The 95,718-nt window shown below is 48.1% G+C and carries 114 protein-coding genes and 1 pseudogene (1 of these 115 cut by a window edge); 24 read left to right on the top strand and 91 right to left on the bottom strand.

Annotation, left to right across the window (positions count from 1 at the left end; genetic code table 11):
* Positions 1 to 151: 151 nt before the first annotated feature.
* The 3 genes from PHX60_RS07325 to PHX60_RS07315 all read right to left on the bottom strand — a co-directional run bounded on the left by PHX60_RS07325 (position 152) and on the right by PHX60_RS07315 (position 3,007).
* The gene (locus PHX60_RS07325) at positions 152 to 721 is read right to left on the bottom strand and encodes a hypothetical protein (protein ID WP_300076315.1); all 570 of its coding nucleotides are present in this window, start codon (positions 719 to 721) and stop codon (positions 152 to 154) included.
* Between the two features lie 123 nt (positions 722 to 844).
* Positions 845 to 1,432 carry a hypothetical protein gene (locus tag PHX60_RS07320; protein ID WP_300076313.1) on the bottom strand — a complete coding sequence of 196 codons (588 nt, stop codon included), beginning with the start codon at positions 1,430 to 1,432 and terminating at the stop codon, positions 845 to 847.
* Positions 1,433 to 1,555: 123 nt separating this feature from the next.
* Complete coding sequence (locus tag PHX60_RS07315; RefSeq protein WP_300076311.1) at positions 1,556 to 3,007, bottom strand: hypothetical protein; 1,452 nt, start codon at positions 3,005 to 3,007, stop codon at positions 1,556 to 1,558.
* Between the two features lie 308 nt (positions 3,008 to 3,315).
* On the opposite strand from PHX60_RS07315, the gene PHX60_RS07310 reads away from it, so the two are divergent.
* Positions 3,316 to 5,211 (top strand): DEAD/DEAH box helicase, encoded by a 1,896-nt coding sequence (locus tag PHX60_RS07310; RefSeq protein ID WP_300076309.1) that lies wholly within the window; start codon positions 3,316 to 3,318, stop codon positions 5,209 to 5,211.
* Positions 5,212 to 5,286: 75 nt separating this feature from the next.
* Here PHX60_RS07310 and PHX60_RS07305 read toward each other — a convergent pair whose 3' ends face one another.
* The 11 genes from PHX60_RS07305 to PHX60_RS07255 form a co-directional block, all read right to left on the bottom strand.
* The gene (locus PHX60_RS07305) at positions 5,287 to 5,574 is read right to left on the bottom strand and encodes a hypothetical protein (RefSeq protein ID WP_300076307.1); all 288 of its coding nucleotides are present in this window, start codon (positions 5,572 to 5,574) and stop codon (positions 5,287 to 5,289) included.
* Between the two features lie 53 nt (positions 5,575 to 5,627).
* Complete coding sequence (locus PHX60_RS07300) at positions 5,628 to 5,867, bottom strand: hypothetical protein (protein WP_300076305.1); 240 nt, start codon at positions 5,865 to 5,867, stop codon at positions 5,628 to 5,630.
* Between the two features lie 135 nt (positions 5,868 to 6,002).
* Positions 6,003 to 6,185 (bottom strand): hypothetical protein, encoded by a 183-nt coding sequence (locus PHX60_RS07295; protein ID WP_300076303.1) that lies wholly within the window; start codon positions 6,183 to 6,185, stop codon positions 6,003 to 6,005.
* A gap of 209 nt (positions 6,186 to 6,394) precedes the next feature.
* Positions 6,395 to 11,332, bottom strand: coding sequence for an N-6 DNA methylase (locus PHX60_RS07290; protein ID WP_300076301.1), 4,938 nt, complete (start codon positions 11,330 to 11,332; stop codon positions 6,395 to 6,397).
* A gap of 120 nt (positions 11,333 to 11,452) precedes the next feature.
* Positions 11,453 to 11,752 carry a hypothetical protein gene (locus PHX60_RS07285; RefSeq protein ID WP_300076299.1) on the bottom strand — a complete coding sequence of 100 codons (300 nt, stop codon included), beginning with the start codon at positions 11,750 to 11,752 and terminating at the stop codon, positions 11,453 to 11,455.
* Between the two features lie 56 nt (positions 11,753 to 11,808).
* Entirely contained in the window at positions 11,809 to 12,204 is a 396-nt protein-coding gene (locus PHX60_RS07280; RefSeq protein ID WP_300076297.1) for a hypothetical protein, read from the bottom strand.
* A gap of 53 nt (positions 12,205 to 12,257) precedes the next feature.
* On the bottom strand, positions 12,258 to 12,917 hold the full coding sequence (locus PHX60_RS07275) for a hypothetical protein (protein WP_300076295.1): 660 nt from the start codon (positions 12,915 to 12,917) through the stop codon (positions 12,258 to 12,260).
* A gap of 115 nt (positions 12,918 to 13,032) precedes the next feature.
* Positions 13,033 to 14,004, bottom strand: coding sequence for a DUF932 domain-containing protein (locus PHX60_RS07270; protein ID WP_300076293.1), 972 nt, complete (start codon positions 14,002 to 14,004; stop codon positions 13,033 to 13,035).
* Between the two features lie 107 nt (positions 14,005 to 14,111).
* Positions 14,112 to 14,297: a hypothetical protein gene (locus PHX60_RS07265; protein WP_300076291.1), complete on the bottom strand. Its 186-nt coding sequence runs from the start codon at positions 14,295 to 14,297 to the stop codon at positions 14,112 to 14,114.
* A 99-nt stretch (positions 14,298 to 14,396) separates the two neighbouring features.
* Positions 14,397 to 14,660: a hypothetical protein gene (locus tag PHX60_RS07260; protein ID WP_300076289.1), complete on the bottom strand. Its 264-nt coding sequence runs from the start codon at positions 14,658 to 14,660 to the stop codon at positions 14,397 to 14,399.
* Positions 14,661 to 15,228: 568 nt separating this feature from the next.
* Complete coding sequence (locus PHX60_RS07255; protein WP_300076287.1) at positions 15,229 to 15,777, bottom strand: DUF882 domain-containing protein; 549 nt, start codon at positions 15,775 to 15,777, stop codon at positions 15,229 to 15,231.
* Positions 15,778 to 16,054: 277 nt separating this feature from the next.
* On the opposite strand from PHX60_RS07255, the gene PHX60_RS07250 reads away from it, so the two are divergent.
* Complete coding sequence (locus tag PHX60_RS07250; protein WP_300076285.1) at positions 16,055 to 16,558, top strand: hypothetical protein; 504 nt, start codon at positions 16,055 to 16,057, stop codon at positions 16,556 to 16,558.
* 48 nt (positions 16,559 to 16,606) lie between these two features.
* On the opposite strand, the gene PHX60_RS07245 is transcribed toward PHX60_RS07250, so the two are convergent.
* Genes PHX60_RS07245 through PHX60_RS07225 form a run of 5 tightly spaced genes read right to left on the bottom strand, consistent with a single transcriptional unit; the run spans position 16,607 to position 20,730 of the window.
* Positions 16,607 to 17,584 (bottom strand): phage integrase N-terminal domain-containing protein, encoded by a 978-nt coding sequence (locus tag PHX60_RS07245; protein ID WP_300076283.1) that lies wholly within the window; start codon positions 17,582 to 17,584, stop codon positions 16,607 to 16,609.
* A complete protein-coding gene (locus PHX60_RS07240) occupies positions 17,581 to 17,916 on the bottom strand; it encodes a hypothetical protein (RefSeq protein ID WP_300076281.1) in 336 nt (111 codons plus the stop codon). The genes PHX60_RS07245 and PHX60_RS07240 overlap by 4 nt, the downstream gene beginning before the upstream one ends.
* 23 nt (positions 17,917 to 17,939) lie before the next feature.
* Complete coding sequence (locus PHX60_RS07235) at positions 17,940 to 19,196, bottom strand: TrbI/VirB10 family protein (RefSeq protein ID WP_300076279.1); 1,257 nt, start codon at positions 19,194 to 19,196, stop codon at positions 17,940 to 17,942.
* Positions 19,197 to 19,224: 28 nt separating this feature from the next.
* On the bottom strand, positions 19,225 to 20,034 hold the full coding sequence (locus tag PHX60_RS07230; protein ID WP_300076277.1) for a TrbG/VirB9 family P-type conjugative transfer protein: 810 nt from the start codon (positions 20,032 to 20,034) through the stop codon (positions 19,225 to 19,227).
* Positions 20,035 to 20,037: 3 nt separating this feature from the next.
* A complete protein-coding gene (locus PHX60_RS07225; protein WP_300076275.1) occupies positions 20,038 to 20,730 on the bottom strand; it encodes a type IV secretion system protein in 693 nt (230 codons plus the stop codon).
* Between PHX60_RS07225 and PHX60_RS07220 the strand changes: the two genes are divergently transcribed.
* The 3 genes from PHX60_RS07220 (at position 20,729) to PHX60_RS07210 (ending at position 21,961) form a co-directional block, all read left to right on the top strand.
* Positions 20,729 to 20,971, top strand: coding sequence for a hypothetical protein (locus tag PHX60_RS07220; protein WP_300076321.1), 243 nt, complete (start codon positions 20,729 to 20,731; stop codon positions 20,969 to 20,971). The genes PHX60_RS07225 and PHX60_RS07220 overlap by 2 nt on opposite strands.
* Positions 20,972 to 21,053: 82 nt before the next feature.
* Positions 21,054 to 21,596 (top strand): DsbC family protein, encoded by a 543-nt coding sequence (locus PHX60_RS07215; RefSeq protein WP_366144359.1) that lies wholly within the window; start codon positions 21,054 to 21,056, stop codon positions 21,594 to 21,596.
* Positions 21,597 to 21,631: 35 nt separating this feature from the next.
* Positions 21,632 to 21,961, top strand: coding sequence for a hypothetical protein (locus PHX60_RS07210; protein ID WP_300076273.1), 330 nt, complete (start codon positions 21,632 to 21,634; stop codon positions 21,959 to 21,961).
* Between the two features lie 272 nt (positions 21,962 to 22,233).
* Here PHX60_RS07210 and PHX60_RS07205 read toward each other — a convergent pair whose 3' ends face one another.
* Positions 22,234 to 22,740 carry a hypothetical protein gene (locus PHX60_RS07205; protein ID WP_300076271.1) on the bottom strand — a complete coding sequence of 169 codons (507 nt, stop codon included), beginning with the start codon at positions 22,738 to 22,740 and terminating at the stop codon, positions 22,234 to 22,236.
* A gap of 222 nt (positions 22,741 to 22,962) precedes the next feature.
* Positions 22,963 to 23,889 (bottom strand): hypothetical protein, encoded by a 927-nt coding sequence (locus PHX60_RS07200; protein WP_300076269.1) that lies wholly within the window; start codon positions 23,887 to 23,889, stop codon positions 22,963 to 22,965.
* A 2,095-nt stretch (positions 23,890 to 25,984) separates the two neighbouring features.
* Here PHX60_RS07200 and PHX60_RS07195 point away from each other — a divergent pair.
* A complete protein-coding gene (locus tag PHX60_RS07195) occupies positions 25,985 to 27,658 on the top strand; it encodes a hypothetical protein (protein WP_300076267.1) in 1,674 nt (557 codons plus the stop codon).
* Positions 27,659 to 27,716: 58 nt separating this feature from the next.
* Here the strand turns inward: PHX60_RS07195 and PHX60_RS07190 are convergent, their stop codons facing one another.
* Together PHX60_RS07190 and PHX60_RS07185 are read right to left on the bottom strand one after the other, a co-directional pair.
* A complete protein-coding gene (locus PHX60_RS07190; protein WP_300076265.1) occupies positions 27,717 to 28,028 on the bottom strand; it encodes a helix-turn-helix transcriptional regulator in 312 nt (103 codons plus the stop codon).
* Between the two features lie 3 nt (positions 28,029 to 28,031).
* Positions 28,032 to 28,235, bottom strand: coding sequence for a type II toxin-antitoxin system RelE/ParE family toxin (locus tag PHX60_RS07185; RefSeq protein ID WP_300076263.1), 204 nt, complete (start codon positions 28,233 to 28,235; stop codon positions 28,032 to 28,034).
* 241 nt (positions 28,236 to 28,476) lie between these two features.
* Between PHX60_RS07185 and PHX60_RS07180 the strand changes: the two genes are divergently transcribed.
* Positions 28,477 to 29,445 (top strand): Rpn family recombination-promoting nuclease/putative transposase, encoded by a 969-nt coding sequence (locus PHX60_RS07180; protein ID WP_300076261.1) that lies wholly within the window; start codon positions 28,477 to 28,479, stop codon positions 29,443 to 29,445.
* 53 nt (positions 29,446 to 29,498) lie between these two features.
* Here PHX60_RS07180 and PHX60_RS07175 read toward each other — a convergent pair whose 3' ends face one another.
* The 10 genes from PHX60_RS07175 to PHX60_RS07130 all read right to left on the bottom strand — a co-directional run bounded on the left by PHX60_RS07175 (position 29,499) and on the right by PHX60_RS07130 (position 40,864).
* Positions 29,499 to 30,746 (bottom strand): hypothetical protein, encoded by a 1,248-nt coding sequence (locus tag PHX60_RS07175; RefSeq protein WP_300076259.1) that lies wholly within the window; start codon positions 30,744 to 30,746, stop codon positions 29,499 to 29,501.
* Between the two features lie 64 nt (positions 30,747 to 30,810).
* Positions 30,811 to 31,923, bottom strand: coding sequence for a hypothetical protein (locus PHX60_RS07170; RefSeq protein WP_300076257.1), 1,113 nt, complete (start codon positions 31,921 to 31,923; stop codon positions 30,811 to 30,813).
* A 78-nt stretch (positions 31,924 to 32,001) separates the two neighbouring features.
* Positions 32,002 to 32,610: a type 4 pilus major pilin gene (locus PHX60_RS07165; RefSeq protein WP_300076256.1), complete on the bottom strand. Its 609-nt coding sequence runs from the start codon at positions 32,608 to 32,610 to the stop codon at positions 32,002 to 32,004.
* A gap of 74 nt (positions 32,611 to 32,684) precedes the next feature.
* Entirely contained in the window at positions 32,685 to 33,881 is a 1,197-nt protein-coding gene (locus tag PHX60_RS07160) for a hypothetical protein (RefSeq protein ID WP_300076254.1), read from the bottom strand.
* Positions 33,878 to 35,746, bottom strand: coding sequence for an ATPase, T2SS/T4P/T4SS family (locus PHX60_RS07155; RefSeq protein WP_300076253.1), 1,869 nt, complete (start codon positions 35,744 to 35,746; stop codon positions 33,878 to 33,880). Before PHX60_RS07155 ends, PHX60_RS07160 begins: the two co-directional genes overlap by 4 nt.
* Before the next feature lie 11 nt (positions 35,747 to 35,757).
* Positions 35,758 to 36,354, bottom strand: coding sequence for a hypothetical protein (locus PHX60_RS07150; protein ID WP_300076251.1), 597 nt, complete (start codon positions 36,352 to 36,354; stop codon positions 35,758 to 35,760).
* A complete protein-coding gene (gene pilO2 / locus PHX60_RS07145; RefSeq protein WP_300076249.1) occupies positions 36,344 to 37,636 on the bottom strand; it encodes a type 4b pilus protein PilO2 in 1,293 nt (430 codons plus the stop codon). Before pilO2 ends, PHX60_RS07150 begins: the two co-directional genes overlap by 11 nt.
* A 14-nt stretch (positions 37,637 to 37,650) precedes the next feature.
* Complete coding sequence (locus PHX60_RS07140; protein WP_300076247.1) at positions 37,651 to 39,402, bottom strand: hypothetical protein; 1,752 nt, start codon at positions 39,400 to 39,402, stop codon at positions 37,651 to 37,653.
* Positions 39,403 to 39,407: 5 nt separating this feature from the next.
* Positions 39,408 to 40,223 (bottom strand): TcpQ domain-containing protein, encoded by an 816-nt coding sequence (locus PHX60_RS07135; protein ID WP_300076246.1) that lies wholly within the window; start codon positions 40,221 to 40,223, stop codon positions 39,408 to 39,410.
* Entirely contained in the window at positions 40,217 to 40,864 is a 648-nt protein-coding gene (locus tag PHX60_RS07130; RefSeq protein WP_300076245.1) for a hypothetical protein, read from the bottom strand. The genes PHX60_RS07135 and PHX60_RS07130 overlap by 7 nt, the downstream gene beginning before the upstream one ends.
* Before the next feature lie 468 nt (positions 40,865 to 41,332).
* Between PHX60_RS07130 and PHX60_RS07125 the strand changes: the two genes are divergently transcribed.
* Positions 41,333 to 41,719, top strand: a complete 387-nt coding sequence (locus PHX60_RS07125; protein ID WP_300076244.1) for a hypothetical protein — start codon at positions 41,333 to 41,335, stop codon at positions 41,717 to 41,719.
* Positions 41,720 to 41,876: 157 nt separating this feature from the next.
* Here the strand turns inward: PHX60_RS07125 and PHX60_RS07120 are convergent, their stop codons facing one another.
* From PHX60_RS07120 to PHX60_RS07095, 6 genes are all read right to left on the bottom strand, one after another.
* Positions 41,877 to 43,052: a type IV secretion system protein gene (locus PHX60_RS07120; protein ID WP_300076242.1), complete on the bottom strand. Its 1,176-nt coding sequence runs from the start codon at positions 43,050 to 43,052 to the stop codon at positions 41,877 to 41,879.
* A gap of 67 nt (positions 43,053 to 43,119) precedes the next feature.
* The gene (locus PHX60_RS07115) at positions 43,120 to 43,875 is read right to left on the bottom strand and encodes a hypothetical protein (RefSeq protein WP_300076240.1); all 756 of its coding nucleotides are present in this window, start codon (positions 43,873 to 43,875) and stop codon (positions 43,120 to 43,122) included.
* Complete coding sequence (locus PHX60_RS07110) at positions 43,872 to 46,358, bottom strand: conjugal transfer protein TraC (protein WP_300076238.1); 2,487 nt, start codon at positions 46,356 to 46,358, stop codon at positions 43,872 to 43,874. Before PHX60_RS07110 ends, PHX60_RS07115 begins: the two co-directional genes overlap by 4 nt.
* A complete protein-coding gene (locus PHX60_RS07105; protein ID WP_300076236.1) occupies positions 46,355 to 46,672 on the bottom strand; it encodes a hypothetical protein in 318 nt (105 codons plus the stop codon). The genes PHX60_RS07110 and PHX60_RS07105 overlap by 4 nt, the downstream gene beginning before the upstream one ends.
* Before the next feature lie 19 nt (positions 46,673 to 46,691).
* Positions 46,692 to 47,033, bottom strand: a complete 342-nt coding sequence (locus PHX60_RS07100) for a hypothetical protein (RefSeq protein ID WP_300076234.1) — start codon at positions 47,031 to 47,033, stop codon at positions 46,692 to 46,694.
* Positions 47,011 to 48,189 carry an ATPase, T2SS/T4P/T4SS family gene (locus tag PHX60_RS07095; protein ID WP_300076232.1) on the bottom strand — a complete coding sequence of 393 codons (1,179 nt, stop codon included), beginning with the start codon at positions 48,187 to 48,189 and terminating at the stop codon, positions 47,011 to 47,013. Before PHX60_RS07095 ends, PHX60_RS07100 begins: the two co-directional genes overlap by 23 nt.
* On the opposite strand from PHX60_RS07095, the gene PHX60_RS07090 reads away from it, so the two are divergent.
* Positions 48,181 to 48,879, top strand: a complete 699-nt coding sequence (locus PHX60_RS07090) for a nuclease-related domain-containing protein (RefSeq protein WP_300076230.1) — start codon at positions 48,181 to 48,183, stop codon at positions 48,877 to 48,879. The genes PHX60_RS07095 and PHX60_RS07090 overlap by 9 nt on opposite strands.
* A gap of 92 nt (positions 48,880 to 48,971) precedes the next feature.
* Here PHX60_RS07090 and PHX60_RS07085 read toward each other — a convergent pair whose 3' ends face one another.
* From PHX60_RS07085 to PHX60_RS06985, 21 genes are all read right to left on the bottom strand, one after another.
* The gene (locus PHX60_RS07085; protein WP_300076228.1) at positions 48,972 to 49,928 is read right to left on the bottom strand and encodes a hypothetical protein; all 957 of its coding nucleotides are present in this window, start codon (positions 49,926 to 49,928) and stop codon (positions 48,972 to 48,974) included.
* A 203-nt stretch (positions 49,929 to 50,131) separates the two neighbouring features.
* Positions 50,132 to 50,515: a hypothetical protein gene (locus PHX60_RS07080; protein WP_300076226.1), complete on the bottom strand. Its 384-nt coding sequence runs from the start codon at positions 50,513 to 50,515 to the stop codon at positions 50,132 to 50,134.
* A gap of 186 nt (positions 50,516 to 50,701) precedes the next feature.
* Positions 50,702 to 51,595, bottom strand: a complete 894-nt coding sequence (locus tag PHX60_RS07075; RefSeq protein ID WP_300076224.1) for a hypothetical protein — start codon at positions 51,593 to 51,595, stop codon at positions 50,702 to 50,704.
* 9 nt (positions 51,596 to 51,604) lie between these two features.
* A complete protein-coding gene (locus PHX60_RS07070; protein WP_300076222.1) occupies positions 51,605 to 51,976 on the bottom strand; it encodes a hypothetical protein in 372 nt (123 codons plus the stop codon).
* Between the two features lie 107 nt (positions 51,977 to 52,083).
* Positions 52,084 to 52,566, bottom strand: coding sequence for a hypothetical protein (locus PHX60_RS07065; protein WP_300076220.1), 483 nt, complete (start codon positions 52,564 to 52,566; stop codon positions 52,084 to 52,086).
* A gap of 94 nt (positions 52,567 to 52,660) precedes the next feature.
* Positions 52,661 to 52,957 carry a hypothetical protein gene (locus PHX60_RS07060; RefSeq protein ID WP_300076218.1) on the bottom strand — a complete coding sequence of 99 codons (297 nt, stop codon included), beginning with the start codon at positions 52,955 to 52,957 and terminating at the stop codon, positions 52,661 to 52,663.
* Positions 52,958 to 53,038: 81 nt separating this feature from the next.
* A complete protein-coding gene (locus PHX60_RS07055; protein ID WP_300076216.1) occupies positions 53,039 to 53,329 on the bottom strand; it encodes a hypothetical protein in 291 nt (96 codons plus the stop codon).
* 100 nt (positions 53,330 to 53,429) lie between these two features.
* On the bottom strand, positions 53,430 to 53,600 hold the full coding sequence (locus PHX60_RS07050) for a hypothetical protein (protein ID WP_300076214.1): 171 nt from the start codon (positions 53,598 to 53,600) through the stop codon (positions 53,430 to 53,432).
* 18 nt (positions 53,601 to 53,618) lie between these two features.
* The gene (locus PHX60_RS07045) at positions 53,619 to 54,236 is read right to left on the bottom strand and encodes a hypothetical protein (RefSeq protein WP_300076212.1); all 618 of its coding nucleotides are present in this window, start codon (positions 54,234 to 54,236) and stop codon (positions 53,619 to 53,621) included.
* Positions 54,237 to 54,264: 28 nt separating this feature from the next.
* The gene (locus PHX60_RS07040) at positions 54,265 to 54,600 is read right to left on the bottom strand and encodes an XRE family transcriptional regulator (protein ID WP_300076210.1); all 336 of its coding nucleotides are present in this window, start codon (positions 54,598 to 54,600) and stop codon (positions 54,265 to 54,267) included.
* Positions 54,600 to 54,947: a type II toxin-antitoxin system RelE/ParE family toxin gene (locus PHX60_RS07035; RefSeq protein WP_300076208.1), complete on the bottom strand. Its 348-nt coding sequence runs from the start codon at positions 54,945 to 54,947 to the stop codon at positions 54,600 to 54,602. The genes PHX60_RS07040 and PHX60_RS07035 overlap by 1 nt, the downstream gene beginning before the upstream one ends.
* Before the next feature lie 226 nt (positions 54,948 to 55,173).
* On the bottom strand, positions 55,174 to 55,584 hold the full coding sequence (locus PHX60_RS07030) for a hypothetical protein (protein WP_300076206.1): 411 nt from the start codon (positions 55,582 to 55,584) through the stop codon (positions 55,174 to 55,176).
* Positions 55,585 to 55,604: 20 nt separating this feature from the next.
* On the bottom strand, positions 55,605 to 55,916 hold the full coding sequence (locus tag PHX60_RS07025) for a hypothetical protein (RefSeq protein ID WP_300076204.1): 312 nt from the start codon (positions 55,914 to 55,916) through the stop codon (positions 55,605 to 55,607).
* A 106-nt stretch (positions 55,917 to 56,022) separates the two neighbouring features.
* Positions 56,023 to 56,391: a hypothetical protein gene (locus PHX60_RS07020; protein WP_300076202.1), complete on the bottom strand. Its 369-nt coding sequence runs from the start codon at positions 56,389 to 56,391 to the stop codon at positions 56,023 to 56,025.
* Between the two features lie 9 nt (positions 56,392 to 56,400).
* A complete protein-coding gene (locus PHX60_RS07015; protein ID WP_300076200.1) occupies positions 56,401 to 56,832 on the bottom strand; it encodes a hypothetical protein in 432 nt (143 codons plus the stop codon).
* A gap of 51 nt (positions 56,833 to 56,883) precedes the next feature.
* Entirely contained in the window at positions 56,884 to 57,126 is a 243-nt protein-coding gene (locus PHX60_RS07010) for a hypothetical protein (protein ID WP_300076198.1), read from the bottom strand.
* 1 nt (position 57,127) lies between these two features.
* The gene (locus tag PHX60_RS07005) at positions 57,128 to 57,388 is read right to left on the bottom strand and encodes a hypothetical protein (RefSeq protein WP_300076196.1); all 261 of its coding nucleotides are present in this window, start codon (positions 57,386 to 57,388) and stop codon (positions 57,128 to 57,130) included.
* Positions 57,389 to 57,750: 362 nt separating this feature from the next.
* Positions 57,751 to 58,869, bottom strand: a complete 1,119-nt coding sequence (locus tag PHX60_RS07000; RefSeq protein WP_300076194.1) for a DNA polymerase III subunit beta — start codon at positions 58,867 to 58,869, stop codon at positions 57,751 to 57,753.
* 144 nt (positions 58,870 to 59,013) lie between these two features.
* Positions 59,014 to 59,313: a hypothetical protein gene (locus PHX60_RS06995; protein WP_300076192.1), complete on the bottom strand. Its 300-nt coding sequence runs from the start codon at positions 59,311 to 59,313 to the stop codon at positions 59,014 to 59,016.
* Positions 59,314 to 59,460: 147 nt separating this feature from the next.
* Positions 59,461 to 59,646: a hypothetical protein gene (locus PHX60_RS06990; protein WP_300076190.1), complete on the bottom strand. Its 186-nt coding sequence runs from the start codon at positions 59,644 to 59,646 to the stop codon at positions 59,461 to 59,463.
* On the bottom strand, positions 59,646 to 60,041 hold the full coding sequence (locus tag PHX60_RS06985; RefSeq protein WP_300076188.1) for a hypothetical protein: 396 nt from the start codon (positions 60,039 to 60,041) through the stop codon (positions 59,646 to 59,648). The genes PHX60_RS06990 and PHX60_RS06985 overlap by 1 nt, the downstream gene beginning before the upstream one ends.
* A gap of 255 nt (positions 60,042 to 60,296) precedes the next feature.
* On the opposite strand from PHX60_RS06985, the gene PHX60_RS06980 reads away from it, so the two are divergent.
* The 9 genes from PHX60_RS06980 to PHX60_RS06940 all read left to right on the top strand — a co-directional run bounded on the left by PHX60_RS06980 (position 60,297) and on the right by PHX60_RS06940 (position 67,392).
* On the top strand, positions 60,297 to 60,944 hold the full coding sequence (locus PHX60_RS06980; protein ID WP_300076186.1) for a phosphatase PAP2 family protein: 648 nt from the start codon (positions 60,297 to 60,299) through the stop codon (positions 60,942 to 60,944).
* 86 nt (positions 60,945 to 61,030) lie between these two features.
* Positions 61,031 to 61,378, top strand: a complete 348-nt coding sequence (locus PHX60_RS06975) for a hypothetical protein (RefSeq protein ID WP_300076184.1) — start codon at positions 61,031 to 61,033, stop codon at positions 61,376 to 61,378.
* 167 nt (positions 61,379 to 61,545) lie between these two features.
* Positions 61,546 to 61,782 (top strand): hypothetical protein, encoded by a 237-nt coding sequence (locus PHX60_RS06970; RefSeq protein WP_300076182.1) that lies wholly within the window; start codon positions 61,546 to 61,548, stop codon positions 61,780 to 61,782.
* A gap of 39 nt (positions 61,783 to 61,821) precedes the next feature.
* Positions 61,822 to 62,742, top strand: a complete 921-nt coding sequence (locus PHX60_RS06965; RefSeq protein ID WP_300076180.1) for a recombination-associated protein RdgC — start codon at positions 61,822 to 61,824, stop codon at positions 62,740 to 62,742.
* Between the two features lie 75 nt (positions 62,743 to 62,817).
* Positions 62,818 to 63,507: a hypothetical protein gene (locus tag PHX60_RS06960; RefSeq protein ID WP_300076178.1), complete on the top strand. Its 690-nt coding sequence runs from the start codon at positions 62,818 to 62,820 to the stop codon at positions 63,505 to 63,507.
* 61 nt (positions 63,508 to 63,568) lie between these two features.
* The gene (locus PHX60_RS06955) at positions 63,569 to 64,300 is read left to right on the top strand and encodes a DUF2786 domain-containing protein (RefSeq protein ID WP_300076176.1); all 732 of its coding nucleotides are present in this window, start codon (positions 63,569 to 63,571) and stop codon (positions 64,298 to 64,300) included.
* Between the two features lie 164 nt (positions 64,301 to 64,464).
* The gene (locus tag PHX60_RS06950) at positions 64,465 to 64,836 is read left to right on the top strand and encodes a hypothetical protein (RefSeq protein ID WP_300076174.1); all 372 of its coding nucleotides are present in this window, start codon (positions 64,465 to 64,467) and stop codon (positions 64,834 to 64,836) included.
* Positions 64,837 to 65,160: 324 nt separating this feature from the next.
* Entirely contained in the window at positions 65,161 to 66,522 is a 1,362-nt protein-coding gene (gene iscB / locus PHX60_RS06945) for an RNA-guided endonuclease IscB (RefSeq protein ID WP_300076172.1), read from the top strand.
* An 84-nt stretch (positions 66,523 to 66,606) separates the two neighbouring features.
* A complete protein-coding gene (locus PHX60_RS06940) occupies positions 66,607 to 67,392 on the top strand; it encodes a DNA cytosine methyltransferase (RefSeq protein WP_366144344.1) in 786 nt (261 codons plus the stop codon).
* Between the two features lie 79 nt (positions 67,393 to 67,471).
* Here PHX60_RS06940 and PHX60_RS06935 read toward each other — a convergent pair whose 3' ends face one another.
* The 7 genes from PHX60_RS06935 to PHX60_RS06905 form a co-directional block, all read right to left on the bottom strand.
* Entirely contained in the window at positions 67,472 to 68,557 is a 1,086-nt protein-coding gene (locus tag PHX60_RS06935; RefSeq protein WP_300076169.1) for a toprim domain-containing protein, read from the bottom strand.
* Positions 68,558 to 68,683: 126 nt separating this feature from the next.
* Positions 68,684 to 69,160, bottom strand: coding sequence for a single-stranded DNA-binding protein (gene ssb / locus PHX60_RS06930; protein WP_300076167.1), 477 nt, complete (start codon positions 69,158 to 69,160; stop codon positions 68,684 to 68,686).
* 73 nt (positions 69,161 to 69,233) lie between these two features.
* Positions 69,234 to 70,079, bottom strand: a complete 846-nt coding sequence (locus tag PHX60_RS06925) for a hypothetical protein (RefSeq protein WP_300076165.1) — start codon at positions 70,077 to 70,079, stop codon at positions 69,234 to 69,236.
* A gap of 88 nt (positions 70,080 to 70,167) precedes the next feature.
* A complete protein-coding gene (locus PHX60_RS06920; RefSeq protein WP_300076163.1) occupies positions 70,168 to 70,359 on the bottom strand; it encodes a hypothetical protein in 192 nt (63 codons plus the stop codon).
* A gap of 17 nt (positions 70,360 to 70,376) precedes the next feature.
* A complete protein-coding gene (locus tag PHX60_RS06915; protein ID WP_300076161.1) occupies positions 70,377 to 70,781 on the bottom strand; it encodes a hypothetical protein in 405 nt (134 codons plus the stop codon).
* A gap of 95 nt (positions 70,782 to 70,876) precedes the next feature.
* Positions 70,877 to 73,309, bottom strand: coding sequence for an AAA family ATPase (locus PHX60_RS06910; protein ID WP_300076159.1), 2,433 nt, complete (start codon positions 73,307 to 73,309; stop codon positions 70,877 to 70,879).
* 118 nt (positions 73,310 to 73,427) lie between these two features.
* Positions 73,428 to 74,870 (bottom strand): metallophosphoesterase, encoded by a 1,443-nt coding sequence (locus PHX60_RS06905; RefSeq protein ID WP_300076157.1) that lies wholly within the window; start codon positions 74,868 to 74,870, stop codon positions 73,428 to 73,430.
* 43 nt (positions 74,871 to 74,913) lie between these two features.
* Here PHX60_RS06905 and PHX60_RS06900 point away from each other — a divergent pair, with 43 nt between their 5' ends.
* From PHX60_RS06900 to PHX60_RS06885, 4 genes are all read left to right on the top strand, one after another.
* Positions 74,914 to 75,552 carry a hypothetical protein gene (locus PHX60_RS06900; RefSeq protein WP_300076155.1) on the top strand — a complete coding sequence of 213 codons (639 nt, stop codon included), beginning with the start codon at positions 74,914 to 74,916 and terminating at the stop codon, positions 75,550 to 75,552.
* Positions 75,553 to 75,598: 46 nt separating this feature from the next.
* Positions 75,599 to 77,605 (top strand): S8 family peptidase, encoded by a 2,007-nt coding sequence (locus PHX60_RS06895; RefSeq protein WP_300076153.1) that lies wholly within the window; start codon positions 75,599 to 75,601, stop codon positions 77,603 to 77,605.
* A 107-nt stretch (positions 77,606 to 77,712) separates the two neighbouring features.
* Entirely contained in the window at positions 77,713 to 77,940 is a 228-nt protein-coding gene (locus PHX60_RS06890) for a hypothetical protein (protein WP_300076151.1), read from the top strand.
* A 624-nt stretch (positions 77,941 to 78,564) separates the two neighbouring features.
* Positions 78,565 to 78,798 carry a hypothetical protein gene (locus PHX60_RS06885; protein ID WP_300076149.1) on the top strand — a complete coding sequence of 78 codons (234 nt, stop codon included), beginning with the start codon at positions 78,565 to 78,567 and terminating at the stop codon, positions 78,796 to 78,798.
* Positions 78,799 to 78,878: 80 nt separating this feature from the next.
* On the opposite strand, the gene PHX60_RS06880 is transcribed toward PHX60_RS06885, so the two are convergent.
* Positions 78,879 to 79,358, bottom strand: coding sequence for a hypothetical protein (locus tag PHX60_RS06880; protein WP_300076147.1), 480 nt, complete (start codon positions 79,356 to 79,358; stop codon positions 78,879 to 78,881).
* Between the two features lie 288 nt (positions 79,359 to 79,646).
* On the opposite strand from PHX60_RS06880, the gene PHX60_RS06875 reads away from it, so the two are divergent.
* Complete coding sequence (locus tag PHX60_RS06875) at positions 79,647 to 80,177, top strand: hypothetical protein (RefSeq protein ID WP_300076145.1); 531 nt, start codon at positions 79,647 to 79,649, stop codon at positions 80,175 to 80,177.
* Between the two features lie 69 nt (positions 80,178 to 80,246).
* Positions 80,247 to 80,609, top strand: a complete 363-nt coding sequence (locus PHX60_RS06870; RefSeq protein ID WP_300076143.1) for a hypothetical protein — start codon at positions 80,247 to 80,249, stop codon at positions 80,607 to 80,609.
* A 286-nt stretch (positions 80,610 to 80,895) separates the two neighbouring features.
* Here the strand turns inward: PHX60_RS06870 and PHX60_RS06865 are convergent, their stop codons facing one another.
* The 23 genes and pseudogenes from PHX60_RS06865 to traD form a co-directional block, all read right to left on the bottom strand.
* Positions 80,896 to 81,402 (bottom strand): hypothetical protein, encoded by a 507-nt coding sequence (locus PHX60_RS06865; RefSeq protein WP_300076141.1) that lies wholly within the window; start codon positions 81,400 to 81,402, stop codon positions 80,896 to 80,898.
* A 460-nt stretch (positions 81,403 to 81,862) separates the two neighbouring features.
* The gene (locus PHX60_RS06860) at positions 81,863 to 82,180 is read right to left on the bottom strand and encodes a hypothetical protein (protein WP_300076139.1); all 318 of its coding nucleotides are present in this window, start codon (positions 82,178 to 82,180) and stop codon (positions 81,863 to 81,865) included.
* Positions 82,181 to 83,207: 1,027 nt separating this feature from the next.
* Positions 83,208 to 83,513: a hypothetical protein gene (locus tag PHX60_RS06855; protein ID WP_300076137.1), complete on the bottom strand. Its 306-nt coding sequence runs from the start codon at positions 83,511 to 83,513 to the stop codon at positions 83,208 to 83,210.
* A 77-nt stretch (positions 83,514 to 83,590) separates the two neighbouring features.
* Positions 83,591 to 83,929 carry a DUF6678 family protein gene (locus PHX60_RS06850; protein ID WP_300076135.1) on the bottom strand — a complete coding sequence of 113 codons (339 nt, stop codon included), beginning with the start codon at positions 83,927 to 83,929 and terminating at the stop codon, positions 83,591 to 83,593.
* Positions 83,930 to 84,004: 75 nt separating this feature from the next.
* Positions 84,005 to 84,073 (bottom strand): annotated as a pseudogene (locus PHX60_RS16000) (DUF1010 domain-containing protein); the annotation flags it as partial.
* Between the two features lie 142 nt (positions 84,074 to 84,215).
* The gene (locus tag PHX60_RS06845) at positions 84,216 to 84,350 is read right to left on the bottom strand and encodes a DUF1010 domain-containing protein (RefSeq protein WP_300076134.1); all 135 of its coding nucleotides are present in this window, start codon (positions 84,348 to 84,350) and stop codon (positions 84,216 to 84,218) included.
* Positions 84,351 to 84,365: 15 nt separating this feature from the next.
* Positions 84,366 to 84,722, bottom strand: coding sequence for a hypothetical protein (locus PHX60_RS06840; RefSeq protein WP_300076133.1), 357 nt, complete (start codon positions 84,720 to 84,722; stop codon positions 84,366 to 84,368).
* 142 nt (positions 84,723 to 84,864) lie between these two features.
* Positions 84,865 to 85,374: a lysozyme inhibitor LprI family protein gene (locus PHX60_RS06835; RefSeq protein WP_300076131.1), complete on the bottom strand. Its 510-nt coding sequence runs from the start codon at positions 85,372 to 85,374 to the stop codon at positions 84,865 to 84,867.
* A gap of 574 nt (positions 85,375 to 85,948) precedes the next feature.
* Positions 85,949 to 86,647 carry a hypothetical protein gene (locus tag PHX60_RS06830; protein ID WP_300076129.1) on the bottom strand — a complete coding sequence of 233 codons (699 nt, stop codon included), beginning with the start codon at positions 86,645 to 86,647 and terminating at the stop codon, positions 85,949 to 85,951.
* Between the two features lie 112 nt (positions 86,648 to 86,759).
* Positions 86,760 to 87,149: a hypothetical protein gene (locus tag PHX60_RS06825; RefSeq protein ID WP_300076127.1), complete on the bottom strand. Its 390-nt coding sequence runs from the start codon at positions 87,147 to 87,149 to the stop codon at positions 86,760 to 86,762.
* Positions 87,150 to 87,176: 27 nt separating this feature from the next.
* Entirely contained in the window at positions 87,177 to 87,467 is a 291-nt protein-coding gene (locus PHX60_RS06820; protein ID WP_300076125.1) for a DUF1010 domain-containing protein, read from the bottom strand.
* A gap of 30 nt (positions 87,468 to 87,497) precedes the next feature.
* A complete protein-coding gene (locus PHX60_RS06815) occupies positions 87,498 to 87,788 on the bottom strand; it encodes a DUF1010 domain-containing protein (protein WP_300076123.1) in 291 nt (96 codons plus the stop codon).
* A 78-nt stretch (positions 87,789 to 87,866) separates the two neighbouring features.
* Complete coding sequence (locus PHX60_RS06810) at positions 87,867 to 88,124, bottom strand: hypothetical protein (protein ID WP_300076121.1); 258 nt, start codon at positions 88,122 to 88,124, stop codon at positions 87,867 to 87,869.
* 189 nt (positions 88,125 to 88,313) lie between these two features.
* Positions 88,314 to 88,760, bottom strand: coding sequence for a hypothetical protein (locus tag PHX60_RS06805; protein ID WP_300076119.1), 447 nt, complete (start codon positions 88,758 to 88,760; stop codon positions 88,314 to 88,316).
* Between the two features lie 506 nt (positions 88,761 to 89,266).
* Positions 89,267 to 89,338 carry a DUF1010 domain-containing protein gene (locus PHX60_RS15995; protein WP_366144366.1) on the bottom strand — a complete coding sequence of 24 codons (72 nt, stop codon included), beginning with the start codon at positions 89,336 to 89,338 and terminating at the stop codon, positions 89,267 to 89,269.
* A complete protein-coding gene (locus PHX60_RS06800) occupies positions 89,328 to 89,555 on the bottom strand; it encodes a hypothetical protein (protein WP_300076117.1) in 228 nt (75 codons plus the stop codon). Before PHX60_RS06800 ends, PHX60_RS15995 begins: the two co-directional genes overlap by 11 nt.
* Before the next feature lie 58 nt (positions 89,556 to 89,613).
* Positions 89,614 to 89,928, bottom strand: a complete 315-nt coding sequence (locus PHX60_RS06795; protein ID WP_300076115.1) for a hypothetical protein — start codon at positions 89,926 to 89,928, stop codon at positions 89,614 to 89,616.
* Complete coding sequence (locus PHX60_RS06790) at positions 89,919 to 90,383, bottom strand: hypothetical protein (protein WP_300076113.1); 465 nt, start codon at positions 90,381 to 90,383, stop codon at positions 89,919 to 89,921. Before PHX60_RS06790 ends, PHX60_RS06795 begins: the two co-directional genes overlap by 10 nt.
* Before the next feature lie 168 nt (positions 90,384 to 90,551).
* Positions 90,552 to 91,055 (bottom strand): hypothetical protein, encoded by a 504-nt coding sequence (locus PHX60_RS06785; protein ID WP_300076112.1) that lies wholly within the window; start codon positions 91,053 to 91,055, stop codon positions 90,552 to 90,554.
* Between the two features lie 144 nt (positions 91,056 to 91,199).
* Entirely contained in the window at positions 91,200 to 91,640 is a 441-nt protein-coding gene (locus PHX60_RS06780) for a hypothetical protein (RefSeq protein WP_300076110.1), read from the bottom strand.
* 501 nt (positions 91,641 to 92,141) lie between these two features.
* Complete coding sequence (locus PHX60_RS06775) at positions 92,142 to 92,720, bottom strand: hypothetical protein (RefSeq protein WP_300076108.1); 579 nt, start codon at positions 92,718 to 92,720, stop codon at positions 92,142 to 92,144.
* Between the two features lie 731 nt (positions 92,721 to 93,451).
* Positions 93,452 to 94,078, bottom strand: coding sequence for a DUF4400 domain-containing protein (locus PHX60_RS06770; RefSeq protein WP_300076106.1), 627 nt, complete (start codon positions 94,076 to 94,078; stop codon positions 93,452 to 93,454).
* Positions 94,075 to 95,718, bottom strand: partial view of a conjugative transfer system coupling protein TraD gene (traD, locus tag PHX60_RS06765; protein WP_300076104.1) — the 3' portion only. The gene runs 1,179 nt beyond the window's last position; 1,644 of the gene's 2,823 nt are visible here — the last part of the coding sequence; its start codon lies beyond the right edge, outside the window — the gene reads right to left on this strand; it ends in the stop codon at positions 94,075 to 94,077. Before traD ends, PHX60_RS06770 begins: the two co-directional genes overlap by 4 nt.

Below are 95,718 nucleotides of genomic sequence, written 5' to 3'. Positions count from 1 at the left end.
CCCAAGGCGCGGGCCATGCTGGACACCACTCCACAGCCAAGCGCCTCGTTCTCTCACACCACCGACCGGCCAAATTTGGCCGGTCGTACTCAGCAGCACGAACGCACAAAAAAGCCCTCCCAACCGAAAGGCTGGAGGGCTTCTTGGTTTTTTAGGCAGTAACAAAAAGATCAAGGGTTTCCGGCGCAGGGGCTGGTGTAGCCACTTGCTCCGAGATGATAGTCAGGGACATCATGCCTTCGTTCGGAAGCCGAAACAGTGTATCTGTCTCGACGCTTTGGACGATCCATTGCGATTTTTGTTTCTCAATCAGTCGGTAATCTTTCTTCCAAAGATTAATCAGCACACCTGGCCGAAGACTCTTTTTCAGTTCCTTCTTTCGTGCATCGAATTGCATCACCTTCTCGCGCCACTCCCGCGCATAATCAGTCTGCGGCGGGTCACACTTTTGGATAAATGCAATCGGGCAATCTAGTTCGCCAGGGCCATTATCTTCACCCACACCTTTATAGCCCCAGCCCTCGTCACTTCTTCCACCGGGCTGTAAACGATACAGCCCAATCGATTTGCTATCATCTGGACGAGAAAAAATATACCAGAGGTTGTTGCCAACGACTTTGTGTTCGAGCATTTTGTAGCCAGGGGAAAAGCCACGATTAACCAGCCTTTCGACAAGCTCTTTTTTGCCTTCGTTTACATTCCAGCTAAAACTCCATCCCATAATTTACTCCTTTGAATTGCCAAAAAATGGCGTTAAAAACCAAGGAGACAGGCTTTCTTATGCCTTGATTGTCTGGCATAAGAAAACCCGCCAAAGCGGGTCTTGTTTTATCAGGCAGTGAAATTATGCAACTTCACATTCATCGCTGAATAAAATTGCTTGCGAGGTAAACAATTCGCTTGCAGCTTGCTTGTCATCCTCAACTATCTCAGCTTCTGCCATCACTGATTTAGCAATGCCAAAAAATTTACCTGTTGCAATTTCTTTAACTGTCCAAGTTGATGAGCGCGGTTGTTTACAAATGAGTTCAAACTCCCTTTGATTAACACGAACCACAACTTTAGGAGCCAACTTTGAACGCAGTTCTTTCTTTTTGCTATTGGCAGCTAGAACTTTATCCCTCCATTCTTTTGCATAATCAGACGTAGGAGGATCGGCCTTTTCAAGCAATGACAGAGGGCAGTTGAGCTGATAAGGCCCAGAATCTTCACTCATTCCTTGGTAGCCCCAACCTGATTCATTACCACCAGATTGCAGCATATACAGTCCAATGGTCTTTGTTCCGTCAGGACGAGAAAGAAGATACCAAAGGTTGTTTGCAGCTACCTTATACTCAATCAAATTATATCCGTCTAAAAAATCATCCTTCATCAAGAGGTCAATAATTTCTTTTTTGCCAATATTTTTATTGTTATAGAAAAACCATCCCATAATTTACTCCTTGAATTTCCGAAAAATCGGTGTTAAAAAATCAAGGAAAACGAGTTTTCTTATGCCTTGATAGTGGCATAAGAAAACCCGCCAAAGCGGGTTTTGTTTTATGAGGTTACGAAATTATGCAACTTCGCTTTTCATTACTGATATAGCAGAATCTACGCCTTTTTCAAGAAGTTCATCGATATGCGATAGGATAATGTGAAGATTTTCACCAATCCCAAGCCCACCGAATTTCTTTTTGATATATGGCAGAGTCACGTCTTGATAAGAAATCCCGTTGTTTAACAGCTGAATCTGCAAATCAAGGTACTGCGCCGAATGGGCACCGAACTTTGACTCAATCTGCAAGAAGCTATCACACACCAGTTTTATCTTTTCAGGCGATTGCATCCAATCTTGACCATGACGCAGTGCTGCCCATTCATCCACCCTGCGGCGAATTCCATAGACATCTACGCGCTCATGCAGGCGGTCAATGTCGCTCATGACAGTCTGCGCTTGCTCCATTACTTCACCGACTTCAGGTGCATCCAGCAAAAACGCTGGGCTTTGAGCCTCATAGACTTCTTCACCGTAGCCATAGCTGCCATCAGAATCGCTTTGCCGCCACGAAGACGGAATTGCCACTCCTTGTTTGGCAGGTGCTGATGCGGCCAGAGACAATTGCTTGCGCTCTTGCTGCAATCGCACTTTTGCCAAGTCGATGTCCATTTCCAGCGCAACCACCCATTGATCACCCTTCTTTTGTACCCCATTTTCATCGTAGTACACACGAGGCTTTTTGGCCTTGGTGATGAAGAAAACAGGGCTGCCATCAGGCGCGAAGTTTGGCAGTCTGCCGCACTCTTGCAAGATGGATGCTAGTCGAAGGTAGATTTCCGATGCAGCGAGGGTACTCCCTGTTTCCAGAGAGAACACACCACCACCGGACATGCCAGGAATGTAGAACCGCAAGGTTCCAGCAAAACGGCAGGCACCGATGGCGAACTCAGTGCATTCTTCGGTCTTGCAGACTCCACGGATGATGAACTCACGCCGTGCGAACTGCTTGCGTTTGGCATCGGCATTGGGTACGACTGGAGGCAGATAGACACAGTTTCGGGTGCCGTCCTCAGCGTATTGACTGCGGTAGTTGGTGATGCCTGTATTTCCTCGCACAGCCAGACCCGATCCAAGAATCGTGTCAATGCCATTACGACCAACATCAGGAAAAACTACTGGAAAGCGGTACAGGCGAGGCTCTGTATCACCCTCACGTTTTTCTCCATACAACTCCAGCAGCTTGTCCGAAGCGATTTTGCCACTTTCCATATCCCAAGGATGGGCGTGAAAATAGGCAGTATTGCGTGGATAGAACGGATTGTCGATTCCAGCTTTTTGCTTGATTTCATTCGCAGCTTGCTGAAAAGACATTTTGCCTTCTTGCACTTTGCGATAAATCTCTACAGCTTTAGCATTTTCAGATGCCCGCTTCGTCATTACTTTAAAGCCAGCGCGAATTTTACCGGACACAGAAAAACCAGCAGCCACATTATTTTTTGCGACCACTTCAGCCAAAAACGATTTCATTTTTTCTCCTTGAGCAGCTACCCGCTCAACAAAGTTATCCCAGCCAGAAGTTGGCTGTGATCTTCTCTTGCCACATGCGCGGCGTTGAAGTCAGTAAGTGAGGAACGGAGATGATTCCTCTCTACAGGTGTGCCCTTTTCCCCTACACCCCTGTAGCGAATTCAACCAACCAAGGAAGAAGGGCACACCTGTAGCTACTGACCAACCGTAACGATACAGCTAAATTTTGCTTTTAGGGAATTGAAAGATTGCGAATTTCGCTAATCTTTTGTTATATTCGAGTGATAACCGAATTGGTGTAATTGCTCATGCAGAAAAATAAAATAACCTTCGATTCTCTTGCGCCCCTGGGATGCAGTAGCGCGGCGACTGCCCTGTTGGTACTGCCAAAAGAATACATCGACAAATCTAACGTTTTTCATTTTATAAACAATGCGCCAGAAGATAAAACTGTCATTTTTCGAGGAAAATTGAGTTCGTGGGCAGGAATAGATGCGAAGGGGAACGAAACAAAAAGTCCGTTTCCTAGAATGATCCGTCTGAGCATGGATTTTTCTGACGCAAAAGCGCTGCATGTGCGATGTTTTGGCGTTAAGCCCGATGAAGTCAAAGAGCTTGTTGGGCAGCAAATTTTGATTCAAGGAAGCCGCCGCATGACCGGGAAAGGCCCGATGATATTTAATGCGGCACTGTCTAGCTTCACGGGCAAAGTAGAGCCGCAGTATGTTGGCGTGCCAGGTCTTATTTCTGGTGACAAAATTGAGCAAGGAATCAAAGCTGCACTACTAGAGCCATCCGCAGTGCAGGAGGCAGCTGAGATAGTTTCGAGTGTTTTGCCGATTAGCCAATTGCTACAGCAGCGAGGCATTAGTTCGGTGCAGCTTATCAAAGACCTGCACACACCTGCCACGCTTCAATCCGCTGAAACTGCACTCGCTATAGCCCGTCAAGCCGTGGTAGCCGAGATACGCCATGCAGCCAAGACTGGCAATGCGCCAACATCCGATGAGCCAGCGCGCTACAACATCGATGCCGCGCTGATTGAGGCGGTCAAGGCGCAGAAAGAGACACTTAGCCCAGACCAGCGCCGTGCGCTCAACGAGATCAGACTCGAATTTAACGGCAAGTCTGGAGCGCGCATTCTGCTCAATGGGGACGTTGGCACGGGCAAGACTTTGGTGTTCCTGCTGGCCATTGCCGCAGTAGCCCGCACCACCCGCAAAAGGGTGGCGGTAGTGGTGCCCAGTGATCTGGTGGCCAGACAGATTCACGCTCAGGCACAAGCCCGCTTCCCAGACCTCAAGCCAGCCTTAGTCATTGCAGGGGCCGATAAGCCTACTAGGGCGGCCAAGATGCTGATTGGTACACAAGCCTTGTTTCATCTGCCTGCCATGCAAAAGCTGGAGGCACTGGTGATCGATGAGCAGCACAAGTTCTCGGTGGAGCAACGCAAAATCCTGGCCCATGCCCACACGCACATCATCGAAGCAAGCGCAACGCCAATTCCGCGATCTTTAGCGCTGGCTATCTTCGATGGGTGGAAGCAAGTGAAAATCGTGAACGGCCCTGTACCCAAGCTCATCCGATCTTGCATCGCCATACCGCGACACAGGGGCAGTGTGGGAGGACTGGTGCGCCAGCATATTGACATGGGCAAGAAGATTATTTTCCTGTACCACCGTGTTACAGGAGAGGGCGCATCAGTGATTGATGCAGGCAAGCGTTTGTCTGAGCGCTTCCCCAGCAAAGTCAGCATCTTGCATGGCAAGCTCAAGCCAGCGGAAAAGCAAAAGGCATTGACCGCATTCGCCACGGGAGAGCAGCCAATCATTGTGGCCAGCACAGCGGTAGAAGTTGGCGTGGACGTAGCCGATATTGGGCTGATGGTAGTGTCCAATGCCGATAAATTTGGCGTGGCCCAGCTGCACCAGTTGCGTGGGCGCTTGGCCCGTAATGGCGGATCAGCAGACTTTGTAATGATGGTGGATAAACAGCCTGCTGGGACTACTTTGGAACGATTGAATGCCGTGTGCAATCATTTCGATGGATTTTCGCTGGCTGAAAGAGATATGGAAATTCGTGGCTTTGGGGATATTTTAGGGGAGCTGCAAAGCGGAAAGTTTAATGGGACGTTTAAGCTGGCTAGGCTAGACGTTGCGGATTTTTTGCCTGGTGGATCACATGATACATCAAGTGCCCAATAGGAGAAGGTGGATGCCGAAGCAGCCTTTGTTAAGCTAGAAAATCAACCTTTGAAGGTTATCCAAAAAATTCTAAATTCACAGATAAATTTTCCACGAAAGCAGAAACATTCCAACCATTAAAATTCCTAGAAGCCACTCGATTGTTTTGTTGTCAGATTTAATAATTTTCAAATCAATTTTTACAGCAGAAAAATCTTCTTTTGTAGCTATTTCTCCTACCGCAGCTTCTCCCAGTGCAATTGCTAAGGCATCAGCCATAGCTTTGCACTGTTGTTCAGAAAATCCTTCTGCTTTTAGACGAGCAACATATTGCACCGAATCAAAACGCGCTATCATTAATTTCTGCTGTTTTGTTTTTTGCATAACCATATTTTATAAATAAAAAGGTGACTGCCGAAGCGGCCACCATCATTAAACTAGAGAATAACCCTTTTTTGAGTCTTTGCGGGACTCAAAAGAAGGTCTAAAATTTCATTGCAATTTTTGGCGCTGATATTCTTTTTAAGAAAATCAGTCCAATCTCTTTCTAGTGTTTCTTCAGTGTTGAAAAAACCTAAATGTTTAGCCATAGAAATCATTCCAAATTGACGATAACCAACAGAGCGGCAGTTTGCCACAGCTGCAAGAATAATTCGGTAGAATATAACTTCACTCATTTTGTCCCTTGAATTTCCACAAGTGTGGTGTTAATAAAGGATTTGTCATCGAACTTTTAACAAGCGAAGTGGCCCCTTAAAAATTCAATAGCCTATTTTCAGGTTTTTGGTTTTGCGTAGCGCTCAAAAAATCATTCAAATTTTGTAGTTTTCAGCACGCCCACCCTTTTTTGAGCGGGCATTGAGAGCTGGATAGTGCCGCAAAATTTGACCAATAAAGGCACGGCACTCAGCACGAGCACGAGCGTTGTAACCATCCTCTCCAATTTGCGCGCATTCTTCACCCCAAGGACTGGGGCCAATTTCGTAGTATTCCATCAGTATTCCTTCCTAAAAATTCCGCAAAAGGCGGTGTTGAAAAAGGAAAGGGGTTTTCAGAAAGCGAGCGGCCTTTTGAAAATTCCATCCCAAATCCGGGAAAATTTTTCCTGATTTCGGAATTTTTTTTTCTAAATTTATGGAAAATTTTTTCCTGACTTTGGAAAATTTAGCACACCCACCCCTTTCGGGGCAGGCACTGTGCTTTTTTAGTCTTCGGTCATTGCAACCAGAGACATATCTTGCGAGTCGATTTCCAGACTTGCATCAATTTCCTCTTGGCGTGCAACTGCTGCATTGAGAGCATTTTCATGCTCAAACGGCATAGAGCAGCGCTGTGTGAGGGTTTTGATTGCATCACGGCCTTTTTCGATAGCCTCCAGATTTTTTTCTACGATTTCTCGCAGTTGTTTTTCCAGAGATTTTTCGATCAAGAACGCAGCGATGTTTTCGGCACCGTAAGGCACATCAATATCGTGACTTCCACTATTCATGCGAACTTTTGTCCGCTTGTAGCCGAAATCAACAACTTCCAATGTGGCGTTGCCAATTTTGCAGATAGCAAGAGTGCGATTAGACTTTTCCTTGAGCATTGCAGAAATTACAGCATTGCGCTGCATAATCATCTTGCCAGCCTTTAGTGGGTCTTGTGCTTCGATTCCATCAACGACCACTTTCGTGGTGTCACCAATGGCATCAATATCAGCACTCAACAGACGCACCAGATTTTCACGGTACTCTAGGGTTTGCTTTTCGTGGTGCAGACTGCTTACATACTTGCGCTTATCGCTCAGATAGACACTTTTCAGTGCAGCCAAGCGTGTCACATCAGCATCGATGCCAGCCTTTTCAATCACCAGAGGGTTTCCAGAAGCCAAGGCTTTGACCTCAGCAAACGAGAGCGCCTGACTGGTAACATCTTCGACCGAACGCGCATCACCCGAGTGTTCCATCACTTGCGCGATGAACCCGGCTTTACGCTCCAAGGTCTGCCACATATAAGCATCAAAAGTTTGTTCAGTCACGTAGCGATAAATCCAAACTACTTCATTTTTGTTTCCTTGTCGGATGATCCGACCATCACGCTGCTCCACATCACGAGGCCGCCACGGGGCATCCAGGTCATGCTTTGCTACGAGTCGGTCTTGCACATTGGTACCGAAGCCCATCAATTCCGTAGAACCAATCAGCACACGCACCATTCCTTGTCGCACCTTGCGGTGTAGTTCGGCTTTGGCCTTATCAGTGGAGTAGTCTTGCGCGAACGCAATTTCCTCTGCTGGTACGCCGCGCTCCATCAGCTTCTGGCGAATGTCGCCATACACAGAGAACGCAGTGTTGCTAGGCACACTCAGGTCAGAAAACACCAGTTGCGTCAGACGCTCCTGTTGTCCATCTTTCCAGTGTTGAAACACTTTTTCCACGCAGGCATTGACTTTGCTAAAGGGGTTATCTGCTGCCATTGGATTCATACAGCGCATATCCAGCGCAGCCTTTCGGCCATCGTTGGTGACGCACAGCATATTGTCCTCAGTTGGCTTGACCTCACCCGAACGAATCAAATCAGCACGCTCCACCAGTGACTGCACAAACTCTTTTTGCTCCACAGAAGCGGGAACAGAAACGAGGGTATGCTTTCCACCGAACAGAACGGGATCGGGCAGCGCCAGGTCTTTCTTGGTACGAATTTCAGCGATTTCTCGGAACAACAGCATCAGCTCAGGCACATTCACAAACCGGGCAAACCGGGTGTGCATACGGAATCCTGAACCCTCGGGCTTGACCTCGATGGAAGTTACCTCCCGTGCAAAGTTAGCAGCCCAAGCATCGAAGCTATCAATTCCTTTTTTCTCCATAGTCAGTGGTTGCAGATAAGTTTGCATGATGAACATCTCAGCGATGGTGTTAGCAATAGGCGTAGCCGTTGCGAACATCAAGCCGAAGCCATCAAAATTGCGTCGTTGAAAAATCATGCGGCTTTTCAGGTACAAGTCCAAGGCACGCCCAGAACAGGTATTGGCTAGACCAGCGACACGAGTTTTTTTAGTGTGGAACCAGAGGTTCTTGAACAGGTCAGCTTCATCCACGCACAGCAGGTCAACGCCCAACTGCTCGAAGGTCAGCATCCCAGTGTCTTTATCGCCTTCACTCATTTTTTTGAGTTTTTCCTCAATGAGTTTTTTCTGGCGCATGGCTTCACGAACTGCGTTGTCGTCAGTCGCGCCCATGATGGCCTCTTGCACTTTATTGCCAATGTCTTTGCAGAACTCATCCAAGGCCCGCGTCCCCACCGTCAAGCGTCCAAAGGAGCTGTGTGTGATGATGATGCAGTCCCAGTCGTGCGTTGCTGCACGCATCAGCAAAGTTTTTCTCCGTTCTCCTTGTAAGTCTTCCTTGCTTGCGGCAAGAATTTTTGCTCGCGGAAAAGCCCGCAGATATTCACCAGCGAAAGCCTCAAGCATGTGATTCGGAACCACTAGCATTGGCTTGTTTGCAATACCCAGGCGTTTTGATTCATGTGCAACACAAATCTGGATCAGTGTTTTACCACCACCCACTGCCAAGGCATAGAGCGTATTGCCGCTTACCAACCCACGCCAGATAGAGTCTTTTTGCGCTGCACGCAGTTTGATTTCCGGGTTAAGTCCAGGAATAACCAAATGACTTCCGTCATAGCAGCGATTGACCTGACCGTTGTAGGTACGGTTGTAAATGTCCTCCAATTCAGCGACCCGTTTTTCACTCGTAAAAACCCATTCAGCAAAAGCATTCTGGATTTTTTCTGCCTTTTCACGGGCAGCGAGAGTTTCGTCTGCATTGAGAACCATTTTGACTTTTCCGTCAGCCAGCACTTCCTTGTCGTAAATTTCTGTTGACTTCTGATTCAATAAATCCTCAAGAAGCGAAACAAAACTTCTGCGTGTAGTTCCCCATGCAGAATTTACATTCAAGTCTTTTTTGGCTAAACCACTGACCGTCCAACTTGCAGCACTGGGTAAATGCGTAATTGAAATGCAGCTAGAATTAATACTGATAACTTCAAGGGTAAACCCTTCAATTATTTCAGCACTAATCCACGGCACACCCAAGCGAACAGCAACCGACTGCAATGGAATGCGGGTAGGCACTACTGCTTTTAATGCAGCGACATTGCGCTCAAAGCGAGAGTCTCCCACTTGAGCAGCTTTTGCCACATCCAATTTTTCGTACACATTACCGCTGAGATAGCTTTCTTTGTCTTCCCATTTAAGCGAGAGCGGATTCAGGTAAACCCGATCTTCACTAATAAGCTCCTCTAAAATATCTTCGGTTCGACGGCCTTGCACCTTTGCAACGAACTCGGGCACAAACTTAGCAAATTTGTTGTAGGACAGGGCAATAGCTTCCCCCATCGTTTCAGCACTTTCTGCCAAGACTGCTTGCGACACCGTGGATTTGTAGAAAATATCCGCTTTAACAGCGGTTTCTTTTTCCTCATCGTACATCTCCAGCGACCACAGCAAAGGAGCGTGCGTATCAGCAGAAAACAGGCGACGATTATGGGGTGTCATCAAGAAGCCGTGGCGCTTGACAAACACATCGTAGAAGCGGTTGAGTTTTTCCCGCTTCGCAGCAGCACTTTCGCACTGCATAGAATCGGCCTCTAGCACTTCTAGTACAGCATTGCGGATATGCGTCATACCTTCTAAACGTAGCAAGGTGCTTGCTGGCAAATGCCCCAAAGTTTTCACCTCAGAACACTCATCAAGCTGCATCAATTGCCCGTCATCATCAAAGAAGTAGCCGTAAGCCACCCCGGTTTTCAGGCCAGTTTTATCTTTGATAATTGCTGCACGATGGTCTGCACGAACATTCAGCGCTGGGTCAAATCGCCCCCGAAGGTTTTGCGAAATAGCCAGCTCCTCAAGCTCTTGCATCCAGTTCTCTCGTGCGACAACGCTGGTAGTGGTACCAAACCTTGCAGTTCGAGTTTCCAATGCGCCCAAGACGTTATTTTTATTGCTGGCGAAGAAGACGTTGATTTTTGCTCCAAAGTAGCCTTTTTGCATTTGTGGCGGTGGGCTTTTCAGTGGGCCAAAATTAAAATCTTTAACTTCTGGTTGATACTCCTTTTTCTGAAAAACAAGAATGTCTGCAACAACATCCGTTGAACCCAAGCGCTTAAAAGCACCAGTGGGCAGTCGGATAGCAGTTAGCAGGTTGGCCCGTTGCGCTAGATATTCGCGGAACTTGTGTTCCTCTTTATCCATCGTTCCGGTAGATGTGATTAAGCACATGATGCCACCAACACGCAAAGCATTCAGACACTTCGCAAAGAAGTAGTCATGAATAACCAAGCGCAAGTGGTCAAATTTTCGATCCGTTACGCGGTAGTTGCCAAACGGCACATTCCCGATAACCAGATCAAAACTTTCAGACTGAATTGGTGCATTTTGCAGGCCAGTGTGATAAACAATGGTTTGTTCATCAGCGTAAACTGCCTGTGCAATGGCAGCCGTCGTATCGTCAATTTCCACCATCGAGATATGCGATTCTTGGCGCAAGTCTTGAGGCATAGCCCCAATAAAATGCCCCACACCGCATGATGGCTCCAGCACCTTGCCACCCGTGAAACCCATGTGTCGAATCATCTTCCACATGGCACGAACGACAGCAGGCTCGGTGTAGTACGCAGACAGAACCGACTCCATTGCACTGCTGTATTGATCTTCACTCAAAAGCTCCCGCAGCCGTTTTTGTTCGGCAGGGAACTCTGTTTTAGGAGTAAAGACATTAGACAAACCACCCCAGCCGCTATAAGCAACCAGTGCTGCTTTTTCCTCTACAGTTTTAGGGCCAGATTGCTGCAAAATTTCAATGGCGCGAATGTTGGCTTGCACTTTTGAGCGAGAAGAACTTAGGCAAGCCAAGTGTTCATCCAGCAACTCAAACAAGGCACGCTTGCTTTTTGCTTGCTCCTCAAATGCTTGCTCAATGCGCTCCACCACTTCCTTTTTCTCGGAAATGATTTTTGGTACTACAACAGGAGTGTCGATCACCGCATAGTCGCAGCCACCAAACAAGTCCATTTGCAATGTGCTCAAGCTAACTTTCTTTTTCATAAAAACCTTCCAAAAAATGGTTAAAAAAGGTTTTTGTTTTTGCATTTATGAGAACAAAAACAAAAGCCTCTTATGAAAATCTCCTGGTTTTGAATATCGTTACAGTATTTTTAACCATACTCAATAGCTACCGTGATATGGGTAGCTATTGAGATGATTTTTAGCTCAATCCGAGAATGGTTTGAGCCAATTGCGTAGCGACTCCATAAAAGCCGCATCGACATATTGAGGTGGTGAGCCATTTAGACACAATCCACCCTCGTGTTTCAATAGGGTGCTAAGACGGTATCGAGTAACGAAAAAACCAAGCTGGTCGGAACCTACATAGCGTGAATCAAAAAATTCAACTAACGGTTCAGTATCGGTATTTATCACTTGTCCACTCAGCCCATATCGGGCATTTAGCGGAACAATGCGAATGTTCCATTCAATACCACTTGTGTTATCTAAAATCTTTTTTTCCATGACAAATCCTATAAAAAAACCCAGCGGAATGCCGGGTTGTGGTTGATGTTAAAAATTTACGTACTACGCTTTTCCAAAAGTTTGCACCGATCCCAGGCTTCACCAAGAATTTCAAGCTGCTCAATAGATAAATGATGCCCATGTTGAAACAACATTTCGGAATATTTGTTGTACGCTTTTTGATAGCGCTCAAATTCTTCTGTTTGCTTTACATTTTCTTCTGCAATTTCCGACGTTGCTTCCACTGCATAGTTATAAGTGCCTTTGACTCTCCCAGTGTTTTGGTGAATTTGGGTTTCACTTTTTTCATATTTTGGATGAACACAAAAAAAGGACGACTTTGTTTTTCGAGTGATTTTCAAAAGATGATATTGAGGAACACGGATGTCGCCATAGCGTTCTCGCAGCACAGCAACAAAATCACCAACGTTCAGATGCGATAAATCTTTCATATATTTCCCCAGTCAAAAAAGCCCAGCATGATGCAGGGCTTGGTTAAGGTTAATTAGCTTTTCAGCAAATCAGAAAGCGCTAACTTCAAGGCGGTGCGTTGATTTTCACAAACAACACCATCCAAAAGTTTTTGTACCTCAGTTTGCAGACGTTCAGCAGCAAAATTCAAGTTACCTTCACCTAAATTTTTGTTTAGATACTCCCCTAGCGAGGAATCCTCCGAACTAAAATTACAGGAAAAGTGTTTTCCTTGGAAGTGTCCAATAATCCCACGGTACTCAGTGGTTAAAGGAAGGTCAGGAACCATGTCTGATTGGATCATGTACCCGCTGATTTTGTGCCCATCGTCAAATAGAGTAGCCAGCTCGTACAGAACATCGAGACTTGCCTCCCCAAGATAATCTTCCTTTTCTAAAATTTTATGCAGTCGCTCGTCATTTACGCCAAAAGATCCTGCTAAGAATTTGATAACTTCCCAATTTGGATCATTGTCATCTTCTTCATTAGCCTCATATCCATTGGACTCTGCGAGGTCATGCAGTGCGTCTAGCACTTGCTCCCAACTGCTGTTGCCAAGTGATTCCATGATTTGGATGTGGTAGCGCCCACAATCCAAATTCAAACCCAAACTGTAACCGACGTACAGCGCTTCGATTACAGGCGTAATTTTTTCGACCAAAATATAGCCAAACGAATCACTCATATTGCTCATAAAAACTCCTAGAAATTTCCCAAAATCGGGGTTAAAGAAGGAGCAAACCGATAGGCTTTCGCATGTGACTACCACATGAGAAAACCCACCGAAGTGGGTTTTGGTTTTGTTATCGTTAGATAATCATGTCGCACAGCAACTGTTCAGTGGCCTCTTTCAAGGTTGCACCTTTACCGAACCATTGGTTATGGAGTCGATTTTCAGGATTGTGTGCGCGTGCATGGTGGTCAACATATTCAGTCATGGAGTTGAGCAGTCCCCAAGCTGTCCCCTGAACACCAGGCAAGGTTGAACCCTTACCAGCACCATTGAACAGGCTCATGACTTGAATGAAGCCCTTCGATTGAGTAATGTCCTTTTCACCAGTAGGCTTCGGCAGAAGCGAGCTAACAATGCTAATGGCATCGTTTTGTGAAATTTTCACCTTCGTTAAGTCGCGCATTTTTCCGAGGAAGTTATCAAAGGCTTGGGCACCGATAAGGCCCATTTCACCCTTGACCTGATCTGGATTGAAGACGGTGTTGTGACGCACCTTGACTTCTTTCCCACCGTCGCTCAGAGCAATTGCTTGGGTATTCCAGCAAACGACCCGGACGCTGGTAAACTTCGCGGTCGTAGCCAAAGACCCATCGCAGGAAGTGATCAACAAGACATAAGCCTTGAGACGATCACCCACAATGACATCATTCTGTATATTAGTGTTTGCCAATGCCCAGATGCGACGACCTTCTTTCAGCGTTCCGATGGTTTCAATTTTGAACCCTTCGTTTTCCACAAGGGAGCGGAAGAATTCAATCATGTCCTTCGGTTGCACAACTTTGTAGCGGTCAGAGACAACCGATAAGGCTTTACCGTTGTCACTTCGATAGAGAACGTGACTATCAGGATACTCGCACATCAAATCAGAATTTGCATTCTTGAATTGAACGGGTGCGCGATTGATACTCCAATTCATGCGTGCTGCGTCCATCCATTCTTGCAAAGATGCGTCAGGATTGACTTCCTGACCCAATCCATGCCAAGGTTTAGCACCAATGTAGGCCATTTCTGCTTCACCAGCCAAATTAAAAGACAGTTCGTGTGCCATAAAAAACTCCTTGAAAATTCCGCAGTTGCGGTGTTGAAAAAGGAGCAAGCCGATAGGCTTTCTCATGCTGTAAGTGCATGAGAAAATCTACCAAAGAGATTTTTTATTTAGAGATAAATGTCGATGTTTTCGTCATCAAACTCTTGCCACCAAGGTTCAGGATTCCACCCTTGTTTTGTCTCAAAAGTGATATACAAACCTTTGTCGTGTGATTTTTCTACAAAATAATTCAAAATTTCTCCGCTTTTTACAGCAAAAATTGCCATTTCTTGGGCCTGATGAAAAGAAAGCATAAAATTCCTCTAAAAAGAGTGTTGTGAATTTAGGCCGATAGGCTTTCTAATGCTGTACGGCATTAGAAAACCCACCAAGGTGAGTTTTCAATTTACTTATTATTTGCGGTTGAAGTCGAGGCCTTCAATGCCTGTCTCAGTTCCTACATAGTTGCGACCAACCATGCGAGCGCCAGTATTGTTGATGCGGTTATCAGCAACATAGACAGCATGGACAATGTGCTTTTTGACAGCGTTTTTTTCTTGAATAGGAACAACTTTGTTGATGCCAGTTTGAACAATGATGCTATTTTTTTGAGCAACTTGTGCGTTAGCAACAGAAGCAAAAGCGATAGCGGCAACGATAGCGATAGTCTTGAACATGATTAAACTCCTAAAAATCCCGCATTCGCGGTGTTGAAAAAGGAGTAGGCCGATAGGCTTTCTAATGTGCAGGGACATTAAAAAACCCACCGAAGTGGATTTTCAATTTTCTTAGTTCAGGAACCGAGTCGAAATTAGACCCAGCACAAACATGATGCAAACCCAAGCTGGAGCAGACCATCGAAGGATGGTGTAGTAGCTAGAGGAAAATTTAGACTGAGTTTGATAGGAAGCGTAAGAACGGCGCATGGTAAAAAGCCTTAAAAATTGCCAGAGTCCCGGCATAGAAAAGGCTTTGAGCAATTCGCTCTGCAAATTTGTATTTGCACAGCAAACGTATCCGTGGCTCATTCTCAAACAACAAGCGTAAGGCGCAAGACTGTTCGCTTTGTGTCTCATTTCCGCAATTGCGGTGTGGTAGATATATTTCAACACAAAAAACACTTCATTTACACATCGAATAAATGCGCGTTTTAGGTAGCTTTCGCTGTTCAGCCCGATGAGGGCCACAAGCCGCCCCCAAAAAAAGACCGGCCAAATTTGGCCGGTCGTAGCTTGGTTGTTGGTATCAGCCGCGCCAGAAGCGCAACCGCCCATCATCAATGTGGATGAAGCCCCGCCCCTTGTAGAGTCCCACCCCACCACCTTGCAGGTACAGCGCTATCTGGGCCATAACATCGCCTGAAACACCCGGCATCCGCCCATCCCACGCCCTGCCCTGGACGTGCATACTGTTGCGAGCAGCCCCCTCCGTAGCCGCGTTGGTGGCAGGGCTTCTGTAGCCTGATGTGGTCACCAGCGGAATACTGTAGCCATGCGCCCCAAGAAAGCCCTGCATACCACATAGGATGTCTAGCAGGACAGGCGACATTTGCACGGCTTGGCCAGCCCGCACATCACGCAGCAATCGACAGGCTTGCACATACCCGTCGGGGATGATGCGCCCGTCGGCAAAGTAGATGCTCCTTACTTCCTCCTTCCCGTTGCCAGTCTGCCTTTGCAACCAAATTCCACGAGGCTGTGACCAGTAATCGGACTGCGCCCAGGCACTAGAGATGCCTGAAAAAAATGCAGGAGCAACGGCTGCTGCTGATTGAAGAAATTTACGTCGATCCATCAGTAGATTGTTAAGAATAGCAACGTCATATAGGCAGCGAAAGCTAATCAAAAAACGCAACCTTTTGTCTGAAATTTTGATTGCATCAAATTATCATAGTGCAATGAATGTAAATTCTTCGACAAAAAAATTGACCTCCCAAAATAAACAAAAATCCACAGTCCGCCTACACGCAAACGAAGCTATCAATTCATTGCTCACTGTTACAGCAGCGAATTGGCGACTGCCTTTGAAACACAAAATCACACTCAAAAATAACAAAAAAATAGAGAAATAAATGGTTTTACTAAATTCGTCACCCCACCAGAGTTTTTTATTAACTATCAATAAGCCACTTACTTTGTGGATTGGAGCCTACGAAGCAACGGTGAAAATTAGAAATAAAAAAAGTAACTATGTGATTTTTTCACAAATTACCGCCGATCTTGATTCTGAAATCTTGATAGATGCAAACAAAGAAATTTTTTGGCGAAAACAGTTTAGCGCATTGGGCTGGTTTCCTGCACGAATATACAACATCGCTTTGAATCCAAGCCGCTATGCGACCATTTCCCCTGAAAATGAGGAATCAACTATATGGAAAATCATGCCTTTTGAGTATTGCCTCTCGAATGGATTGATCTCAATCAAAAATCAACCACCTCCACGCCAGATCATTTTTGCAAAAAAAACCCCGATGTTGTCGGATGAGTGTGAACGGTTACTTGAATCTGCCGATTTGCTCACTACGGCAGTTTCACGGGAAGAACTTCAATGGATAAATCAGCAAAGATTTTTTTAGCCAAATAAAGAAAAACCGCCAAAAGGCGGTTTTTTTATTCCGTTGCGCTTAATTTTTTGGTCTAAAGGAACCGTAGTAAGCACCCGTCACCTCGGGCCGATGATGGCCCATGTTTTGGGAAACAATAGCTTGAATTGCCAGCCGCGCTTCCTTGTCCATTTGGCTGTGTTTACCACCCAATACAGGCGGCACCAAGCCATTCATCAGCGAGATGTTCTCGGCGTACTCAGCACGCAGGCCGTGCCCAACGCAGCCGCTATCACGCCCTGAAATTCCAATTTTCCGCATCAAGTATTTGTAGTGGGCAATGTTCTGCTCATAGGTTCGACCAGGCCACCCCAGATACTCCCCACCTTTAACAAGGCGCTTGGCATGTTCCAAGCACAAGCGCTGGAATGGATGCTCTATGGGAATCATGCGATCCTTGCCCGACTTAGCCATGTTGCCATTTATCAGCAAAATGCTCCCCCCATCCATAGCGTTCGGTTTTGACCGAAGTTGCTCTTTGCGCCGCAGACCGAAGGCCAAGCCTAACCGTAGCATAGCCCCAAATCTGGGATCAATTTTGTCCGCTTCGAGTATTTTCTCCAGTACGTTGACACCATTCTCTGTCCAGCTTTTCGAGCTTTCAGCCACGGTTTTAACCCGCAACTCTCCCACGTCAGCATCTGGGTACATCTGCTCCAATATGCCATGAGGAATCATGTCGGGCTTGCCAATCCACTCTGCCACGCGCCGCAAGCGGCTGACATTATTTTGTATTGTTTTGATTGCGCGGTTATTTGCACGCCAGTATTCAATCAAACTTTCTACATGACGCAATTTCAAATCATGAATATCTCGAATTTGAAAGCCTAGCAACCAAAGCCGCTGACAGCAATTCATGAGAACTTCATGAGTGAGTTTTTTGGTGCGATCCGAAGCAATAGCGCCATTGATGCGAAACCCGCCATTTTTTTCTACCAATGCACTGGCTGTTTTTTTCAGCGTAGCCAAGTTTTTGCGGGCACTGTTTTTTTCTTTCAATTTTTTTCCTTCGGTAAAAAAACTAATTTCGACCAACGGCCATCAGTTTTTATTTCCAGATTGCTAAAGCCCGCTTGCACCAACAAGTAAGAACCTTGTGCAGACCACGGCACAAGCTGGCTGCCATTGCTACGAATGGCTTCAATCATGAAACCCCGCTTGGGCACCAGCCACACTTGCCCATGTGGATCGCGCCAAGCCACGGAAATGCTTTCAGGCATCTCCTCCACGAATTCCAAGTTGTGATTGCTTGAGAAGTTAGGGAGCCACTTCGCAATCGCCCCACACCCTGCAAGGCCAGACGCAGCCAGCAGTGCAGCAGCAAGTTTCAAGATCAGTTTGCTAGGCACCACGATTACCTCCCGGTATAAGGTTCCATCTCCACATCGCGGGAAATAGTCAGTGTGAAGGGTGTTCCAATCTCAACCGTGCCTGTGGGCGGAATGCGTGCGTTGCGTTGCAAAATGGTTGTGATGGTGTCGTGCAGCGCCGTGCCCAGAATTGACCCCCCCTTTTCCTGCGAGCCGTTGGATGAGGAAACCGTGATGTTCTGATCCTTGTCGGGCAGTAGCAGCGACGCAGCTCCCAGCATGAGGGATGTGCCAAACATCTTGAAAAAATGGTTATTCACGTCCGCTGGCAAGCCCGAAGCGCCCTGCATATCGCTGGCAGGGCTGGACATGAGCGAAAAGCTCTTTCCATTGGGCAGGCGCAAGCGCTCACAGGCCGCCAATACAACCTCTTGGCCCACCAACAACTCGGACTGGTAGCGGCAAGTTACTTCGGAGCCACGAGGGATGAGCATGGTTTGCATGGTCACGCTGTCATAAACATCGCTCATGACTTTGGCTGTCACCATCCCCGGTAAATCGGTTTGCAGCTTGCGGGTTAGTACGGTGCGAATGAGGGTACCTTCATAGAGAGTGTTGGGCTTGCGCGCCCCCACCATACCGATGGGAGCCTCAATGCCTTTGGACTCTTTCAAGAATCCGCCATGCAGGCTATCGACCTTGTTTTTTGCACCACCAGCATCGGCGGCGGCCATCGCAGCCAGCATTCGCTCTTGCTGGCGCATTGCGTCTTCCATCATTTTGCTGCTGTCAAACCCCGCCAGTGGATCGGCAGGGGCTGGCTTTTCCTTTGGCCTACCGCTATTGGACAGCTGCACATCCGTCGCCATCGGCGAAGCAAGGATGAGGGCCATCTTCTCGTCTTCTTTGTTATCTGGAGGCTCAGTCGTTACCTTTGTTATCGGCGGTGGCGCAGGTGGCTCAGGCGCCACGGTTTCTTCCAGGGCAGCAACAACAGGCTTGGATCGCTCCAATTCATCGGCAATGCTGGCTTGCGACTGCTTGGCTGTCACAGTCTTATCGTTGCTGCTATCTGACTGGGGCCACAACATGGAGCCAGCCACGGCGATACCCAAAATGCCAATGGCCCAATTTTTGAGATTGCGCCCCGGCATTCCTTTTTGAACAGCATCATCATGTTCATCGTGTAATAAATCTTCCTCTGGGGGCGGAATTTTATTTTGCTTGGCTTTTTTATTCGGAGCAGTAGATTCAGGCAATTCATCCAAATCATCCAACGGATTCAGCGAAGGACGTGGCATGTTGTTTTCTTGCATGGCACACCCTTTGTTAATCACGCACTAAGCGAACTTCCACAGATTTTCCAATACGCAATATCCAATAAGGAGCAGAGCGATCAACAATGACTACATCCCGGTCACGGGGATTAGCACGGTCTGCAACCGTATAGTTCACCGGCATGAGGTGTTCTTTATCGCGTTCATCGCGCTCAACCATGAAGACGGCAGGCAGGTCTTGAATGCCAGGGGGTAGGCGAATCCACGTTTTTAAGCCATCCGAGTAAGCGTGAATCCGCTTGTATTCTTCATTTTGCGTATGAACCGAGTAAAAGGTCAGTAGCGAAGAATCAATGGGCTTGGACGCAAGATTTTGTTCTTTCAGATGATTTTCATGCGCCTTTTGCTCGTTCTGCGTTGCTTCAACTCGGTTGCGCCAAGCCATCTTAATCCCAGCTTCCTCGTCGGGGTAAGTAAACTGCGCTTTTTGGATGCGTTCACTGGACTTGGTAGTGGCAACCAGCTCAAACTGATAAATTCGCTTATTCGTCACCAGCGATAGCGAGGTACTGACATCAGGCTGCAAGGCTTTGATGTAAAGATTTTTTTCATTGCCTTCGATGCGCCAGCGCACCTTTTCACCAATGCGAGGGGTTTCAATCAATTCCTCACCTGGCCCCATAGGAATGTGGGTGTGCATACCCACTGTCACTGGCAGGCGAAAAACTACATCTGGCGTATAGGCGAAAGTGACAATCCGCGAATCCAAATTACCCGGAATTGGCACGGATATTTCCGGTGTAGCGTGCGCCGCACCCAAACTGCACACCATCACCAGTGAAGCTAAAATTTTCTTGCTCATTGTTTAATTACCTTTATCTTCGGAAATGCTAAAGTTCAATGCCGCCAGCCCTTCCGGGTTTCTGAAAACATCTTCGCGTGTTTTGTGACCAACATTAGTCAATGAAATCGTCATGGAGTACGATTTCTTTTCTGGCTGTGCATTCGGAACAATTCGAGAAATTAAGTCGTAGCGAATCAGGTAGGTATTGTTCGCAATTTTGTTGATTGACTTTCGGCTAAACTCACGAACATACAATTCGTTTTTGCTCAATAGTGCAGCAGGATTGCTATTGGCTTGTTGTAAATAGGATCGCACCTGATCTTGCGAAATCCCAACGGACAGGCTCACGGTGCGATCTACGTTGCGCCGCCAGATAGCGGGCGTAATTTCCGTGAGCGTTTGTGCATAGTTCAAGGCCCAAGCCATCTGGACTTCTTCATCAGCCTCAAACTTACTTGCCACCCCGCCAACTTGGAGCTGGCCCGAGGCATCTTTGCTCACCTGCATCACATAGACATCTTGCCTGGATGCCATGACGACGATTCCAGCCGAAAGCATCATGACCGTCAGGAGCGAAGCAATGGCCGTGACACGCCAGCGGTTTCCATCTACAGCTTGCTTGGAGCCGCGCTCAAAATACTGGCGGACAGCAGCTTCTTCCATTGGGCCAGGTACATGATCTGATGGTTGGGTCTTCTTGGACGGTGATTTCATGACCCCATTTTTGCCAACTCTGCACAGACATTTTTATCAAATGCTGCGCGAAATCATGCACATTTCTCATTCAGCGCGCTTCCGTTCGATGCGATATTTATCACCTCTCTATTTGATTGAAGCTATCGACCATGCCATCCTTCCGATCCTCCAGCCTTTATTTGGCCTTTTCGTTCGTTGCGTGTTTCGCGGCCACAACAGCCGCTCAAGCGTCAACACAGGCAGCAATCCCAAGTCCTGAAGCTGTTTCCAAGAGTTTGCCCAACAACCCAAAAATCGAGGAAGTTCGGGCATTACCCAATTCCAATCTGCTAGAGCTTCGTATGGGCAAAAGCGAACTTTACTACGCAGACACCAGCCTGAAATACCTCATCAAGGGTGAAGTGATGGAATTACCCAGCGGCAAAAATATCACGCAGGAGCGTGTTGCCGCTTTGGAGACTATTCCCTACAAAAGTCTTCCGTTTGCTGACTCGTTTACTGTGGTGAAAGGCAAGGGCGAGCGTGAATTCGCAACCTTTGAAGACCCAAATTGCGGCTTCTGCAAAAAGCTGACCAAATCGCTACTGGAACTCGATAACGTCAAGGTTCACGTTTTCCTCTACCCGATCCTTGGCCCCGACTCGGTGAAAAAGAGCCAAAACATCTGGTGCGCCAAAGACAAGGCGGCAACCTACGAAGCATGGATGATCAAGGGCGTGACACCGCCTGAAGCCGCTTGCGACACCTCAGCCATCGAGCGCAACAAGCAGTTCGGCATCCAATCCTCTATCCGGGGCACGCCAGCCATCGTGTTCAAGAACGGTAAGCGGGTCAACGGGTTCATGGAGGCACCCCAGATCGAGGCCATCTTGGCCAAGCCGTAACAGTCCCGCTCCCCGCACACAACGACCGGCCAAATTTGGCCGGTCTTTTTTTGGGCAATCGGGTAGGTTGCGCTAGAGATGCACGCTGGGAAGATGCCAAGGCCAAAGACTACTTGGCGCGATGTGCAGAGAAAAAGGCAGAACCAAAAAGGAAAAAAATGGCTTATCCAGAAAGACACAAAAACTCTTTTCCGTCAGAGGCGAGCAAAGAGCTAGATGTTTTGGATGAAAATCCAGAATTCTTTAGAGAAGTAGCTGATCGTCATGGATTGACTGTTGAGCATGTTGAGAATTGTCTTCTTGAAATATCATCGTCAGATCATTTCTCATTGGAGAATTTCAAAATCCGCCATGATTTACAGTAACAGAGTTATTGCACATAACAAATACAAAATGTTGTTTATCCACGCTTTAATTTGCCGAAAAATTAGCTATTTTTCTCAACAAATAATATAGAACAGGCACACTTGGTTAAGTCCTCACCAGCCTTCCCCAGCCCCCCCGCTCCACGCACAAAGACCAGCCAAATTTGGCCGATCTTGCGGCGCAGCGGGCCAAAGTCCTCGCCCAGTCCATCGACGTAGGCAGGCTCAAAAAAACCACCCGAAGGCGGTTTCTTTTTTCTTATTCTTGGAATTTAGCCACCATCGCAGGCTATGCGCGTAAAAATCGCCTCGGTATTACAGACAATGGGCCTGATACTTTGGCCTTTAGGTCGATACCACTCACCACCGTCAGAAATATATTCGCAGACAGTCCCCGGAGGCGAGACACTCACTTTTTTTGGGGATACGGTGAAGCAAGCAGCATTCCCAGTGAAAACTTCCGACACAGCGACAGACTCGCCGCAATCTGGCGGGTTCACCACCACACATTTATTTCCAGTTTCGTCGTAGGGGCGTGTCTGGAGGACATAGCAAGCACCATCGGCGCTGGTGATGCCCGAGGCACAAAAGCGGCTACTGGGGTCGCCCGTGCCGCCCCCTTCAATGGGCATCAGTTTTCGTACATCGTGCATACCGTCGCGTGCTGGATCGTAAGACCAGCCTTCGCCGACATAGACACCTTTGGCCATCGCAGTACCCATAGCGGCAAGTTGCGCCACCAAGACTACGGTTTTAGATATTTTCTTGAGGAAGGACACGATTACTCCAGAGTTAAGACACAACAGAATCATGCCGTTTTTTTCTTGAGTGCAACTATCGAAAAATGCAGCAATGGCGGGAGTAGTTGCACACATGCTTCGCTGATTCGGCATAGAAGCTCTTGCAATTAGATCAAAAAAACCGCCCGAAGGCGGTTTTATACTTACCGGAATGGGATTCTAATTAGCCCCCCATATCCGCGCAAATTTCATTATAGATAATCAATTCCCCCCAGAGCAATTTCCGTAATTGCCCTGACTGAAGTAAAACGATTCGTAACAAAATCTTTGTGTAAAAAAACCTCCTGGAGCATAGCTAAATTCAAGAGATTGATATTGCACAGGGTCTCCATGATAACCTCCGTATGCTCGTTGTAGAAGTGCCGCTCTAATTCCATCAGTTGGATTATCTATAACAGTGTCGAAGTCATAATAAAACCCGGAATCTTGGTTGCCAGGATCCCCTCTTCCTCGCACCGTTACGCAGCTTCCAGGATAATATGGCAGATCATAATATACTCTCGGGCCTCCTACTCTCTGATAGTAAAATTTGATGCAACTTTTCCCAGTTTCTGCTTTAATCATACGTTCATTGAAGTAAAGCCCGTTGGAATAGCAACCGTTGTAACTCGCTCCCTGTCTTGATCTAGGCACATCAATTTCAGCACAAGTTTCCTCCACTGGTGGCGGTGGCGCACAAACAGCAGTTACAGGAATCACCGTTCCATCCCAGCAAGTTTGCATGGGAGGCGGGGGTTCAGCGCAAGCCGCAGTTGCGGGAATCACCGACCCATCGGAGCAGGTTTTGGTCTGTGCTGGGCAGGCTTGATAGACAGGAATCACCGACCCATCAGGGCAGGTTTTGGTCTGTGCTGGGCAGGCTTGATAGATAGGAATCACCGTGCCATCAGGGCAAGTCTGGGTCTGTGCTGGGCAGGCTTGATAGGCAGGAATCACCGTGCCATCAGGGCAAGTTTTGGTCTGTGCTGGGCAGGCTTGATAGACAGGAATCACCGTGCCATCAGGGCAAGTTTTTGTCAGCTCAGGACACGCTTGACCTTCCAGAATACGCGAGCCATCCGGGCAAGTCTTAAAGCACTCGCCGTTGACTGCTGCCGTGCCGTCCGGGCAGAATGGATCATCCGGCACGCAGGATGCAGTGTTTGTATTCCAGTTTCCATCGAAACAAGTAGCAGTCAGAGTTCCAGTTCCCCCCGAGATCGCGGGCACAGTCGCTGACTGACTGTGGAGTGCGCTGCTCAGGCTAAACGTACAAGTACCTTCTGTACGATTTGCAGGGTTGCAGTTTCGCGGATTGCAGGAAAGGCCAGTGACATTCCAAGCGCCATTGTTGCAAGTTGCAGACAAGCTACCGCTCACACCGTTGTTTGATCCCACTGTTTGCGATTGACCGTGTGCCCTTGCATCCCATGAGAATGAGCAAAACTCGTGGTCAGTGCTACCGGCTTGGCACGACTGGGGATTGCAGGAAACGCCAGTGACATTCCAAGCGCCATTGTTGCAAGTTGCAGACAAGCTACCGCTCACGCCGTTATTGGAAGCAACAGTTTGCGACTGACCGTGTGCCTTGGCAGTCCATGAGAATGAGCAAAGCTCGTGGTCAGTGCTACCGGCCTGGCACCACACTCCAGTTGGAGGTGTTGAGGGGCAGATTCCAGAAGCTGGCTTTACCGAACCATCGGGGCACAGTGCAGGTGGTGTTGGGCATACGCCAGAAGCAGGTTTGACGGAACCGTCAGGACATAGCGCTGGTGGTGTCGAAGGACACACGCCAGAGGCTGGTTTCAGCGAACCATCGGGGCACAATGCAGAGGGGAGCGAAGGGCATACGCCAGAAGCAGGCTTCACCGAACCATCGGGACACAATGCCGCTGGAGTCGATGGGCAAATTCCAGAAGCAGGCTTCACCGAGCCGTCAGGGCACAGCGCAGCGGGAGTCGAAGGGCACACGCCAGAAGCAGGCTTCACCGAACCATCGGGACACAATGCCGCTGGAGTCGAAGGGCACACGCCAGAGGCTGGTTTCAGCGAACCATCGGGACACAGTGCAGATGGAGCCGAAGGGCAAATTCCAGAGGCAGGCTTGATCGAGCCATTCGGACACAACGGAGGTGGAGTCGTCGATGGACAAACACCAGAGGCTGGTTTCAGCGAACCATCAGCGCACAAAGCAGGTGGAGCTGGTGGGCAGGTTCCAGATGCAGGCACCACTGAGCCGTCAGGACAAAGTGCAGGGGGTGGCGGGTCACAAACTTCTGTAAGCGTATAAGGATCGATGCGGCAATTGGGCGGCAGTGGCTCGCACGTTGTCACAATGTTCCACCAAGTTCCTGTGTTGAGAACATAACCAGCACATAGACCAGACGCTACTCCCTTACCTGTCAGCGCGGGCGCAGATATTTCGTATGGAGTGCTGATAATCGAGGGGTTGTATTCGACGGGACTAGATGCCGATTGGGGTAACACATAGGTACAATTCGGACTGGCAGCCAGCGCCTTAGCAGGACAAGAACACATGAAGCTCAATAGCTGCCTGCCTTCAATGATACATTCTTTCACACACTGCCCGCCCTCGGGCTTCCTGCCTGACTCAATACAAATCAAATCTTCAGTTGCCCGACAACCGTTGGCACCAGGGACACCGTTCGGATCGCCGCGAGGTTCACGGCGGCAGTACGGGACGAACTTGCATCTATCAACTCCATTAGCTTCCTCTGACAGACAGTGAGGAGGCGCACCGCACCAAAAGGGCGCAGAGTCTGGTTCATCACGATCCGTAATGCGCGAGAGACCCCCAGGTTCATTACAGCCCTCAATCGGCAGCATCTCAAACAGATCGCGCATCCCATCTTTAGCGGGATCGTAAGACCAGCCGCCGCCAGGTCGTGAAGTTGGCTCAAACACAGTCGCGGGCATTGCTTGAGATGCGGCATTGCCCGCCTGCGAAGTTCGCTCAAACACAGTAGCAGGCATTGCTTGAGCTACAGCATTGCCCACGCTTGCAAGCTGTGCGATAAGCACTATGCCTGCGGCAAGTTTTTTCAGAATACGCACAGTAGCGCCCCCAGTTTAGACAATTGGATGCAACATGATCGGCGTTTTCTAAGAAAAGTGGGGCGCAAAAAATGCACAGAAAACAGCAGCTATCAGGCGTGAGAAGAAATCTACTTTTGACCCAACAGCAGCAAATGCTAAGATGTGCCATCACTCACGGAAGCGAACTATGCTCAAACTCAATAATCGCAAACTTCCCCTTCTTACGCTGCTTTCTGCATTAGCTTGGACAAATGCAACAGCAAGCTATACTCTGTGGCCAGAAATAATTTCAATCTCTAAAAAAGAATGGACTACTGAAACAGATAATGCAAAATTTTTTCTTTCAATAATAAAAACACAAGCAAATGGTGGATACGGTGTCAATATTCTGCCTCCTAAATCAAACTTAGCAACTGCTTGCATCTTCAGTAATCCTAATGTTTTGAAATTCTCCACAGAAACACCACCGACAGACGATACCGGACTTGTTATTATTGACACTAACGAAGCACGAAAATTGCCTCGAGGTGCTAATGAATTAACTCTCACATGCGATTCATGGATTGCAAACCGTGGTCGAAATGGTTACGGCCCCGTCGAAGTCAATCCGACAAAAATTACCGCCAAGTTCACTATCCACAACACCTACCCGGACTTAACCCGCGCAGTTGCCCGCATCGACGACAGTAACCGAAGTGCAGTCAAATTGAACATCACGCGCCCGCAGTCCGATGTATCAACTAGCCGTGGCGTGAACTACTGGATTGCAGCATTGGTGCCCGGACACATCTTTGGTGTAGCTGAAGATCAGCTTTTCTTTCTCACAAAAAATGCTGGTGGTGGTAACGAATGGAAGCAGCTAACTAGCGAAGACGCTCTTTCGGTTGTTTACTTGAAAAACCAAAGTGCAGCCAATCATGCGGATGAAATCCCGGTTAATTTCGGCTTCACAAAAGAAGAAATGGCTTCGCTGAATGCCATTATTCTCACGGCTTACCAAATCGATGGGCAGGAGATTAAAATTCTGGACTATGTGTGGAATCCGGCGGTTGCTACTCCAGTAGCAGGTAATTACACTAGCATTCATAAGCTATATGCTTATGAAACAGTAAATAAAGTTCGAGAAATCATGGGCCTGAGCTATGGTAAGCCTGTAGCTGCATTGAATAGTGCCGCACAATCTCATGCTGATTACCTAGAAATAAATAATGTAGTCACTCACTTGCAAACGCAAGGAATGCCGGGATTTACAGGAGTTTATCCCCGCGACAGGGCGCGAGCATTCGACCCTAGATATGCAGGAGGGGTAAGTGAAGCTATTAGTGCAAAAAAAAGTGTCTGGAGTTTGTTGGGTATTCCGTATCACGCCACGGCTTTTATTGATCTAACGCCAGATTTTGGCTTTGGATTTTCCAGCAAAGGCTTAGTTGTGAATGCCGGATTAAACCCACCAGTTACTCCAGATATTAATGAAAGTGCCGTTATTGCTTATCCTTGCAACAACATTAAAGTAGATGTTAAACATCAAGGCTATGAAACTCCAAATCCATCAGTTTTGAATGGAAAAAAAGACTTCGGCTACTCTAGCATAGCACGAGTGAAATTCGGTCAAAAACTGACGGTCGATTCGTGGGAGCTTCGAGATGCAAACAATAACTTAATCAACACTGTTGTGATGACCAAAGATAATGATGCAAATCAACTATTGTGGGATGGCGTTGCTACGCTGATTCCCATCAATCCCTTGCCCGTGGTTGCCACAAGCTACACCAGCGTTCTGCGCGGCAGAAACAACGGCGTGCCATTCGAGAAGGTTTGCACATGGCGGACGGTGGGGGAGGGGGAGATTGCTGAGAACTGATTGAGCATTGCTTTACCACACGACCGGCCAAATTTGGCCGGTCTTTTTTGGCGGCCCCTCAAGCCACAGCCAATTTCACTTTGCGCCCAGCACGGGCTGCCAGCGTAATGAGCATATCCAAGCTGAACTTGTCCCACTTGCCGCGTAGCAAATCACTCACTCGACTTTGGGCGATGCCAAAGCGCTCTGCTGTTTGCGCTTGCGTCCAGCCTTCTTCCCGCACCATCAGACGCAGGCGGCCCATCAAGTCGGCACGCAACGCCATCACCGCAGCTTCACCAGGTGCAAAGCCTAGATCGATAAACACATTGCCGCTGCTGGCGGTGATTGCGCCATCGGGTATAGGGGTGGGGGTTGCCTTTTTGACCACGATTCAAGCCTCCATCAATTTGTAACGTTTCGCCGCCAGATCAATATCACTTTTGGCTGTCTTAGGGGTGGTTTTGTGAAAGCAGTGCAGCACGTACACCGCATCAGCGTGCTTGGCCACATAGATTACGCGCCATTGACCACTCGCTTTGATCCGAATTTCATACGCACCCGCGCCCACTGTGGGCATGGGCTTGAGTTCTTTCATGGGGTCAATTATCAATCTATTTTGATAATTTATCAAGGTACTTTGATGGATTGCACCATGCTACTCCCGACCTACACCAGCGTTCTGAAGGGCAAAAACAACGGCGTGCCGTTCGAGAAGAACTGCACATGGCGGACGGTGGGGGAAGGGGAGATTGCTGAGAACTGATTGAGCATTGCTTTACCACACGACCGGCCAAATTTGGCCGGTTTTTTTCTATGGCCCATCTACAATTCGAGCCATGTCCCAAGACAACGATGCCTCCTACAAGCTACTGTTCTCCTCGCCCGAGTTAGTGCGCGACTTGGTACTTGGCTTCATCCCCGACGAATGGCTGCACAGCCTCGACTACAGCACGCTGGAAAAGATGCCCGGTAGCTACGTTACCGACGACTTGCGCCACCGTACCGACGACGTGGTGTGGCGCGTCAAGGTGGGGCCAGAGTGGGTGTACCTGTATATCCTGATCGAGTTCCAAAGCAAGGTTGATCCGTGGATGGCAGTACGCATGATGAGCTACGTCGGGCTGCTGTACCAAGATTTGATCAAGGCCAAGCAGGTGCTGCCGCATCGCAAGCTGCCGCCCGTCCTGCCCATCGTCCTCTACAACGGCGATGCTCGATGGACAGCAGCGACAAACATTGCCGACTTGATTCCAAAAGTGCCAGGCTTGGTAGCGCAGTTCTTGCCCAGCATGGAGTACCTGCTGATTGCAGAAAACCAATACACTCAGGCGCACTTGGCCACGATGCACAATCTGGTGGCCGCCGTGATGCGCTTGCAACGCCCAGACAACCAAGCGGCGGTGCTGGAGTTGATCGATCTGCTCAATGTATGGCTGGCTGACAATCCAGAACTGATGCGGATTTTTGCCATCTGGATCAGGGCGGTGCTACTGCGCCAAAGCAAAAACGATCTGGCACTGCCCAAGGTACAAGATTTGAAGGAGTTAAAAATGACACTTGCAGCACGTTTTGAGGAATGGGCGCATCAATCTGAGCAAAAAGGCCGTCAAGAAGGCCGCAAAGAGGGCCGTAAAGAGGGCGAAGCGCGCATTCTGCAACGCTTGCTTGTCGCCCGCTTTGGCCCGCTCTCGCAGGAAACGATTGCCACCATCGAAGGGGCCAGCACAACGCAACTGGAGGCATGGACGGATCGCTTCCTTGCCGCCACCACCTTGGCGGAAGTGTTTGCTGCACCAGCGAAGTAGCAAAAAAAGACCGGCCAAATTTGGCCGGTCGTAGCTGGAAAATTTGCCTGCACCTATGGGTTACAGAAAGTCATGATCAACGCCATTGCGTTTGAACCAGCGGGTTGCCCACCAGACCCCACAATCGACACCCGCCATGCGGAATTGATGGTGGCTTGAAAGCTGCCTGTGTTGTTGCCGGGATTGTTAGAGCCAATGATGTTGCTGGCGGAAACGGCAGACACCACCGCAGAAGGTGTAAGGCCCGCAGTGCAGGCGGGAATAGGTACAGCGGAATTATTTTGGTAATAAGCAGCAGTTCGCAACCCGGCACGGGCTTGCGACACCCACTTACCGTTAGAGCAGACGAGAGCGATATTGTCAGTTGTAATGGCAAAGTCCCTGTCCTGCGCGCAGGCAGACCCTTCGGTTTTGTAGGTCAGGCCGTTGCCTGGTTCCCATCTTCCAGCCTTGCACTGAAGCCAAACCGAGTTGCCCTCGAAATTACCCCACATCGCCATGCCATCCGTAGCGCAAGCGCCGCCATAGGCCGCCGTGGACTTCACATGCAGGCCGCCCTTGAGCGTGACATCGTTCATGAAGTTGGGATCGCGGCTATCGCGCACACGCAAGAAGTTCCAGTATTCAGCGACACCGAAGCCAAAGCGGGCACAAACAATGCCTTCTGGTGCGCCAGCAATCGGATTAGGGGCCGTCCAGCTCGCGCCGGTGCTAACAATTTCTCCCGCTCCACCCAACATACTTGCACCGGCATTGCCACCAATGCGCGCAAGCATTTTACCGATGCCAAACGAATCGACTTCGCCAGCTGGCGCACTATAATCTCGCACTGGTCTGTCGGTGCAAACCAGCCCTGAGATGTTGCAATCAACCCCGGAAGGAGAGGCTTCACAGCCCGCTGGCGTGCGATTGATGGTGATGCTGTAACCACCTTCGGTCAAGGATTTATAGCTGCCAACATCGGAAGCACCTTCGATTCCCAAATTCATCTGGCGAAGCTGTGCAACCGTAGGCTGGAGTGCTTGTCCGGGTGCATTCCCAAACGAAAGCGTAACGCCACCACGGGTAATAGGCACGCCTTCTTGGTAATCAACATAATGTTCAAACACCAAAATTTCGGCTGCGGTGCGAATAGCTGAAATAGCATCTGCCTGAACTTCGGCGCGTTCACCCATCTCTTTGCGTGCTTGCTCCCGAAAGGTATAGAGCGAGACAATAGACGTGATAATCAATGCAAATGAGGCTGTCATCATCAGCCAGCCTTTTTGTTGCTGCCGCTTAGTTATTGGTTTTCTACGCATTACTCGCTCCAAAAAAAACGCCCCAGCTTTTAACTAGGGCGTGGGTTATAGCCCAATACTGCTTTTAGTTGGCTGTCGCAGAGTTGACCCGCAAAGTGACAAGGGCTGTTTTCTTCTCACTGTAACCGCCAGATTTAGCAGTGACTTCCACAGAGAACATTAAATCACCTTCAACAGGTGAAGTAATGATGACGGAGCGCCCATTATTCGCGTGAATAACAGCCGTGGTAGCTCCAATTTGCGTCCATTTATATTCAAATGAATCAATTTGGATACCAGATGGCGCATGGGGAATTGCGACTAAACGAGCTGGCGAACCCACCAGCACAGAAGACTGTTCAGCTTCAGCATTCAGGGCAAATCCAATTGGACTTGCGGTTGGATAGTCATCTGCCACGAGAGAGACATAATTGGTTTTGGTGACAGCTTTCAGGCCATCATCGACTCTGGTTTTGACGGCAAAAACATACTTGCCGGGTTGGGTGAGCAAGACACCCACTTCGGATGTATTGCCCAAGACTGCACCACGCTGTAATGTCGCTTCAGCGTTATCGGGAGAATACAAAACACTCCATTCATAAGTGGTATTCACACTGGTAGTTGGCGCAACACCCTGAATAGAAGATACAGCATTCAGTCGAATAGGCTGTGCTAAAACTACTGGATCAAGTGCTTTAGCTGTCACAGCAACATCGAGCATAGATGTTACAGGAATGACATTGAGTGAGAAATTTTCTGAACGCTGGCTGCCGTCGGTAGCGGTAATAATGCTAGAAATATTGAATACGCCTTTGGCATTAGCAGGAATGATAGCATCAGTCGAGCAGCTTACCGTGTCAACGAAAAACCCTGTACGGCCCGGAACTTCGCGCGAAGATGTCTCAGCGCTACCGCAATTGGAGTCGGCAATAGAAATGCTACCGCTGGCATCGGAACTGGCAGCTTGTGCGGCCCAAGCGATAGATGCAATTTTGGGGCCAAAGGTTTCAGCGGATGCGAAAAGGGGGATGGTTTTTCCGGCCTGCGCGCTGATTGATTTTGGTGCATCTACGCCCATAACATCATGCTTAACGATAGTGTTTTCTGGGCCTTCGTCCCCACCACCGCCGCCACATGCGGCAAGCAGAGAAAACATAACGGCGCTGGCGGAAATACGGAACAGGTTTTGGTTTTTCATGACGAATAGGGGTGTATATGGAATTTTTAATAAAATGTTCTTCCTGATAATGAACCAGGAAGAACAGGTTTCACGCAATTAAGAGCGACCGATCCAAAAGTTCAGAGTCGCTGCTGTCGAAGCCTCACAGGCGGTTTCCAGCGCAGTCAAGTTGATCTGACCATTATTGGCCTTGACGCTTGTGGTGCCCACGGTAATCTGGCGCATTTCACGCTGGACGTTGGTCACAATGTCAGAGCATTGATTAGCAGGCACGTTGGGCCAGACCAACTGAACGCTATCATTCGCACCTGTCAGAGTCACTGGAGTGACAGTAATAGCACCGCCGAAGCTATTGCTTGCAGTTGCATTAGTACCGTCGCGCAGAAATTCAGGAATTGCCTGCGAGCGTACAGCCAATGCAGTTGTCACGCTGCCGTACATATTCGACTGACCATATTTCGAGCGCAGGTTGGCGGCAATGCTGGAAATTTGCTGGGTATTGTTGTTGATGGATGTTTTTCGGAGGTTGTCGCGGTAAGACAAGACACCAGCCACAATCGCACCAGCAACCACCAGCAGCACCAAACCCAATTCCAAGCTCAAAAAGCCATTCTGACCCTTCTGCCAAGCACGCTGCACCATTCGTTGAGCGGTTCGCTTGGCGCGACGATCCAACTGGCGGGATAAAGAAAAAATGTTCATCATTTTACAAAACTCCTTTTTAACACACACATAAAAATTTTGATTAAGGGAAAATTCCCTGATTTTCCAGCTAGGTACTATTTATTAGCATCTGCCTGCATTTTTTGCTGCTGACGCTGGCGTGCAGCTTCACGCTTTGTCACAGCCGATGGACTATTGGCTTCTTCAATTGATTTAATAATAGCTGCTTGGCCTCCATAAAAGAAAATAATGATGCTCATAACGCTAACGAGCAAAATAGCACTAAACCGAGATGCACTGGCACCCAAAGCAGCTTGTGCATCGGCTTGACCTTTGCTACCAATATCTACCAACACATTCGAGAATTGACCGGAATCGCGTCGAACTGCACTATGCAGACGGCCTGCGATAAACTGGGATAGCACGCCCTGACTGAATGCACCAATGTGATCACCTGGATATTTCTGCAAGTGCCCAAGAATCATCATCAAATGCTTACGCATCCAAGGGGTTGCATCTTTCATCATTGTTTCAAGGGCATCTTGGAGCAACATGCCAGATTTGAGCAAAAATGAAAGGTCAGACAGAAAGCGAGTACCCTGAATATCACGGTACATTTGAAGCACAGGGCGAAATGGGAACATCAAATTCCACATCAGGCGCTCTTTGCCAGTAGCACTTTCCGCTACAAACCGCCAGTTCGCTGTCAAGTTGGGTAAGCCCCAAATGAGCAGCCAACCAGTGAAGGCAGACAATGCTGCAAAGGTTATTAATCCATAGGCTTGAAACGCTTCAGCAGTAACGCGCACCACATAGTTGAAGCCAGTCCAAATTTCTGGCGGTGCAGTTTTAACAAACTCGGGAATGGCTACCGTAGCAAGGACGTAGGCAAAAATGAAGCCCACAGGTATCAAAGTGATCGGTGAAATTAAGGATTTCATGACCAGTTTGGTCATGGCCTTTTGTTCATCGACGTTTTTCGCCAAATTATTCAGTGCCTCAATGGGTTCATTGCTTTTACGCAAAATACCCAAGGCCATGTGGTCTTTCTTCGGCATCGTGGCAATCAATATGTCTGCCAGCGACAATCCTCCTGCATCTAGGAGGGCACGCATGTGCATCAAGCCTTTGGCGCGCACTTTGTTCTGCGTTCTTTTGGATACCGCGATGGTCAATTCACCTTCTACGAAGTCTCGGAAAAGCTCCTTACCTTCGATAGAACGGGCAATATCCCGGTACATATCTGCACGCTGGCCCCAGAAGCCGTTGGCTCCCAGGTTAAGCCACTGCTGAAAGTCTTTTAACAGACTCACTTTAGAAGCTCCAAAGACTCCAATTGACCGAACCGCTCCACACTGCGAGGGTCAATCAAACCCACATGGGCCTTGTAGAGAGCATGTTCAATCACGAGTTTTCCATTCATGTTTTCGGATACAGGGTTCCGGTCGGAGTAATTGTGTCGCCAGCGTCGAATAGCATCACGGTCTTTATTTTCAGCACTGAAATCGAGCCATTCGTCATCCGGCATCAAAACCTCAGCACAAATAGTCAACCCTTTTGTGCCGCGCTTTCGACAATGATCGCAGCCATTTTGATTTCGCCAGCGTAGAATGTTGGGGTCTAAACCGAATCTTTTGCTCATTACGTCCACCAAATAGGTGACGTATCGCTCCTCACGTTCAGAATTGGGGTCACCGTTACGCTTCAAATCGAAAATGAGTTCATTTTTGGTTTGGGAGCAATGCGGGCAGAGCAAAGGCACGAGGGCTTGGTAGTCCAGCAGGCCAATCATCTTGCCGCCCGTGAGTTCTTCTCGGGTCAGACCAACTTTGGGGTCGGTTAGGCGGTTGATAGCGCCCGCCACGGAATCGACGTGCAGCGTGAACATGGACAAGTGGCCTGACTTGGCAATGTTGGCCATAGCCCGCGCACTGAGTAAATCACGCACCTCCCCCACATCCACCAAATCGGGGTCGTTGCGTAGCAAGGCTTCGATCACTTCGCTGTAGGGGTCTTTTTTTCCTGCCTCATTCAGAGTCATTAGATTGCGCTGCACATAAATCTGGTGCATCTGCGAAATCGGGTATTCAATCGGGTCAGCCACTTGGTAAAAAGCAGCGCTGCCATACTTGGGATGGGTTTCGATGAAGGTTTTGGCCGCAGTGGTTTTTCCAGAGCCTGTCACCCCCATTTGCCCAATGGCACCCGCATCTAAGCGTTGGGCACGCTCAAACATTTCGACATGGCTAGGTGCAAAGCCCATTTCAGCAAATGACATCACCTTGCCACCGGCATTTGACGAGAGCAGACGCACCACAGCTTTAGGGCCATACAAACCGCGCAGCGACGCAAAGCGCAAACGGACATTCGGGATACCCAAGGCCGCATCAATCATGGACGACAGCGTGCTTGCCTCGCTGAAAGTGCCCATGTTGTTGCTATGGCGATCCGAAAGCACTTCATAGGCACTTTTCATTGCGTTAAGCGCATCGCGTGCAGTAAACAATCCCCGGTCTGCACCGCTAATAGGCTCAAGCTCCCCATCGACGCGCATCATCACTTCCGCCTGCCCGCCATCCAAAATCCGAATATGCACGTCGGTGGCTTTTTCTTCTTTGGCAATCTGAATCCACTCTCGAAACAGTTTTGCACCATCGGATTTAGAACCAACAGCAGACTTGTTCGCTCCAGTGTTTTGGTCGGCATTGAGTCGAACTGCGCGAATAATGCTGCTTACTGCATAAAGCGGTGGGCCACCTGTAGATAAGCCAACTTCACTTAGCGCCGATTGAATCGTGGCAACATACGGAAGAACCTGATCTGTAAATTCTGGGTCATAGACGATGCGGGCACGAGTAGCATCTAGCTTGATCGCAATAATGCTATCTTCCATTTTTAATGGAATACGCAACCCCACATTACTGGAATTTGGATGCGTTAAAACATCTTTGTGGGGAGGAAATTCCCCCATTTTTTGAATAACATTCAGCGCAGGGGATTCCTCGCCATCACCATCCCCTTCAGATCGCCGCTCATAGATTTCATCGTTTCCATCGATGCGAAATCGTTTATTTCCCTGAGCTTTTGAGACTTGGCGCTCCGATGAGGATGGCTTTTTTACTTCACTTTCTTCTTCTTGTTCTTTGTTTTTTTTTCTAAATAAATTAACCAAATCCATGAGAATTCCTTTCAGCGGTTCCACTCTACGGTTTCATCCGTTGCCAATGGAATTGAACCTAGTTTTTTAGATTCGCAAGAAACCTTTTTACGAGGTTTGCAATTTTTTTCGGGTAGCTTTTCGGCATTAGCAGCCAGCTTGCCATTCATGTCTTTGGAGAATTTGATAGCGATGTCTTCACCAAAAATAGAGTATCCATCCTTAACGGTATGGAGCGAACCGTTGAATTCCACATCAGCAGCCAAATTGGTTTTTGCCCCGTAAATAGCGTGAACCTTGAGGATGTGTGGTGGCTTGGGCAGTGGCTTTGCTTTTTCCTGTGTAAGCACAGGTTTAGGCGGAGGTGCCGATGTGAATCCGTGTTGCACCAAAAACTCCTCTGTCAGCTTGGCGCGGTGGAGTTCTGACATATCACCAACTGTCAAAGGCTTACTGGCATCCCAGTGTTGCAGCTTTTTTTCTTCAGTCGCAGGTGCGGCAACAGCAGGTGCGCCGCGCACAGACAGACCGCCTTGATCCATATTCGCCTGAGCCTGTGCCACATTGGAAAATAGGCCCAGCGTGCAAATCACAGAAGATACGGTGAAAATTTTGAAGTTATTTTTCATAAACGAATCCACGGACTGAAATAGACATACCCTGATTGGCAGAAATAACCAGCGACTCTGGAACAAAGTTTTTAGGCAATAGTGTCAAACCGTCCTGAATCATGGATAGCGTGTAGGACAATTCAAGGCGCGTTCTACTAACCACGACTTCAGGCCGTACACCGTCCATTGGCATTACAGGCCAAGTCATGGTTTCGGCAATTTGTGCCATAGCGCCAGCATTTTCTAAAGTATTTAGCGCGGGCTTGATAGCCAAATGAACAGGAATACCTTTTTGTGGCAGCATGTCCAGTGTTAGCTTCATGGCATCCCCCTGATTTGGGGTATGGACTACAGCTGTTTTGTCAGAAACTGATTCTTCAGGGACATAGCGGCTATTGCTTCGTATTTGCAGTAAATCAGTAAGCAAGCCCCCGTGCCGCTCCCAAGTCTCATTGCACTGAGAGATATTGCAATCCATATTTTTGAGCGACCAACCCTTATAGAAATAGGGTTCCTGCTTGAGCTTATCGATGAACTTGTTTATCGAATCCACCGACCAGCCAACCCGTTCCATTTCCTGCCCTAAAGTTTGCAGATAAATGGGCGTTTTATCGAGTTCTGCTTGCCTGCGTGCGGCCTCGGCCTCTTTTTCTGGAATAACCACCAACACATGGTATGCTGCATACAGGCTAAGGCCAAGCACACCCACAGCGACTGCCAGGTACTTTGCTGGATTGGTTGGAACTGAGCTGCACAGGGTATGTTTGTCTGCATACTCGACCAGATCAGGCCAATCGAGCGTAATAGCATCTTCATACTCATCCAGATCACAAAACACGCGGTATTTCGATTGACGGGTACGATGCTCTGTAACCAACTCTGTGGCCCGAACCCGGTTTTCGATGCCATCATGCACTACACGTCCGCCTTCGATAATGACAACGGCGCGTGTTTCGCCTTGCTTATCGGTGGGCGGCATGGCAACCAAAATAGCATAAATCGAAGAACGATCCACGTCAGAGGATTGCTGTATAGCATTGATAAACACCAACGCAAGTGAGTGAACTTTGCTTCGCTTTTCTTCCTTTGTTAAGTTGGCAGTAATGCTGATGTTTTTTGTGTAGAGGCCAAGGTATTTTGCTTCCTCAAACAGATCGATAGCAAAAAGATCGGCGGAAATAGTTTTTGCTGTTTTGCGGATTTCCGAATTATTCTGGGACTTTTTCATTCCCCCCAGAACTGACCAGCGTAAACCGCAGGCCAGCGCAACGTTTTTCTCGTAAAAGACAATCGTACTCATAATCTACGATTCCTTCACAAAGGAGTTGCTCGCACCAAAATCAAGAAGTGTTCACGTTGGAATTCGAGTTTGCGTGAGCCACCTAGCACAACAGGAATATCTTGGCCTAAGCGAGAATCATCGCGTTTAGCAATAGTGCGTGACAGGCCCGTGATAACGGCAGTTTGACCCGGTGCAAGAGAGATGGTTGAAGATGCGTTGACGGCTTCAATTTTTGGGGTTTGAACTTTTTGCAAAGTATCGCCGCTACCAGTGGTCACATCAAACATACCAATCAAATCGGAGAGATTGATAGAGTATTTGAGGATGATGTTGTTATCCTGCTGGACGTAAGGTAGCACGGCAAATTGATCGCCTGTAGTCACCGTATCAGTTTTCAGTCCTGGAGCGCCAGCGGCCCCCGAGGAACTGGACATACCGGGCGTAGTTTCTTTCAAATAGCCATCAGTGGAGACGCGAGATTTTGTATCCCACATGCCATTGAGGGTAGTGATGGAGATTGGGCGGTGTTGGGATGTTTCGCCGTATTGGCTAAGTAAGGCCAGCATGGCGGAGGTAGTGGTAGTGCCATTACCCCACGTCATGTTGCCGCCCAGCACTCCCACCGTTGCACCAGTGAGTAGGCCCGGAGAGCTAAAATTGACACCGTATTTTTGGTTCAGGGACTGGAAAACGCTTGTCCAATTCACGCCCTTTTCATCGGTATCTTTCGTTTTCACCGAATACAAATCGAAGGTCACATTGACCATCGTGCGAAGTGCCTTGTTTTCTTTACGCAGAAATTCACGCACAGAAGCCTGTGCTTCTTTGGATGTCACAACCACCATGCGACCTGAGCCATCGGCCCATGTGACGCTGCTACCTGGAACTTTGGAGATGAGTTCCTGAACGGTCTTGAGCAGGCTTTGGCGCACATCCATGCTGCCCTGCTGGGAGACAGAGGTGTTGTTTTGGCTGTCCATGCCCGCATCGCTACTGCCACTCTTGCCCGTACCACTGCCACCAGAGGACATGGAGAAATTTTGGACACCGGGGAAAGCCGCCACCTCATAGGTTTCCGACACCAATCGCATGATGACAACCGCGCCGTCTTTGTATTCCCACGACAGCGACAAGGTGTTGGTTAGGTGATCGAGAAAATCGCGCAGGCGACCATTCCACTTCATATTAACCGCATCCACAGTGATTTCTGCTTCGGCGGAAACGGCGCTGGTTGGCAGTCCAGCATTCAAATCAGCAGCGGCAGTACCATTGAGCAGCTTGGGCAGGGGTGCGCCAGGTTGCAGAATAGGTGTAGGAAGGGCGGCTGGCCGTGGCCTTGCACCGGCGGAGGAGCCTTGGGATGCGCGACCAGCGCCATTTTGGGTACTTTCGTCCATTCGCACGCGCACCGGGATGTTGGTCAGGCGGGTCAATCGGGCAGCGACTACCGGCAGAGAAACTTGGCTGGTTCCAAAATCGAGAACAAAGATTTCATTGAAAATCGCAGGCAGCTTGTCTTCCATTTTCGACACACTTTGAATACCGCCAATCCAAGGTGACGAGGCGTAGCGGACTAATTGTGTGCGCTGCAAATCAGCGCCACGGGCTGCAACATGGCCTGTTGCGCCGTAGGTAGATGGCTGAGAATGTAGTGATGCTGCAATAGCGCCATCAGGCAAGGTTTGATTTTGGGTAGTAATTCGCTGATCCAAATTTGCGGCACAACCAGTTGTCAATGCAACGACAGCACAGCCAAGCACAGATACTTTTATTTTCTTTTGCATTAAAATTACTCCTTAACCGACTGATCGCCCAAGCGGGTGATGCGAATGACTGGGGGGGTATTAGCGTAAAAAACAGCTTCAAGGGGATAATCGCTATCGCGGATAGCTGGAGAGTTCAAAACCCGATTGATAGCATCAGGCAAGGTGCCTGTAAATTGGTCTGCCGCAGAAATCAGGATGTGCTTGTCAGCATCCCAAATTAAGCGGTAGCCACCTTCTCTGGCCCAGCGTTCGAGGGTTGTTTCGAGGCGGATGTCGCTGGTGAGGATGGCCCAGTTACGAGCGGGAGGGCCGCCATATTGCGGTTGACCCACGGAACCGGGATACCCCATCTGCTGGGGTGCTTGATAAACATAGGGTTGCTGCTGTTGGGCGGGTGGATAGTAAGCTGCTGGTTGCTGGGAATTGGGTGGGTAGTAAGGCGCTGGTTGCTGGTAGTTCTGCTGTGGCGGTGCTTGGTAGCTGAGGTATGGCGCAGGCTGAATGTCAGCCGCAGGGCGCAGGTAAAAATTGCGTGCGTTCCAGTCCAAGCGTGCGGTCAAGCGCTCTTGAGCGAGCCATCGATCCAAGGCAGCCAGCCACGGCTCGCCCGATTGAATTCGTACTGCACTGGCGCGGCGAGTATCCAAGCCCTTCTGTGCAAATCCATTCCATGCAGGCGGAAAAATCATCCGTGCTGAGGTTAATAAATCAGCGCGCATTTCTACTTGTGTCGGCGCAACTTCTCCACCACTCACAGGGCCAACGTGTTCAATTCGTTGTGCGTGCGCTTGAGCGACGGCAAAGACCAAGACTGCGGCCCCCACTAAGGGTTTCAGCATATTTTTTTCTCCGGGGTTTCAAGGGATTTTTTCTGCAATTTGCTCATCTGCTGCAATACGTCTGCGAGATAAGGTTGGTTGCGTGATGGGGTTTTTGAGTGATAACGGGCAATTGCATCCCGCCACGAACCCGTAGCATTGAATTGCTCAACAAGTATCTGTTCAGCAACCCGAATGTTAGTGACCGGATCAAATGCAGCTTCTATATTAGGAAAGCGATGCCCATGCCAACGCCAATTCACCTGCATTACCGATGTATCAAAATTTGTATATCCTGCCTTGATAAGTTGCTTGGCAGCATCAATCGCCTGTTGGCGACTTTCGAGGTAGTATCCTTTTCCAGCCCAGTTGATTGACCAAGGCCAGAACCTTTCTTTTCTTCCTGTTTCTTTAAGCGCAATTGCAGTCAGTATTTTTGGTGCAACTTGAGTGCCTGCCACTTGCATCAGTGTTGGCAGCGGTGCGGCAAACCAAATGCCACGGCCCTCAGCCATTGCATCAATCGTGTGGTTATCAATCGTGCCACTACTCCAAACTGCCTGCCCAGAACGCAACAGCATTACTACCGATTCTTGGGCGGCTTTTTGTGTGGAAAATTCTTGCTGGACAAGGCTACCGTTTTCGCATGAATAGACTGTCAAAGATTCAGCGCTGCACATCCCGGAAAACAGGACTAGCGTAATGACTGATAGGGTTTGGATCCTTGCGTGCATGGAGACATTAAAAAATAATCCATGCGTTTTTTTTTATCGAATGAACTGGGTTATTTGCAATCTTTCAAGACAGAACTTGGAGGCGACTACTTCAGGCGAAAAAAGACCGGCCAAATTTGGCCGGTCTTGGGGCTTGGGCAATTGGGAGGAGGGCATGGCATGGCCGCTGCGGCATCAAGCGCCTCCTTGTACTTGGCGTGGGCGACTCGCTTTTTTCTAACCGGCCAAATTTGGCCGGTCGTAGCCGAGCCAGAATCAGCGCATGAACATCGGCACAAACTCAGCGCTGGATGGTTGGACGCTTGCGATTCTCTGTGCCTGCATCGGCTCATAGTCCGCTGGGTTGAAGGGTGGTGGGGCTGCTATGCCCCCGAACGTGGCGGGTGATGGTTGGTATTGAACAGGAGCAACCGCCATTTGGGGCTGCACGGGGTAGTGCTGCTGGGGAGCAACCGCCATTTGGGGCTGCACCGGATAGTGCTGCTGCCGGGGAGCAACCGCCTGATTATTCATCACCTGTTGTATTCCACCAGCGTGCTGCTGCACAGCTTGATACGCAGTGGGGGACGCTGGATGCCTGAGCTGGGGAGCGGCAGCAGCCTGATAGGTTGCCCCCGCCGCTGCAATCGTGGGTTGCACCGGATACTGCTGCTGCATAAGCGGCTGATGAATGCTGGGAGCAATGGTAGGCCGCTGCTGGATTTGCTGCTGCGCCACAGGAATGGAGGCTGTACGGCACAGAGCGTCAGCGCGTTCAGTGCCCAGCGTGTTGCGCCACACTAGCGCCGCCTGAAGCTGTCCGTTTGGGCCTAGCGTGCATTGCACACTGGATTGAGCGTGCGCCGCACCAGTACCTGCGATGGCTACAGCTGAAATGGCAACTGCTTTGGAGATAGTTCGGGCAAGCATAAATTTTCCTTTCGACAAGATTCGATGGTTGTTATGGGGTTGAGCTTTGCCGCCCAGCTTTGCGGGCCAGAGCTGCCCCTGTTTGTTGCCCCGCTTTCTGCATTCCAGCGGCTGCTTTGTAAGCACCATTGGCAACATTCGACGCACCCTTGACGGCACCTTGCGCTACATTGGCAATCATGTTGCCAGGCGAACTCGACATGGCGGAACCTGCACCTGTACGTCCGGGAAATAGCGCATCAGCAAACGATGGAATGGCTTGGAACACCTTCGATAGCGAGGCTGCAATCATTGCAATCGCTACCAATTTACCAACCGTTCCTGTTTGGCCTGTCATGAAGCCCTGCACCGTATTCAGAATGGCGTTCTGTATCAGCACCATGACGATGACCGCCAATGCCGTGAGCATGGCTGCATTGATCAGAAAATTAATCCACTGGTCAAACCAGCGGCGAGTAGCGGGCATGGGCAGTGTTGCAATAAACAGCGGGCCTACCGCAACGCCAATACCCAATGCAACTGGCCCCGTCAAAAATACTGCAACAATGTCTTTAATTGCAATCAAAATCAAAACACCAGCACCAGCCAAAATCACCAAAGCAATCACGGCTTCTAAAACGATGCTGAAAAATCCCCAAGTGAACTCAAACCTGTCCAATACTGAAATGAATATGTTGATAAAAGACCCCAAGAACGTATTAATAAAGCCCGTAAATGCAGAACCCACTGATGTTCCACTAGCGGCAATCGCTCTTTGCCCAAGATTGACTACATCGCCAACTATCATTGCGTAGTTTGCCAAGAGCATGGCTGTCAATGCAGAAAATATGACAGGCTCCATCATGGCACTGAAGGCTGATTTCTTGGAAATAATCGCAATCAGCAGCGCCCAAAGCAAAGCTATCAAGGCCAAGGCACCAGCAATGCTCATCGCCAATCCATTTAAATTGGATGCTATGGGCATAGCAGCACTGACAAACATATCGATAGCGCTACGCCCCAGAACGCTATCAATAATTTCAGCAATCAGTCGCAGTGACTCAACTTCATTTCCGGTACCTTCACCCGCTCCATTTTGTGGGGGATTTGACCCAAAGGCATCACGAAAAAAATCACCAAAGGAGGCAGCGAAAGCATTTGCAGAAAATAAAAAAGGGATTAAAAATAAAACCCCTTTTTCTATTTTTTTGCGAGAAAAATAACTCATTTATTTATTCCGTTGCACCTCTATTAGAGAATGCGGTAAATTTGCTATGAAATTTTCTCGCTCAATACTATCGAGCGCCTCCGCCTATTTGTGCCCGATCGGCTTCTAATGCGCGATATGACTCAACGAAATAATCAGCCAGAGACTGCTCATGCTGCTCTTCTTTTTTGGCTTCTTCTGCCATTTTCTGAGCTTGGTTTTTATTTTGCGTACTCATCATGTAAAGCATTGCAGAATTCTGGTCGATGACAATACTACTTGCATTAACGCTGGCTTGCAAGGCTTCTGTTGGGCCACTCACGTAAGGCATTTTTTGCAGCAATGCCCGGTTGGCATCAAGAGCGTTTCTAATTTGCATATCAGCATGGGCTGCTGCATCAAATAAAGCAGTAGCCTGTTTATCCCCAGCTTCTTTTCGCCGCCCAATATCAGCAGCAAATTCATTCCAGTTATGGAATCGGCTGGCACCAAATACATTTTGTAAATCATTCAACGCCCGCTGACTTTGCCGTATTGACCCCTGAAGTCGTTGTGACTCCCGGAAGACATCACCAACCAACGCACGAATTTCGGATGTATCTGCTATCGAATCGGCCAATTCAAATAATTTTTGGTTCGTTAATTGAGTTTCAATAAAGATTTTCGCTTGGGTAATCGTTTGCGTTGTTGCTTCAACTGCCGATTTCAAATTTTGCACATGGTTCGTTGGATCGTAAACAATGCGGCCACCGCCACCAAACAATGCGAAAGCGGGTGCAGCTGCTGTGCTAATGGCTGTTGCTGCAACAAGGCACATGATATTTCTGCGTGTAGTTGGCTTCACTTCTTTCTCCTAGAAAGTGCTTGTTGAATGTACCAATCCCGCCAGTCTTGTCCGCCCCGTGCTTGGGCCTCGTCAAACAAGTCCTGAAAAATTGGTTCTGACCGTAGGTGAGCAAGAATATGATCGTCGAAACTTGTTCGCATCGTTCGACAAGTGCCGTTGAAAACACGCAAGTAATCGCGTTTTGGAGTCAATTCACCGATCATGGACACCTGCTCATTGCTCATACCGAACATGGTGCGATAGAGTTCGCGGTGATTTTCCAAGCGAGGGTTGTAGCCAAGGATCAAATTGGGTACGTTATCCGCCAAGGTGGCCCGGATGCGCTCGTTATCCACACCAGAGACTGACTCTGGCGATTGGACTGTCATCCAGACCATCGCGTTGAGCTTACGGAAGGTTTTGAGCCAGCTATCGATGGCATCAAGGAACGCTTCGTTGTTGAGCAAGAAACTGGCTTCTTCCAAGTAAATCAGAGTGGGCCGCCCTGTCAGGCTACGCATGATGGAAGTCAGCATGTGATCCAAGAATGCCCGCGACAGGCGCTCCACGGCCATGATTTCGCGCATCTCAATGCACGTCCAAGAAGACATTTGAAAATCGTCTTCCACGGAATCGAAGTAGCCGTATGGCCCGCCCTTGACCCATTCGGACAGTAGCGTTTGCAGCTTGCGTGGCATCAGCGTCCACACAGTTGAGAGGCACAGCTTTTGTGAGGACTGTGCTACGTTGTCCAAGATGCGATAAATCTCTTGCCGATCTTCCGCCGTGACACTATCGCCAGCTTCAGCAATGCGGCGCAGTAAGAATTCACGCGCCTGCACCTTGCCCAAATCACCCTCGCGCAAATGGGCCATCGGATTAAGGCGGATGGAGTTCGCACGCAAGTCCATGTGGGTGCCGCCTGCCAGCCCGGTGATGATGCGACACGACCTATCTCGGTCAAAGATGACGACCTGTGCATCCTTGTAGCGGGTGAACTGGGCCAAGCAGTAGTTCACGAAAGTAGTTTTACCGCCGCCCGATGGCATCACCATCAGCGTGTGTCCCAGCTGGCCCACGAACGGGTCAAAGTGAACCTCAGTGCCTAGCACGGACTGGAAGGTAGCAAGTGCATGAACAGGCTGCCCATAGACCGTCTTGGAAAGATGCTCGCAGTGCTTAGGGCCAGTATCGGCAGTGATCAATGGCAAGCACTGGGCCACCAGCTCAGAGTTGGCCAACATCAAGCGCTTGTTGGTAGCCCACTGACCTGGCAGCATTGACAAGAACGCCGCTTTCAAGCCCACACGCTCCCGAATCATGGGCACTTGGCTCAGTGTGCGTGATACCTCATCAATGGTCTGTTCAAGCTGTTTGGCATTGTCGGCCAGCAGTATCAGCGTCATGGAGTGGTGTACGAATCCCAAGCCCTCAGAAAGCTGACGACCCATTGCTTCTATGCACTGGGCATAGAGTTCTGCCTTACCCGGATCGACTTCGGGTTGGCTGCTGCCACTGGCATAGGCTGCAAATCGCTGCGCCACTGTGCTTTGGGTCATGCGGTAGTAGCGAGTGGCCTCATCCAGCGTAGCGCGTGTGGTGGTTTCACTCATGCACTTGACGACATGCACCAATCGATACTCCACTTGCAACCCCAAAATACTAGCAAGCGTCATGGGTAGAGGATAATTTCTCAACGAGAGTGCGCCACCGTAAACGGTTCTATCAGGCCCGTAAGAAATAAAGGTATCGCGCCCAAATTTCAAATCAGACAAAGCAGCCGCACTATCAAGAATCGATTGCGGGCGAATTTGGTATTCCGTTTTTTCACGCAAAGAAATGTTCGACATACGAATTAACGCATTGTCCAAATCCCAGCCAGACAAGCGGTGCATGTGAAGCGTGTGGCTACTAGCGACTACTTTTCTAATACCCGCATTAGCTTGACGGATATTTTCATCCAACTGACGTGCATCATGCAGCACCGCATTTTTTCCGCTCTTGGTGGGATTGAGGCTTTGAATGATAGCGATAGGTAAGGACTTACCTTCCTCAGTCATAAGCCGCTGGACTTGATCCATGAACGCGAACACGCCTGTTTCGCCCAAGTAGGCAATAAACAGATGGAAGCTGATGGTGAAAATAGTCCCAGATTCATACCGATATTTTTCCCGCGCTGCAAAAACTTCTTGTAGCGTATTTTTTTCATCACCCTTACTCTGGTCTGCTTGCACCTTCTTCCTTTTGTCAATGACCCACCAAGTATAAAACCTTTCGTCCATTGATTGGAAAGCGGTTTGAATTTCATTTACCGCATTTTCTATTTCATGCGGCTTATCTTCATCAATATCTACACCAGTATATTCAAATCCAGCCAGCAGCGAACCATCTTTGCACAGCACTAAATCAGGTGCTGTATGCACCAGCCAAGGCAAATGCTCAGAAAGTGATTGCCTATCAAATGCAGGCTCTGGATTTCTGGCAGGAATTTTTTTGTTCAAATTGCAACTCCCTTGCCCCAACCTCTAGGGCGTGATTCTGACGGCTCCCCATGCGAAGGCTCTCCCGATTTCAAATCATTCGGAACATACTCATGAATCATGTAAAGATTCACAATTTCTGGATCGATACGGAAAAACCACGATAAGGCTTTGTGGATAATGGCTGCAATAGGAAATACTACCAATCCCCAAGGCAACCCAATCGTCATAGCAATCAGTGCTGCTATTGACCAAATCATTGAAGCTGTTTTCGATCCCACCCCCGCAGTTAAGCGAGGGCGGCGAAAAACTGGATAGTCAGTTGCTGGTGTCACGACATGCTACAGACTGTGATTAAGCGCTACAGCTTGTAGTTAAGCCTGTTTGCCCAACAATATAAACAGCAGCAGTTGCGATAGCGCAGCCAATCATGACGTACATAATTAAATCACCAACAATGGAGGATTTAACGAAAAAGCTATTCACCACAAAAATGAGAACAGCAATAATCGCCGCACCCGTGACGATGGTTTTCATCCATTTAGCGATGTTGCACAAACCCGTGGCCGCCGATCCATCTTGCGCCATTGCATCGGCCCCAAGGAAAAGCATCAAAAAGATTAAAGCCAAGAATTTCATTGCTGGCGAAATTTTCGGAAAAGCCAGCGCAAAACTATTTTGTGAGAAGGTAGTCAATTTTGTATTCTCCATTTTCAACACCATGAACTAAGGCAATTTCTGCCACCCGACGAACGCTCTTATGAACATCACCATCTTTCACATAGCGGCGTTCACAAAAAACGATGAGATTGATACAGCTAGTGATGTATCGTTGTGCAGCGGCTGGAGACATTTGGACTCCAGGCGGAAGGGACATTTGGAATAGCATTTCCAGCGTACTCAACGCCCCTAAAGCGGAAGATGCGTGAAGGGTAGTCACGCTCCCATTGTGTCCAGAAGAAAGCGCACGCAGTAAATCGTAAGTATCATCACCCCGAGTTTCAGAGAGGATGAGTCGGTCAAAACGTGAACGCATTGCGTGCTGGATGAGAACCTTGGCCGTCAACCCAGTTTGCGGCGTGGCTAACATGCACTCTTTGTTATCTACACGCAATGCCATCTCGCGGGCATCTTCAATCAGGCCAATGCGCTCATTTTTAGGCAACCCCATGAGAATGGCATTTGCCAGCGTGGTTTTGCCGCCAGACGTTGGGCCAGCAAAGACGCAATTCTTTTTCTGATTAACAATCAAATCGGTCAGCAGCTCACCTTGCTCGGCGGTCAGCATGTTCCACTGGATAAGCTGATCCAGCGTGGGCCGCATCTCGGGTTCCAAGTGCTTGCGAATAGTGATTGTCGTACCACGCGAATCAACGCCTTTTAGGGCACCAGCAAAGCGCAGGCCACCGACCGAGGTACTGACAACGGCTTGTTCAGTACCTGGTGTCATGTCAACGCCCGCGCCTCCGTTGGCTTTCCCCACGGTAGTCAAAGCAACGCTTCGATCAGCTTCAGAAATGCAGATGTCGGTAAGGGCAATGGCACCTTTGCGCTCAACCCAAACGCAACCATCTGCCGTGACCATGATTTCTGTCACAGCGTCATCCTCTAAGATGGAGGCAATAGGCCGCAGAGAATCACTGATGATTTGGTTGATTGTTTGAATATCTATCATGCGGTCAATGATGGCAATCAATTGACCTTTTATTGAAGCGAAAAACATCGAATTTTTGATAGGTTTCGCATCTTGGAGACAAGTGAAGCTGGCTAAGGTTGATTGGTAGCCAACGGACAATTTGATTTCTGAACTTACTGCCTGATAATAGTACCAACAGGAGTTTTTATGAAACAAGAACGCACCGCATTTTTCTCAGCATCGATGGTAAAGCGCATCCTCGACAAGAAATCATCGGCCTCAAAGACAACTGAAAAAGCCACTCAAAAATTTTCTGCTGAAGATATTGGTTTCGAGAATATTCAAAAAGCCTTCAAGAAAATTTTTCCAGAGGCACGATTTCTGAAAAACGTCATTCTTCCAATGGAAGAAGACAGCCTAGTAAAAACAGCAGAATACGATGTGATGGTTGTTTGTGCAGCAGGCATTCATATCTTTGAAATCAAGGGCCATCCCAAGGGCAAAGTTTGGTACGACAAGGGAGATAACGGCACGCGCCTTTGGAAAATTAACAATGGCAGTGGCATTACTGAAATCCACGACCCTATCTGCCAAGGTCTAGGCAAGCTGAATTACATCCGAAAATCCGTACAGTGTTTTTCCAAGTATTATGTTTACTTCACTGGCGATGAAATTGAGCTAGAGCCAACTATTCCAGCGACGGTTGTGACCACAGACGAGTTGGCCTATGTTTCCCGACTGGCTTACAGCGATGCGAAGTTTCGCAAATCGCTAGTCAAAAAAGAAGAAGTTGATGTGATTGCTGATGCCATCCTTGAGATTTCCAGCCAATACACGATGGCCGAGCATATCTCCAACTGCCGAGAATTTCATGGTCAAAAACAGGATAAGCATGGTGCTACTTGATTGTGGACAGGCAAAAAAAAACCTCCCCCGAAGGGAAGGCTTTGCCGAAGGCAGTTTTGGAATTTAGACCGGCCAAATTTGGCCGGTAGTTCTTACTGGGACTCAGGTGCCACAGCGGCATCCTCAAGATCAGCTTGCTTGAGTAGTAATTGGATTTCCTCGACATCAGTCCCCGTCAGGAAAGCTAGGAGCATTTCTGCACCTATTCCATCCGGGTTACTGCGCTTGATCCAATCAATGCCACGGGACAGCAGCAGATCATTCTTTCGCTCAAAGTCGTCTGCTTGCGTCGGCAATTCTCCTTGAATTTTCTTCTCTTTCTTTTCTTTTTTCTCTTTTAGGTGCTTTTCTGTCACCTTGGCCTTGCCCACGGATTCAGCATTCGCCAGCCCCTCTTTTAGAACTTCAACAGCTTTACTGCCGTGGGTTTTGAGAGTGGCAACAGCAAGGGATGCACTCACCTTACCTTCTTGGACAAAGTTACCGATTTCACGAGGCGCAGCAACTAGCATAAGCAAATTTGCCACATGTTGCTTGGACATGCCAATGCGCCGAGCGACTTCAGATTCATCCATGCCGTAGTGAACCAAGCGCTTGCAAACCAATGCAGTTTCGTAGGGTGTAAGTTGCCGCCCATTGTTAGAAACAACGAGTGCAACCGTTAAATCCTCCATTGACGTACCCTTTGGTTTAATCACCATCGGGATGCCCTGCAACTCAGTGCCTTCGCTCACAGCTAAATCGTAGGCATCTAATCGCGTGTGCCCATCAATAACGTAAACGACATTTTCGCCTTCAACTTCTGCGACAAACCCAGCAATGGGCTTATCGGGAAAGAAGCCGTTGGCTTTCATCGAATCGGCAATAATACGAACTTGCGCCAAGTAGTCGTCGTTCTTGATACGGACATTAAATCCCTCAAGCACTTTGATTTTCTCGCGCTGAACTTTCCAAAGATCAGTACGCTTTGCATCCTTCAGGCCAGCAGTGGTACTACCAGGAAAGAGCATCGTGTCGAAATCTTGGATTTGCATTTCTTGATTTTCCATTTCAATCTCCTTGCCGCATATTGCGGTGTTAAAAAGGAGCCAGCGCAGAGGCTGTCTTCAGAGATGACCCTGAAGACAACCCCCGAAAGGGCTGCTGGTGTATCCCAAATACCGGCCAAATTTGGCCGGTTCTCCTTTTTTATCTGCCTTTCAGCATATCCAACGCCCCCCTCAAACCAACAGCTAATGCTATCGATTTAGCATTAGCTATCGTCGAAGCCGACCGCCTCAATGTGCAGCAGGTAGGAATTGGCGGGGGTGAGCTTCACACCGTAGAGGGCTTCGTAGAGATCGGGATGCCAGTCGCGCAAGGTATCAATGGCATAGACAAGGCGATCTCTGGTTTTCGCTATGAATGGGAAAGCGATAACCGGAATGCAAAAATTCTGATCTCTCTCAAACCAGAAATACTCGCCATCCTGCAATGCCCAGTCACTTTCCAGCAGCCGCTGGAATGCCTGTGGAAATTTTTTCCGCAGCGAAAATGGAACACCTATTCCGCCATGAACGAGTGTTTGTATTTCCAGAATTCCGAGGCCAAGCTGATCTATTTTTTGAGAAATACCCCAAGGAGTGGATATTGGCAAACGGAACTCCTTTCTGGAAATGCAGCAATTATCAGAGGCTGTCTGTAGAGGTATCCCTACAGACAACTCCCGAAGGAGTTGCATTTTTCGATCAGGGCTTTCTCATTTTCTTTGCCAGCGCAAGGCACACCAGTTGGCGTACCTTGCGCGGCTTTTTGAAACCGGCCAAATTTGGCCGGTTAATCATCAAGCGGCCAGTGCCCAGACACCACGCTCGCAGGATGCAAAGTGGTCGCTGTGCTGGTTGAGAACTTGCCTGACCTTGGCTTTCCAATTCGGGTTGTTCGCCAAACGCTCTGGAGCGTTCTCGGAAACCTTCTCATAGATGGCTGCCAGATCGGCTGTGCCCCCAAGGGCCATTAACACGGTTCGCACCAGTGATTTCCACGTCGATGCAAGGCGTGCGCTTTGCTGGTGGGCCATGATGGACAGGTTCGATAGGAACGATGCAATCACCTTCGGCTTCTGCCAGAGCAGGATGTATTCGTGCAGAATTCGAGGCATCTTCATGCGCGCATACGCCCGCGAGTCAGATACCGTGTTGTGCTGCTGCTTGATTAAAACCGCAGCCAGCTCATCGGCAGGCATCCGTGCAATGCACTCAGCTTGGTAAGAGGTGTAGCGCCCATTACGCCGCCAATCACCAATGATGGTGCCATAGTACCCGCCACCTTTAGTTGCTTCGCGCTGATTAAGCAGCGTGATGTGCAATTTCTCGTGGAAGTCTTGGTCATCAATGCAACGTGAGAGATCATCTGGATGGGACGAACCCCACACATTGCCCGAATACAGGATCATTCCGCCGTAAGGAGGGTGTGAAACCACCAAATCAGCGGGCTGGCCTACAACCGACAAGATACTTTCGCGCAGGACATTAAAGCCGCTGTGCAGGTCAAGGCCAAAAGCCTGTATTCCCATTTCACGCGCCACCTCAACCGAAGTGCCTGAACCTACCATTGGATCGATAAAGACACTGGGCTGTAGCTGCTCAAAAAGCGACTTATAAACATGCCCAGAGCAGTTGCCCCGCCAAGACGATTTACCCCAAGGGCCACGATCAGGAAAGGAAAGAACGCTCATTTTTTTCCCTCAAAATTGAACAGAGTTACGCATAATCAAAACAGCATCATCACTATCACTCGGTAATTTTACATTTTCCGAATCATAGACAGTTGCCAAATCCAAACACGTCCATCCACATTCATCTGACCAATAGCCTTCTCCGTCTTTCGCAGCTTCTTTTTCTGAATAAATGACCCAATTTTGGGTAAAATCTCCAGCAGCATAAGTTTCATTACTGATGGAATCACCAATTACTGTATTGCACGGAGCAACACGTTCTGTCGAAAAATCAATAATATCGCCACCAACGAATTGCTCAAGAATTTTATGAACAACGCCATCAGCATACAAATCATTGATTTCATCTACCAGAATTTTTGCGGTAACAATGTAAGCCATATCTATCCTTTCCTGCAAATGCAGTGTTTAAAAGATAGCAAGCAAAAAGCTGTCCGAATAGCTAAAAAACAAGCGATTCGGACAACCTTTTCAGGTCGTCTTTTTTTTCAAGAATAGTAAATAGAACTAATACATACCGTATTTTCACGATCTGCAATAAATTTCTTGATTTTATCGGCAACGTCTTTGGCTGTCATGCTGGCACGCCCTCTAAATACAAAGCATTGGTTGCCAGCTGTTCGAGCATAAATACTGGTAACATCCCCCCAATAATGCTCCATGAACTTAAAGCTCTCCACTCCATTAGCTGTGTTCCAGTCTTGGGGTGGCAAAACATCTAAAGCATCATCCCACTGTTCCAGCGTGATACGCGATGGTTCAGTGCAGTGACTTTCTTCGATCAAATTAGAAACGATGCTCCATTTTTCAATACGAAGTTTCCGTTTATATTCTGCTTCTAAAGATTGTTGGTCTTGGTTGCTATAAAAACCCAAAATCTTTCCAGATTCAGTACGGCGCACTGAGTCAATAAGGCGTGGTTTTTCGGTTTCAGTTGCAGGCGCGTAAAAAACTTCAAAATCGTTTTCCATGAGAAATTTCCTAAGAAAGGTTAAAAAACCAATCAGAAATTGACCAAAGTATTTTTTTACTTTGGTCAATCCCCGAAGGGATTGAGTTGATTATTTAGTCTTCATCGCTCCATGCGCTTGATGGCGCATCCAGCCTTCGCTCAAATTCGGAGAAATTGAGCAACATGCCTGTGGATTTGATAATCTGGCAATCTTTCAGGAATTTCTCTAAGCCAGAAACATCTTGTTTATTTTTCATGCTATAGTCCTCGAAATCAGAATTTTCATCCAGCAGGTTATCGCCTACTCGAATCTCGAAAACCGTGGTGCCACTGCTATCACGAACGTCGGCATAGAACATGCCACGCTCATCCAAGTTAGTGTAGTATCCGTATAAAAGGTCAATGCTCATTTGAATGGTTCCCAAAAAAGGTGTATGAAACCATTTAGAAACTAGCCCAAGCATCCAAAAGCTGCTTGGGTTAATTTCAAATTAAGGAGCAATCGGTGATTTGTATTTATCGAATTCATCAGAACTCAAAACTTTAGCATCCTCCTCAATAACATCAATTTTTTTAAGAAATTTTTCTAGTCCATTGGTGTCATTTTTATTGCTCATCCCATAAGCCTCGAAATAGAATTCACCTTCAGACACTTCCCAAGGAACTATATCGAAAACAGTTTCACCGCGCAAATTACGAGAATCTCGCACGTCAGCATAAAAAGTCCCTGGCACATCAAAATTGATGCAATAAACATAGATAATTTGGTCGCTTTTATTCATTTTTACAATTCCCTAAAAAGGTTAAAAAACCAATCAGAAACTGAGTCAAACATCCACAGTAAGATGCTTGACTCAATCCCCGAAGGGATTGAGAGGTGGCCTACAACTCAGTCAGAGCATTGCGCCCCAATTCAGTTGGTTCACCTTTTTCATCGGCAAACCCATGCTTCTGGAAAAATTCCAAAAGACCGGGTGATGTACCTTTATGCAGCTTCTTGCGAAACCGCATCACTTTTGCGAAATCTTTTTTCTTCTTTTGTTTTGGGGTCATATTGCCCCTCCTTTCTTATCAACTGGCCTTGAGCAGACCATTGTGCAGTGCAGCCCGATAGAGCTGACTGTATTTGTGCTTAGGCAAATCACCTGCGATGCGTTGATTGCGTCCCAGGTACATCACTGTCCGCACGCCCAGATCGAATCGCGTTGCACGAATCAATCCGCAGTCCATCATATCCTCCAGATCGGAGATGACCACTTCACCTTTTGGGGGTGCAGAGACATCAACTTTTTGCGAGGAACCATAGGAGAGAACGTAGCGATCACCCCCCAAATCCTCAAGGATCAGGGCGGGTCGTACTTTTGCTTGAGAGCCTTCAGCGAGGAAGGGAACAAAGACGATATTACCGATTGCAGCCATGACTAGCTCCTTGAGAAAAAAGGAGCCAGCCCGAAAGGGACAATGGCCCCTAGGGTGGTTAAATTCCGCAGTTGCGGTGATGAGTAACGCTATTGCAGCATAAAAAGCGCCGAAATTGTGGTGGAATAATTGCTGTTTTTTAAGAGCTATCGTGTGGCGGCCTGCAACGGTACACCGAACCAACTGGGTAGAGCTAGGTTCATACGAAAAAAAACCGGCCAAATTTGGCCGGTTCACCCACGGACAAGCAAAGCCGCCTGTGGATAACATTCTTTCTACTAGAATCCAGAGAACTAGCCTAATCGATTATAGATAATTCGACATGCTTTCCTGTCCGAGCAATCATATCAATCAAAGCATCAACGCTGAATTTCACAGATTTTTTGTTAATTACATCAGAAATTCTTGGGCGCGTTACACCTAAAATTTCCGCTGCATCTGACTGCTTTAGATTTTTCGATTCGATCCATTCTACCAATTCGGCCATCAATGAATCCTTAATGGCTAATTTTTCAGATATGATTCGCTGCGATTCTGCTTTTAAGGCGGCTGCCTCATTCTGCTCAAAACCTAAATCTGCGAAGATATTTCCACCAGCAGGTGTGATGTGTGCTGATTTAGTATCAATGCTCATTATTTACTCCTTTCTTGAATGACCGCTTTATAACGAGCGGCTGCAATATCTTTGTCATGCTTACTGGTCGCTGTTGTTTTCTTTTTAAAGCAATGCAGTACATAGACCGCTTCTGGAAACTTCGCCAGATACATTACACGAAACCAACCATCGCCAATGTTGATCCGAATTTCTTTTGTTCCTGTACCCACCACATCAAATGGCTTCCAGTCATCAGGCTCTAATCCAGCCTGTATTCGACTGAGCTGAAATCCAGCCTCCTTCCGCGCATTAGGAGTGAAGATGCTATCGTCCTTGATGTCGCGGAACGAAGAACCGCGCCAGTCAATAGGCTTTTCTTTGTTCACTTTTGCCTCCACATGAGTGTATCAAATTTTATACAAACAGCCTACTTCTTCCTTGGGCACCCAGTCTTGTACTCCGATGCCGTGCGCCCACCGCTCACCTAAGAGCGTCCGTACTGGCAATGATGGCTATTGAGAAGCCTACAAGCCTGCACTTGATGAACAGGTAGACGGCTGACTCTGGAAAAAAACCGGCCAAATTTGGCCGGTCGTTGCTGGAACAATTTGCCTATGCAGGAGCAGAGGCCACTGCCGCAGTCTCAGGCCAATCGCCTAAGTCGTCCATGTTTGCGATGATGATGCGCCCATCTGATACAGCTAGTAAGCCGTTATTAGAGAAGCGCTCCATAAACTTGTTCGCATCGATAGTGCCTTGGGCCGTGTCGGGGAACTCGGCAACGATGGCAAAGTTGCGCCCAAAATGGCGATAGTAGTGCGGTTCTAAGTGAGTACCGGGCAGTCCATAGGTTGCAGAGAACTCTAATGGATTGCTCAATGGATCGGGCTTGCCGAACATTGTCCGTCCTGCAATCCAATCAGCACACTTGCGACACAGACAACAGCCCGTATCTTGGTTATGCCATTGTTCCCATTTACCAGCATCACTACCACAGCACGCGCATTTTTTCATTGTTTTCATGATTTTCTTTCTGCAATCAATTAGACAACGGATGCCTCAGATTCAGATGCTTCTAAATTTGCAGCCTCAATCATTAAATCATGAAGGCTAATAATTTTCGATTCATCCCAGTCTATTCGGCCCCATCCATTTAGGTCATTGTCGATGTAGAAAACACCAAGGACATTCTTGGAGCTTTCGCTATCTGTGATGGCAAGCCACCAAGATTCACTTCCCGCAGAGACGGCAATTTTCATGACATCATTCAAATTGCGTGTGGTCGGTGAATTTTTTGTTTTAATGCAATAGCCCTTTGATAAAATCACCCGGACAAGATACTCAATTTCACTCATAAAACTCCATTCCCAAAATTGGTTAAAAAAGGAGTAACCTAGCAACAGGCTTTTCAATAGATTATTTCCATTGAAAAGCCCGCAGAACGGGCTTTTAAGATTTTTTCTAAATCAATTTTTGACCCATATCATCCATCCGTGCTAAAACAACACTTCCGTTTTCAATAGTTAAAACACCAACATTTGGAAAGTGATTCATAAAGATGTTTGCTGCTTTTTTTCCTTCTTCCGTTTCAGGATATAGAGCAACGATTGCGAACTGTAGCCCATAATGGGTGTGGTACTTTGGCTCATAATTGACACCAGGTAAGCCGTTATTTTTGCAAAAAATCAATGGATTAGTCCATCGATCTGACATAATCCAATCAGCACATTCTCGACAAATGCCAAAGCCCTTGTCTCGGTTATGCCATTGCTCCCAATTTCCAGCAGATTCCCCGCAACAGCAGCACTGAAGTGATTGACAGTTTTCCATAATTTACCTTTAATTTTCTTCTTTGTGTTGATAATTTACAATCAGCACTCCAAATTCTGAAATGCCAAAAATTTTCTCACCAAACTCGATATGACTCAAAGCACGGTGCAAGGCAAAAAGCACTTCTGCTATCTGCGTATCACCTTCACTCCAGCCCAATTTGATTTCCATGCGAGCAGTGCCGTTTTCCATCTCACTGTCTGCAAGGACTTCTACAATTTCAGTCTGTCCAATCAAACAGCCATTCCGATAAAGAGGCCCGGATTTCAGTGCAGTTTTCTCCAACAGCATTTTGCCAAAATTGAAGAAAATTGCTGGTAATTCATGTTCAAAATCAGACCGTGAAATCATGCCTCGGTCAAGCGTTACTACAAAATACATATTCACTCCATTCCAAAAAATTGGGTTAAAAAAGAGTGCTCTGTAAAACAGGCTTTCCAATAGATGCCTCCATTGGAAAGCCCGCATAGCGGACTTTCAATCAGAATTGAATCAGACCCACCTTTGCATTCGAGTTGACCAAAATTCCCGGCAATATTGATATTCCAATTTTACAAAAAGCAGAGGATCTTTATTGCCGTCAATCACCAATGCCTTATCTGCATCAACTGTCATGTTTCCATCAAGATCAGCCAAATATCTATCTTCTAGGTCTTTTTGCTTTCCCTGTAAAAACAACATCCACCCCGGCGAATAGAATCGCTGGTGACTTTCGGTTAGTTCAGAATTTTCCATATTATACAAGACCACAGCAAATTTTCTTAAAATCAAGAGATTCAACAAACTGAATGTCCTCAAGTCCATCACGAAATGCCTTCATTAAAAAGGGTTCCACTTTGAATTCCTCGGACAATGGTTCATTTTTCATCCCGACCAAATGTGCATAGTAATATGCTAAATCCCGATCTACGTCAGCCGCTTTTGTTTGGCTAATTAAATCGAGCGCTTTGGCAACTTGGATGTGGCAGCGAGCATTCAACTGATTCTGGCTTTTCATAATAAAAACTCCATTCCAAAATTTTGGTAAAAAGGAGTGGGCCTAACAACAGGCTTTCCAATAGAGTTATCCATTGGAAAGCCCGCAGAGCGGACTTTTCTTGAAAAATATTACATTTCCTTTCGATTAAAATTCATTACAGCAAGTAGTTATAGTGCTTCCAGCACTTCTATAGCCTTTTGACTTTATAGTGCGCCTAAAAGCAAGCGCCACAATGAAATCAATTAACCACAACCATGCAGGTAGCATGATGGATGGAGAGATCGGTAGGCTTCGGAGAAACCGGCCAAATTTGGCCGGTCGCTACCGGATCAGAACGCTGTGTGCATCTGGCTGGCGATAGCGTTAGGTGTAGCGTTGATTCACACTGTCACTTCAACTCGGAGGGGCATCATGAACCCAATCCAATCCTTCATTACCTTAGCGGTATCGAGCGGATCAGAATGGAATACAGCCTTACCTTTTAGCAAATCGGCATCATCGATATAAATATCAACTTTTTCCGTCTCCACACAAGAAACCGCATTGGTCAGCATCTTCCCGTTGAAGGGAAAAACAACTGTGTCATCGACCAATGTAGATTCAGCGCTGAATTCTTCACGCTGTTCACCATCGATAGATTGCACCGTAACCCTGCCTTTAGAAAAGACAAGAGCAGCATGAACTGAATCGGAAGCGGCGGTGACTCGATTAACCGCACGAACCAGCTCATCCCGATCTAGGACGGCTTGTGCATGGCGATTTTTTTGTGGCATGACCTTTCGCCAATTCGGGTAAGTACCCGCAATCAGCGTAACCAGCCATTTAATTGTGTCATTGCTAAAAAGAAGGCGCACATTGTCACCATCCCCAATCATTTCCACTGAAAATTCACTGTCATTAAAGACGGCATGAATGGCTTCAGCGGCAGATGCGGGCAAAATGAAATTTGCCGATAGACTTGCTGCAATATCAGTTTTGACAGCACAAAGCCTGATTCCGTCTGTACCAACGAGCTGCAAAACACCTTCGTCTGACTCGAAGCACACCCCCGTCAAGAAGACGCGCACATCGTTCTTGGCAGCATAGCTCAAGGGGCCATTGAGGTATTTCGATAGCTTGCTTCCTTCAGCAGAAAATAACTTCTGCTTCACGAGGTCAACAGTCTCAAAAATTGAATCTGCTTCGCCATCGTAAGGATGAAGAAGCCTGATTCTTGCACCAGCAAAGCTGATAGCAATTCCATTCTCTACTTTCTTAAAGGTGCAGACTGTGCTATCTGCCACACCATTAAAAATAGCGAGAATCTGTTTCTGTGACAAAGAAGCATTGCAGTTCTCAATAAAGCCATCCGTGGGTACTGCAATCATTACAGCACCCTCCATTGAAGAGGCCTTCACATAGAGCGAGTTGTGTTTAATTTCAATCGCGCAACTTCCCTTGTTGATGGCTTTCATAGCCTGCTTCATGGCTGTGCGAAGTTCACCAATAGTTGTCTTCATAAAAATCCCTTTCTTAAATTTGCTCAAAACTGAGCGTAATAGAGAGGGTAGGCTTAATGCCTTTCCTTTGCCCTCCATAGAAAACAAAGGAAAGACTTTACTTTAGATAATGGCAAAGTGGCGAACCACTTTACCCTTCTATTTTTAATCCGCTTTCTTTTTAAGACGCAACGATGATTCCTTGACAGGCATCCAATGAGCAGTCCAGTTCAGCATGTAGCGATAACCACACGCATACATAGACGACATAGGGTTTGGCTGATAAAGGCCCGTTACGATGAAAGACTTCTGCCCATTAGGCGGCGCTTCTCCGCTTCCATCAATGTGATAAATTACCTCATCACCAATCTTGAAAGCCAATTCTTTGCCGTTTTCAGGCGCAAACGGCTTTTTTTGATTGTGTTCGTTTATGATTTCTATTGCCCACTCGTGATGGCTACTCATCATATTTTCCTTTCAATAATTCCCTATAAAGGGTGTTAAAAAAGGATTGGCACTCGCCTTTTCTGTATCTTCCGATTAAAGATACAGAAAAATGAATGCTAAAAAGCAAGATATGAAAACCTTGCTTTCGCAAATCAAAGTCCGGCTTTAGTTCGCTGCTACTTCGTTTGGCATGAGACTTGATGCCCAAGCGAGCATACAGGCATGTCCACCAGCATACAGAGCGGTCAATGCACCCTGAGCAGGCAATCCTGACAGCACAAGTGCCATCCCAAAATCAGAACGGGCCGCTTCGATTTCAGCAGGCTTTGTTTCACTTTGATTTTCACTCATTAAACTTCTCCTTCGATTTTCAAAAGTATCGCACGCGAAAATTCAGCAGCGTCTGATTCTGAGCTACCAAGTTCGTTCAGCAGTCGTTCAACTGCTTCAACGAGATTTGGAGACTGCGCTATTAGACGAGCATTGGCTTGTCCCAGCTCCATAGCTTTGGCAGTGTGGATGCCATGAGCCGTCGCGGTGGTGATCTGTGCAACAGCCAGTCCACCAGCGGCTGGGCCTACTGCTACATCAATGAGCGACTCCCCCCGTAATTCCAGACTTCCCAAGGGCCAGCTGTGAATGCTTTTTTCATCATGAAAGGTTCCTTTCTTTTTCCCCAGTAAGGGTTGCTGAGAACCAATAGGCGCAAACGCCTTTCCTGTAGGCTCACAAACGAGCGAACACACAGGAAAGACAGATTGACTTGGGATGGTGGGGACGGCGCAGCACACCACAAGCAGGATGACTTGCTTCTAACGACATTCCGCAATTGCGGATAGCTGTATTGAAGCAGAAAAAGCAGCAATCTCTTTATTGAAAGATGCGCTATTCGTAGCGCCTTTCACATCGATTCAGCGCCTTGCTGCACAGAAGATAGAGGGCATCGCAACCTAAAAAAATTTCTGATGCCATCACATCAACGCATCCTAGCAGCCGCAACCGTGGCCTTTGCCGCGCTCTCAGTAGGCACGCTTACACATGCTGGCTGCATCACAGCGGACTTCGCACCGGCACTACCGTCCCCGCCCGCAGACGACTGGGCAGATGCACAGCGCCTCAAATTGATGCAGGAATTGCGAATCCCAGAACGGGTTGCCGCGATAAAAGCAGAAGATCACGACCCTACACCCAAGTTTTGGGCAGCGGCTGGATTGCAAGCGAAAGACCATCCCCAGCTTGAGCGGCAAATCACCGCATTGCAGAAAGAAGCGGAAAAAGTTACTTTGGCATTGAAAGACCACTACGCACGAGCGCGCCCCAACACCGCCGATAGCAGCTTGACCACCGTGGTATCAGTGCCCTGGCACGCATCCTATCCCAGCGGCCACGCCACCCAATCTATGTTGACAGCGCTGGCACTGGGGGCAGCCGTACCGTCAGCAGCACCAGCCCTAAAGTCTTTGGCCATCGATGTGGCCCACGGACGCGAAATTGCTGGTCTGCACTATGCCAGTGACACACAAGCAGGCTTCGAGCTTGCTCAACAAATTTGGGATGCAACGAAGGCAGATTGCAAGCCACACGCATTACCCAAATACCACATTGCAGAGTTTGACCAGAAAGCCCCACCTCAAACTTTCCAACCCTGATTGCTTGCGTAACGCAAATTTGACTTCACCCGTTGCTCAAGTAATCTTGATTCGTAAGCCACTTAAATCAACTGAAAGGAAACCTCATGGCCGACAAAATTTATCAACTGACCGAAGAAGATGGCAAACAACGCCTGATCCAAGCCACAAACGAAAGCGCTGCTTTGCTTTATGCAATTGGTGCCAAGTTTCAGATCAAGGTAGCAAATGCTGTCGAAACAGCCAAATTGCTAGGCATCGGTGCTGTTTTGGAAGTTGTCCCTGATACCCGCGTGCCACGCAAGCCACGGGGTAGCAAAGCTGCTGAACAGGCTGCTGCACCTGAAGCCGCGCCAAGCCAAGATAATTTGCTTGATCTGCAGCCCAAAGAAAATGCAGCAGAAGGTCATTTGGCAGCTGCTGATCAAGCGGCTCCAGAACAGCCTACCGAATAACCCGCTTAAACACTAAGCACAGCCCGCAGTGCGCGGGCTTTTTTTTGGAAAAATCATGCAAAGCACTACTACCAAAAAATTTACACCCAGTTTTGATTGGGAAATTTCGGCGGACGATTCGAGTGTCAATCACCCCGACCTGAAGGTCGGAGCTTGTAAAAGCTAGGTTGAAACAGGATGAAGATGCCGACCGCATAGCCACCCTTTGGAATTTCGGCAAAGGCGTTCCGACCAGAGAACTAAAAGGCCGTTCTCTGACAGCAGAGCGCATCAGCAGCGAAATCTATCGCAACGAGCTTCAGCAAGAACTTGCCAATTTGCGAATCGCTTTAGCCAAGGAAAAAGAAGCCCACGCAAAAACAAAAAAAGCACTGGCCTGCTTGCAATCCACCGCCAAAGCCTAAACCAATTTCTTCACCAAAAATTTCCACAGAAATAACGCCATGTTCAAGAATCTCATTATTTATCGTATCGCCGGATTGACCGCTGATGATTTCCAGCGCGCAGAACAAGCCTTGAACGAAAGCGCCTTCACGCCATGCAAGCCAACTGAAGAACGCTCTCACGGCTGGATTCCCCCTCGCCGCGAAGAAAACGGGCCGCTGATCGAGTCGGTGGGTGGGCAATGGCTACTCCGGTTTAAGACCGAAACGAAGTTGCTGCCAGCAAGCGTAATTGCTCAGAAGGTACAAGAAAAAGCTGCTGCAATTGAGCAAACCACAGGCCACAAACCCGGTAAGCGCGAATGCCGCGAGCTTAAAGAAGAAGCCAAACTCGACCTGCTACCACAAGCCTTCACACGGCACGGCACCACGTTGGTTTGGATTGATCCGAAAGCGCAATTTTTAGTAGTGGATACAGCCAGCCAGACCAAGGCCGACGAGCTGACCACAGCTTTGGTCAAAGCCATCGACGGCCTATCCCTGCGGCTGCTGGATACACAAACCTCTCCTGCCACGGCGATGGCCAACTGGCTAAGTAGCCAATACGCTCCAGCCGATTTCAGCATTGACCGGGAATGCGAACTCAAGGGCAGTGGTGAAGAAAAATCGGTAGTTAAGTACGGGCGGCACCCGCTGGACATCGAAGAAATCCGTGCCCATATCGAGGCAGGAAAAATGCCTACCAAGCTGGCGCTTACTTGGCAGGATCGGGTTTCGTTTGTCCTGACCGATAGCCTACAGATCAAGAAGATCAGCCTGCTAGATGTGGTGACGCAGGACAAAAGTGAGGACGGCTTTGATGCAGATGTCGCTATCTTCACCGGAGAGATGGCGGCGCTGATTCCATGCTTGATTGATGTATTGGATGGCGAGCGCATCGATAAGCACTGTCCTGAACAGGGTGTTTTTCTAAGCCAGTAGCAAAGCAAGAAATCCGCATTCGATTGCGGATTAGCTTTTTCAAAACAAACACTTAAATTAAAGATTTTTAATATCATGAATCAAGAATCACTTAATCACACGCCCCAAGTCCAGCCTGAAGCATTGCGGCTGGCTGATGCGCTTAAACACAAGCGCGTTCTTAATGTTGGCAAAGGCGATCCTCTCGATCAGGCTGCTGACGAGCTGCTACGCTTGCACACCGAATACCAAGCCCTTGCCACCAGCTACGGCGTGGCCCAGCTGGAAATCGAAAACCTACAAGCCCGTCTGATTCATGTGAATAAGCAGCATAGGCTATGGTTCGCACGGGCACAGGAGCTTGAGCAAACAGCACTCGAACCGCTGACAGCAGATCGCGCAATGACCATTGCAATGGAAATCGAATCCAATCAAAACTTCTTGCGCGGCACAACCAATTGGGTAGTCGCCGTTACTCGCGCCATTGAAGCAGCCCACGGCATCGTAACCACCGAATCACTGGAGCAACCAACCCCAGCCTCAGATGAAAGGGCAAGCACTCTGATGCCATTGGACGAAGTACAGAAAAATTTGCACCAGCCTCAGTTGCCAGCACCGCAGCTAAATCACCAGTCACTATATCAACTAATTTCAGAATTAGCTACACAACTCGAAAAAATCGTGACTGCATCTGACGGCGTAACGGCAGAGGGCGTTGATTTATACGATGCGTGCCAAGCATTGCATAAGTCCAAGCAGTTACGGAAATTGACACCATCGACTTAGTTGATATTATTAACCTACCGACCCGCAAAATCTACGGGTTAATTTATAATTGTAAATAGTCATGCCCGCCATCGACCCCAAAATTCTTTCAAAAATTAAAAAGTGCTTGGCCTTGAGCAACTCACCCAACCCCCACGAAGCAGCGGCGGCGATGAGGCAAGCGCAAGCACTCATGCGGAAGTACGGCGTAGAAGCGCACGATGTTTCTATGTCGGAAGTTGGGGAGGCTACTGTCAACAGCCGAACAATGGCACGCGATAAACCGGCAAATTGGGAGCTAACTCTTGCTGCAATGGTAGGAAAAGCATTCGGTTGCCAGATGCTAATAAGTCGGAGTGTCTATAAAAAAGAATACCGGGCACATGCAAACGAAGGTAAATTCATTTTTATTGGACAAAAAGCACAAGCCGAAATTGCAGCCTACACCGCAGAGGTACTTGCAAGAAAATGCAAATCTTCCAGACAAACTTGGATCAAGGAAAATTCAGAAGCTATTCGCAGTGCTGGTGGTAATAAATCAACTATCACTCGCATGGGCGATGCTTTTTCGGAAGGCTGGGTCGGCGCTATTGGGCAGCTAGTACAAGATTTTGCTAATCCACCTGACATTGAGCAGGCTATTACCCAAATTATCGCAAGCAAAAGCCGGAGTGATACAAAATTTACCGGGCGCGAACTGAAAAAAATCGGTGAACACGAGCGAACTGCTGCACGCATGGGATTTCGTGCCGCAAAGGGTGAATCACTATACCGCCCGATGGCTACAGAAAGAGAAAACTTGAGATTGGCTTGAACCGTATAAAATCAATCAAAAATCAGACCAAAATAAAAATGCCAGCACTTACAGAGCCACCCTATTTAATGCCATGCCCTTTTTGTGGATGCGAACTAGAATCGCTGTGGAATTTACCAAATCCACGGGCCAGATGCAAAACCCCTGAATGCCAAGGCTCAAGGATGCCTGTTCTTTCTTTAGATTTACCAGAAGATATTGCACGCTGGAACACCCGAGCGACACCGCCTTTTATGGAACAAACCGCACGGCGGCAGCAACTTACTGACGAAATGATTGATGCAATCATTAGTTCTATGCCTGGCGGCATGGATGGCTTTCTGAAATTTTGGGGGCTTCGAGATTTCGCACGCACTACTCAAGCGGTTCTGGTAACACTATTGCCGTTTGAGCGATTCGCCCCTCGCAGGCCACTTACCAGCGAGCATATCCAATCTATTGACAACAGAACCCATTTTCATGAGTCACCAGACTGGCCTATACGCTTTGCAAGAGCTATTGAGGCTGCACATGATATTACCGATATTGAAAGCTAAAATTTCATTGGTATAATCATTGTTATTGTCAATCACCCCATCCTGAAGGATGGGACTTGGAACTGAAAAGTACCAAGCCGGGTTGACCAGGGAAAGCGGTAGCCAATCCGCTACGTGAGTAATAGGTCGTTCAGACGCACCAGCAAATGCTTCCTCAGTTTGCTGCTCTGCAAGGTTTTAATCATGCTGGGCAAAGGTAAAGGCCCGAAGGTTTAGACCGCAGCCTGCAAAGGCTGGAGCCGATTATTCACATTCCCGAGGGGAGACACGCCGTAAGGTGTGCGTCACTAGGCCCGTAAGGGCAGAAATTAAGGAGAGACAGTAATGTCTGTATTTGTTTTAGATAGAAGCGGTAGGCCGCTGATGCCCTGCACCGAAAAGCGAGCCAGATTGCTGTTGGAGCGTGGACGTGCCCGCGTGCATCGCTTGATACCATTCGTCATCCGTTTGGTAGATCGCCAAACCGAGGACTGCGATTTTCAGCCGTTACGGATCAAAATCAATCCCGGTAGTAAAACTACTGGCATGGCTTTGGTGCGCGAACAAGGCGATACCGTAGTGGTGCTGAACTTGATGGAACTGGTACACCGTAGCCACAAGATCAGCGAAACCTTAACCAGCCGTAGCCAAATGCGCCGTCGTCGTCGCAGTGCTAATTTGCGCCATCGTGCCCCGCGCTTTCTAAATCGCCGTAATAAAAAACCCGGTTGGTTGGCCCCTAGTTTGCAACACCGGGTCAATAGTACGCAGGCGTGGGTCAAGAAATTGCGCCGCTATGCACCTGTGGCCGCTATATCTACTCAGTTGGTGCGCTTCGATACCCAAAAACTGCAAAATCCAGAAATCTCTGGAATCGAATACCAACAAGGCACTTTGGCGGGCTACGAGGCACGCGAGTATCTGCTAGAAAAATGGAACCGCACCTGTGCCTACTGCGGGGCTAAAAATGTGCCATTGCAGGTGGAGCATATCCACCCAAAATCAAAGGGTGGCAGCAATCGAATCAGCAATTTGTGCTTGGCCTGTGGCCCATGTAACCAAAAAAAGAACGCGCAGGATGTGCGTGATTTTGTCAAAGACCCCGCCAAACTAGCACGCATTCTGGCGCAAGCCAAAGCCCCACTCAAAGATGCCGCTGCTGTCAACAGCACCCGCTGGGCCTTAACTCAAGCACTGCAAGCGACAGGATTAACGGTAGAAACCGGCACGGGTGGCTTGACTAAATTCAATCGCACACGCCTCGAAATTCCGAAAACCCATGCGCTAGATGCGGTATGCGTCGGCGAAATAGGAATGGTACAGGATTGGAACCGCCCCACCTTGCAAATTCGATGCACTGGGCGCGGTAGTTACCAACGCACCCGCCTGACTGCACAGGGATTCCCTCGGGGTTATCTGATGCGGCAAAAACAAGTTCACGGTTTCCAAACCGGGGATATGGTCAAGGCGGTAGTGCCCTGTGGAAAAAAAGCAGGAACACACTGGGGACGGGTAGCTGTACGAGCCAGCGGCAGCTTCAATATCCAGACACCAGAAGGCGCGGTACAAGGCATATCCCATCGCTACTGCAAACTGGTGCAGCGAAACGATGGCTACGGTTATTCGCAGGTGGCAAAAATGGACGTGACAGGTACACCACCAAAGCAAGGAACGCTGCGCGTTCCGCGCTCTACCTCCCCGGCATGAATGCCGAGGTTTCACGCGCAGACTGATGAATAATAACGAACTTTCGGATTCAACTGAAAATCAATCGTCGGAAGGGCCAGTAAATTGCACCGCCTCAGAACTCTCCACTTATTTGCAGGCGCTGGCGGAGGGATATTTGCCGACCTCCTGCTCGGACACCAGCCAGTCTGTGCCGTCGAAATCAATGAGTATTGCCAGCAGGTCTTATCAGCGCGGCAGGCGGATGGTATTCTTCCGTGGTTTCCCATCTTTGCAGATGTCACAAAATTCGATGGGCGACCGTGGAATGGAATCGCAGACATTGTGTGCGGGGGATTCCCCTGCCAAGACATTTCCAGCGGCGGAAATTCCAGCGGTGGAAAAGGGGCTGGGCTGGACGGGGAAAGAAGTGGACTTTGGAAAGAAATGGCGCGGATTATCTCTGAAGTTCAACCCCGCTACGTCTTGGTGGAAAACTCACCATTGCTTGTTTCAAGAGGACTTGCCACAGTCCTCGCTGACCTTGCCGCAATGGGGTTTGATGCTAGGTGGGGAGTTGTGGGAGCCAGCGATGTCGGTGCGCCCCACGAGCGCAAACGGATTTGGATTGTTGGATACAACACCAACAAAAGTGATGCCAGTGGAGCGAGAATTGCCCCCAGAAAGAATCATTGTCCAAGCCAACGGAAAGCCACGCAAAATCAGCAAAAAGGGCAAGTCTGGCAGCATGAACTGGGCGCAGTCGATGTTGCACAAAGGTTTGATTCCTACGCCGGAGCTATGCGAGTATTACATGGGATGGCCGATAGGCACCACCGGCTTGAGGCCATTGGAAACGGGCAAGTTCCAAGAGTGGTTGCAGAGGCATGGCGGCGCATGACCAACCCCTGACTGGCAGCTACCGGCCAAATTTGGCCGGTCATAAAAAAACCCGCCACGAAGGCGGGTTTGGTTTTGGAGGGTTTGCTTTTCAGGCCATAGCCACAGCAGGTTGACTTTGACGCTCAAGGATGACAAAAAACTCGCGCCTTCCTTCAACCCAGAGATCATCAAAATCCACGCCTTCGACTGGAGGCATCAGCAGATCGACTGTCAAACCGGCCTTCTCGGCCCGCTCTTTCAGCATCAAAGCGTAATGCAGACCCGGACGAAGCCCAGACTTTGGATTTGGATGGTCATTATCCGCAGCAATCACTAAATGCTTTGTATCTTTGGGCCAAATAAATTGACCAAGATTATAGCAATTCAATGCCGCAAACGCAGGATATTGATTTTCCGTAGCTGCCACCCAAGCAAAGGCGTTTTCAATGCCTTCCGCAACCACCACAGTGCTGGATTTGCAGCGATTTACTTTGAGCGCTTCACCGGCGATTTTATTCACCGTAGCGGTCATCATCTTCTTAGTTTGCTTAGGCGACACTGGCGCTTTTTTCCCAATCGCTTTGGAGGACAGGTAGGTTCTGTGGATCGATACCGCCTTGCCCGGATTACCCCAGTTGACCACATATCCAAGCATGGCAGGAAATCGAGATATAGCACCCGTATCATCATCTTTGTGAAACAACGAAGGGTGAAATCTTAAAAACCTTGAAATCCATTCCAATTTTAATCCGGGTATCCTGGCTTGCAGATAAGTCTGTGCCAAACTGCCTTGCAGATTTTTACTGCCACGGGACACCGAAATCAAAGAGTTTCTTGCCTTCTCGATTTCTGCCGGTGTTTTTTCTGTCTCGGTAATGATCGGAGTTTTTCTTGTATAGGAATTTGCAGGTGCCCCGTAAAGATGATCTCGAATCATCCGCACAGCATCCGCTTCCGATATGCCATGCACCAGTGCGAGCAATTTCACGCCATCACCTGCACCACAGTTGCAAACCCAATCACCCCTTCCTTTTTTGTTGTCAAATCTAAAACGTGAGTGGCCTTCCTGCTCTATTGGGCAGGGGCCACGCTTTTTAGGGTTAGCGATTAGATTAGCATCAATACCCAATTGGGGCAAAAGATGAAGCCAATCCAGCTTTCCGAAATCTATTTTCGGATATGCTTCTTTTTTCATAGTTTCCTTTCCCCTAAAGAGGGTGTTGTAATACTTACAACGCTTATCTATGAATTCCAGAAAAATCCATAGACAAGCCCTGTTGGGCCTGTCTCCTTATTAAAAAATTAATCTAAAAAGTAGCCTCTAAAACGGAATATCATCATCACCGAAGCCAGTATCAAAGTCGTTGTTATAACCACCCTGACTTTGGCTGGGTGCAGATGCTGCTGGTGCGGAAGCTGCGCGAGCCGCAGGGGCTGAAGCAGGTTTGCCTCCACCACCTTCTTCTTTACTGCCAAGCATTTGAATCACGTCACCACGAATTTCCGTGGTGTAGCGCTCAACGCCATTTTTATCAGTCCATTTTTTAGTCCGAAGACCACCTTCGACATAGACCAAGGAGCCTTTGCGAAGATACTGCGAAGCAATCTCGGCCAAACGCCCGCTGAACACCACGCGATGCCATTCGGTGTGTTCTTTGGCTTCGCCAGTTTGCTTGTCTTTCCATTTTTCGGTGGTGGCTACACTGATACTTGCTACCTGTCCCCCTTCAGGGAAGGTTCGCACCTCGGGGTCACGACCGATACGGCCTAATACAATCACTTTATTCACAGAAGCCATAGTAAATTTCCTTTCAGTTAAATGATTTTGCACCAGCGACAAGGGTTACTTGTCACTGAATGCTTGCTAGTTTTTAGATGATTTCAACCGTGTAGCTATTACGCACGCCAGTTTTTTCCACCCCACCTAATTCCTTAGAAAAAGTTTCTACCCCTTTCTTCAGAATTACCGTATCCCCAACCGAGAATTTCCCAGCCAAGAACAGTTTTTCGAGTTCAACGCCACTGTATTGAACTTCTGACCCATCCGCCGTTTTCAAAATAACCGTAAAGGTGGTGTAGGCACCACGACCCTGCGGCTTGATAACGGCCTTATCAGCAAAAATAACTTTTCCTCTGGTGATTTTCACCACACCCAGATCGTCATTCACTTGCTGGTTTTTGCTATTGATTTTCCATTTCTGGGGGGCTGTTACGCTAGATGAAAAATCAGCTTTAGAGGCTAAATTTTCTTCTTCCGCACTAGCCTCACCAATAGCAGTACCATCGAACTCTCGATTGGTAAACGCAATTGCGCCTGCCATTGAGAAATCCAGTTTTGCTTCCTTCGCCATCTCGGGTGTGTAGTCCCGGAGGGAAGACCGCTCAAAAGATTGCTCAGTGGTAGTTTCCCAGCTGTATTTATCCCGTGGTTTTTTGATGATACGCTCGACTCGATTTTTGTAGAGGCGAAGGTACACATAGCAATCACCAACTTGAACCATCTTGGTCAAGGTGGAAATTTCAAAATCATGATCAACCGTGCAAGCAACTGCCTCACCGTCTTTCGCATCTTTTGAAATTTTTTCTTTCAGCTCGCTAATGGTTTTTTCTTCTACAATCACCGTGGTTTTTTCGGAAGAAAATTGAGCCATAACTTCGGAAAAGAATCCTTTGGTAATAAGTTTTGCAACCGAGATTGCGTGTTGTAAGCGATCCATACTTTGTCCTCAAAAGAGAGTTAATAAAACCGCTTCCTCAATGCAGACGTAATCTGCACTCAGGAGGCAGCTTTTGCCGCCTCTTTTTTTATTCCTCAGAATATTCTGATTTTTCCGTAGCTTTTTTCTTACCTTGGATGAAACCAATCGCAAGTCCAATAAAAAATACTGGTAAGCCAAGAATTAGAATTGCCAAGAAAGCACCCAATACTTCCCCGAAGCTCTTTTTAGGAGCTACTTGAACATTGATGTGGCCTTGCTTTTCAAACTTGCTGTTCATTTTGTTTTCCTAAAAATTTAATTTAATTTGACATAGCGTGACAGTTTGCGTGAAATTTCTTCCGCGCATTCTGGCATTCTGGTTGTTAAAACTTGGCACATGACGCGAATCTCGTCACAAAACTCTTTGCTAATCATGCAGCGGATATTTTCCGCATCGGCATTAGATGCTTCGCAAGCCCTATCAAAAGACAAAGCTGCTGGCATTCCTAAATCGTAAATCCATAGAAAGTCTTCCCATGCGACCTTGCGAACGGGATTGATTTTTTCTGTAGATTTTTGATTTTTTAATTTTTGAAGGTTTGCGCCTACCTGTGCGATAAGCTCTCCTTCAAAAAAGATGTTCTCAACCAAGTTGTCGATTTCATCCTCAGAAAGGACTGGCCTTTCTTCCTCGACTTCTGTTCCAAAAAGGTCTTGCATTGCGTCCCTTCCGTATTAACGGCAAAAAAAGACGACCTTTCCCTGTACCACTTTTTTAATGGCACCGGGAAAGGCATTGCTGCCTTTCTTTTTATTTAGAGTTTTGAAACGTCAATCACCGCATCACACAGATTCAAAAGTTCAGGAGTTTGAGTAATGATATATTCTCTCGAATAGCCACCACGCTCCACTACTGCCCTTTGCATTTCCATGTATTGCCGCTTGCGCTCCGGGTCTAATGCACCATCACTCTCGTCAGAGAACAATGTTTCGTACCTTGCATCTGCTGCTTGAGCAATATACAAAGCAATTCCACGCACCAAGCATTCGTTGATCCAAACTTTCTCACCACCGGACATATCATCTAGCAGCTTGATTTCACCCCGATGTGTGTCTTCGATCTGGATCAAAAACGCTTCTTTCATGATGCCTGTCGCTGTTTGAGCTTGCGTTACCAGAGTGATCTGGAAGCGCCCGCCGTAGCAGTCTTGCAGCAGTGTGTTGGTGATACCGGCAATTGCTGGGCCTGCATCATCGATCTGCATCGCCACAATGCCATCAGTGCCAAGTGCTTTGGTTAGCAAAACCCATTTCGAGATTTCTGCGCTGATCTGATTGACCCGCTCCTGAGCTTGCGCCAGTTGCAAATCAATGTCCTGCGCCCGACTCATTTTGGTTTGCGTATCCAGTATGGCCTTGCTCAAGCCTTGTATCTGCGCCGCAATGGATTGCTCCAAGCCGTTAGCGTCATCAAGTGCCTGCTGTGCGGTCTGTGCATCGTTGCTGTTACTGATTGCAGGCAAACTTGCTTTCGCAGCTTGCAAGCGCGCAACTTCACGCTGGCACTCTTGGAACAGTTCTTCGCGTTCTGTGCTTTGACGTTGCTCCAGCTGGCTCAACTGTGCATGGACTTGGGTTTGGGCTTGTTGGGCACCATCCAATTCACTTTGCGCCTGTTGGGCTTGCTGTCGCAATAGTGGTAGCTGCTCCACTGCGGCATCGACAAACGGCTGGCGTGCCAATGCGTTGTTGCAGGTGCTGATAGCAGACTCAATTTCCACCAAGGCTTGCCTGGCTTGTTTGATCTGGCCTTCGGCCTCTACCATTGCGACGATTTCCTGCTCTCGACTGACCGCTTGGGAGCGGGTATTTTTGAACAGTACGCGCACACCATTGAGTTTGACCTCGATGACAGGTATTTCTTGGGCCGCATGATTGGATTCAGCAAGTAACTTGCAGCGCCCAGCCATCTCCGTGCCTTGGCATGGAACTTCACCAAGGAGCGAAGCAGTTGCTTTGGCTTTGTTCAACACATCAGCGATATGGCGACCGTCAGTTTCAGCTTTGGCCAGCGATTGCTTCAGACCCATCAGTTCCTCGCGGATGCTGTTGAGCTTGAGTACCGCAGGTTCATTCTGCTCAATGATGGCTACCTGTGCAGTGCGCTTGACCTGAAACTGAACCAGTTTTTCGCGTTCGGCATTCAGTGTGGGCGCTTGCCCCGCCAGTGTGCTTTGGGTGTCAATCTGCTTACGCAAATCGCTTACCCGCTGGCGGGCAACATTGACCGCCGAAGCGGTTTGCTGCACTTGGCTATTGAGCATCGCCTTTTCTTGCGAATGCTTTTGAGCCAATCCCTGCTTTTTGCTTTGAGCTACCTCAGTCGCGCTATCGAGCTGCTGCTGGACTTGCTGATGCTGTACCAAGATGCCTTCCTGCTGCGCTACTTGCTGCCTGACCACCGATAGGTGTTCAAGTGCTTTGTCGCGCTGCTTGCTGGCCTTGTCCTGCTGATCGTGCAGATGCTCTAGCTGGGCCTGCTGCTGCTGGTATTGCTGCTGTAGCTGCTCCAGATTGGGGCGATCTCGCAACAACCGAGCTATCACGTCTTGTGTAGCATTCAGGTGCGGCTTGAGTTCTTTGGTCACGGCATTGGCCTTGACACCCAGCGCCACGGTCTGTTCCATCCCCAGCATCTGCCCCAGCAAGGCTTTCACCTCACCAGCGGTCATGCGCCCAATCGGCTGCTTTCCCTGTGCAGAAAACTGCGCTGTGAAAAACACTTCCGGCTTGCCCAAGATAGCTTCCACGCATTGGTCATAGTTGTCGGTCTTTCCATCGCTGGTCAGTCCGGTGGCTGGGTCACTCCACGGCTTGGCTTGACCATCCGCATCGACTACAAACAGGAAGCAATCTTGCTTGAAAGTCTTGGCTGTCTGCCGAAAAGAAAGCACGCTTTTGTAGCAAATGTCATCATGCGACCACTCAAATTCTTTCCCAGAATCGCCCATGACGACCTGATCTTTATATGAGAAGGCGGACGGCACAGCTTTGGACGAACGCGACGGCATGACACGGAAGGGATGCATGTTGTCAATGATGGTGGACTTGCCAGCACCATTGGGGCCAGCCAGCGCAACGATCTTGGCTTCCGGGTTGATACCTGTGAAGTCGATTTCAACTTCAGATTTACCACGCCCAGATGCAATGCCCTTGAAGCCGCTTAATTTCAGTTTGATAGGTTTCATGAAAACTCCTTTCCCCATAGAGGGTGTTAAAAAGGAGTAGCCGACAGGCTTTCATGTGCCACATTATTAAATGTGAAACCACAGGGAAGCCCGCCGAAGCGGGTTTCGTTATTGAGGATTAGAAAAGTTCTGCCATCAGGTCTTCACTTGTTTCTGAATTTTCATTAGAAACAGGTTCGGATTTTTGAGGGTTGTTTTCTTTTTCCAATTGATCCAATACTGTTTTTGCAATAGCAACAGGATCGCTGTTAAGCAAAATGCTCAAGCGCTGCTGTAGCTCATACGCATTTGGAGTATTGGTAGCGGCGCACCACAGTTCCATCTTTTCTTCCAAGCTGGCAGTAGAGATGCCTGGTGCCCGTTGGCGCTGCACAATCAAGGTTTTACCCTCAATCTGCACGTCCTTGACACCGGCTTCTTCCAAGACAGCGCGGATGGCAGCGCGATCTACCTTCTGCCGACTTTCCTCATCGACCTCATAGCGCAGGCGCACATCGGCACCCTTGAGGCCCGCTGATAGCTCACGCAATTTTTCAAGGTCAGGCACACCCTCGAACACCAAGTCCACCGTGCGGCGGGCGGGTGTTGGGCATTTTTCGATTTCAGCGCCTTCGGCATCCAGCGACCAGAGTAGCCAGTGCTTTTCCCCAAGCTCACCGTGGTGGAAGCGCCCAATGGAACCCGGATAGGCCACCACTTGACGATGGCCATTGCCAGTATCCACCCAGTCCTGTTGTTTGTGGATATGCCCAAGGGCAACACCAGATGCTTGAGAGGCAAACAATGAACCCAGATCAAGTTCATGATCTGTTCCAGACATGGGGACACCATGCTCAGAGACGCTGTTGAACACCGTGCCGTGACTCAGCACCATTGAGGGGATGCCTTTAGCGCGCAGTTGGCAATTAAGTTGCGACCACGATTGCAGCAGTTCACTGATTAAGAATCGGGCTTGCGTATGCACAGCCGTCCCGCTATCCATACTCTCTGACAGAGCAGCTAGGGCCGCTTTGTTGAGTGTAGGCAATGTATGGAACACAATTTTGTAGCGTTCTCCGGGCTGCATTTGTTCAATTACCGTCCCGTCAGCAGACAGGCCAAAGCAATCAATTCCATCAGCTACTGTGATAGGGTATTTTGACCCCACCATTGCCAGCGTTCGCAAAAAGCCAGGAGGCTCATGGCTGAATGTGCCCTGCAATAACAAAACCGGACAGTTGCTTGCCAACCGTTGAACCTGCCGTGCCAAAGCGCGCACGACGGGCTGGTGGGCTTCTAAAGCGTGGTCAGTGCTATCGCCAGTAATAATGGCGCAGTCAACACCTTCAAGAATTGCCTGCGTTACCGCAGCTTCAAAACACCGATCTGCTTCCTTTAGGTTTTTAGGCCCATAGTGCAAATCTGAAAAATGTGCAACTTTAATCATAATTCCTTTCCTTCCCAATGATTGGGTGTTAATGAAAGGTATTACGCATAAAAACCAATGCGAAATATCTTTCGCGGAATCTGAGGATTCGCAAATTCTTGATTTTCCGTAGATCACGGCTTGAATTGGCATCATGCCACCACTTTTCCGCATTCATGACATCGAATGTTGAGCAAATTTGCACATCTTTCATGCAGGGCGAGATCGAATTACGGAAAACAATGTTTCGGTGCATACACCTCCAATACAAACACTCTCCATCGACGACTGCTTGCTCAACGCCGACAGCGATGACGGTGACAGCGACTTGGTTGCCCTCAAAAATGACCACCGCATCAAAGCCTTGCGCGCAAGGCAGCGTGCATACGTTGACACTACGTTTGAAGCCTCCCCAGTTGCGCGGGTGATACGCCGCGACTGGAACATCCTCAGCGTCAAGCTCTACATCAACGCTTTGTCGCCCTCCTACAGGGAGCGAATAGAAGCGGACATGACCGAGATGGCCAAGCAGGTGCATGAGACTGCTGAGGATGTGCGTGCGATGCCGTTCGGGCACTTGGAGCGCTCTTGGCTGCGCCCGCGCAGGATGAATCTCGAAGTGGTACACGCGATCACCGCCATGTGGTGGCGCTCCATGCTAACGCTGGACGAGATTTATGCCACCCTCATTTGTGCAGAAAAGACAGGACTTATATCTGCCCGCAAGCGCCAAGCCATTATGTTGCCGTGCCACCTGTCTTATCTGGCATTCAAATGCACCGCCATGAAAATTCAGCTCAAGACGAGTGACGAATTGCTCACAGCAGAGAATTTATAGAACACCCCCTTTAGCGCACCGAAATCAGTAAATTAGTGGAGAAAAAATGGCAGTCAAAAAATCCGTTTTCGATGGCAACAACTTGCTACCCGAACAAGTTTTCCAAACACCAACCCAAAAATGGGCTAGTAATGAATTTTTAATTCAGTTTAAACCCGGCATCAGTGCTTCATTCCAAAATTTCTTACTCAAATCAGCAGGTGTTTCGGCTGTCGAATCTCTCAACAAAATCGGTAACGGGCCTTTGTTGGCGAAAGTTGGCAGCAACATCGCACTCGATGCAATTATCAAGGTGCTGGAGAAAAATCCTAGCATCGAATTTTTAGAAAAGAATTGGGTGGTTAGCAGCCAAGCCGTTAGCAACGAGCCGTATTACAGCAACAACAATCTCTGGGGTTTATATGGCGATAAAACCTCCCCTGCCAATCAATTTGGCAGCCAAGCAGGTGAAGCGTGGCAAAAAACCACTGGCAGTCTGAAAACGGTAGTTGGTGTTATCGATTCTGGGATTGATTACACCCACCCAGACCTTTATCAAAACATCTGGATCAATCAAAAAGAAATCAGCAGCAATTTACGCAATTCACTCGTTGATTTTGACGGCGATGGCATTATTAGCTTCCGCGATTTGAACAGCAGCCAAAACGCCAATTTCGTCAAGGACACCAACGGCAATCGCATCATCGACGGCAAAGATTTGCTGCAAGATACGCGCTGGGCCGATGGCCTCGACCAAGATGGAAACGGCTACAAAGACGACCTGATCGGCTGGGACTTTATCAACAGCGACAACGACCCGTTCGACGACAACGATCACGGCACCCATGTAGCGGGCACGATTGCGGCAGTGGGTGGAAATGGCGTGGGGGTGGCAGGTGTTGCTTGGAATACGAGCTTGATGCCACTGAAGTTTTTGGATGCGAATGGCGATGGCACTACAGCTGGCGCGACTGCGGCACTAGATTACTACACCAAGGCGAGCCAAGCGGCAGGTACTGGGCAGAACTTTGTCGCAACCAATAATTCTTGGGGTGGTGGCGGTGCGTCGCAAAGTCTCACAGATGCGATTGTGCGAAGCGGATCAGCAGGCAACCTGTTTATTGCAGCGGCAGGCAACGCAGGCAAGAACAACGACGAGTCTGCAAACTATCCATCCAACTACACTACGCAATCGAAACTTGGTTTCGAGACAGTGATTGCAGTGGCCGCCCTCAACAATCTTGGCAACCTAGCATCCTTCTCGAACTTTGGTGCCAATTCGGTGGACTTGGCCGCCCCTGGTGATTACGTCTTGTCCACCATTGCAGGTGGGCAATATGCCTACATGAGCGGCACGTCGATGGCCACGCCCCATGTGGCAGGTGCTGTGGCCTTGTTTGCTTCGGCAAATCCAGACGCATCGGCAGCTCAAATTCAGGAATTTTTGATGCAATCCGTGCAGCCGACTTTCACGGTCAGCAACATCACAGCGACTGGGGGCCGCCTCGATGCTGAGGCATTCTTGGCGAAAGGCGCGACAGCGAATCCAACGCCTACGCCTACCCCGACTCCTGAACCTACACCAACACCCACCCCCGAGCCAACGCCTGAACCTGCGCCAACTCCCGAGCCTACGCCTACGCCTGCACCCAACTTGGTGCTGTACGGGACGATCTACAGCGACACCATCACCGGCGGAGCAGGTGGCGATACCTTGAGCGGCATTCCTAAATCAGGCAAAAATCTCGGCAAAGGCACTATCGACAAGTTGATCGGTGGCGCAGGTAACGACCTCTTTATTTTGGGCGATGCGCGTGGGCGTTTCTACGATAACGGCAACTCGAAAAATGCTGGCCTGACCGACTACGCGAAAATTCTCGACTTTGCGACAGGCGACAAAATTCAGTTGGCGAAAGGTGCGTACCTCCTAAAAGCAGCAACCATCGATGGCGACTCTGGCATCGGCATCTACCACGACAGCAACAACAACCGGGTTTTTAACACCAGCGACGAGTTGATCGGGTTCGTAGTCGGTGTGCAATCTATGGCTGCTACGGACTTCATCCTGATCTAACAGGCGTTAGCGTTCTGCAAACGACCGGGCAATTTGCCCTGTAGTCGAAAGCGATAGCCGTCACCAACGGCTAAATTTTGAAACCCTCCATTTTTAATTGGAAATTTATGAACCGACTGACTAAAACATACGAAACAGCCGATTGCACAACTTTGGATGATTACCTTAGTTGCATGATGGCCACTATTGAAGATGGCTTACTGCAAAGCGGTTTTGTTCCGGGCAAAGATTATCAGCGAAAAGATTTGTTGGATGCAGCATTGCCGATGGCAACTAAGGCATTCAATGAAGGGAAATTAACTTTCACCGTAGGCTGGCCTTCACCTTCAGCCTGAATCGGGTAAAATTCAGCCCCCTAGTGGAAAGCGTGGCCAGCCAACTTTGGCTGGTTTTTTTGTGCCCACATTGAATTCAGTCATCATTCACAACAATTATCTATTACTTGAATTTTCTATAAGCCACATAAAATATAAGCAAGCGAAGCAGAAATCTTCGTTCAATTCACCAACCAACCTAGAGAAAGAAATCAGATGCCTCAAAAATCACCCGAAAACCAAAACGCAAAACAAGTACCCGATTACAAAATCACTCAACCGGAAATGGACTTTGATGACCAGACACCCGAGGCCGAAAAAGAAAATCCCTGTCCAGATTGCGGTGTAAAGAAAGGGGAGCGGCACCTGAATGGATGCGATATAGAGCGTTGCCCCAAATGCGGGCATCAACTCATAACTTGCGATTGCGAGGTGCAGCATTCGGAGCGCTTGCCGTGGTCTGGGGCATGGTAAAAAAATAAGCAGCGGGCAAAGGCATGAAAGAGCGAGTGGACTTGGGGGCATGGCGCGAGCAGCCGCAAGCCCCCTTTCTAGCTCAAGGCGCGACCGGCCAAATTTGGCCGGTATTTTTTTGACTTCCATGCAGCGCTTGTTAGCCTGAACACAGATTTCAAGGAAAAAAATATGGAAAAGAAAACCCTTTTTTTCACGATGGTGATGCACCCATCGGAGGGCTGGATGCGGGTGGGTCGCCCGTACTCGTCCCGCAAAATCGCTTCCGAATGGCTCCCATTCGTTCGTGGTGCATGGCGCGGGTTAAAAGCGAAAATTTCCCAATGCACGGTGCGCCTCAAGGACGGCAAAGTTTGCGAGAAATCTCGGCGCTTGCTGGATGCCAAATACAACATTGAGGCATAACGATGCCAGGGTGTGCAAAGGCATAAAGAATAATGATTAAGTTTCTAACCGGAATAGCATTTGGACTTTTACTGTCCTCCTTATTTGCACCATCTAGTTTCATCAAAAACTCTAATCGCAAAACAGAAAATTGCCAGACAACAGGCTTCCTTACGGGCAAAAAATGGCAATGCACGCCAGAAAAAAAAGCCGAACTTGCGCGAAAGCAAGACAGGAAATAAAACAGCAATCTCAAAATTTCGAGGAATAAAATGATCCGATTTGAAGGCCATAAAGCATCCGACGGCACCGAAATTGTGCTTCGCCTGTTTACGACACGAAAGGCGGCAAGTATTGCTGGTGGCCCCAAATGTGCGGTCATTGGCATTGGCCCCGGATTTGCCTATCTTGGAGAAGGCGGTGCGTATTTTGATGAAGATGGCGAAATCCCAGATTGGTGGGCGCTGGACGAGTCTTTGCGGACGTTTGATGGAGAACCGGATGCTACGCACTTTCGGCAAGGCGATTGGTGGGCTTCGCCAAGAGGAACGCGATACCTTGTGAGCGAAGATGTACGGCATGTCCAATCCGAAAAGCAGGTTGCATTGCGCCCAGTAGGCAAAGGCTCAAAAAAATGGGTGGTGTGGGATGCCATTAAGACGGGCTGGACTCGTGAGGCATGGGGAGGACAACCGTAGCACTACCGGCCAAATTTGGCCGGTCTTTTTCGCAGACAGAATTGCATCCTGGCCGTCACATCATCACAGAAATGGCCTGCTAGTAGCAATTTATCCATTATTTGATTTTCGTAAAAACTGGGTACTATATAAAGTAATAGCTCTTAGATATGGCACTACAGCTTCCGCAAGGTGCTAATCTCTTTTGAAGGTGCAAAAGAAAGGATAAAGAATGGCAGCAAAAAAAACTCGTATATGCCCTTCGTACAAGGGCGGATGACAAAGATAGCTGGAGCGAACCAGAACTATTTAGCAGCCGAAAAGAGCGCGATAAAGCAAGTGCCTTTTGCCGCTGCATTGGTGGTTTTCGCACGCATTCGTTTGAAGAACGAATTCCAAAGGAAAAGGCTGCCTAAATATTTGGCGCTAACGCTACCAGCTAACCGGCGCTGGCAAGCGTTCAGTTCAGCGAATGCTAGGGCTGGATTTTTTGAAAGGGAAAAGACAATGGACGAAAAATGTTGTGGGACATGCAAGCACTGGACGACCGAATGGCAAAATGATGATGAGAATAGCGATGTTGGACAATGCACCCGATTTCCACCATTGATAGTGGCGGTTGTTTCGCCGACGTGGACTCAGCACGAAATTGAAAGAGTAACAAAATTTCCAGTTATCTCATACGTTCGGCTGTGCGGAGAATGGGTGATCTCTGACACCTAAAATCACCGGCAGCCATTTAGCTGTCCGCGTGCATTAAATAGTTAGGACTGAAAAACGAAAGGAAAGATGATGGATGCAACACAAGAGGCCGTGATTGCTTGGCTGGCGAACGGCGAAACAGGACTAAGCAGCGAAACAATGGCGTTTTGGCTGGCGTTTGGAGTGCGGAAGAATGATGAAAGTTACCCGCATGACCCAGACGACATGGATAGGTGTTTGAAGCTGCTACACCACGCGCCTGGATTGCGCGAGCGCCTGCCAAAGATGGCCGAGATGAGCAAGATATGGGCTGCACTGGTCGCTCGATGGGACGAAATCGAAGCCCTGCAAATGTACGAAATTGGACTTGGCTGGACGAAAGCGCAAAGCGCACCGAAGACCTACGCATTGATGCGAGAAGTCATTAATGGAGCGCGCAAGGAAGCAGCCTAACGCCCAACCTAAGTGCTTGAAATACAAGCAGTTTTTTGATGTTTTGGTACAGTTCATGCCCAAGGTAGTCCTAACCTAGCAATGCACGCTGACGGCTTTCAGCTGCCGGTGATTCAGGCGGTAGCTCGGAGTGTTTTCTGATGCCTCGGTTGCATCTTCTAAAGCAAGAATCGCAAAAAGCGACCGGCCAAATTTGGCCGGTTTTTTTGTAAATTCAAGGTGCAGTACGCAGCCGCGCAGTAAGGCTACAAATACTCAAAAATCCGAAGAACTTATTTTCAGGGGCTTAGTAAAGCCTGCCCTTCTGGAATTCCCAAATAGGTTTTTCGTTCTTACCTGGATCAGCTCTAGCGACAAGAGCCAAATTACCATCATCACTCATAATCAACCTCCACCCCTGCTTTTCAATTCCTCCACGATAGGTATCTGTTGACCAAAGATGCTTATTCTGTGAGTTATACAGAGCAAGATTTCCATCTTGCTGCATTGTGAGAATAGCGCCTTTTTTATCTTCACTACCCACTGTCATAGTGCATTTGATAAATTGATTACCATATTTGGCACTTGGATCTAATTTATACAAGCAGAAATTTCCATCTTTCTGCAAAACAGCAGCATACTGATTATTTGGCGACCTTAGTCCTTGACCCTGCCGCAAAGATTTACCATTTTCCAGCACATTACTCACAATCTGAAAACTGTTCATGTGCTCTTGGGCATTGACATTCGCCATACCAACAAGGCCCACAGCAGCAGCTATCAGCATAGTCCGACTAATTTTTTTCACACTCATTACTATTGCTCTCCATATATATAAAGGTAATGAATTTTACCTAAAATAATCGTTTAGCTTAATCACTGATCATTGATGATTAAAAATGAACGATCCTTGCGGACTCTATATGCTTAATTTATTCAGGTCAATGATTTTTTGGCAATTGTTGTGATTTTTTTGTCGTTAGAGCACTTCGAGCGTACAAGTCATGCCGAGCTATAGGAGATGCCGCGCAAGTTGTGCGTACTCTCCATGAGGATCGTGTACTGATTCAGCACCAACAAAAAGGGAAGCCGTAGGTCGATGGCCTACCATGTAGCAAGCAAAGATCGGCCAAATTTGGCAGGTTTTGTAGCGCAGGAAGCCACGACTATTGCCCGATCTGTCGGTGCAGACAGGCTCAAAAAGCCGCGCAGAGCAGTTTTTACCGTGGTCTTGGGTCACACAGCACGAGGCTGCACCTGTGCCCACTCGGGGGCTACCAAATAGTGTAGATCATCATAAAGGCAGCAAAAGTCATTGAGCTGATTGCAGCAAGAAAAAGTACGTCAATGACATTAATCAGCATCAACCTTGTTCGGTCTGACTTACTACGCAGCGCCCAAAAAATTAAATATGTGCAGAGCAAAAATCCAGCGGCGCACAAAGCAAAAATATCATCGATAATAGTTATGGCTTGGTCATTCTTGCTAATCGAATTCATGACTGCGACGACAGTTATACAAAGACCCGCTAGAGTCGATGATGCTGATATAAGGCTGAGAAGCTCAGTGCGATCCCACTCTTTCTTATTCATTTATTAATCTTTCTTTTTACAACTGGCAAGCGGTAACTAAAGGCCATCTGCTTGTATTCCACATTGACAGCAAAGCCACATACTAGCTTACCCAAAGCCAGCAGCATAGCCGGAAAAATGAACCTGCACCAGCGCCAAGACGAAACCAAAAGTACCTGGCGCAAAACCAAAGAAAAAGCCTACTTTGGCAAACTGGCGACAACAAAAACCAGATTTTTAACGGGCGTGGAATAAGCACCACCGTGGGCAAGTGCTAACGAACCAAAGTAACCGGCGGCTGTAAGCCGTCCGCGTTGACTGCCGGGTTAGAAGCCCACACGACAGCCACCCAAAGCCAGCAGCATAGCTGGAAAAATGAACCTGCACCAGCGCCAAGACGAAACCAAAAGTACCCAGCGCAAAACCAAAGTCAAAACCTACTTTGGAAACACTGGTGCAAACAAAACTGGATTTTTAACGGACGTGGAATAAGCACCACCGTGGGCAAGTGCTAACGAACTAAAGTAACCGGCGGCTGCAAGCCGTCCACGTTGACTGCCGCGTTAGAACCCAAGCCCACACAACAGCCACCCAAAGCCAACAGCATAGCCGGAAAAACGAACCTGCACCAGCGCCAATAGGACACCGGAAAAGCCAAGCCACAAAACCAAAGGTAAAACCTACTTTGGAAACACTGGCGACAATAAAAACCGGATTTTTAAAATGTGTGAAATAAGCGCAACCGAGGGCAAGTGCTAACGAACCAAAGTAACCGGCGGCTGCAAGCCGTCCGCGTTGACTGCCGGGTTAGAACCCAAGCCCACACAGTAGCCACCCAAAGCCAGCAGCATAGCCGGAAATCCGAACCTGCACCAGCGCCAAGACGAAACCAAAAGTACCCGGCACAAAACCAAAGGCAAAACTACTTTGGAAAAGCTGGCAACAACAAAAACCGGATTTTTTACGTGCGTGGAATAAGCGCCACCGTGGGCAAGTGCTAACGAACTAAGGTAAGCGGCAGCTGGAAGCTGTCCGCTTGAGCGAATAGTTAGAACCTTGGAGCCAGAACGGTGCCAAGAACAATAGCGACCGAACAAAGGATTAGCCACACAACTGCCAGCGGCCATTCAAAGAGTTGTCCCATTGGCAAGGGACTAATGGCGAAGGCAAACATACAAAGCAAGAGGGACAAGTTGCCAACAACCGCTCCGCGCCAAGTAACAAATGCAGCAACCGGCAAAAGGAATGCTACTAGGAAAATGGCTGGCGTGAAGGGGGCAGCCCCAAGCAACGCTACAGCTAATGAGAGTGTGGCAATTACCCAGCCGAGGATATGTACGGCACGATTACTCATGTGTCACCTAACGTGTAGCTAAGGGGCGCGCCGAAGGCGCGTCCCAGCGACCAAAGGGAGCGAACTTGAGCGTAGGGTTAGAGCTTTGCATACTCAATTTGCTGGCCTGGTTGGATATAGCCATACACACGAAACCCATCTGAGATTTCTTCTGTTGGTACATGGACTCTGTCGAGCATAGAGAGCACGCTATGCCTTTGTTCATTTGATTCGGTACGAATTTCAACCCATTCGGTAAGTTCGTACCCTCCTTCTCGAAAGTGGTAGTACCACTCACGATCCCACGGGGTGACGAATCCGTTTTCCCAGCACTTTGTGCGCCACGCGGGTGCTGGTTCAAGTTCATACATAGCCAAGCGCAATTCATCCCACTTCGTGTTGTTCATCACAGGAATAAGGTGGGGCGGAGTTTTCATGATTGGCTCTAACGAACGAAAGTAAGCCGCCTGCCGAAGGCAGGTCGGCTTGACTGCCCGGTTAGCCACAACAGCCAAAACGGGAAGCCCCAAATTGACGACGGGCGCAAACCACAAAAAAGCAGTGCGCCACGGAGGCGGCACAATGCTTGCAAAAAAGCTGAAAACTGGCGCAGCACCAAAAGGCGAAGCCCGGCGAGAAACCCAAAACCCAACGAATAAACGCTTGAAAAGGTAAATGCCGGTGAATAAAGCATGGGGCTGAATAATGCAGGTTTTTCGCAGGCTAACGGGCGAGGTAAGCCGACCGCAGAATGCGGGTCGGCTTGACCGAAATGTTAGAGCCAGAAGCCAAAACCGATAACTTGGATTTGACGACGGGCGCGAACTGCGAAAAAGCACAGCGCCACCGAGGCGGCACAGCACTGACAAAATATTAAGGCCATGAATAAATATAGGCTGCCTTTAGCTCTGAAAGCCATAATTGCTCTCTGGCGATTTTGGTCTTAGGATCAGGAATGAATTTTAGTCGTTCAAGTGCCTCGTATAGACCTGGGCCTGGGGCATTATTGTGAATAGCAATAACAACTGATGTTCTGAATGGGCGATTTGCGTTTGCATCTTGTTGATCGAGTACTTCAAATATTTGGCTTAACGGATGTGCGGCCCATGCTCCATTAAAATTAGGAAGCCCAAATTTAGCGGAAATTTCACCATAAGTTACCGTTTTGTATGGGCGAGACTTTAGCTTGCTCTCAAGATAACTGCCAACCAAATTAGGGTTTACTGACATATTTCATCTCCAGTATTTTTAATAATGCCTAACGAACCAAAGTAACCGGCGGCTGAAAGCCGTCCGCGTTGACTGCCGCGTTAGAACCAAAGCCCAAACGACAGCCACCGAAAACCAGCAACATAGCCGGAAAAACTAGTACCTAATTTAGTACTGCATCCTTTAACTTGCTGATCTGCTCTTTAGTGAGATCAATTAAGCATGTCTGCTGCGCCACATCTGGGCCTTCTGCAGATGCAGAATCAAATTTAAATCGACACCAATTATCTCGATAGGATAACCATGAATTCTGTGCATTTAGAAGAGATTTTTTAAGCTCATTTGTAGTTATCTCTGTATTCCAAAGATTTTCTCGCAATGAAGTACTTTGGCGAACTCGTTTATACTCAAAATTAAGCTGCTTATCTTGGCGCAAAAACTCCGCCTCCAGACAAGTTGCTAACTGCGATTTTTTTGCGGCTCCATAATCTATACTATCTACACATTTATCTAAATTATCTATTTTTAACTGAGGAAACAATGAAGCTGTACTAGCAACTCCAGCCCTTGCATTTGACACAGGATCCGCTGCTTGAGAAGCTCCACTCGCAGAAATTATTATTCCAATGACACAAACAGTACTAAATATTTTTTTGCTATTATCTTTTTTCATTTATTTCCTTCATATTTAATCATCATTTAATTTAACTAAAATTATATAACAAAACAAGTGGCGGCTAGTGACCATCCGCTTGAGCGAAGCATTAAAACTCAAGCCCACAGACCGGCCACCCAAAGCCAGCAGCATAGCCGGAAAAACGAACCTGCACCAGCGCCAATACGAAACCAAAAGTACCCAGCGCAAAACCAAAGCTAAAACCCACTTTGGAAACACTGGTGCAAACAAAACTGGATTTTTAACGGACGTGGAATGAGCACGACCGTGGGCAAGTGCTAACGAACCAAAGTAACCGGCGGCTGTAAGCCGTCCGCGTTGACTGCCGCGTTAGAACCCAAGCCCACACAGCAGCCACCCAAAGCCAGCAGCATAGCCGGAACAACGAACCAACACCAGCGCCAATAAGACACAGGAAAGAACTAGCCCAAAAACCCAAGGCAAAACTTGCTTTGGAAAACTGGCGACAACAAAAACCGGATTTTTAACAGGCGTGGAATAAGCACGACCGTGGGCAAGTGCTAACGAACCAAAGTAACCGGCGGCGAAGCCGTCCGCGTTGACTGCTGGGTTAGGAGTTTATACCTTTCTTTCTTTTTAGTTCGGTTATAAATACGCCAATTTCTGGCTCAAATTTCTGGATATATTCATCTTTCAACCCACGAGAACTGCTTGGATGAGGCAAAGAGACAACTTGGCAATTTTCAAATTCCTGAAATCCTATTTTGAATTGCCTACCAGAAAATGGTTTTTGAATTTTAATTGGTGGTTTTTCTGAGCAGCCAAGTATCTTTTCAAATTGATCTTTAACCAAAGGATCTTGCAATATATTAATTATTTCCGATCCCATAAAAAGAATTAATGATGGCTGAAAATATTCAATATGGGAAATAAAATTTTTAATTTGATTTTGATTAATTAGTTTTTTGTAATAGCTCTCTTGAATTTTATAGCCTTGCGTGTTGCACCAATTTGTTTGCAGGATAAGCTTTTCAAAATCACCACCAAGGCCTTCTCTGGACAGCGGATGGTTCCAAAGTTCAAACCATTTGACAATTCTCTTATCGTACCTCCAAGTCAATGCTCTTTTCCCATGCGCAGGAGATTTATTAGAAAAAGTTGTTATTGCATTCTTATCAAAAAACACATCTTCTCCAGACTCAAATAGTTTTTGATCTGCTTCGCTAAACCCCCACTCGTAGCCACAGACCATCAAGCCTTTCTTGTCATTCATACCTGGAAAAATACTGTTTCCTATATTGAGTTCCACGATCCCTCCTGAATGCCTAACGAACCAAAGTAACCGGCGGCGAAGCCGTCCGTGTTGACTGCCGGGTTAGCACTAGCGCTTACGCAAAAATAATTCGACCCTAGTTTTAATTTTATATATCCCATGTGCTCCCACAGTTATCACAGTGATGCTGGGTTACATGTTGTATTGTTGTTGATGTTGTGTTGGTCTTTAATATGCCACCAATCTTACCAGTTGTTGATAACAACCTTTTTTCACTTTTCGCACGAATAGTTCCTTGAATTTGGCAGTGTGGACAAATAAGTTTAGGATTAGTACAACCAAAAGCGTTCTGGAGATATTTTTCGTGTTTTTTTCTTTGCAGTTCTTCTATATATTTTTTACGTTCTTCAGGATTCATTTTTTTTGTTTTAACATAAAAAGGTACCCAAAAAATTGTTATTGTAGTAATCGCTAAAAATAAAATAAAGACAATAATATCACCCAAAAGTTGATGTAATAAATTTTCAACTTCACTCATTTGTTTACCTCAGAAAAATTTTGATTTCTAACGGGCGAGGTAAGCCGACCGCCGTAGGCGGGTCGGCTTGACCGAAATGTTAGAACCAGAAGCCAAAACGAATAACTTGAATTTGGCGACGGGCACGAACTGCGAAAAAGCGCTGCGCCACCGAGGCTGCGCAGCACTACGAAAACAATAGCCGCTTGCGCTTGCTGTACAAGGGCCAGAGGCCAAAAAGACCACAAACCAGCGTAACGCCACCAGGCGAAGCCCGGAGAAACGGCAAACCCATCGCTGCACAGCGTTTGAGAAACTGAATGCCGTTTGAATAAACATGGGCTTGAATAAAGCTGGGTTTCAGTGGTGCTAACGGGCGAGGTAAGCCGACCGCAGAATGCGGGTCGGCTTGACCGAAATGTTAGAGCCAGAAACCAAAACGGGTAACCTGAATTTGGCGACGGGCATGAACTGCGAAAAAGCACGGAGCCACCGAGGCGGCACAGCACTGCAAAAACAATAGCTGCTTGCGCTTACTGAAAAATGACTAGGTGCCAAAAATGCTGGAAAACGATGGAGCGCCAGCAGGCGAAGCCCAGAGAAACGACAAACCCAGCGCTGCACAACGCTTGAGAAATTGAATGCCGTTTGAATAAACATGGGCGAAATAAATTGGTTTTCTGTGGTGCTAACGAACCAAAGTAACCGGCGGCGAAGCCGTCCGCGTTGACTGCCGGGTTAGAACCAAAGCCCACACAGCAGCCACCCAAAGCCAGCAGCATAGCCGGAAAAACGAGCCTGCACCAGTGCCAATAGGACACCGGAAAAATTGAGCCAAACAACCAAAGGCAAAACCTGCTTTGGAAAACTGGCAACAACAAAAACCGGATTTTTAACGGGCGTGGAATAAGCACCACCGTGGGGAGGTGCTAACGAACCAAAGTAACCGGCGGCGAAGCCGTCCGCGTTGACTGCCGGGTTAGCACCAGCGCCCAAGCAGAAAAATAATTCGAGCCTGGCCCCTTTATTTCGACCATAAAATTTCCTCACACGCAAAAAAATTCGAACCTGGCCCTTTATTTATTCTTTATTTATTCTTTATTTATTCTTTATTTATTATTATTATAACAATTCGACCCTGGCCCCTTTATTCTCTGGCCCCTTTATTTTTTATTGCTGGCCCCTTTATTCAGCCTCTTTATCCATACTTTTCAAAGAAATGAAAGTATAAAAAATTGATATCGGAACAGAAATATAAAGAGTGGGCCAATAGAAATTATCAAAACTACCATCTATTTTAACAAAATATCTACCTACCTCTATCACCATCATGGAAAGCGGAAAGCTTATAATAAAACAAAGCAAAATTCCATAAACAAAACATAAAGCAGGCGTTTTATTTTTATCAAAAAGCCCATGAAATATTATCTTATTCAAGAGATGATTAATCAAAAGGGATGCTAGCACAAACAAAATCAAGAAATATATGCCACTAACACGGACTTCAGAGAAATCAATAATAACAAAAGCCGAAAACGCAGCTGTTAATTTTATCGCCGTTTTCACAAATGAATATATTACAAGAGCAAAAGCCCCTAAAGTCGCCAACAAGAATCCAATTGCTGCAATCATTAAAATACCTTAATAAAAAATTGGCTAACGAACCAAGGTAAGCGGCGGCTGGAAGCCGTCCGCTTGAGCGCAGAGTTAGAACCCAAGCCCACACGCCAGCCCCCCAAAGCCAGCAGCATAGCCGAAAAAACGAACCCACACCAGTGCCAATAGAACACCGGAAAAATTGAGCCACAAAACCAAAGGCAAAACCTACGTTGGAAAACTAGCGACAACAAAAACCGGATTTTTAACGGGCGTGGAATAAGTACCACCGTGGGCAAGTGCTAACGAACCAAAGTAACCGGCGGCGAAGCCGTCCGCGTTGACTGCCGAGTTAGAACCTAAGCCCACGCACCAGCCACCCAAGGCCAACAGCATAGCCGGAAAAACGAACCTGCACCAGCGCCAATAGGACACCGGAAAAATTGAACCAAAAAACCAAAGGCAAAGCTTGCTTTGGAAACACTGGCGTAAACCAAACTGGATTCTTATGCGCGTGGAATAAGCACCACCGTGGGCAAGTGCTAACGAACAAGATAAGCCGCCCGCAGTATGCGGGTCGGCTTGAGCGCCGGGTTGGATAAATTATGTAACAAGAGCTTTTCCAATAATATAAGCAGTAAAAGCTATAGGGCCATATAAAAATGTTGAAAGTCCAAGCAAAGTTCCAACGTCTGTTTTTTTAAAATAATATTGCGCGAAAAAGCAGGCAAGGAGCGAGAAGTAAATATTTACTTGTGCTAGACCAAGAATGAAACCGACGACCCCACAAGGGGCAATGTAGGCTACAAGATTTTTTAGGTCATTCTTCATATTTTTCTAACGCCGGAATTAAGCCGCGCCGCGAAGCGGCGTCGGCTTGAATGAATTGTTAGGCGCGTGCCATGGCCCGCCCCGCTGAAGTAAGTACATAGAATTCGCCCCGCTTAGCCAAAATCCCGGCGTTCACCAGAGATTTGCATGTTGACTCTTCATTTTGATCTGTTGGCAGATACTGCGAAGTCAGCATGGCATTTCTGATTGAATAGAAAAATAGGAATTCATCATCGCTCAAGGATAATGGGTTGATATGCTTGTTGGACTTTATTTTTACCCAAGCCAAGATGGTCTTTCTTTTTTCCCACAAAAACCAGATAGCAGATACTCCGCCAAGAAGCGTGGCACAGTTAAGGATAATTATGAGCATTGCGATTTTTCAACTTTGACGCTAAATAATGCCTTGCCATTGGTGTCTGTGATGTTTTGTATTATTCCGACAGACGAGTAGCCTGTAAATAATTTATCCCGCTCTTGAAGGCTTGCACAGAAAATGCTTTTAACTTGCTGCTGCGTATTTTCTTCTGCCGCTTTGATCTCGCCTGGGCTGGCCGTAACAGGAGCGATAATCCGATAATTTTCAACAACAAACATTGACTGGCCTTCATCTTTTATTGATCTGCTGATCAGGTATGTTTCTTCATTTATCTTCATGGGATATTTGAAATTTACATTGTTCACGGCAAATTCGTTTACGAACATTCTCAATAGTTCATGTTGACTTGGTTGCTTGCTTGTTGCAGCATATTTCCCTCCGAAATTTCCGATGGCCTTGGCTGCGATCAGAACCAGTATGAAGATGAAGATTGATGCGATCTTTTTCACGATGTACTCCAGCGCCTAACGAACTAAGGTAAGCGGCAGCTGGAAGCTGTCCGCTTGAGCAAAAGTTAGACCTTTTAGCTGAATTAAGAATATTTATCTGTATCAGTGTTGTTCGCATGGTAAACCATAATTATCTCCATCCCTTTTTGTACATGAAATAAATCGTTGCTACTCTGCTTTTAGGCATGACCTGTAAAAGTCGAGTTGCTCAACACCTTCTGCACCGACCCGATCCGCCACAATAAGATCAATAGTATCAAAATCAATATCGCGCTTCTGTAAAGCAACGATAATTTTTTCTAGTTGATTCCCTGAAGATGAATCGAAAATATTTTCGCAGAGTATGTTAATCAACTGTTCATCAGTAAAATCCGAAATTTGTATATTTGATGGTTTAATTTCTTCATCTTTCGGGTGGATTTCCTGTGTTTCTGATAAGTTATGCTGACGAGATATCTTTGAAGCCAGTTCCATATCGTCTTTGATTGATTGCACTCTGTACTTTATATAGAAAGATTTGGCCTTTTCTATATTGCCACCACAGTCTGCCAATGCTTTGATCCACAAGCCTGTTCGCAAGGTTCCCTGCAATAGCTCTTTCCCGACCTGTTCATGCAGCGCCTCATTGGAAAGCCTTGCTGCCACTGAATTTTGACGAAATTTTTCGAACATTACTGCCTCTTAATGGCTAACGTCCAAGCTCAGGGGCGCGGCGCGGCTTTATCGCGCAGCGTCCCTTGGAGCGCAGTGTTAGGCGAATGTTGCCGTCCCACCAGCGCCGACTTTCCAATGAACGTGCTCGGGATGTTTTGGACATCACGATATTTCTCGGTCTTGCACCCAAAGCACATCACCACAAAGCACCCCGCGAATTTTTCCAAGGCCAATCGCTTTCGAAAGCTTGTCCTTTGATACACGATACTTTTCAACATAGCGGATGGCCTTGATAGGTTTCCTGAGATATTCAATATCTTCCTCAGACAAGCCAAAAGCTCGTGCCTCGTTGGCCGGATCGGACAACAGCGCTTGTTGTTGAGCAACGTGAGCAAGTAATTCACTTCTGAGTTGGGCAATCCGCATCTTCACGTAAAGACTTTTCGCTTTCGATTCATTCCATTCAGCATCAGAAAGTGCTTTCGTCCACAACCCTTGCTTAACCATCGAATTGGCAAGTTCTCCCGCAACAAATTCATAGAGGATTTCGTCGGTTGGACTTGGAGGCGACCCATGCTCACGCAAGAAACTGAAAATATCCATAGGGCAGACCTTTTCTGGGGGCGAGCGTCATCGCCTAACGCTTAAATTAAGCCGAGCCGCGAAGCGGCGTCGGCTTGAATGAATTGTTAGCCCGTCTTGCAGGCAGAGATGTTCTTCAAATTCCACTTTGCAAGCCAATCTTCGCGAGTAATTGAGTTGCTCCGCAGCGTTTCGTCATGTAACCCACGCTCTACATCATTTCTGCCGCTCTCTGTTGCGTAGTATCCAGAGGCGGTAATTAGCTTGTGCTCGTCTGCCGAGGCCATGCGTCGACTGGAATGCGAGCAGTTCTTGCAGCTGGCACAGCAAAATTTCTGTGCCCTATTAGATGCGGTGAAAAAACGATTGCAATACGCACACTGTTTCTGCATGAAGGACTCCGCTTGTCAGGGCTAACATTTGAGATGAAAGGCGGCACCCGGCTTGCCGGGTGACATCCTCTCGATTGAAGGGCTAGACCTCGCTGGGATGGCTCTCGCACCTTCGATCGTTCGATGTGAGTTACTGACCAACTCGCACCGAATCTAGAACCTTTTTGGCGAGGGTACGCTCTTCATCGAGGCTTGTTGAAGCAAGCGGATTGATGCTGGGGCGCTTGGAAAAAATTAGCTGTAGCTGATACGCGGTCTGGGTGTATCTATCCTGGACTATCAGAAACTCTGCGCCAACTCGCCCATCGTTCCGCTCAGACTCATATGAGACGCGGCGCGCGTCGTGCCCGGAAACTTTCGTTCTTAAAATTGTGTGGTGAGGATTTTTGATCCCTGGCAATCTGACGATGTTCGCTACCGTTTCACTTGCCGCAGAGTCGATGTCTCCGCGGATTTGGGACGTGTACTCCATCTTTAGCAGACGGACATCAGATATCCCAGAAGTACCCTTTGCTTCGAATATCCGAAAGTCTCGCAGCATTCCTCGCACTTCGGGATTCATCTTTGCTTGCCACGCTTGTGCTTTAACAGAGTTCTCTTGGAATGGAACGGCGTAATCGATGCTCAAACCGCCAACTTGCTGAGCGGAAGCCACTAGAGCCGAGTAAAGAAGGAGGGAGAGCGGTATTGCGTATTTTTGGAGCTGCATAAGTGATTTGTGGGCCATGAGGCCTAACGTTTGAGTTAAGCCGAGCCGCGAAGCGGCTTCGGCTTGAATGAATTGTTAGCTGCTAACCTTCTTGCGCGTGACGAGTTTGTAGATGCCCCATGCGCCCCCGCCCGCGAGGATTGCGCCGCCGATCGCCCATCCGATTACCGGAACGGCAGCAGATGTGGCTGCTGCTGCGGCGATAGAACCGACGCCGCCAACCATCCCCGCGCCGCCTGCAGCAAGTGCGCCTCCTCCTGCAGTAGCAAGGGCGGCAGTTGTTGCGGCAGCGCCTGCACCTGCTGCCGCTCCCGCCGAGGCAAGTGCGGCAGCCGCGGCCGTTTGAGCGGCTGCCGCGACGGTAGTGACGCCGATTGCGGCTCCGACACCAGCGCCCGCAGTGGCACCTACGCCCGCAGCGACTGCTTGCCCAATTGAGTCCTGTTGCTTCGAAATTGCCATGAGTTCCCCCTGTTGATTGAAATAGCGGCTAACTAGGATTAGACGACTGCCTCGCGCTGGCCAGCAGTCGGATAAAATTGCACAATCCTACCCCATCCATAGGGAAACGCCAATAGCCAGCCGGTTAGGCAAACCTAGAATTTTGCGGATGATTGTCTCGTCCTACACACTCCAAGCCACCGCCCTACTTCAACTCAACCTGCCTATGTAGGCTATCCTGTTCGACCGGCCAAATTTGGCCGGTTTGTCTGGAACGAAGCAAACGGGGCTTAGCTTCCTGTCTGAAGGTTTGCCGCCGTCACCCACAGGGCCAGTGCGATGGCCCCCACCGTCCCATATAGCACCGGCATACTGATAGTGTAGGGCAGCAGCGGCAACAGGACGAACACACCAACCACCATCACCAGCGAATGCCCTGCACCCCAAAAGAACACCGGGTTGTGCGACTCAAAAACATCGATCTTTTTTGCGCGTACCACCAGTCCATCGACTAGGGCAGGCATGGCCACAGCAAGGGCCAACGCAAGAAATGTAGGCCACAACCCCGCCAGCCGCCACACCGCCCTATAAACCATGTGCCACAAGTTATCGTGGTATTTGACCGTGGCAGCAGCAGTACGTCTGATACTGGATGGATCATCCAGACTCACCGAGGACGTTAAAAGTTTTTTTGAAAATCTTGCAGCATCAGAAAAAACGGCAGTAAAAACCCGATCTGCCCTTTCGTTTATTTTTTGAACATCTTGCCCCAACTCTTGCATCAGCGCTATTTCTGCTGGCGGAATCTGCATTTCCTCTCGGCTCACAAATGCAGGCACCAACAAGAATATGGCAAATGGTAGCACCCAAATCCAGAATAATCCGTGGCGGACAAATTGATTCTTTACTTCGATCATGGTGCTTCCCGTTTCGCTTCAATAAATTCTAATGCTCCTTTATAAATTCCTCGACCAGCGAGAAATGCAAAGAAGTGTAGTGGCGGCAAGCGCATTAAAAGCGCAGCCGATACCAAGGCTGATTTTTCTGCTTTTAGCGAGCGCGATGTGTTGCTTCTAAATTCAGTAAATGCAGAGCTAGATTCAGCACCCGAACTATATGAAACCTCTAATTGTCGCGTTTGAACTTCCCCAAATAAATCAGAGACGTACTTTGCAGTTTCAGCACTGCGAATCCGCAAGCTCAGGATATTATTCAAGTTAGCTAAAACTTGCTCACACTTATCTTTGCTTCCCAAGCGCACCGTCAAGTCAGCAATCGATTGCATAGCCAAAAACGCTTTAATGCCAGCACCACCACCCTTATTCAGAATTTGGATAAGCTGATCATTTGCAACTTCAGCCACCTCATCGACGAACAGGTAAGCATCTGTGGGTTCCGAGAAATTGTAGATTGCGCCCAAGGTACTGCTCAAGTCCGCCAACAAAATAGAGCCAATGGCCGAGGCAATAATTTTGTTCGATAGCGAATCCAAGCCGATATACAGTACCGCTTTTTCATCCACAACACGGCGCATATCATAAATTGGGCGGGTATCACTTAAATCCTGTGGATCAGGCGATAGCAAATCACCAATTTCATCTGAACCCAGCATTTCCAAGATAGGCTCCAGCACCTGCACCATCTTGCTGTAATGCTCCTTGGAATGCTTCACCATCGAAATGATGCCTTCGATGGTGTCGTCCGTGTCGCCTTCTTGCAGGTATTTGGCAATGCACCAATCTAGCCGTGTCAGTGGGGCATTGTTTTTACCTCCACCACCAGAAGACCCCGACGGCATGTTTTTCAAGTCCCGATCCCAATCAGGCCCATGCTTCGCGGCAAAGTGAATCGTGAGGATTTTTTCTGCCAAGCCCTCGACACCCATTTGGACATAGCGCTTGGTGTTGCGAATTGTGGGCCTCTCACCAGCAGCGATCAGCGCACGATGCACCCGAAATAGCGTCTTCCACGCAAAGGCTGCAAAACTCCCATCCGCATCTACCAGCTGGCCAATCCGGGTAGCAGGTTCACTTTTCCCGTTCCAGTTTTGCAGTGGCTGCAAGCGGATGGATTTGTCTGGCTGTGCAGGATCAAAGTAGAGGAATTTGCGGCCCGTCAGGCGACATTGCAGCTTGAGCATCGACACCCAATCAATGTCTTTTTTCGGGTCAATCACAATCAGCGCCGAACCCATATCAACAATCTGCGCGGTAATCAGCTCATACAGCCGTGTGTTGTGCGTAACAACATATCCGTCTGTGATATAGAGATGCTCAGGATGGTCAATTAAAATGCACTGCGCTTCTTTCAAAGCACATGCCTCAATCCGTGCTATTGCAACAGCCAACTCTTTGCCACCGGGTTTATATTCAGCAGGCGCTATGGCTTGCTTTTCTTCGCTAGAAAAAAGTATTTTAGGATTTGGAAATCGAATCGACAGCGTGTACCAGGCTTTGCTTTTTTCGTTATTCTGATTTTGCGCTTGAATTACTCTTTCTTTCATGATGGAAAAGCCACCCAAGGAGCAGATAATTTCAGCAACATCCAGCGCCAAATC

This window comes from Giesbergeria sp., assembly GCF_028686475.1.
Taxonomy (GTDB): domain Bacteria; phylum Pseudomonadota; class Gammaproteobacteria; order Burkholderiales; family Burkholderiaceae_C; genus Simplicispira.
Note: the sequence above shows the minus strand (reverse complement) of the source record. Positions and strands in the feature narration are given on the sequence as shown.

Bases quoted from the DNA above. Each gene is read 5' to 3' on its own strand.
- PHX60_RS07325 (WP_300076315.1), bottom strand. From the start codon at position 721: ATGGGATGGAGTTTTAGCTGGAATGTAAACGAAGGCAAAAAAGAGCTT.
- PHX60_RS07320 (WP_300076313.1), bottom strand. From the start codon at position 1,432: ATGGGATGGTTTTTCTATAACAATAAAAATATTGGCAAAAAAGAAATT.
- PHX60_RS07315 (WP_300076311.1), bottom strand. From the start codon at position 3,007: ATGAAATCGTTTTTGGCTGAAGTGGTCGCAAAAAATAATGTGGCTGCT.
- PHX60_RS07310 (WP_300076309.1), top strand. From the start codon at position 3,316: ATGCAGAAAAATAAAATAACCTTCGATTCTCTTGCGCCCCTGGGATGC.
- PHX60_RS07305 (WP_300076307.1), bottom strand. From the start codon at position 5,574: ATGCAAAAAACAAAACAGCAGAAATTAATGATAGCGCGTTTTGATTCG.
- PHX60_RS07300 (WP_300076305.1), bottom strand. From the start codon at position 5,867: ATGAGTGAAGTTATATTCTACCGAATTATTCTTGCAGCTGTGGCAAAC.
- PHX60_RS07295 (WP_300076303.1), bottom strand. From the start codon at position 6,185: ATGGAATACTACGAAATTGGCCCCAGTCCTTGGGGTGAAGAATGCGCG.
- PHX60_RS07290 (WP_300076301.1), bottom strand. From the start codon at position 11,332: ATGCAAAAACAAAAACCTTTTTTAACCATTTTTTGGAAGGTTTTTATG.
- PHX60_RS07285 (WP_300076299.1), bottom strand. From the start codon at position 11,752: ATGGAAAAAAAGATTTTAGATAACACAAGTGGTATTGAATGGAACATT.
- PHX60_RS07280 (WP_300076297.1), bottom strand. From the start codon at position 12,204: ATGAAAGATTTATCGCATCTGAACGTTGGTGATTTTGTTGCTGTGCTG.
- PHX60_RS07275 (WP_300076295.1), bottom strand. From the start codon at position 12,917: ATGAGCAATATGAGTGATTCGTTTGGCTATATTTTGGTCGAAAAAATT.
- PHX60_RS07270 (WP_300076293.1), bottom strand. From the start codon at position 14,004: ATGGCACACGAACTGTCTTTTAATTTGGCTGGTGAAGCAGAAATGGCC.
- PHX60_RS07265 (WP_300076291.1), bottom strand. From the start codon at position 14,297: ATGCTTTCTTTTCATCAGGCCCAAGAAATGGCAATTTTTGCTGTAAAA.
- PHX60_RS07260 (WP_300076289.1), bottom strand. From the start codon at position 14,660: ATGTTCAAGACTATCGCTATCGTTGCCGCTATCGCTTTTGCTTCTGTT.
- PHX60_RS07255 (WP_300076287.1), bottom strand. From the start codon at position 15,777: ATGGATCGACGTAAATTTCTTCAATCAGCAGCAGCCGTTGCTCCTGCA.
- PHX60_RS07250 (WP_300076285.1), top strand. From the start codon at position 16,055: ATGGTTTTACTAAATTCGTCACCCCACCAGAGTTTTTTATTAACTATC.
- PHX60_RS07235 (WP_300076279.1), bottom strand. From the start codon at position 19,196: ATGCCACGTCCTTCGCTGAATCCGTTGGATGATTTGGATGAATTGCCT.
- PHX60_RS07230 (WP_300076277.1), bottom strand. From the start codon at position 20,034: ATGAGCAAGAAAATTTTAGCTTCACTGGTGATGGTGTGCAGTTTGGGT.
- PHX60_RS07220 (WP_300076321.1), top strand. From the start codon at position 20,729: ATGACCCCATTTTTGCCAACTCTGCACAGACATTTTTATCAAATGCTG.
- PHX60_RS07225 (WP_300076275.1), bottom strand. From the start codon at position 20,730: ATGAAATCACCGTCCAAGAAGACCCAACCATCAGATCATGTACCTGGC.
- PHX60_RS07215 (WP_366144359.1), top strand. From the start codon at position 21,054: ATGGGCAAAAGCGAACTTTACTACGCAGACACCAGCCTGAAATACCTC.
- PHX60_RS07195 (WP_300076267.1), top strand. From the start codon at position 25,985: ATGCTCAAACTCAATAATCGCAAACTTCCCCTTCTTACGCTGCTTTCT.
- PHX60_RS07185 (WP_300076263.1), bottom strand. From the start codon at position 28,235: ATGAAAGAACTCAAGCCCATGCCCACAGTGGGCGCGGGTGCGTATGAA.
- PHX60_RS07180 (WP_300076261.1), top strand. From the start codon at position 28,477: ATGTCCCAAGACAACGATGCCTCCTACAAGCTACTGTTCTCCTCGCCC.
- PHX60_RS07175 (WP_300076259.1), bottom strand. From the start codon at position 30,746: ATGCGTAGAAAACCAATAACTAAGCGGCAGCAACAAAAAGGCTGGCTG.
- PHX60_RS07170 (WP_300076257.1), bottom strand. From the start codon at position 31,923: ATGAAAAACCAAAACCTGTTCCGTATTTCCGCCAGCGCCGTTATGTTT.
- PHX60_RS07165 (WP_300076256.1), bottom strand. From the start codon at position 32,610: ATGATGAACATTTTTTCTTTATCCCGCCAGTTGGATCGTCGCGCCAAG.
- PHX60_RS07155 (WP_300076253.1), bottom strand. From the start codon at position 35,746: ATGGATTTGGTTAATTTATTTAGAAAAAAAAACAAAGAACAAGAAGAA.
- PHX60_RS07150 (WP_300076251.1), bottom strand. From the start codon at position 36,354: ATGAAAAATAACTTCAAAATTTTCACCGTATCTTCTGTGATTTGCACG.
- pilO2 (WP_300076249.1), bottom strand. From the start codon at position 37,636: ATGAGTACGATTGTCTTTTACGAGAAAAACGTTGCGCTGGCCTGCGGT.
- PHX60_RS07140 (WP_300076247.1), bottom strand. From the start codon at position 39,402: ATGCAAAAGAAAATAAAAGTATCTGTGCTTGGCTGTGCTGTCGTTGCA.
- PHX60_RS07135 (WP_300076246.1), bottom strand. From the start codon at position 40,223: ATGCTGAAACCCTTAGTGGGGGCCGCAGTCTTGGTCTTTGCCGTCGCT.
- PHX60_RS07120 (WP_300076242.1), bottom strand. From the start codon at position 43,052: ATGAGTTATTTTTCTCGCAAAAAAATAGAAAAAGGGGTTTTATTTTTA.
- PHX60_RS07090 (WP_300076230.1), top strand. From the start codon at position 48,181: ATGAAACAAGAACGCACCGCATTTTTCTCAGCATCGATGGTAAAGCGC.
- PHX60_RS07085 (WP_300076228.1), bottom strand. From the start codon at position 49,928: ATGGAAAATCAAGAAATGCAAATCCAAGATTTCGACACGATGCTCTTT.
- PHX60_RS07075 (WP_300076224.1), bottom strand. From the start codon at position 51,595: ATGAGCGTTCTTTCCTTTCCTGATCGTGGCCCTTGGGGTAAATCGTCT.
- PHX60_RS07070 (WP_300076222.1), bottom strand. From the start codon at position 51,976: ATGGCTTACATTGTTACCGCAAAAATTCTGGTAGATGAAATCAATGAT.
- PHX60_RS07065 (WP_300076220.1), bottom strand. From the start codon at position 52,566: ATGGAAAACGATTTTGAAGTTTTTTACGCGCCTGCAACTGAAACCGAA.
- PHX60_RS07060 (WP_300076218.1), bottom strand. From the start codon at position 52,957: ATGAGCATTGACCTTTTATACGGATACTACACTAACTTGGATGAGCGT.
- PHX60_RS07055 (WP_300076216.1), bottom strand. From the start codon at position 53,329: ATGAATAAAAGCGACCAAATTATCTATGTTTATTGCATCAATTTTGAT.
- PHX60_RS07050 (WP_300076214.1), bottom strand. From the start codon at position 53,600: ATGACCCCAAAACAAAAGAAGAAAAAAGATTTCGCAAAAGTGATGCGG.
- PHX60_RS07045 (WP_300076212.1), bottom strand. From the start codon at position 54,236: ATGTTATCCACAGGCGGCTTTGCTTGTCCGTGGGTGAACCGGCCAAAT.
- PHX60_RS07040 (WP_300076210.1), bottom strand. From the start codon at position 54,600: ATGAGCATTGATACTAAATCAGCACACATCACACCTGCTGGTGGAAAT.
- PHX60_RS07030 (WP_300076206.1), bottom strand. From the start codon at position 55,584: ATGAAAACAATGAAAAAATGCGCGTGCTGTGGTAGTGATGCTGGTAAA.
- PHX60_RS07025 (WP_300076204.1), bottom strand. From the start codon at position 55,916: ATGAGTGAAATTGAGTATCTTGTCCGGGTGATTTTATCAAAGGGCTAT.
- PHX60_RS07020 (WP_300076202.1), bottom strand. From the start codon at position 56,391: ATGGAAAACTGTCAATCACTTCAGTGCTGCTGTTGCGGGGAATCTGCT.
- PHX60_RS07010 (WP_300076198.1), bottom strand. From the start codon at position 57,126: ATGGAAAATTCTGAACTAACCGAAAGTCACCAGCGATTCTATTCGCCG.
- PHX60_RS07005 (WP_300076196.1), bottom strand. From the start codon at position 57,388: ATGAAAAGCCAGAATCAGTTGAATGCTCGCTGCCACATCCAAGTTGCC.
- PHX60_RS07000 (WP_300076194.1), bottom strand. From the start codon at position 58,869: ATGAAGACAACTATTGGTGAACTTCGCACAGCCATGAAGCAGGCTATG.
- PHX60_RS06995 (WP_300076192.1), bottom strand. From the start codon at position 59,313: ATGAGTAGCCATCACGAGTGGGCAATAGAAATCATAAACGAACACAAT.
- PHX60_RS06990 (WP_300076190.1), bottom strand. From the start codon at position 59,646: ATGAGTGAAAATCAAAGTGAAACAAAGCCTGCTGAAATCGAAGCGGCC.
- PHX60_RS06975 (WP_300076184.1), top strand. From the start codon at position 61,031: ATGGCCGACAAAATTTATCAACTGACCGAAGAAGATGGCAAACAACGC.
- PHX60_RS06965 (WP_300076180.1), top strand. From the start codon at position 61,822: ATGTTCAAGAATCTCATTATTTATCGTATCGCCGGATTGACCGCTGAT.
- PHX60_RS06960 (WP_300076178.1), top strand. From the start codon at position 62,818: ATGAATCAAGAATCACTTAATCACACGCCCCAAGTCCAGCCTGAAGCA.
- PHX60_RS06955 (WP_300076176.1), top strand. From the start codon at position 63,569: ATGCCCGCCATCGACCCCAAAATTCTTTCAAAAATTAAAAAGTGCTTG.
- PHX60_RS06950 (WP_300076174.1), top strand. From the start codon at position 64,465: ATGCCTGTTCTTTCTTTAGATTTACCAGAAGATATTGCACGCTGGAAC.
- iscB (WP_300076172.1), top strand. From the start codon at position 65,161: ATGTCTGTATTTGTTTTAGATAGAAGCGGTAGGCCGCTGATGCCCTGC.
- PHX60_RS06935 (WP_300076169.1), bottom strand. From the start codon at position 68,557: ATGAAAAAAGAAGCATATCCGAAAATAGATTTCGGAAAGCTGGATTGG.
- ssb (WP_300076167.1), bottom strand. From the start codon at position 69,160: ATGGCTTCTGTGAATAAAGTGATTGTATTAGGCCGTATCGGTCGTGAC.
- PHX60_RS06925 (WP_300076165.1), bottom strand. From the start codon at position 70,079: ATGGATCGCTTACAACACGCAATCTCGGTTGCAAAACTTATTACCAAA.
- PHX60_RS06920 (WP_300076163.1), bottom strand. From the start codon at position 70,359: ATGAACAGCAAGTTTGAAAAGCAAGGCCACATCAATGTTCAAGTAGCT.
- PHX60_RS06915 (WP_300076161.1), bottom strand. From the start codon at position 70,781: ATGCAAGACCTTTTTGGAACAGAAGTCGAGGAAGAAAGGCCAGTCCTT.
- PHX60_RS06910 (WP_300076159.1), bottom strand. From the start codon at position 73,309: ATGAAACCTATCAAACTGAAATTAAGCGGCTTCAAGGGCATTGCATCT.
- PHX60_RS06905 (WP_300076157.1), bottom strand. From the start codon at position 74,870: ATGATGCCAATTCAAGCCGTGATCTACGGAAAATCAAGAATTTGCGAA.
- PHX60_RS06895 (WP_300076153.1), top strand. From the start codon at position 75,599: ATGGCAGTCAAAAAATCCGTTTTCGATGGCAACAACTTGCTACCCGAA.
- PHX60_RS06890 (WP_300076151.1), top strand. From the start codon at position 77,713: ATGAACCGACTGACTAAAACATACGAAACAGCCGATTGCACAACTTTG.
- PHX60_RS06885 (WP_300076149.1), top strand. From the start codon at position 78,565: ATGGAAAAGAAAACCCTTTTTTTCACGATGGTGATGCACCCATCGGAG.
- PHX60_RS06880 (WP_300076147.1), bottom strand. From the start codon at position 79,358: ATGCCGTACATCTTCGCTCACAAGGTATCGCGTTCCTCTTGGCGAAGC.
- PHX60_RS06870 (WP_300076143.1), top strand. From the start codon at position 80,247: ATGGATGCAACACAAGAGGCCGTGATTGCTTGGCTGGCGAACGGCGAA.
- PHX60_RS06865 (WP_300076141.1), bottom strand. From the start codon at position 81,402: ATGAGTGTGAAAAAAATTAGTCGGACTATGCTGATAGCTGCTGCTGTG.
- PHX60_RS06860 (WP_300076139.1), bottom strand. From the start codon at position 82,180: ATGAATAAGAAAGAGTGGGATCGCACTGAGCTTCTCAGCCTTATATCA.
- PHX60_RS06855 (WP_300076137.1), bottom strand. From the start codon at position 83,513: ATGAGTAATCGTGCCGTACATATCCTCGGCTGGGTAATTGCCACACTC.
- PHX60_RS06850 (WP_300076135.1), bottom strand. From the start codon at position 83,929: ATGAAAACTCCGCCCCACCTTATTCCTGTGATGAACAACACGAAGTGG.
- PHX60_RS06840 (WP_300076133.1), bottom strand. From the start codon at position 84,722: ATGTCAGTAAACCCTAATTTGGTTGGCAGTTATCTTGAGAGCAAGCTA.
- PHX60_RS06835 (WP_300076131.1), bottom strand. From the start codon at position 85,374: ATGAAAAAAGATAATAGCAAAAAAATATTTAGTACTGTTTGTGTCATT.
- PHX60_RS06825 (WP_300076127.1), bottom strand. From the start codon at position 87,149: ATGAGTGAAGTTGAAAATTTATTACATCAACTTTTGGGTGATATTATT.
- PHX60_RS06820 (WP_300076125.1), bottom strand. From the start codon at position 87,467: ATGTTTATTCAAACGGCATTCAGTTTCTCAAACGCTGTGCAGCGATGG.
- PHX60_RS06815 (WP_300076123.1), bottom strand. From the start codon at position 87,788: ATGTTTATTCAAACGGCATTCAATTTCTCAAGCGTTGTGCAGCGCTGG.
- PHX60_RS06805 (WP_300076119.1), bottom strand. From the start codon at position 88,760: ATGATTGCAGCAATTGGATTCTTGTTGGCGACTTTAGGGGCTTTTGCT.
- PHX60_RS06800 (WP_300076117.1), bottom strand. From the start codon at position 89,555: ATGAAGAATGACCTAAAAAATCTTGTAGCCTACATTGCCCCTTGTGGG.
- PHX60_RS06795 (WP_300076115.1), bottom strand. From the start codon at position 89,928: ATGCTCATAATTATCCTTAACTGTGCCACGCTTCTTGGCGGAGTATCT.
- PHX60_RS06785 (WP_300076112.1), bottom strand. From the start codon at position 91,055: ATGTTCGAAAAATTTCGTCAAAATTCAGTGGCAGCAAGGCTTTCCAAT.
- PHX60_RS06780 (WP_300076110.1), bottom strand. From the start codon at position 91,640: ATGGATATTTTCAGTTTCTTGCGTGAGCATGGGTCGCCTCCAAGTCCA.
- PHX60_RS06775 (WP_300076108.1), bottom strand. From the start codon at position 92,720: ATGCAGCTCCAAAAATACGCAATACCGCTCTCCCTCCTTCTTTACTCG.
- PHX60_RS06770 (WP_300076106.1), bottom strand. From the start codon at position 94,078: ATGATCGAAGTAAAGAATCAATTTGTCCGCCACGGATTATTCTGGATT.